The sequence below is a fragment of the Vibrio crassostreae genome (assembly GCF_024347415.1).
GTDB lineage: Bacteria > Pseudomonadota > Gammaproteobacteria > Enterobacterales > Vibrionaceae > Vibrio > Vibrio crassostreae.
The window spans coordinates 1-115,343 of the sequence record NZ_AP025477.1; the positions used below are offsets into that span (position 1 = coordinate 1).

A 115,343-nucleotide genomic window follows, 5' to 3' on the forward strand; every position below is an offset into this window, starting at 1 on the left:
TTTTAGTTCATTGCTTATTTCATCGCTGGTTTAGTAGCGATAGCAAAGGCCTATGGCTGCTGCTTAGTTGGTGCTAGAGCAATTTCACGGATACATACGTTCTGTGGTTGTTGGTAAGCGAATGATACCGCGCGAGCGATATCGTCAGCTGCCAATACGCCGCCCATGTCTTCTTTCCAAGAATCGTAACCGTCTTTGATCTCTTGAGATGTAGTGTGAGAGAGAAGCTCAGTCTCTACAGCACCCGGTGCGATAGTGGTAACACGAACATTTGAAGCCGCCACTTCTTCACGAACGTTCTCAGAAATAGCGTGTACCGCGAATTTAGTACCACAGTAAGCTGCGTGACTTGGGAATGTTTTCTTACCCGCGATAGAGCTGATGTTGATGATAGTACCTGTGTTGCGTTCCATCATAGGAGCAAGCACAGACTGCATACCGTTTAGAAGGCCAATTACGTTCACGTCGAACATTGTCTTCCACTCTTGAGCATCTTGAGTATCGATTTGACCAAGAAGCATTGCACCAGCGTTGTTGATAAGCGCGTCTACAGGGCCAAATTTCGCTTCACCTTGTGCGATTGCTGCATCAAAAGACGCTTTGTCTGTCACGTCTACTTTTACTGATAGAGAGTTTGGTAGGTTCAGTGCTTCAAGGCGGTCAACACGACGAGCTAAAAGTAGCAGAGGGTGACCTTCATCGCTTAGACGACGAGCGATTGCTTCACCAATACCAGAGCTTGCACCTGTAATTACGATTAGTTTTTTCATTTTATTTCCTCTGTACTTTTATTGCGTCGGTTGGCTACGACGTGTTGTTTAAGTGCATTCGAATCAAGTGCTTGTTGTCTTGCTTCGTTGCGATGGAGGTATATTAAGGAAAATAGCATTGTTGATATATAGCGCTTTACTTGAAACACTGTTGCTGTGGTGCAACAATGAACGTGTACTCTCTATTACTTCATCATCTTAAAATCTCACAACTAAGCTGACGACCATGCTCAATCAAATTAACCTGTCTGATATTCGTTCTTTCGTGCTTATCGCTCGTTTAGGTAACTTCACTAAAGCAGCGGAGGAGCTTGATGTGTCGCGCTCCCACGTATCACGCCAAGTGAGTAGCCTAGAAAAGCAGATGGGCGTGACGTTGTTTATCCGCACCACTCGTACTTTGAGGCTAACTCACGCGGGGCAAGATCTGTACGCGAGATGCGAACAAGCCTTAGATAATATAGACCAAGCTCTGATTGCTGCTGTGGACGATGTCGAAGAAGTACGTGGCGACATAAAAGTAAACTGTGTCGGCGGTTATTTGGGTGAGGTGATCATCGCGGATCTGGTCAATGAGTTTATGCAGCTCTACCCAGATATCAGTATTAGTCTTGATTTCAGTAGCAACCGAGTCGACTTGATTGAAGACGCGTTTGATATCGCTTTTCGCATGGGAAGCTTAGAAGACGCGGGCTTTATCGCAAGAAAGCTTTTAGACATCGAGATGGGAACACTCGCGAGTCCTGAGTATTTCGCTCGCAAAGGGAAGCCAAATCACCCTAAAGATCTGATCCACCATGACTGCTTAACGGGATCGGTGCGTAAGTGGAGTTTTCAAGCGCCAGACGATACTAAGAAAACGGTCGATGTGCATGTAACGGGCAGACTGCAATGTAAAAATGGGCGAGTGTTGGTGCAGGGCGCGAAGTCGGGCAACGGGATTATTCGTGTGCCAACCATCTATTGCTTACAAGAACTGAACGACGGGCAGTTGCTTCAAGTATTTGAAGAATGGGTGGTGCCTAAGGTCGACTTTTCAGCGATCTACCATCGAGACCGCTATCAACCAAGCCGAATTCGAACCTTCATTGATTTCGTAAAAGGTCGCTTTGAGCAAATGCCAGTCAGCTAAATGGCGCGTGTTATCCATTATTTGGTAATGAGCGGACTGGCTCGAACTTACATCTCGTCGATTTCGTTTTGTAGGTTTTCCAGCTGGTCTAGAATCAACAAGAACTTCTCGCCGAACGGCGTCACTTGGTACTCAACTCTTGGTGGCAGTTCGTTGAACATTTGCTTATCTAAAATCCCGAATTCTACATTTCGCTTCAAACATTCATTCAACACCTTGGTCGATAGCCCTTCTACTGAGCGCACCATTTCACCGGGGCGATTAATGCCATTTGCCAATAATTGGTAAACCGTTAGCGACCATTTACAGCCATAGATGGTTTCGACCATGCGAGCTGAACGCTCTGGTGCTGATTTTCTTGAAAAAAAGTTTTCCTGATTTTTCATAAAGATGTACCAATAAGTACCTACCTAACCGATTTGTACTTACTATTCATAGTGTTAGTTCAAAGCCTAAGATTACCACGTTCACATGACTTAGGAGATAACAAAATGAACTTCACTAAAAATGGTATTGCAGTAGTAATCGGTGGCACAAGTGGTATGGGCTTTGAAACAGCGAAGCAGTTAGTTGCTCAAAACATCCATGTGTTGGTGGTCGGCAATAACCCAGCTAAGTTAGATAAAGCTGTGTCAGAACTTCAATCACTAGGCCACGCCTCTGGTTGGCAAGCTAACCTTTATGATGATGCAAGTGTATCGAATCTTATTGCGCATCTAGAGTTAATTGAAGAGGGTATTGGTTACCTTGTTAATGCGGCTGGCTACTTCAACCCAAAAGCGTTTATTGAGCACCAAGAGTCAGATTACGAGCAATACATGCAGCTTAATAAAGCAACCTTCTTCATCACTCAAGCGATAAGCAAATTGATGATCAAGAACGGCGGTGGCAGTGTGGTTAACGTTGGTTCTATGTGGGGTAAGCAAGCAATCAAAGCGACGCCATCTTCTGCCTATTCAATGGCTAAAGCCGGCCTGCACGCATTAACGCAACACATGGCAATGGAACTGGCTGAGCATAACATTCGCGTGAATGCGGTGTCTCCGGCTGTGGTTAAAACGCCAATCTACGAATCTTTCATTAAGCCGGAAGAAGTGGACCAAGCGCTAGAAGGCTTCAACGCATTCCATCCTATTGGTCGAGTGGGTCAACCGAAAGACATCGCAAACAGCATCTCTTTCTTACTGTCAGACAGTGCAGATTGGGTAACGGGCGCAATCTGGGATGTTGATGGTGGCGTTATCGCTGGCCGCAATTAATCAGGATTCTTTTTAGGTGGCTGTCGCGCAGGCAAAATAGCAGCGAGATGGCCTCCTTGATGAGTATTCGCGTAGAATAGAAGCTAGAAAGACAATCATAATTAAAACAATATTTAGAGTAAGGTCGTCATTATGCTCAACATGGACTTTTCAAAGAGATTGGTTATCGAAACCGATAAACTAGATTGGGTTGCAAGCCCTGCCAAAGGAGTGTGGCGTAAGCCCCTAGAAAGAGAAGAGAAAGAATCAGGTCACACGACTAGCGTGGTGAAATACGACCCTCAATCTTCATTCTCCGAACACCCACATCCGCAAGGAGAAGAGATCTTCGTATTAGAGGGTGTATTTTCTGATGAAACTGGAGATTTCCCTGCGGGCATTTATATCCGTAATCCCCCGGGCAGTGCGCATTCTCCATCGAGTAAAGATGGCTGCACGATCTTGGTGAAGCTCAACCAGTTTGACGCGAGAGACTTAACTCAAGTTCGAATCAATACGCTAGAAACGGAGTGGCTTCCGGGCATTGGTGGCTTACAAGTCATGCCACTACATGAGTTCGAGCACGAACATGTCGCTTTAGTGAAGTGGCCTGTTGGCGAACGTTTTCAGCCGCACCGTCACTTTGGTGGAGAAGAGATCTTTGTGTTGTCGGGCACTTTCAAAGATGAACACGGCGTGTACCCGAAACATACTTGGATGCGTAGCCCTCACATGAGCGAGCATTTCCCTTATGTGGAAGAAGAGACGGTTGTCCTAGTGAAAACGGGTCACTTGCCATTGGATTAAAGGAATGCTCAATATAAATATGAGAAAGCCGCATTGTTTTGAACAAGCGGCTTTTTTAGTTTTTATATGAATTGACTAGTAAGCGACACCAATACGTTGGCGCGGGAACTTGCCAGCTTCGAGCTCATCAATCATCGCGATAGCGTAATCGCTGACTGAAATTTTGCTGTTGCCATCTTCGTCGGTGAGCAGCTGGTCGCCACCAGTACGGTAGGTCGATAGTTTCTCACCCGGGAATATTTCTGCTGCAGGGCTAACAAACGTCCAGTTCACTTCGCTGTTCGATTGCTTGAACACTTCAAGAGCTTCACCCTGTGCTAGCGCTTCATTTTTATAATCCGCTGGGAAGTCCGGAACGGTCACTAGCGGTACGTTTGGCGCCACTTCTAGTGAGCCTGCACCACCAACCCAAAGTAGGCGCTCGATACCAATGCTCGGCAGTGTATCAAGCAATTTAGCCGCAGTATTTTTTACGATTTCGTGATTACCCAGAGCACGTCCGCCAATCGAAGTAATTACTGCATCAACGCCGGATAGTGCGTTTGCTAGACTAGCGGCTTCATCTTGTAAATCAAATGAACGAACTTCAATGCCCTTGGTTTCCACGCGGTTTGCATCTCTTACAACAGCAACTATGTCGTGACCACGAGATTGAGCTTCTTGAGCGATGTGACTACCAATCCAACCTGATGCGCCTAATACTGCAATTTTCATAATGTCTCTCCAATTATCTAATTTATTGAGTCGTTTTCTCGACAGCCATTGCAGTCTAATAGCTCACTAGGTTGCGATAAATATCGAAAAATGATGTAGATTGTATCTATATATTGATCTAATAAGATTCGATTAGCTGCTAAACAGCTCAAGGAGAGTGTGATGGATAGGTTGACGGCAATGCGTAGCTTTGTCGAAGTTGCGAATTGTGCCAGCTTCACTCAAGCGGCTGAGCATTTGGACATGAGTCGGTTGCAGGTTTCACGTCATGTTCAAGAGATAGAAGGGTGGTTGAAGCAGAGGCTATTACATAGGACGACTCGAAAGGTGAGCTTGACGGCGGCAGGGGAAATCGCTCTGCAGCGCTGTGAGAAAATCCTCCATGAGACCGCTGAGCTAGAAGTTACTTCACTCAATCAAACCGATGATCTTTCCGGAACCATTCGAATTGCTGCCCCCATTGGTTTAACTCAGCACATGTTGTTGGATGTGGTCGAACAGTTCACCGACCGCCACCCTAATATCACGGTCGAACTGTTTGCCTCAGACCGTTTTACCCAGCTAGTGGATGAAAGGATCGATATTGCACTTCGCTATACGGATCAACCTGACGATAGTTTGATTGCACGAAAGCTAATGGTAATTGATTCAGTAGTGTGTGCCTCGCAAGCCTACTTAGACAAACATGGTGAACCTGAAACGGTCGAGGCGCTTCGACAACACAATTGTTTTCGTCACTTGAATGTTTCTAAGTGGGATTTTGTTAAGGATAACCAGCACTATTCGGTTGAGGTGTCTGGCACCATTAAGGCTAACGATGTTGGGGTGCTAACTCGCGCCGCACAGCACGGAAAAGGGGTGGTTCGTTTACCTTGTGACTTAGCCAATCCACTGATCGCTAATGGCAAATTGATACGCATATTGGATGATTTTGTTTCGCCAAGCAGCGTTCTTTGGGCGGTGTATCTATCTCGCAGTTACCAGCTTCCGATTGTTCGTCAGTTCATTGATTTTGCGGCACAAGCTTGGGCTAGCGATATCAAGTCTGGTGATGTTTGAAACTTCATAGGCAATGATACATAGCGATAGAAATTTAAAAGCCCATAAATACAAAAATCCGATATCAATGGTGATATCGGATTTGAACTCAATAATTCAGAGTTCCAGCACGCTCTCCTCTCACGAAGTCTTTACATGTAATGATGCACGGATAATCGGGTATTTATCACCTTTTCGTTGGTGTCTGGTAAAGGCTGATACAAGCTTTTAGTAATGTCGGATAATACTTGGTCGTAGACTTGCGACACGACGCTAGAGATATCACTGGTTAATTCGTACATGCTATCTGCCGGTTGGGTCGCTTCGTTGCTTGATGCGATCTCTGTGAGTGCATGCATCGCTCGTGTGCATACCGGTGATCCACTGCTAATAGGGCAGATAATCGATAATTGGTTGAGTTTTCTGTGTGTCTGAGAGGCGTAGAACTTGAATCTCGCATACTCCTCAGGCTTCTCCATATCAGGTATGCACATACGTAACTTGGTCAGGATTTCCATGCAATCCAAGATCTGTTGCCAGTTCATGTGGTACTCGCGGCTCATGTCTTCTCGTTCAGACTGAGTTAACCAAATGATCATCACCTCATCCATCAAAAACATGCTGTGACGAATCGTTTTGCCATGAATCGATTGGTTACGTACCAAGCTACGGTTTTGCCAGTCGCTGTGCATGGCGATGAGCTTGAGATGATAGATGCGATACATAGGACGGCTATCGAACGACACATGGGATTGAAGCAGTTCAGACACCTCAAGTATGTTGTCGTAAATCTCATTCACTTTGCGAATCGAGTCGCTAGACAATTTATACGCCAGAGCATAATGCGTTGCTGCACGGTGTTTGCGTGATAACAACAATAACTCTCTCAGCAGAACCAAGGTTTCAAACCTGTGTGATAGCGCCGTTTGTCTCTTCCTTGAAAAATGAAATAGGGCAGAAAGTACTGCTATGGATAAACCAACTGAAATAATTACAAACATATTTAACTCCTAATATGTGTATACCTACTTAGTGGTAGTGCAGACACCGTGCCAAAATCAATAAGTGTTATATTTCAGTAGTTTATGTTTTTCCTTTATTTAGGGATGATCAATGATGGTGCATGACTTCACCATTCGAGTGAATGTTTCTCATATTTTGCAGGATTTTTTGAGAGGTTACGCTTTCTTGTGATTAGGTTGGGGAGGTTTCGATAGGTAGAGGCACTTTGGTGAACCATTTCTGGCTCGTTTCAAGTTACGGAGACTAAAAAGGCCTCACCCCTTATATACTTTTAATTATAAAAAGCAGTAAGAGTGAGGCCTTTCAATGTTCGTTTCTAAGTTTAGTTACCTTCAATGCTAAATGCTAAGTGTTTAGCATTGGGGACTAAACTAAACGTTATGCAAGCTTAAGGTCGAACTCAGTGCGGTACATAACCATATCTTCAATGGTCAGTACTGGCATGTTGTGTAGTTTACCGAAAGCAACGATCTCTGGCGCTTTTGCCATTGTGCCGTCTGGGTTGGTTACTTCACACAATACACCAGCCGATTGCAGGCCTGCCATTTGCATCAGATCCACAGTGCCTTCTGTGTGACCTCGGCGAGCAAGTACACCGCCCTTACGAGCGCGTAATGGGAATACGTGGCCAGGGCGAGCTAGGTCAGTAGGCTTAGCTGTTGGGTTTGCAGCTGTCTTGATCGTTGTTACACGGTCAGCGGCAGAAACACCTGTCGTTACGCCAACTTTTGCTTCGATAGTTACGGTAAACGCAGTTTGGTTTGCGCTGTTGTTATCAACAACCATAGGTGGAAGATCAAGTTGGTTTGCTTGCTCGTCAGTTAGACACAGGCACACAATGCCACTGCATTCGCGGATCATAAGCGCCATTTGAGCATTGGTTAGGTGTTCTACTGAGTAGATGATGTCGCCTTCGTTCTCGCGATCTTCATCGTCAAGTAAAAGTACGCCACGACCTTCGCGTAGAGCTTGCAGTGCGTTTTCAACGCGAGTGATTGGTTCGCCAAATTCGGCAAGTAGTGAAGACTGATTCATGGTTAAACTCCTAAAATATCACCAGAATCAGGGCTGTATGAGGGATCTCAACCGAGCACAACAAAGCCTACTCATTACAAGAGGCTTTAGCTCATTATGGTTTTATCCAAAACGAAATGCACCCGTCTAAGTTGGAGGCATGAACCCAACTTAGGCGGGCACGCCTTTCCAACTTAAACGAGTGTGTTTTCATTCTCTCTCATCCGGACTATGACCGTCGGCTCTGGCATCTCACCAGATCTGCTGACCTCGACGAATCGAGCGCTCGCGGGCTTATCTTTAGATTTTGCTAAGGACATACCGCCGGTGGGGAATTTCGCCCCGCCCTGAGAATAAAAATTAATAATCTGTTTTGCTTTGAAAGCAGACCAGATGGTAATCCTTTCAATAGTGGATTTAAAGGACTGACAGCAAAGTTTTTCAGATTTTGGCCTGTTAACCCGGTGAGTGTTCACTTTATCAGCAGAACACAATACCGTTGTGTTTAGTGCGGTACAGCTGGTCTTTGGTCGGTTTTACTGTCGGTATGCGTATAAGTGGATGGCAAAGGTTATTGATGATCAAATCATTGTTCACCGAATCAATGGCAATAATCTCCAATAGCCGAATAATGTTACGTCATGACGTCTTACTGACCGTTTTTACATAAAATTGATATTGACGATGCTAAGCTGCGATAGCATCCGACCACTTTATCTAAAAGATCTTAGCCATGACTTCTCTGTTCTCTAACAAATCCAAAGGCTTATTACTGCTCGTTTTAAGTCTGTATTCTCTCGTTCCCTTTTTGATCTTTGGATCTCATTTCGACCTTGGAAGTGCAGTTCTGCCTTTCTATGGTGCTGTGATGACATTTGTGACTTACTCTGCGGGTAATCAGGGCTTCCTAATCACACTCGCGGTACTTTCTTTATTGGTGTTGACGCTAAAGTTCTCAAAAGCAAAGTTAGTCAGCCTTTGTCTGCAGCTCGGTGTCTTGTTGGTATTAAGCTTTGCAGCGAAGACATTTCTCAAATCATCAACAGAGAGTCCACGCCCATATACTGAGTATTTGGTTACCCAAGAAGTAGTTGAAATGCCAGAGCTGTTTTATGAGCTGCCTTTGGTAGAAAAAAACGCCGCGATTGAATCTGTGCAAGATAAGGTCAGCAATTGGAGAACTCGTCATTGGTTGGGTGAAACGGACTACTCTTTCCCGTCTGGACACATGATCTTCGTCGGTGTGTGTTTGGCATTCTTTGGCGGATTGTTCCTAGAGGCGAAACGCTTTTACCTAGTCGGCGGTTTGTTGGTTTGGGCTGGTGGTGTCGCCTATAGCCGTGTTTGGCTTGGTATGCATCGACCTGAAGATTTAGCGGCGTCTATCGCCTTTGCGGGGTTAATTTATTTATTGGTGCCACTGATTCCAACGAAAAAGATAGAACCTTTATTGCCGCAGTTTTTAAGAGAGTCTTAAGGTTTTAAGAGCTGCCTAAGTTTTTAAGATGTGCATAAATCTATATTTAACAAGCAGAAATTCTGGTTACTGATTGAGCCCGAGTTCTGCTTGTTTCTTTTTGGTTAAATCTAAGGACACAATTCGGTGTGACTCTGTGAGGTAGTATTTCAGCTCCTCATCCCTTTCTGACGTGCTCTCAAAAAGCTGAATCCATTTCATGCCACGCGAAGCAAAGTAGGGCGCGGGTTTATAGCCCGGTTCTTCTTTGAGAAAATCGAAATTCTGGTCGGACGCTTTGAAGATAAACGCAGGCTCATCTTTCGGCCCCCAACCTCCAATGGCAAACACTTTCCCTCCCACTTTCCAAACGTGAGAGTTATTCCACTGCATCACATAGCTGGTGGCGGTTTGTGATTCACAGAATGTATTGAACTCATCGTATGTCATAGAACGCCCTTTCAATAGTTTGGTGGTGGATCTGTGTGTTTGTTGTTTTATCGATGTTTCTGCTTCGAGTTAGCCAGCTAAGCCTTGCCAAATGGCAGTAAAGCCGCTGATAGAACATAGCAACAAAGAGCCGATACGTATCTTTTCTTTAGGAATGCTTTGCGTAGTCAATAACGCCACTTTGTAACCCAACCAAGCCGCAGGAAGCAACGGGATTGTGATGATCAAATGGTGCACAGTGAAGAAGCCAATCGGGATCTGTACCAGTAATGAAATGATAGAACTAAACACAAAAAACGCAGAAAGGTTACCACGAAGCTGATTGGCATCTTGGTGTTGAAGCAGTAGTGCCATTGGCGGCCCACCAATGCCTGAACTGGTACCGAAGAAGCCTGAGAAGAACCCCGCGATGCCCATTTTGGCAGGCGTCGGTTCTAACCTAAACGGAAGTAAGCTAATAATCACGGCAAATACTACCAATAAGCCTAACCACAGTGACAAAACGCTTGTTGATACCATTACCAACAAAGCCCCGCCAGCCAATGAGCCCGGAATTCGGCCCAATAGTGCGATTTTCAATCCGCCAATAGAGATATTTGCTCGGTGTTTAAACGCGTTGAATACAGAAATGAAAAGACCAACAAGACAGATAGGCGCGGGTACATAGTCAGGCGAGACCAAAAACAACAACGGGGCAGCCACAATAGCCAAGCCAAAGCCGATTGCGGTTTGCACAAACGAGCCGACAAAAATGAGTGCCATCGCGATAAGAGCGGTCTGATCTATGTATTCCATAAGCCTGCGGATAAGTTCTAAAGGAGCGAACGAATACTATAAAGTAAAACAGCAGGAATAGTCTTATTATTCAGTGAGGTTTATGCAAGTTTCGCTAGGGGCTATTGAACTTTCGTGGTTGAATTTTGTTCGAGATAAAATCGTTTTAGGCGCGGCGAAGAGTATGTGGCCTAGTCATTCTAAGCAAATATTCTTCAACAATGCATAAAACGATTTTAGCCGAACCCTTCGGGCAGCATTTGTGGTTCATTTCTACTGCGTTATCGGCTTTTTATGTACGCTAGCTACACGTCAAACCCTCTGCCTAGTATAAACTTCCCACAAAGTGCTGCAAAAGCCAGCTCGAAAGGTCAACAGCCCCTAATTATAATTTCGATTTCAACGGTCAATAAAAAAGAGAGCGAATATCTCAGGATGTGCTCCTTTCAATATCCGCTCTCTTATTGGATTGCTTATCGATTTTCGCTGCTGGGGGAGTCAGCGTTAAATGTTAAGCCATTGCCAATTTGATGCGCTCAATCGGCTTGTCATTGATTGGTAAATGGATAAGTGCTGCTGCAAATGCTAATACCACCGTTGACCACCAAATTAGCTCGTAAGATCCGTAGTAATCGTAAATACGACCACCAACCCAAGCGCCTAAGAAACTACCCACTTGGTGAGTGAAGAACACCAAGCCATACAAAGTCGATAGGTAGCGTGCACCAAAGATTTGGCGCACTAAGCCCGACGTTAGTGGAACCGTACCTAGCCAACAGAAACCAATGGCTGCGCCAAAGATAGCTGCGGTTGATTCCGTAACTGGCAGAGTCACAAACGCACCAATAACCACAGTACGCACTAAGTACAATGCCGACATTACATGGCGCTTACTGAACTTATCGCCCATTACACCCCAGAAGTAAGATCCGAAGATGTTGAAGATACCGACATAAGCCAGTGCCATCGCTGCGCTACTCGCAGGCAAGTTCTTGTCTGCTAAGTAACTTGGTAAGTGCGTTGCGATAAACATCACGTGGAAACCACACACGAAGAAGCCTGCGTGAATCAGCCAGTAACTTTTGTTAGAGAACGCTTCAGACAACGCTTCTTTTAATGTTTGATTGTCTTCTGCTTGAGCCTGTTTGCTTGATGCCGCTTTGGGCGCACGCATGAACAGTGCAAAAGAGATCATCAAGCAACACAATACGCCAAACACTTGCATTGCACTCTGCCAATCGAATTCGTTCAACATGTATTGCGCGCCCGGAATCACCGCGAACATACCAAATGAACCGGCAGCCGTGGTTAAACCGAATGCTTTAGCTGCGTGTTCTGCTGGCACTACTTTCGCGACAGCACCTAGTACGATCACATAGCTTGTTGCGCTTAATCCAAGGCCAACTAGTGCGCCTAGTGAAACGTAAAGCATGCTTGATTCGGTAGAAATTGAGGTAAGAAGTAAACCCAAACCGTAAGCACATGCGCCTGCAATAATGATGCGTCTTGCTCCCCATTTGTCAGCGGCCATACCAACAAAAGGTTGAAACACACCGAACAACAGGTTTTGTAGCGCAATAGCGAAGCTGAAAAACTCTCGACCCGTGCCGAAATGCTCTGAAATTGGCATCATGAAAATGCCGAATGATTGTCTGATCCCTAGACTGATAATAAGTGTGCCGATCCCAAGCCATACCAGTAAAGGAAAACGGAAAATGCTCATTCTAATACTCTTAAATTAATGGTGGTGATGTGAGTGGTCTTGCGCTGACATGTGTTGGTCAGTCATCTTATGGTGATGCTCGTGTCCAGAGTGCTCATGCGCTGACTGCTGGTGGCATCCACTGCTCACGGCATGCTGCGCCAAGAGATCAATCAATGGCTGACTGTGATGCACAATAACCAAACTAATGACGAGGAATAGCGTCATTCTGGCCAGTTGGGCAAAAAGAGATTGTGAAAACATAAGGTGTTTACATGCGCTCAATGTTGTAAGAAGTCGCGCATCATAATGACGAGTAGGGTATGTATCAAATGACCTTTTGTGATTTAGTCTATGCGTTTTATGCATAGATTTAAGCATCGCTAGAATCAGGCCGAAACGTGACCAATAAATAAGAAAACTCGAAGCTAACTCATTCCGCGATAGAAGCATGCATTTAGTAATTAAAGCTTAACTACAGGTTTTTAACTATCTGTTTAATTGAAGAATTCACAAAACTGTAAAAACTAATATACAAACTAATCACTAAGCAACATTGCTCGTTCACTCGACTTATCTGTCAAACATCGTAAATTTGGGCGTAAATCGTTTCAAAACTACTGAAACGCGATGTTAAAAGATTCAGGGAGAGTCATTCACATGGATAAAGATCATAACCTTCGCGAAAACTTACTGGCACTGATCTTAGGTAGTGCGCTAGTGTCACTCGGCGTTATCTTTTTCAATCAAGTCGGTTTGCTCACCGGAGGCACGGCTGGTCTAGCGATCTTCATTACCAAAGTGACAGATTTGAGCTTTGGCCAAGTGTTCTTCGCACTTAACTTACCTTTCTATATTTTGTCGGTCGCTCGTATGGGGTGGCGCTTCACCATCAACACCTTTATTGCAGTTTCGATTGTTTCGTTCGCCGTGGATCATTTGTATCACGTGATTCAGATTGCGGAAATTCATGCATTGTATGCAGCTTTACTTGGTGGTGGCTTAATTGGTACCGGCATGTTGGTGATCTTCCGTCATAAAATGAGCTTAGGTGGCTTCAACATTCTGGCGCTGTTCTTACAAGAACGTTTTGGGATTCGTGCGGGTAAGGTTCAGATGGCACTAGATTGCACGATTGTTGTGCTTTCACTATTTATCGTTGATGTGTCACTGGTTCTTCTGTCTGTACTTGGTGCGATAGTCACCAACTTGATTCTGGCGATGAACCATAAACCGGGACGTTATCAACCAGTCGTAAAAGCGGAAGCGGCGTAGTAAGTGGAAGCAGAGTAGTTAGGTTCACTTAATCAAAGTAATTTACAGATTATGAAAACAACAAAGCCAGCATCAATTGCTGGCTTTGTTCTATTTTAGGGATGGCTATTAGCACTTACTGCAATCGTTGTCTGGTTTGAGCTCGCAGTCAATCACATTGCCTTGTTGATCAAGTGACAGGTTACAGCACTCTTCAAACAAGTTCTTAAGATCCCCGCGACTTTTCTGAACACGAGACTTAACAGTTGAGTAGCTAATGTTTTGAGCCTCTGCGATCTCTTTCTGGCTTTGGCCTTTGATGTCGACAGCAAGCAGTAATGATGAACTTTGTTCTGGTAACGCCTGAATAAAGGGTTCAATACATAATGAAAGCTTCTGCTTGAACTCAGAATTGTGGTCTAAATCGGTAAACCAAAGATCTTCAGCATCAATTTGGCTATCACGTTGTTGTCGAGCGTGTTTACGGTAAAAGTCGATGATCGTGTGATTGGCTAATTGGAATAGCCACGACTTTACGCTGCTCGCATCTTGTACCTTATCTAAGTTCTGATAAGTCTTAATCAAGATCTCTTGAAGCAAGTCGTCTACATCGGCGGTGTTGTTGACCTTAGAATGCAAGAATGACTTTAACGCTTGCTGATACTCAGCCCAAACCTGTTCTAAGTTCAAAGATGCCCTATTCAAAGGTGCCCCGTTCAAAGGTGCATCAGTTACACTGTTCATTTACGCAACACTCGTCTTGTAAGAAATCAATCACACCTTCTAGGCACTCATACTCTGCTACACAGAATAGGGTTCTTCCTTCTCGTCTTTGGCTGATGAGGCCTGCAGACGCTAGGCTTGAAATGTGGTGAGACAAGGTGGAACCAGGGATACCTAGCTCTTCTTGTAGGCCGCCAACTGCAATGCCTTGGTAGCCAGCTTTAACGACACTCTTATAAATAGTTAGGCGAATAGGGTGTCCCAACTCTTTAAGTGCTTTCGCTACGACTTCTAAGTTCATATTAACTCCTCAAGATTTAATTTCGATATTAGTCGAAATGTTGTCTAAATACAAATGTAAAGACCGTAATTTATTAAGTCATTGAAAAATAAACTTTTTGAAAATTATTTCGATTTTTATCGAAATAAAACTTGATCTGTTACGAGATATTTCTATAATTCGAGAATATTCGAAATTAAGGGTTGGTTACTTTTCTCATAGAGTCCGGCCTTCAATCCAGTTTGGAGTTAATTATGAGCAATGAAATGTTAACAATGCTAAAAGACGCACTTGATATGTTCGCCTTCTTAGCAGTAGAGCTAATCATCCTTTTCTTGGCGATCAGCTACATTGTTGGGATTCTGCAAGAGTTTCTTACACCAGAGAAGATTCAATCTATTCTGAGCTCGCGTAACGGTAAGGGTTATGTGGTTGCAGCGCTATTGGGTGCAATTACACCTTTCTGTTCATGTTCAACGATTCCGTTTCTTAAAGGGTTGCTGCGTGCACGAGCGGGTTTCGGTCCAATGATGGTGTTCCTATTCGGTAGCCCACTATTGAACCCAGTGATCATTGGTTTGTTCGTGATTACGTTCGGCTGGCAAGTGGCGGTGTTCTACTTCCTAGTAGCAATGACGGTATCGGTAGTGGCAGGTTACGCACTTGACAAGCTTGGCTTTGAGCGTTACGTAAAACCTGAAGCGTATGAATCGACAGGTTCTGCTTCAAGCTGTGGCACTAGCTGTGGTGATTCTGCTCCTAAGAAAGCAGCGCCAGCGAAGGCAGAATCTTCTTGTGGTACCAGTGCATGTGGTGAACCTGCACCTGTAATGGCAAAAGAAACATCTTGCTGCGATTCGAAAAAAGAAGAGCCGCAAGTCACTGTTTCATGCTGTTCAGCAGATGGAAGCGCAACGGCTGAAATCGTAGAGAAGAAAGAGCCTAGCCGTTGGATGAGAATTTGGTTCTCAACTTGGAAAGACTTCAAACAAGTTTTCCCTTACCTAATGATGGGTATCGCGATTGGTTCATTCATCTACGGCTTCATTCCTACAGATCTAATTGCAGAATACGCTGGTGAAGGTATGTGGTATGCGATTCCTGTAGCAGCTGTGATTGGTATTCCACTGTACATTCGTGCTGAAGCGGTAATCCCACTAAGTGCTGCTCTAGTTCAGAAAGGTATGGCGTTAGGTTCGGTAATGGCATTGATCATCGGTAGTGCTGGTGCAAGTTTGACAGAAGTTATCTTGCTTAAATCAATCTTCAAAAACCAAATGATTGCAGCATTCCTATTCGTAATCCTAAGCATGGCGATGGGTGCAGGCTTCCTATACAGCTTCATCTTTGGTTAATCAGTTCTGATTACGAGATAGCACCATCGATAACAAGACATCGATAATAAAAAGAGCTCACATAGTTGAGCTCTTTTTTTTTGCTTAGGTTGTTCCGCCCTGAAATGTGTTTAATAAAGCATGATTATCAGACGGCGTTTGGCAGCGCGGCCGAAGTACCGTATGCAGCGAAAGCATTGGTGGCTAACACATCACAGTGATGACGATTAATAGCATCGCGTAATTGTTGGTTATGCTTAGAGCTGAAACGATACTATCGACCCGGCAGGCACATAATCTTTTCGGCTAATGATTGGACGGCTTTCATATCGATATCTAGTATTAAAATAAGGATAAATAATGTAATAGCATCGATTAAAATTTCAGAATGTAACGTTTGTTTGGCGGTGGAAGTGTCAACAGCATGGAGTTAATGAATGAGAGATAAATTAAAAATTTACTGTCTTGGAGCCCCAATCTTTGATACGGAAGATCGATGCGATGTTGTACAAGTCAATGATATTGAGCAACTACCAGATTTGCTAGGTGGTGTAGTTGTTTTAAACACAGAAGCCAGTGTACAAGATGATGTATTAAGTCAACTTCACCGTTGCAGAAAGTTTTGGTCTTGGAAGATTTATGTCTTTGAAACTAGCGCATTATCAGTTTGTTTATCTGATGGAGTTTTAAATCAAGAGACTATTGAGGAAGAACTGATCCAACATAGTAGAACGTTGAACAGTGTTTCCGAATCGACGGATACTTTAGACCCTTTAATTGGATGGTTGGGGTTAGAGCAAGATAGACGACTAACCCCTCATCGATCCCTGACTCTCAAATCGATATATTCCTACCCTTTAGTCGACTTATATTATCCAGAATTAAGTTCTACATATCGTTTTGTTTTGTCAGAAACCAAGCGTGATACGTTTAAATATGATGAGTTGATCAACCGAGTCCGTGTATGTTCTGACTGCGCTAGCGCTCATTTGAATTACATCGAAGTGTGTCCTTCATGTAAAGACATTGATATTACAGAGCGTGTCTCGTTACATTGTTTCACCTGTGGTCATGTAGCCGAACAAGGCCAATTTAAACGTAACCATAAACTGGAATGCCCTAAATGTTTAACTCAACTTCGTCATATCGGTGTGGATTATGACCGCCCGTTAGAGACTCATTCATGTAACGCTTGTTCTCATTCCTTTTCTGAAGCTGAGACTTTGGCTGTTTGTTTTAGTTGTGACGCCAAGAATGATGTTTCTCAGTTGATTGTCAGGAAAATCTATTCATTAAAGTTAGGTGTGCAGGGCGAGTATATATTTCGTCACGGCGTCAAATTATCTGCTCCAGAGCTGACACTACGCGGCAAAGTAGACAGCGGGTATTTTTCAAACCTCCTTGATTGGGTCAATCGTATCGCTATCCGTCATCAAGAAGAGCACCTTCTCCTAGGGTTACATCTCCCTGATTTAGCTCAATATGTATCTAAGAATGGAGATGCGAAAATGTTTGCTTTGATCGAACAAATTACTGAGCGCCTTAACGGTTTGTTTCGAGACTCAGATATTTGTTGTCAGTACAAAAGTGATGTTCTTTTCGTATTTATGCCTAAAGCTAAGATGGAACATATCAATGTTCTGCGTGAAAAAATAGAAGCCCTTTGTCTACTTATTGAAGACGATGATTTTACATTGAATGTGTTTGCTTGGAGCCTTCCTGACCCCATGGTTAAAGAGGACGTAGGGGTATGGTTAGAGAGTAAAGTCGGCGAAATTTATGCTGTCGAATAGCCTCAACCTTCAACAATATTTTTGGGGGATGTTACTCGAAAATACAGAGCTATGGCTCATGCTGTTCCCCATGATGGTTATTGTTGAACTACCACTTTTTTTACTTGTGTTAACAGGGATATTTCGTTGGTCTTATTCTGAGAGTGATATTGAGATAACAGAATACCCGAGCATATCTTTCGTCATTACTTGTTATGGTGAAGGGGATGCGATTGAAATTACGATAGATACACTAGTTGAGCAACTGTATCCCGGAAAGATTGAAGTGTTAGCGGTAGTTGATGGTGCAGCTCAGAATGAAGATACTTATCAAGCTGCGATTCGAGGTGAGCAGAGACATCAATCTGTAAAAAATCGAAATGTTCGAGTTATACCCAAGTGGCAAAGGGGAGGAAGAGTATCAACGTTGAATGCTGGTTTAGATAATGCCACCGGCGATTTTGTTATAAATGTTGATGGCGATACTTCTTTTGATAACGATATGGCACTGCAAATGATGAAGCAATTTACTGACAAGAATGTGATTGCTTCAGGTGGTGCGTTGCGTGTAAGAAATTGGCAGGACAACTTACTTACTCGTATGCAGTCTCTAGAATATATGTTGTCTATGCAAGCAGGAAAAACAGGGCTCTCAAATTGGGGAGTGCTAAATAATATTTCTGGAGCCTTTGGTGCATTTAGAAAAAAGGTATTAAAACAAGTTGGAGGTTGGGATACGCATACGGCTGAAGATCTCGATTTAACGATGAGGCTTAAGCAATATAAGAAACGCTACCCAAATAATAGATTGGCTTTTGCACCAAGAGCTGTCGGTCATACTGACGTGCCTCATACCTTAAAAGGATTAGTACAGCAAAGGCTTAGATGGGACGGAGATTTATTGTTTCTGTTTTTGAGGAAACACAATGAAGGACTAACCCCCCGTTTACTGGGTTGGGGGAATTTCATCTTCACTCTCGTTTATGGTGTATTGCAAAATGTATTGCTGCCGATTCTAGTTTCAGTGTTCATGTTTTATATATTTTGGGTGTACCCAATTGATTTTGTTGTTGCATTGGTAATTCTAATTTATTGCGTGTATTTGTTTACCGTAATTCTATTTTTCACTGTTTACATTGGTTTAGTTTCTGAAAGGGAGAAAGAGGACTTAAGAATGGCTAAATGGCTACCCCTATATCCTTTTTATCAGTTTTTTATGCGCTTGATTACTGCGTTCTCCATGATTAATGAATTATTTAGAAGAAGTCACGAAGAGTCGAGCATGGCTCCTTGGTGGGTATTGAAAAAAGGCAAAAGGTTTTAACAATGAAAGTAAAATTTCATCTGGATAAAAAAAACAAACCTCAATCGGATGACGGTGTAAAGGTTGCTTACGGACAAGCAAAAAGAGGGGGCTATCGTTTTCGTTGGTATTTGATCTTGAGCTTGGTAATAAGTCCGCTTTTATTTGTGGCTTATTTTTTCTTGAAGACCAATTTTCTCTTGATTGCTCCGGCTATTGTTACATCTTATCCAGTTACTCTGACTGCCAAGGTTGCAGGGATTGTTGGGCCAATTCCCATAGACGACGGAACTCAAGTCGAGCGAGCACAGACGGCAATTCAATTGACAAATTTGGAAATTGAAGCTCAAATTGAATTTATACATGCGGAATTGTTAGGGTTAAAAGTCAATTTGCCAAGCGATATGGAAGCATTGCACTTAAACGGTATTGCAGAAACGCGTCGGAACCTCAGTAAAGTACAGCAAATTCAAAAGCGTTATGAAGAATATCGTAAAAAAGGACAAGTATCGGATGTGGATTATGCCAGTATTGTTGGAATGGGTAACTCGCTGAACAACCAGTTGAATCAACAAAAGCTTGATTATCAAAGCGCGAAATTGGCTGAAGAAGAGCGGAAGTTAGCTGGACCTGTTAGTCAGGCTAAACGTTCATTGATGAAAGATTTAGCCCTTAAGCGTGTAAGAGAGCAAGAGTTATCGGTAAAGTCTCCCTATGCGGGTCGCGTCGTAGACATACATGTTGTCGAAGGGCAGCGTGTTTTTGAAGGCGATGAGCTAGTGACGATAGCAAAAAATACCGTTCCTCATATCGTGGCTTACCTAGACCCTAAATATTTAGAAGACGCGGTAAAGGGAGCAAATGCGTTGGTAAAGTTTCCTAACGGTAGCTCTTTTGAAGCCGAAGTGTCCGATTCGGTAGAAGTTGTGAGCAAATTACCAAGCCAGTTAGTAAGCCCGTTTGAAGGTCAGCCAGCGTATTTGAAAGTTGTATTGGACTTTATTACAGCACCGCCAGAAGAGTATTGGGTTGAAGGGATGACAGTTGAAGCTCGTTTTTAGTGCGGATGTTAACTGAACAAAGGAGTAAATGGAGCGATGATCGCTCCATTTTTATTTCAACAGCTATAGGGTTGAATCAGAAGCCTCTCAAATCGAGCTCATTGTTGATCAACACCACACACTGAGAAGCGAACAACATGTTTGGACCTAAACTGATTTTCTCTGTTCCCAGACGCTTTAAGCTGTTGTAGCTCTTCTTCGGCATAGGGATGTGGTCAGTTAGAAGGAAACATGGGTTTTCAGCAATCTCTGCATCACGGATAAAGTCGCCTTTCTTATCCATCATGTACAGCTGGTGGTCTTCAGCTAGCTCTTTAACCAGCTTTTCAAAACTCATCGTACGAACAGTGATGCCCGGTTCAACCTGACGCGTCCGCTCTTTTGTCATACCTTGAGATGCGTCAACCGCTCTTACTACCGCTGATAACAATGCAGACTCGTGGAAGCCACCAATGTTGGTGATCTCGTTTGAATCGAATGTAATCGTACGTGAAAAGTCTTTAGTACTTTCTAATACAAGGTGTACGGTGACATTCTCACGGTGAGATTGAGCAACGAAGATCGTGTTCATCAGAGTATGAGCCAGAATCTCAGTATGAGCATCTTGCCCAACACCTTCTAAGATAAGTTTGCTCTCTGTAGGGGCTGCGCGAGCGCGTAATACAAATGAACGCATGGAATGTACCTTGTCAGTATGTGATAAAGCGAAACGGGCTTTATCAACATGAATTGATGAATAACCAAAATTGTGGCGGTATGTAACTCTTTTCTATTAATGAAGTCAAATAGAGTTGCGTATAGCGCCAACCAGAAGAACTCTACGTATTAAATAGAGAATGACCACATTACAAGATGGTAAGGGTTGAAGCGACCCAATGTTTACGTAGATAGTATGCGCAAATTATTAGGTGACTTATACCAATCACAGTAAGTAAGTGACCATAAATAGCGCAGGAAAAAGGCTTAAGAGCAAGGTGCCTCTATTCGACAAAGAGTTTCGATAAGTAGTTATTCTACAGTCAAAATTTCTAACGCGGCTATTGAGCATTTTAACAAGCTAGAATGACCAGTTATTTACTACGATTGGTATTATTTAAGGAAGTAGTCGATGAAGTTACAGAAGATCAATAAAGAAGAATATAGAAAGAAGATGAACCTGCTGTTGGTTTCGTTGGTTGGGTCACTCGCTGTGTTCGCCATTGTATTCGGAACCATACTGATCGATCTATTCGGTTCAGGACAATCAATCGCAGGCGAATCGACAGGTAATTTCCACTTGAACGTATTAGGTGTGATCTTATCAGTCGCATTGAATGCATTTATCGCGAGTCGTGTGAAAGGGCATGATTACTTCAAAGAAGCACTTTATGTGTGGAACCTTAAACAAATCCATAATCAAATCTATCGCAAACTCAAGCGTATTCAACTCAAAGCTGAGCAAGGCGACCGAGACGCGCTGACCGTCCTTTACTTCTATTACACCACGCAAAAACAGGTATACGACCTAGACAACAACACATTGACGATAAAAACAGTTCAGCAATCGCTAGATAACATCCTAGAACTGAGTGAGAAATGGAGCATTGAGCTAGATATAGAGGCTTTTTCGAAAGATCTAATCGCAAAGTTTTAAGTAATATGCCCATTATTGTATGAGCTTTGAGCGACGAAAGAACCTTTTGACGTAAAAGTAGCCACTTAAGCAAGTTTTTTGAATTTTTATCAAAAAAGGGGTTGCCATGTTTTCGATGATCTCTATAATTCCGCCTCACTGACACGGCAGACGCCACAAGGCTTCAGCAGTAATCAGTAAGACGGAAAGTTCGAAAGAAATTAATTTTAAAAAGTGTTTGACACTTAAGATTAAATCGCTAGAATTCACGTCCGCTTTCAAAGGTTTCTTTGTAAAAAGAAAGTTTCGATGAGCAAAGCTCTTTAACAATTTAAACCTATCAATCTGTGTGGGCACTCGTTGATGAATATCAAAACGTTTTATCGTTAGATAAAACAGATTCTTCGGAATCAAAATTGATTTCAATGAACTGAGTGACCAATCAAGTCTTAGGACTTGGCACAGTCAATTCATTATCTTTCTGTTGGAAAGATAATAGCTTTAGAATTACTTCTTACTTTTGAGTGAGAATGGATTTTGAAGTCAGTATTCGTTGAGTCACACCTATTAATTTAGGTAATCAAAACTTTAAATTGAAGAGTTTGATCATGGCTCAGATTGAACGCTGGCGGCAGGCCTAACACATGCAAGTCGAGCGGAAACGACTTAACTGAACCTTCGGGGAACGTTAAGGGCGTCGAGCGGCGGACGGGTGAGTAATGCCTGGGAATATGCCTTAGTGTGGGGGATAACTATTGGAAACGATAGCTAATACCGCATAATGTCTTCGGACCAAAGAGGGGGACCTTCGGGCCTCTCGCGCTAAGATTAGCCCAGGTGAGATTAGCTAGTTGGTGAGGTAAGAGCTCACCAAGGCGACGATCTCTAGCTGGTCTGAGAGGATGATCAGCCACACTGGAACTGAGACACGGTCCAGACTCCTACGGGAGGCAGCAGTGGGGAATATTGCACAATGGGCGAAAGCCTGATGCAGCCATGCCGCGTGTATGAAGAAGGCCTTCGGGTTGTAAAGTACTTTCAGTAGGGAGGAAGGTGTTGTAGTTAATAGCTGCAGCATTTGACGTTACCTACAGAAGAAGCACCGGCTAACTCCGTGCCAGCAGCCGCGGTAATACGGAGGGTGCGAGCGTTAATCGGAATTACTGGGCGTAAAGCGCATGCAGGTGGTTCATTAAGTCAGATGTGAAAGCCCGGGGCTCAACCTCGGAACCGCATTTGAAACTGGTGAACTAGAGTGCTGTAGAGGGGGGTAGAATTTCAGGTGTAGCGGTGAAATGCGTAGAGATCTGAAGGAATACCAGTGGCGAAGGCGGCCCCCTGGACAGACACTGACACTCAGATGCGAAAGCGTGGGGAGCAAACAGGATTAGATACCCTGGTAGTCCACGCCGTAAACGATGTCTACTTGGAGGTTGTTCCCTTGAGGAGTGGCTTTCGGAGCTAACGCGTTAAGTAGACCGCCTGGGGAGTACGGTCGCAAGATTAAAACTCAAATGAATTGACGGGGGCCCGCACAAGCGGTGGAGCATGTGGTTTAATTCGATGCAACGCGAAGAACCTTACCTACTCTTGACATCCAGAGAATTCGCTAGAGATAGCTTAGTGCCTTCGGGAACTCTGAGACAGGTGCTGCATGGCTGTCGTCAGCTCGTGTTGTGAAATGTTGGGTTAAGTCCCGCAACGAGCGCAACCCTTATCCTTGTTTGCCAGCACGTAATGGTGGGAACTCCAGGGAGACTGCCGGTGATAAACCGGAGGAAGGTGGGGACGACGTCAAGTCATCATGGCCCTTACGAGTAGGGCTACACACGTGCTACAATGGCGCATACAGAGGGCTGCAAGCTAGCGATAGTGAGCGAATCCCAAAAAGTGCGTCGTAGTCCGGATTGGAGTCTGCAACTCGACTCCATGAAGTCGGAATCGCTAGTAATCGTAGATCAGAATGCTACGGTGAATACGTTCCCGGGCCTTGTACACACCGCCCGTCACACCATGGGAGTGGGCTGCAAAAGAAGTGGGTAGTTTAACCTTTCGGGGAGGACGCTCACCACTTTGTGGTTCATGACTGGGGTGAAGTCGTAACAAGGTAGCCCTAGGGGAACCTGGGGCTGGATCACCTCCTTATACGAAGATATTCACGATAAGTGTCCACACAGATTGATTAGGTTTAGAAAAGCAAAGAGAAGAAGAACTCCCAAGGTTCTTCAAAGTTTGTTTCTACTTTTTAAAGTGGAGATAAACTAGCAGTGTCCCGTTCGTCTAGAGGCCTAGGACACCGCCCTTTCACGGCGGTAACAGGGGTTCGACTCCCCTACGGGATACCATTGGGTCGTTAGCTCAGTTGGTAGAGCAGTTGACTTTTAATCAATTGGTCGCAGGTTCGAATCCTGCACGACCCACCATTTCCTCCCAAGGAAATAAAATTTGGGGCGATTAGCTCAGTTGGGAGAGCACCTGCCTTACAAGCAGGGGGTCACTGGTTCGAGCCCGGTATCGCCCACCATTTCCTCCCAAGGAAATAAAATATGGGGCTATAGCTCAGCTGGGAGAGCGCCTGCCTTGCACGCAGGAGGTCTGCGGTTCGATCCCGCATAGCTCCACCATTCTTTCTCCATGTAAGGATGGCTTTTATTTTCACTTTTTAAAAAGTGAAGACAAAAGAAACTATCATGGGCGATTAGCTCAGTTGGGAGAGCACCTGCCTTACAAGCAGGGGGTCACTGGTTCGAGCCCGGTATCGCCCACCATCTTTAAGCATTCTCTTCGGAGAGTTTTTAAAAATGGTTTTGAAAGTTTAAAACTTGAAAAACTCTTGCTCTTTAACAATTTGGAAAGCTGACTGATTGATTACTTACGAGTAATTCAATCAAATTTAAAAGTTCTCAATGTTTACCTTTATGGTAAACACAACAAACACATTCAAGTGTCTTGTATTCGATTCAAACTTGTTTGAATCACATTGAGTCCGGCAAACAGTCATTGAGAATTAACCCTTCTTAATGACAACCAAAAACCTTGGTTAGTTGCCATACTAGTTTGTTTTCACTTTTCAAAAGTGAAAGTAAAACAGAAACCCTTTCGGGTTGTATGGTTAAGTGACTAAGCGTACACGGTGGATGCCTTGGCAGTCAGAGGCGATGAAAGGCGTAATAACTTGCGATAAGCCCAGATTAGGTAGTAATAACCTTTTGAGTCTGGGATTCCTGAATGGGGAAACCCACTTACATAAGTTAAGTATCCTGTTGTGAATACATAGCAACAGGAGGCAAACCGGGGGAACTGAAACATCTAAGTACCCCGAGGAAGAGAAATCAACCGAGATTCCGAAAGTAGCGGCGAGCGAAATTGGATTAGCCCTTAAGCTTTTAATGAGACAGATGAAGGCTCTGGAAAGTGCCGCAATAAAGGGTGATAGCCCCGTAATCGACATCTCATAATCAGTGAAAACGAGTAGGGCGGGACACGTGATATCCTGTCTGAATATGGGGGGACCATCCTCCAAGGCTAAATACTACTGACTGACCGATAGTGAACCAGTACCGTGAGGGAAAGGCGAAAAGAACCCCTGTGAGGGGAGTGAAATAGAACCTGAAACCGTGTACGTACAAGCAGTAGGAGCACCTTCGTGGTGTGACTGCGTACCTTTTGTATAATGGGTCAGCGACTTAATTTTAGTAGCAAGGTTAACCGTTTAGGGGAGCCGTAGGGAAACCGAGTCTTAACTGGGCGTACAGTTGCTAGGATTAGACCCGAAACCAGGTGATCTAGCCATGGGCAGGTTGAAGGTTGAGTAACATCAACTGGAGGACCGAACCGACTAATGTTGAAAAATTAGCGGATGACTTGTGGCTAGGGGTGAAAGGCCAATCAAACCTGGAGATAGCTGGTTCTCCCCGAAAGCTATTTAGGTAGCGCCTCGGACGAATACTACTGGGGGTAGAGCACTGTTAAGGCTAGGGGGTCATCCCGACTTACCAACCCTTTGCAAACTCCGAATACCAGTAAGTACTATCCGGGAGACACACGGCGGGTGCTAACGTCCGTCGTGGAGAGGGAAACAACCCAGACCGCCAGCTAAGGTCCCAAAGTATAGCTAAGTGGGAAACGATGTGGGAAGGCTCAGACAGCCAGGATGTTGGCTTAGAAGCAGCCATCATTTAAAGAAAGCGTAATAGCTCACTGGTCGAGTCGGCCTGCGCGGAAGATGTAACGGGGCTAAGCTATACACCGAAGCTGCGGCTACGTACCTTAGGGTATGTGGGGTAGGGGAGCGTTCTGTAAGCCGTTGAAGGTGGTCTGTAAGGGCTGCTGGAGGTATCAGAAGTGCGAATGCTGACATGAGTAACGATAAAGGGAGTGAAAAACTCCCTCGCCGGAAGACCAAGGGTTCCTGTCCAACGTTAATCGGGGCAGGGTAAGTCGACTCCTAAGGCGAGGCCGAAAGGCGTAGTCGATGGGAAACAGGTTAATATTCCTGTACTTCTTACAATTGCGATGGGGGGACGGAGAAGGCTAGGTGGGCCTGGCGACGGTTGTCCAGGTTCAAGTACGTAGGCGGGTGGTTTAGGTAAATCCGGACCGCTATTAACGCTGAGATACGATGTCGAGCTACTACGGTAGTGAAGTCATTGATGCCATGCTTCCAGGAAAAGCCTCTAAGCTTCAGATTGTAAGGAATCGTACCCCAAACCGACACAGGTGGTCGGGTAGAGAATACCAAGGCGCTTGAGAGAACTCGGGTGAAGGAACTAGGCAAAATGGTACCGTAACTTCGGGAGAAGGTACGCTCTTATCAGTGAAGTCCCTTGCGGATGGAGCAGACGAGAGTCGCAGATACCAGGTGGCTGCAACTGTTTATTAAAAACACAGCACTGTGCAAAATCGTAAGATGACGTATACGGTGTGACGCCTGCCCGGTGCCGGAAGGTTAATTGATGGGGTTAGACTTCGGTCGAAGCTCTTGATCGAAGCCCCGGTAAACGGCGGCCGTAACTATAACGGTCCTAAGGTAGCGAAATTCCTTGTCGGGTAAGTTCCGACCTGCACGAATGGCGTAATGATGGCCACGCTGTCTCCACCCGAGACTCAGTGAAATTGAAATCGCTGTGAAGATGCAGTGTACCCGCGGCTAGACGGAAAGACCCCGTGAACCTTTACTACAGCTTGGCACTGAACATTGAACCTACATGTGTAGGATAGGTGGGAGACTTTGAAACCGCGTCGCTAGATGTGGTGGAGTCGTCCTTGAAATACCACCCTTGTAGTTTTGATGTTCTAACGTTGGTCCCTGAATCGGGATTACGGACAGTGCCTGGTGGGTAGTTTGACTGGGGCGGTCTCCTCCCAAAGAGTAACGGAGGAGCACGAAGGTGGGCTAAACACGGTTGGACATCGTGTGGTTAGTGCAATGGCATAAGCCCGCTTGACTGCGAGAATGACAATTCGAGCAGGTGCGAAAGCAGGTCATAGTGATCCGGTGGTTCTGAATGGAAGGGCCATCGCTCAACGGATAAAAGGTACTCCGGGGATAACAGGCTGATACCGCCCAAGAGTTCATATCGACGGCGGTGTTTGGCACCTCGATGTCGGCTCATCACATCCTGGGGCTGAAGTCGGTCCCAAGGGTATGGCTGTTCGCCATTTAAAGTGGTACGCGAGCTGGGTTTAGAACGTCGTGAGACAGTTCGGTCCCTATCTGCCGTGGGCGTTGGAAAATTGAAGGGGGCTGCTCCTAGTACGAGAGGACCGGAGTGGACGAACCTCTGGTGTTCGGGTTGTCATGCCAATGGCATTGCCCGGTAGCTAAGTTCGGAATCGATAACCGCTGAAAGCATCTAAGCGGGAAGCGAGCCCTGAGATGAGTTTTCCCTGACGCTATAAGCGTCCTTAAGGGTTGTTCAAGACTAGAACGTTGATAGGCAGGGTGTGTAAGTGCTGCGAGGCATTGAGCTAACCTGTACTAATTGCCCGTGAGGCTTAACCATACAACACCCAAGGGGTTTTGTGGACTCAAAGACAGACCTTGAATGAGTTTGAAAGAGACTTTTAAATACAGTTTTCCAGATTATTTTGCCTTCAGTTTTTAAAAAAGCTGAAAGTAAAAGCAAAATTTGCTTGGCGACCATAGCATTGTGGACCCACCTGATTCCATGCCGAACTCAGAAGTGAAACACAATAGCGCCGATGGTAGTGTGGGGCTTCCCCATGTGAGAGTAGGACATCGCCAGGCTTTAAATTTATTTTCACTTTTTAAAAGTGAAGACAAAAAGCTTCGTTATTTGCATAGCAAGTAACAACCTCAACAGTGCACAAATCTGTTGACGACAATTTGTTGGAGGGATGGCTGAGTGGTCGAAAGCACCGGTCTTGAAAACCGGCAACCGTTAATAGCGGTTCTAGGGTTCAAATCCCTATCCCTCCACCACCATTGAAAAGCCCGCTGAGAAATCAGCGGGCTTTTTTTCGTTTTAACGTTTCAAACCTTTATATATCCAGTCAAATAGTGAACTTTCAGTTATTCACTCACCGATACTATAAGAGCTCCTAAATCATCTTATTAGGTTGGTTGCCAACAAGGTCAATGAATGTCTTATATAAGTGACATTTAACTGATATCAGCTTACACAGAGCGAAATAAGAGTCAGATTAATGTTAGGAAGCCGATATTTACTACGTAACCTTTGATGATTCATGATTTTTTAGTAACAGAGCTACTCGCTTAGTCGATTTTTCTTATCTTAAACTCACTTGTTAGCACTGAGTCGTACTCCTTTCCTATGTACTTGGTATTGAAGATACTTTTATGTTGCTCTGTCTGTTCTGAAGATATTCCTACCCATTGCGCAAATGTGTCTGAAAAGTCTCTCAGGTTGTATTTGACCGAATGTATTTTCGTTTCTTGTGGGTCATTACTCATTGCTATGAAAGGTACTTCTACTGCCTGCCTTGTAAAATGTGAGCCAGTACCGTGAATTAGATACGGTGGAACGTTTACAGACGTTAGGCCATGGTCAGAAAAATAAATGATTTTATATGTTTTATCATGGATCGTGAGTAAGTCTCTAAGCCTTTCTATAAAAGCTACGCCATAAGCCACTGATTTTGAATAGCATATGAGGTACTTGTTATCTGAGGGTTTTAGTGAAATTTCTTCATCAAATCTCTTACAAAAATCATAATGAGACCCCATAGTGTGGATGAAAATCACTTTTGGCCTTTTAGTCTCTTCACGAATTGCTTTGATCACTTCTGGTAGGAGAATGTTATCGGGTTCAGCTTTATCATAAGACGTATTCTTATAAAATTGGTAATGTGCTCTACTAGCGATTGCGGATACCTGTGTCTCGTATTGCCCGATCTTTGCTTGATTTGATATCCAATAAGTTTTCATTCCAGCATCATTAGCAAGATCTATCACATTTAAGTTTTTATCATGCCTGTTTACATCTAGGCTCTTTGATAATATTCGAGGGACTGAGAAATATGTAACAACGGATGGGGAAATAACACCATTAAATATGGCTGCTCCTTTTATCTTTCCATTCTCTTCGTTATACGATGGGTAGTAATTTTTAACAACAGATTCACCAATATTTACGATGTAAATATCCTTTAATACCTTATTTGTATGAACATTCTCCCATTTTGAAGAGATTACTGATTTTCCCCCTTCGAGAAGAGACAGTTCATAATATAAAGAAATAGGTTTAATAACTGTAATTAGCCCTAAAAAACTAAACCACACTTCATGATGGATTGTTTTTAAGTATTCTTCATTGAGGTATGTCGTCTTTTTATTATCATGTAAGCTATAAAGTTTGGTGATTAATATACTGGAAAATAATATCAACATAATTAATGAAAATGACTTACCAACCTTTCCTAAGGTAATGTGAAATGATAAAAAAACCAGAATGAAAAATATAATTATCTTTAAATATGTTACGGCGCTAATGCTTTTTATATGTTCAAGAACTTCACCTCGATTAGACTCTAAAACCGACCCTAAGACACCTAAGTCTAAGCTTAGAGAGTTTAATCTTAAGTAGAAATCAAAAGTCATTATTACCGTGAGAAGAAGAAATACAAATCTATTACCGACAAATGCTATTATAGTTGCTATAAATAACATGTTTAAACTCAATATTGACAGGGTCAACCACACATTATCATCAGCCCCAGTTATCAACAGGTAAAATGTCATGATACTTAAAGGAATCAGAGTCTTAATATCAATATTTTGTCTAGTTCTCATATGTTTTTGGGTAGCTTTTGTTATCGGCCCTTCGATGAGTGTAGTCATTGATGTATGGAGAGGCAATGTAAAGGCATACCCAAATGAACATAATAACATCCCTAAAATTATCGGTAATTCTGGTGGTTTGATCGCACATGCCGGTGGGGGAATCAACGGATTAAAATATACAAACTCGTTAGAAGCGATGGAGCAATCAATTGAACATGGATTCAAGATGATAGAGTTAGATCTACTTATCTCATCGGATGGAAGGATTGTTGCTGTTCATGATTGGAAGACTTTTCACGAAATGACAAATTCTAATAATACTGGGTCTATTAGTTCTAAAGAGTTTGAATCAAAGATAATTTATGATCAATATAAAACATTAAATATATCGACAGCTATTGATATTCTAGATAAAAATGATGTGGTATTAGTTACGGATAAAATAAAAAATCTTGCCTTGCTTTCAAAGTATATAATATATAAAGATAAATCTATTATCGAAGTATTCAGCACAGATAAATATAATGAAGCAATAGAGTTAGGTTTTAATAATGTCGCATTAAATATAGATCTAAATACACCATTGATTCTTGAGTGGATTGGTTTAAATAAAATTAAGGCTGTGACGTATCGGGGTGATAATCTTGGCTCGCTTGGGAGCGAGTATCAGAAGGCGATAGAACTAAGCAACATGGGGGTTTCTGCCATGATTTATTCGACAAATGATTTAGACTTGGGTGGTATTAAAGCTTCTGGAATCGGAAATTTTGCGTTATATGTCGACTTTGTTCTTCCATCAGATGAACGTTAAGGTTGTCGTCCATCCAAAAGCAGAGCGTAATCGCTCTGCTTTGGTGTGTTACTCAATATTATTGAAAGGTTTTTCGATTGATTAGCTCTCTAACCGCTTATTTGGTTAGCTTAGCTTCGACTTGCCCAAGAGCTCGCTGGTACATAAACCATGCACAGGTGCCTGCAAGTATATTACCTACCATAGCTCCCCAGAATAGGCCTTCAATTCCTGCAAGCAGAGAGCCAACCCATAGGCAAGGCAAGAAGAAAGCGAACAGGCGCAGTGCTGAAATCGTTAATGCGGCGTAAGACTTGCCCAAAGCGTTAGAAATCGAAACCATCAACATACAGATACCCAAAGGCCCTAAGCTGATTGGAACGATCAGTAGGTGGTAGCTCAGAATCGTTGAGACTTCGTTGTCACTGGTCATGAGATTTGCCAGCCCGCTAGAGAATAGCCATGTCACTAGTGCAATCACCAATTGGAACCCTAATACGAACATCACGGCAATCTTGACGAGCTTGCGTATGTTTTCTAGGTTTTTCTCTCCCAACATGCGACCTATCATTGGTGGCATCGACATCGTCAGTGCTAACACAGCGACAATTGAGAAGAATTCAAAACGAGAACCCAACGCCCAAGCTGCAACCGCTGCGGTGCCATAACCTGCCAACAGTTTAGTCGCCAACATAGAAGAGACTGGCGGCAGCAGTTGGCTGATCATCGCAGGACCCATGATATTGCCGATGGAGCGAACGCTCTTGCCAATATCCAGGTCGTTCCAGTCGAACGTCATCCAATGCTTCTTGGTCACTTTAGGAGCAACGATAAAGATACCCGCACCGAACGCCAAGATGGTTGCAATGGCGGCTCCATTGATGCCCATGTCGAGCGTAAAGATGATAATCGGGTCCAATATTAAGTTGATGATACTGGTCGCGATCATCATTGAACCGGGTAGCATGGTATTACCATTGGCACGACACACACTGTAGAAGAAGTAGAGCAGCGCACCTGTCCAAGAGCTGACTAGCCAATAGATCCAATAAGAATCAATGATTGGCAATACCGTCGGTGGCGCATCCAACAACTGTAAAATTGGCCCACGCAATAGGTAGATGATGACGGAGAAAAGCGCAACACTCACGCTGCCCATCGCAATCACTAATCCACCTAGTTGCTTGGCGTAGCGCGTTTCATTCGCACCAATGGCTCTAGCGATTACTGCGGTTGTCGCGATACCTAACCCGACCTGAATACCAATGATGATCATCTGTATTGGAAGCGTGAAACCTTGAACAGCCAGCGGTAGCACGCCCAGTTGGCCAATAAAAGCACTGTCTACAAGCTGGAAGCTCATTAGGGAAAGCACCCCAAACAGCATTGGCCATGTCATTGTATAGAGTTGTCGGCCAAGAGAAGGCGAGGGAGTTGCGGTAGTAGAATTCATAACGCTCTTATCGGTCTTGAAGTTAGGTTTGTATTGGTGACAAACCTCTCAATGAAGAATTGCGTAAAGGATAACGTAAGGTTAGCCCGATACCAATAACTGTTAACAGATCTCGGCATATTCCCTAACTTTGAGTTCAGAGCAGTTGTTGCACTCTGTCCTGTGGCTTTATGGAAGTACCTCTCAAACCTTATTTATTTTATAGGGTTATCGTTGTTGGCTAATGTAATTATCAAATCCATAAACTAATATCGTCAAAGGGAAAGGAATTGCGAGTCAGCAAGCACCGTTTTAACTGCATATTGGAGAGGGAACCTAAATATGCCGACGACAGAAGAAATTCAGATCAGCCAAGATCAGCCAAGAACAGGTTAGAAAGAACAAGGCGAAGGTACTCGCTAAGATAAACCAACAAGGCATCATGTCTCAGGGCTTTCGTTTGGTTAACGTCAAAGATTACCAACAGAAGTTGCAAGTATTGAAACAAAAGGTCGAAAATTTCGATTACATGAATGCTGCTAACAAGCAGCAAGATCAGGTCATTCTCGACATCATGACTCAGAAAGAAAAGATTCATAACTATCTGGATGAATCATCAAGCCAGAAGTTGGCGAATAGCAATCTAGATTTTGGTTCTCGAAATCAGGTCGCGAATGCCACACTCAAGAAAAAGCAGCTGTTCATGATGTTTATGGAGACGGTCGAGGCTCAAGAGGCGCTTAGAGAGTTCGCTGTGCAAGTCGCTTCAGTGTGTAACGGAACGCTCAAACAGCCTCCCGGTGCTTATTTGGGTGTAAAAGATTTTCATGGCGCGCTGGATAAAATCACCAATCGAAAACGTCATTATGATATTGGCGACCTTAAAGATGCAGCCCGTATGACCATTGTGTTTGAGAGCATGGACGATATGATCGTGGCCAAAGCGATGATCATTCTGACCAAAGAGTTTGTCGAGTTGAAACATCACCAATCTGCGATGAAAGATCGCTACGGCACCAGCCAAGGCGATAATGCTAAATTCAACTGTGGCGCAACAGACGCTGGCTACAAAGACATTAAGTTTTTCTTAAAGATGGCCAATGGACATATTGGCGAACTGCAGCTCAATACCAAGAACATGATGGTAGCGAAAAAGAACGGTCACATTATCTATGACATCCTCCGAGACGGAGGCAATCTTGATAAGGCATTTACCATTACCATTACCATTACCAATACCGAAGTACTTGCCAAGATAAGCCGTAACATGAGTGAAAAGTGGTTCACCTTTATGAATACTCGTGTTCCTAAAGCGAGAGATGATTTGCAGGCAGTTCAACAGCTCGTTGACCGCCTAAGAGCGAATCTAGGAAGAGGGCAAAACTCGCTTCAAGTCAGCTTAGAAGAGATAACCATACTGTCTCGTGTCAGCCTCTACATCTATGAACAGGGTGATAATGCCAGAGCTTTATTAGAGCAGTAGAGCAATGAACTGATATTAAGATCTGCGATTAAGTCCGGTTATTTGACCGGACTTTTTTATTTCGACTTCGATAACTTGGCGCAGTCGTGCCAACCCAACCCTTAAAAGCGCGGTTAAAGTTACTCAAATCACTGTAGCCAAGCTGCCAGCTGATCTCTTGCACTGAAAGGTCGGTTTCATCGAGTAACTGCTTGGCTTTACTCTCCCGAACCTGTTCTTTGGCCTGCTTAAAGAGGATTCCGTTGCTCTTCAGATTTCGTTGCAGTGTTCGCTTTGTCATGCCGAGCATGGTGGCAAACCATTCAATATTGAACCAAGGCAAGGTCGCGTAAGTGTTTATCAGTGTCTCGACGGCGTGATGCCAATCTTGGGTGCTATTTTGTTCTGAAATGGCACGATAATCATCAGGGAGTGGGATAGTGAATGCACCATACTGCTCTTCAAACTGAATATCAGAATCAAAGAAATGCTTAGGTAATTTACGTGCGCTGTTGTGCTTGGAGACCAACTTGGCGTGTGATGGTTGCCAATGACTGTCAATGAATTTACGACAGAGACTAATCACAGTTAGAGCGCGAAACCATTCGGCTTGCTCAAAGCCAGAAGTCGACGGGTGATAGCAACTCCGATGACACAGCCACCAAAGGCCATCTCGTTTTTCTGTCCATATAGTGACGTGATTACTTAAGGTGGATATTTCGTTAATCAAGCAACGTACCGCTTGCTCTAGTGACGTGCATTGGCCAATTTTTCGGTCTAGCTCGGGTGATAACTGCTCAAGAGAGGCTCTGCGTCCAACCTCAATCCCTATCGAATAACCAAACTTGCGTTCAAGGCCATGAATGAAGCGAATCAAATCTTGTGTAGGAAGCCATTGATTGGATTGTGTTAGCTCAATGGGTAGACCGCACGCAACGGCGACGGCACGCCAATCCAGACTATGTTTGTCACAATACTGAATATACGGAGCAATGTTACTGGTCGAGGTGAGCAGTATGTTGGTGGTATTCGATGATGCTTTCTTAGTTTTCATAGCTTTCTGAGCTTGCCTTTAAATGTCACCAAGTGACCTAATTAAGTGTAACGCATCTCTCTATACTTCTCCTAACCCAAACAGGAGAACAATTATGAAACTTAAACACATTGTCGTTCTAGTATCGTTAGCGACCGCATCGTCATTTGCTCTTGCAGCAAACCCAGTTGAAGAAGCACTGAAAGTAGAAGGTGCTCAAGTTACCTTAACAGTGAAAGAGGCGAGTACAGCATTCACCCCAAGTTTTACTGATTCAGCTCGTGAGTTATTCAACAACTTCCACTGGCAGATGGGCGGCGACCACAGCGTTTACTACAACATGCATATGAGTGAGTTTCTACCAACGGCACTGGCGGCTCCAAACGAAGAGTACAAGCCTTTAGTCAAAAATATCGACCCACGACTAGCAGCACTCAAAGTTGACACTGAAAGCAAAGGTGAGTTGACAATGGATGAGTACTTGGCGGATGAGCAGTTCCGTACTCAGGGCTTTATGTTGATTCACAAAGGGGAGATCGTTTACGAAGCTTACCCAGGTATGAAGCCGACAGACACGCATGTTTGGGCATCTACTGCGAAAACGACGGTTGGTACTGTAATCGCGATGTTAGTGGAAGAAGGCAAAGTCGATCCTGAAAAGGACATCACAGAGTATGTTTCTGAACTGAAAGGAACGAACTGGGATGGAATCACAGTACACCAAGTTCTGAACATGTCGACCGCTCTAGACAATGAAGAGACATTAGAGTCTATCTTGAACCCAGACTCTGACGTGGTGCGTTTCTTCGCAGCATCGTTTAACTCACCAAGAGCTAAGACGGGTGAGATGGAAACATGGATGAATGTCGCTAAAGGCGCTCAGAAGCTAGATGGTGAGAAAGCAGGTGACCATTTCCGTTACGCATCTATCAATACCATGGTACTGACTAAGTTAGTTGAAAACATTGAAAACAAAACATGGACTCAAGTATTCGAAGATCGTGTTTGGTCAAAAGTACACGCACGTCAATCAATGCAATTCAACTTAACGCCAGATGGCATGGCGATCGCGGTTGGCTTGGTTTCATCAACTGTAGAAGACATGGCTCGTTGGGGCACACTATTCACACCTAGCTGGGAAGCGGTGGCTGATGAGCCAGTGGTTTCACAAGCTGTGATTGATCGTATTCGTAACGGCGGTGATCCAAAAGCATTCGTAGGTACCAGCAAAGAGAGCAGCTCACTGCACGCTTACAACGAAAAAGCGGACTACAACGCATACCAGTTTGATTTCATTTTCAACGATGGTGCGATGTCGAAAAGCGGCAACCTAGGCCAATTTATTTACATCGATCCTGCGCGTGACTTTGTGGGTGTGATGTTCTCAACCAACCCATACCACTCAGGTTTTGGTGAGAACAAAGGTCCAGCACTAATGCGTTCAGCTGCAAAACTACTTGCTGAAAAATAATCTGTTTATTACCTAACAGGATGTTCCAGGCTTCAAGGAGGAAGCAAACGACTTTCGAGAGAGATAATGAAAAAGTTTGCCCTTATTATTCCATTGAGCTTAGGTTTATCGATTCCTGCCTATGCCGAATCAGAGCGAGTTATCGACCCTGCAGACGTGACTAAGGTGTATACACAGACTGCGTTGATGGTGAGCGGTAGTTCTGATATTCAATTTCAGGGACAGGTTTCTGGTGGTATGGACAACGGTCAGCAATTTGCGTTACTCGCAGAAGCGACCTTTGTTGATGACAATGACGAATCACAACGCGATCCGAACGACTTTGGTTCGGAATACAGCAACTCGCGAATTCAATATTTCCATGTATTCGAGACTGGTGCTAAAGCCGCGCCTAAAGTGGGTCTGTCGTTAGACTACATTAATACACGCACAAGCATTAAAAATGACTTGTTGTCGGTCGGCGGTGTTGTGGCGATCAATCCGGCTTATACCGGTGACTTCTTGGTTTTTCCAAGAGCTGGCTTGATGACAGGCAGCATGGAAATTCCCGCGATGAGCTCATCTAAAGATGACTTAACGGGTTATTCACTTGGACTGATCACGGCGAAGCACTTAGGTGATTCTGGTGCTTACGTTTCTTTGGTGCCAGAGTGGCAAGACCTATCGGGCAGCGATATCAACATGCAAAACTTCTCGTTGAAAACGTCACTGAATGTACCAATGAACAGTGCTCGAACTTGGTGGTTAAATACTCGCTATGACATCACCAAAGGCGATATCGATGTGAACGGTGTGTCTATGGCAAGTGAATGGCAGACGGAAGCTTGGGTTGGCGTTAGATACTACTTCTAAAGTGCTCAATATCTTGTATTGAAATACAGTAAATAAAAAAGCCAGTCGCAATGACTGGCTTTGTTCGTATCTCGATTAGAGAAGGTTACTTGCTAGCAACGTTGCCTAGCTTCAACCATGTATCGATAACTGTATCTGGGTTTAGTGAAACAGAGCTGATGCCTTGCTCCATTAACCATTCCGCTAGGTCGTCATGGTCAGATGGGCCTTGGCCACAAATACCCACGTATTTACCTGCTTTGGTTGCTGCATCGATCGCCATTTTCAGCATCGCTTTAACCGCTGGGTTACGCTCGTCGAAGAGGTGTGCCACGTCACCTGAATCTCGGTCTAGGCCAAGCGTCAGCTGTGTCATGTCGTTCGAACCAATAGAGAAGCCATCGAAGTACTTCAAGAACTCTTCAGCCAAAATTGCATTCGATGGTAGTTCACACATCATGATAACTTTCAGACCTTGGTCGCCACGGCGCAGGTCGAACTTTGCCAAAATGTCGATAACCGATGCCGCTTCGCTTGGAGTGCGAACGAATGGAATCATAATTTCAACGTTCTTAAGACCCATCTCGTTACGAACACGCTTGATCGCTTGAGTTTCTAGCTCGAAACAGTCTTCGAATACTGGCGAGATATAACGAGATGCGCCACGGAAGCCCAACATTGGGTTCTCTTCATGTGGTTCAAACGTTTTGCCGCCTACAAGGTTGCTGTATTCGTTCGACTTGAAGTCAGACATACGTACGATCACACGCTTAGGCCAGAATGCAGAAGCGATAGTCGCGATGCCTTCCGTTAGCTTGCTTACGTAGAAATCGATAGGATCTTTGTAGCCGCGAATACGTTCGCTGATTTCTGCTTTTAGCTCGTCAGTTTGTGCATCGAAGTTCAATAGGGCTTTTGGGTGAATACCGATCATCTTGTTGATGATGAACTCTAAACGAGCAAGGCCAACACCTTCGTTTGGAATTTGCGCGAAATCGAAGGCACGATCTGGGTTACCCACGTTCATCATTACTTTGGTTGGCAGCATTGGTAGCTCATCAACTTCAGAACGTTTGATCTCGAAGTCAAGTTCGCCTTGGTAAACGTAGCCAGTTTCACCTTCAGAACATGACACTGTCACGGTGTCACCGTCATTCAGGTTACTTGTCGCTGTACCACAGCCAACGATTGCAGGAATGCCTAGCTCACGAGCGATGATTGCTGCGTGACAAGTACGCCCGCCACGGTTAGTGACAATCGCAGAGGCTTTCTTCATTACAGGTTCCCAGTCTGGGTCTGTCATGTCTGTTACCAGTACATCGCCTTCTTGAACCAATGACATTTGGTCTAAAGAGTCAACCAAACGAACTGGGCCAGAACCGATACGTTGACCGATAGCGCGGCCTTCAACTAAGACATCGGCCTTGTTGTTTAGCTCGTAACGCTCGATAACGTTTTGATCGCTTTGAGAACATACGGTTTCTGGACGAGCTTGAACAATATATAGCTTGCCGTCGATACCATCTTTCGCCCACTCAATGTCCATTGGACGTTGGTAGTGCTTCTCGATGATCATCGCTTGTTTTGCTAGTTCTTTGATCTCTTCATCGCTCAGTGAGAACTCATTACGCTCTTGCGTATCGGTGTCGATGATATCAACTTGCTTGCCAATCTCTTGATTGGTTGAGTAGATCATCTTGATCAGTTTAGAACCAAACGTCTTCTTAACGATTGGGTAGTGACCCGCTTCTAGCATTGGCTTGTGAACGTAGAACTCATCTGGGTTAACAGCGCCCTGTACAACCATTTCACCCAAGCCCCAAGAAGAGGTGATGAATACCACTTGGTCGAAGCCAGACTCTGTATCAAGGGTGAACATTACACCTGAAGAGGCTTTGTCTGAGCGAACCATGCGTTGAATACCCGCAGACAATGAAATGCCACGGTGGTCAAAGCCTTGGTGTACGCGGTAAGAGATAGCGCGGTCGTTAAACAGAGAAGCGTAAACGTGCTTGGTTGCTTCTAGTACAGCATCGATGCCTTTCACGTTAAGGAAGGTCTCTTGCTGGCCTGCGAATGAAGCATCTGGAAGGTCTTCTGCGGTTGCAGATGAACGCACAGCTACAGACAATTCTTCGTTGTCTTCGATTAGCTCGCGGTAGTTATCACGGATGTCTTGCTCGAGTGATTCTGGGAAGGGTGCGTCTAGAACCCATTGTCGAATCGTTGCACCTGTCTTACGCAGTGCGTCAACGTCTTCAACATCAAGTTCATCAAGTAGTTGGTGGATGCGCTCATCAAGACCTTTGTAGTCAAGAAAGTCGTTAAACGCATACGAAGTGGTAGCAAAACCATTAGGTACAGAAACACCAGCATTGGATAGGTTAGAAACCATCTCGCCCAGTGAGGCGTTTTTACCGCCGACTTTGTCGACATCTTCCATGGATAGGCCATTGAACCATAGGGTATTATTTTGCATTTATTTCTCCAGAAACATAGCAAGCATTGTAGGGATTTAAAGGCAAACGATTACGTATCAGTTTAAAAAAATGTAAATTATTTTTTAAAGCTGTGGGGGACGTAATAGTCAGCAGGGTTTTGTTATATATATTATGGTTCCCATCCTACTCAAAATAATTTTAAACATTAAATAAAAAATGCAAATTGATATTCAAAGTCGTGATGTATTCTATGTTTCTGATGGAACGGCCATAACATGTGAGACTTTAGGGCATGTTGTTCTAGGTCAATTCCCTTTCAAAGCCAATGAAAAAACCTTTCCGTTTGTGGAAAGTGAGGACAAACTTTCTGATTTATTAAAAGAGATCGAAATTTCGTATCGCGATAATGGAGTCGAACCACTCGTGTTCTTTTCAATCGTGATTCCAGATATCAAGGCTAAGCTGCTTGAAGCGCCAGCGCACTGTTATGACGTGTTGGAAAGCATCGTTCAGAAGGTTCAGGATGATATTCAGATGGCACCTGTGCCTAAACTGCAACGCTCACGCAGTGTGAACAAAGATTCGGTTAAGTATTTCGACCGTATTGCTGCGATTGAATACACACTTGCACACGATGATGGCATCACGCTCAAAGGGCTGGAAGAAGCCGACATCATCTTGTTAGGTGTATCTCGAAGCGGTAAGACACCAACAAGCTTGTACATGGCGATGCAGTTTGGCTTGCGCGTAGCAAACTACCCATTTATCCATGACGATTTAGCGCGCTTGAAGCTGCTGCCAGAGTTTGAGATTTACCGACACAAGCTGTTCGGTTTAACCATTGATGCAGAAAGGCTGACTGAGATCCGTGAGAACCGTTTAGCGGGCAGTGAATACGCGAGTGATTCGCAATGTTTGTATGAGCTACAAACAGTAGAGGCGATGTTCCGCCGTGAAGCGATCCCTTACATCAACACGTCTTCATTATCGGTTGAAGAGATCTCGACACGAATCTTAGAGCGAACTGGCTTGAGAAGGCGTCTGCTGTAGTAACAAGAGTTTGGTGTAACAAGAGCTTGGCGTAAAAAAAGGCTGGTCAGATAGAAATAATGGGCAGCTAAAAGAAAATCGAAGCTAGCAGGGCTGTACCTGAGAGCTTCGATTTTTTGTTTGTGCTCTTTGCAATCGCTCTAGCGAAGTAAAGAGAGCTTCAGCGTTTCACTTTGCTTCTCTAACCAACGTTCTAGCGCTGGTGGCCATGTGATGCTTGGCTCTACGCAGAAACCGCGCAACATAGAGAAGTACACCGCTTGATCGATAAGAGGCAGTGACGACTCACCATTTTCTAGGTTCAGTAGTAGCTCTGCATCTTTCAGCAAAGGGTTAATCTGTTCAACAAACTGCGGCGTCTGCTCAATCAGCTTATCGAAGTTGAGTTCTTCGGTTTCTTTGGCTGCGCGCCACGCTTCTTTGCTTGCTGGTGATTGGTATTCAGCAAGATCCAGTTTCCACCAACGTGGCAAACCAATGCGCTGGCTTAGCGGGAATGCGCGAGTTTGGAACACAGTGACTTGCTCTGATGGTACGCGTTGTTCGTCACTTGATTTTAAATCCATGAAGTAGGCGATGATATCTAGGCTCTCAGCCATGATAGAACCGTCGTCTTTTTGTAATACAGGCACCATTTTTTTACCGATCAGATCGATAAGCGTTTGGGCGTCATCATAATCGACAGAGACAAGCTCGATGTCCAAGCCTAGAGATTGAGCAATGTAGGCTACTCTTGCACAGAAAGGGCAGTGGTCGTAAATATAAAGCTTCATAGCTTCCCTCAGTTCAGGTCATTATAAATATAAGACAATGCTAATGTACCAGAAGATCTTGCGAATACTAAGCATCAACAGTCAATAAGTACTTGGTGTGAATACTCTTTGATTGATTCTATTGTCTGTTGGATTCGGTTTTACTGCAACGAGTAAACTAATGGGAGGCTATTAAGGAATTGCAGGCATAAAAAAGGCCCTGGCTGTTCACTCTAATGCAGAAGAGTGAAATCAGCCAAGGCCTCAATTTTGTTACCTTTAGCAGAGTGACTACTAAAAGAGCGGAGCGGTTAAACTATGCTTTTTTAAGGTCTTTTGCAGGGTAAGTAAGCGTCATTATTGCGCCTTCTACTGTTGTAACGTGAACGTAGCCGCCACCAGCACTTAGGCCAATTACAACCATTTCACCTAGCTCAACACCTTTTGTTGCTACAACGCGATCATCAACTGAAAACACTTTACACACCTTCAATAAATTAAATTAATACGATAGATATCGAACGCGGATTTAAACAGATGGTACCCCAATCAACTAATCCAGTTATTTGTCGTAAAGATTAAATTTAGTTATGCATAAATCAGTATGTCTTAAAAATCAGTTTGTTAACTTACGCTGTGACGTTATTTATCCGCTGGATAAACGACACCAATTTGCTGACGCATCTCTGTAATTAACTTGGCAACGGTTAAAGCACGCTGTTGGGCTTGCGCTTGTGTTGTGTGGTCGCCAGCAATGCAGCTAGCAAAGGCTTGTGCTTCGTAACTCATGGAGTTCTCGCTTTGTACTTGAGTAAGGTTTTCTACCTTGCCATCACGGAAGCGGATCTTAACGTCGGTGCATTCAGCAATGTGATCGATGATGATCGCCCCTAATTCACCTTGGATCTCGCTTGGAGCATAAGAGTCGCTGACTTTAGAGTGAGCAAGCGTTACGTCGAACTCAGGATACTGGAAGATCGCACAGCCATGAGCATCGACACCTGACTCAAGCAGCTTCGCAGAAGCTTGTGCATTCTCCGGCTCACCAAATAGCGCGACTGTTGCGGCTACGCAGTAAAAGCCAATATCAACCAACGATCCGTTAGAAAAAGCTGGGTTGAAGGTGTTTGGGTTCTCGCCGTTTAGGTATTTTTGGTAGCGTGATGAATACTGGCAGTAATTGATGTGCGCTTTATGCACTTTACCAATCTTTGCTAACCCAAGTTGAACTTCCCTAAAGTTCGGTAGGAATTGAGATTTATACGCCTCAAACAGCACTACACCGTTCTTCTGAGCGACCTCAAACATCCGTTTTGCTTCTTCAATATTCGATGCGACAGGCTTTTCACAGATCACATGCTTACCGTGTTCCATCATGAAGATAGATTGCTCGCAATGCAGTGAGTTCGGTGAAGCGATGTACACGGCTTCAACCGTTTTGTCATTTGCCAATGCGTCGAGTGAGTCATACGTCGCTTCAACGTCAAATTCTTGGGCGAACTGTGCCGCGCTGTCTAGATTTCGAGAGTAAACCGCAGCAAGTTGCATCGATTGAGATTCGTGAGCAGCTTGAACAAACTTTTGTGTAATCCAATTGGTTCCAATTACAGCAAACTTAATCATATGGGTATCCAGTCGTTAGTCGTCGTTAGTGTATTGATTCTGCAGAGATAGTAGCACTCAAAGGCTGGCAATGTGCCTGAGATTTGCGGAACAATTTACCTAAACTAAGAGCCTAATATTAATAACCCGCCTTCACAGAGCGTCTGAGTTGACCAGTGTAACGGTGCACAATTAAGCCATTTTTGCTAAGGTGTTATTGAATTCAAATAAGGTGATGATATGCAAATCCGGACCGCCAAGGTAACTGATATTAGCTCGATCTTGGAGCTCTCTGAACAGATAAACCGTCAACACCACCTTGGTGCTCCTATGGTGTTTGCGCCAGCCTCACAGGGTTTAGGTGATAGTGAAGAATATTGGTTGGGATTGATGCTTGATTCGGTTGGCGCTTTCTTTGTTGCGGTTGACGATCAACAGGTGGTTGGCTTCTTAGCTGGGAAGGTAACGCAGAATAAAGGGGTTAGCTTTATTCAGTCGCATAAGGTGGCAAGGGTGAATACGATTGTGGTGAACGATCAGGTTCAGAGTCAAGGCGTCGGCAGAGCGTTGATGAAGTCATTCAATCAATGGGCGCAAGCGAGTGGTGCTATCGAGCTTAGGTTAGAAGTGATGGAGTTTAATCAGCAAGCTAAGGGTTTCTATGAGTCGTTAGGAATGGAAACTCAGTCACGAACCATGTCCATGCGTTTTGAGGAGATTTGAGGGTGCGTCTGTTTTGGTCTTTATTACTGTGTTTACTGTTTGTGGTTCCGAACGCGAATGCTGAGCAGGTCGTAGTCGAGAAAATAGTCTCTGACGCGACGGCGATCGAGACGATTGTATTCGAGTCGGCACCAGCTCACTCTCAACGTGTCTCAACGTCTTCATCTAATTCAAACTCCAAACATGTGATTATTGTGGATGATGTCCTTAGCAGTAATTCTGGCGAACAAGTTGCCCAGTTGTCTCAAGGTTCATCTATACGTCCACCTCAAAGCTCATCTCGACAGTTTTATACTCTACCAGCTTCCTCTTCTGATACAGATTCGTTGCTGCAAGTGGTCACCTTGGTCAAAGTTGATAAGTCTAAACGCAGAATGTACCTGCTCAAGGGTGAAGAGGTGATTCAGGAATTTCGAATTGCACTCGGCAAGCAACCAAAAGGGCATAAACGTTTTGAAGGAGACAACCGAACGCCTGAAGGGGAATACCAACTCGACTATGTGATGGAAGAGTCGGATTTCTATCGTTCAGTGCATATCAACTACCCGCAACCTTCGGATAGGCAGTGGGCAGAAAATAATGATGTCGACCCTGGTGGGAACATCAAAATCCACGGCATCAAGAATGGTGAGCGTCGTTCACCGAGTTTTATTCAAAGCTTTGATTGGACGGATGGCTGTATTGCACTAACCAATCAAGACATGGATGAGTTTATTCAACTCGTAAAAATGGGCACCCCTATCCATATCGAATGGTAGATATTGGCACCCATTTCCAGAACTCTTTTTATAGAGTGACTTTAAACCTTCTCAAGCTCGTTACAGTAAAACTCGCCCTGCACTGAAAATAGCAATTACGATAAGCAGCGCAATGGTCACGGGCTTGAATTTCTCTCCACCAAATCTTTCGAACAGTTTAGATCCCACATAGCCGCCAAACATGCTGCTTGGCAAGAGTGCAAGAGTCAGCCAAACCACATCTCGATCGACCAATCCTGCGATCGATGCTGAAACAAACGCACTCGAGTCCGCCAACACGAAGAAGGCAATCAGGCCAGCTCTGGCAATGTGTGGAGCGACCGGGCTTGCTAAGGCGTGTGTGCCAACCGGAGGGCCAGACATCGACGCCGCGCCATTCATGATCCCTGCAAGGCTACCTAGAATATAAGGAGCAAATCTTGGTTCGCTTTTATACTGAAAACCTTTGTAGATCATGAGTGCAGACGCAAAGATAAAGGCACTGATGATCAAGATGATCGTGTCTTGGCTAACCGATTTAAGCAGAAGTAAGCCAACAGGTGTGAAGGCAAAGCAAGGGATAAAGACCTTTGAAACCCAGCGCCAGTTAACGTGTTTTCGAACCTTAGGTAGCAATTGAACATTGCCGAGTAGGTCGATCAACATGAAAACAGGAACCAGTTCGATAACAGGCACGAACAACGCACTTAATGGCAATGCCACTAAGGTGAAACCGAAACCTGAGAAGCCACGAACAATAGCGGCGAAAATGAAGATTGCACCCAAAATTGGGAAAGTTGGACTAAAAATGAGATCCATAAATTAAGTAACCAATGAAGCTGTCTAAATAGAGCGAGCTAATGAAACCAAGTGAGTAGCGGAATGTACTCCTACTCACTTGTGTTTGCTACCTAATTTTGAGGTTTCCCGAGAGTTAGTTTTAAAGCCTCTCGGGGTTGTTTTTACAGTATTCGCCTGGTCAATTTATAGAGGTAAATTGATTCGGGAAATCAGTGAATACGGCATCTACTTTTGAGATGAATTTGAAGTGAGACGGATCGTTTACGGTGTAGCACCATGTTTGGATTTTTGCTTCACCTAGTGTATCGAGATCGCTCTGAATCACGTGTTCGTAGTTCATGTGGCAGCTGAACGCTTTAACTTCGTCAATCAACATCAAGTCGGCTTGAGTCAGTTGCTCTGTAATTACACCAACGCGGTATCTCGGCAGGTGACGAGCCATTTCAGAAACCACTTGATGGCTGAAACTTGAAAGCAGCACTCTGTCGGTGTCTAGATTTGAACGAATCAACTCTGTATGTAGCAAATCAACGACATGAGGGGCTTGATGTCGACTGTCGACTTTAATCTCTAAGTTGACGCTGAGATCATGCTGCTCAACAAGCGCGAGCAATTCTTCCAGCGTCAATATTCTTTCACCAGCGAACTGCTCAGACTTCCAACTGCCAAAATCAAGCTGACGCAGTTCTGCAAGGGTGTGTTCGTCGACACGACCTTTGCCATCGCTGCAGCGCTCAAGGGTGTGGTCGTGACAAACCACAAGTTGATCATCCTGAGTTGGCTGAATATCTACTTCAATCCATTTCAAACCGAGTTTAGCGGCTTGTTCAATGCTTGCCTTGGTATTTTCTGGGTGAGTACCTGCTACACCCCGATGACCTACGATGATAGACGACATAATTAATCCTTCTTAAAGACGCACCGTAAAAACGCATTAAATATCAGTGTACTCGATTAAGCGAGAGCCGTCGTTAAGCTTGTTACCTCTTCGCGTGACTCTTGTGAAGTAAAGTTATTTGGTTGAATACGCTTCCCACGACTGTCAAAAATATGCAGGTTCGATTTATCAATGCTTAGACCGAGGGGGACAGCTTGGCACAAAGTTGTTTCGGGTGTGACTGCAATAAAGGGTTGTTCGTTCACAAAGCCATGAACTAACTGATTAGGCCCTAAAGGCTCAACCACGCTGATACGTAATTCCAGCGGCAGTGCGTTCATGATTAAATCGCTACAAACCTCAGAATGTTCAGGGCGAATGCCAAGAGTGATAGTCGCGTCCTTAACGTGCGCATATTCGGGTAGATACATTTGTTGATCGCCGATTTCAAGATAGCCATCATCGAGCGTGGCAGTTAAGAAGTTCATCGCGGGGCTACCAATGAAGCTTGCTACAAAGGTACTGGCAGGCTGGTGGTAGACCTCTCTTGGTGTGCCGACTTGTTCTATTTGGCCTTTGTTGAGAACCACAATTCTATCTGCCAGTGTCATAGCCTCAACTTGGTCATGAGTCACGTAAACACTGGTTACGCCTAGCTCGCGTTGCAGCTTTTTGATTTCTAATCTCATGTGAGCGCGCAATGAGGCATCTAGGTTAGACAAAGGCTCATCAAACAGGAACAGTTGAGGGTCGCGTACAATCGCTCGTCCCATAGCAACACGCTGGCGCTGACCACCCGAAAGCTTGGCTGGCTTGCGGTCTAGGTACTCTTCGATTCTCAGTGTCTTGGCGACTTTCTCAATCTTCTCTTCAATCACGTGTTGGCTTACACCTCGGTTCTTTAAACCATAAGCGAGGTTTTTGTACACTGTCATGTGAGGGTAGAGTGCGTAATTTTGAAAGACCATTGCGATATCTCGTTGAGCTGGCTTTTCGTTATCAACACGGCGCCCACCCAAGTGAATCTCGCCGCCAGAGATGCTTTCCAGCCCCGCAATTGAACGTAGGATAGAAGACTTGCCGCAGCCCGATGGGCCAACCAACACAAGAAATTCACCCCTTGCGATATCAAGTGAGACATCTTTCACTGCACGATGACCGTTCTCATAAGTCTTTACCAAGTTTTTGATGCCTAACATGGTAGGTGCTTTGTGCGTACGATCGTGAGTGGCTTGGGTGTGCCCTAACGTTTGTTTTAACTTTGGCATCGGGGTGTCCTCTGATTTTTGCGGAGAAGCTGGGTGAGACGTCTTGTACTCATCGAGTGATTGAATGCGGTTATCGGTCATTTGAGTTGTGTCGTTGTTATTTTTCACTTTCTACTAGCCCTTTTACAAACCAACGCTGAAATACAACCACCACTAAAACGGGTGGCAACATAGCTAAAATCACCATGGCAAAAACATAGTCGTAGCGCGGTAAACTGGTTTCATTGATGTTGTTGAGTACTTGTTTGATGCCCATCACGATGGTGTTGTAGCCTTCGTCCGTGGTCATCATGATTGGCCACAAATATTGGTTCCAACCCACCACAAACATGATGATGAAGATCGCGGCGATCATGGTTTTAGACAGTGGCAGTAAGATGTCGACAAAGAATCGAAACGGACCTGCGTTATCCAACTGTGCAGCTTCTAATAATTCATCGGGGATGGTTTTGAAGAACTGTCTAAAAAAGAAGGTTGCGGTGGCTGACGCGATCAGAGGTAGAATTAAACCTGTGTAGCTATTAAGCAGCCCAAGCCCAGCAACCACTTCATAAGATGGGATAATACGAACCTCTAGTGGCAGTAGCAGAGTGACGAAGATCAACCAGAACCACGCCGTGGCGTAAGGCAGTCTGAAATAGACCAAAGCAAACGCAGCCATCATTGAAATGATGATCTTGCCGATCGCAAAACCGAGTCCCATGATCATCGAGTTGGCGATCATTTTGCTGGCGGTGACTTCACCACTAAAGCCCATGCTCTTGTTCCAAGCTTCGCTATAAATACTCGTAAAATTATCGCCCGGTAACCACTGCAAACCTTCGCTGACAATGGTGTTCGGGTTATGAGTCGAACTGGCGAAGATCAGCCAGATAGGGACCAACATAAACAACATCCCAGCAATTAAAATTAGGTGGTCAGAGACCTTATTACTTTTCATGAACAACTCCTGTCGCATTAAAACCTAGCCGTGATGGGCTAGTAATGAACACGCTTTTCAACAACACGAAACTGGATAAACGTGAGTGTCAGTACCAACAGCAACAACACAACCGATTGTGCCGAGCTGCCACCTAAATCTGCGCCAACAAAACCATCGCGATACACCTTGTACACTAGCGAGGTTGTGCTCCCACCCGGGCCGCCATTGGTCATGGTGTCTATCACGCCAAAGGTTTCAAAGAACGAGTAGGTGAGGTTGATGACCAACAGGAAAAATCCAGTTGGTGCGAGTAGCGGGAAGGTAATCGTCCAGAAGCGTTTTGAATCGCTGACACAGTCCAACATCGCGGCTTCTTTTACCGCGTACGAGATTGATTGAAGACCAGCCAGAAAGTAGATGAAATTCACTGAGACTTGCTTCCATACCGACACCAATATCAGAGCGAACGTGGCATCCACAGGATCGGTCTGGAAGCTGAAATCCCAACCCACCACCGCAAATATCTCCGTGAACACGCCAATGTGCGGGTTAAACAGGAAAGCACCGATAACACCTGCAATCGCGGGAGCAACGGCATATACCCAAGTGAGGGTGACTTTGTAAGCCCCTTGACCATGAATGATGTTGTCGGCTTTTACGGCGAGCAGCAGCGCCAACGCTAGTGACAAGAAAGACACCACAACCGCGAACATCAGGGTGAAGCCAATCGAGCTTAGATACTCACTCGATTCGAATAACATTTGATAGTTCTCAAACCACACGAAGAGTGAAGAGGTGCCCCAAGGGTCTTCCAGCATAAAGGAGAGATACACCGCCTTTGCCGCCGGATAGATAAAGAAAACCGCGATGATGAGTATCTGAGGTGCCAAAAATAAGTAAGGCAGTGGAGAGTGAAAAAATTGCTGACGTCGTTCCACAGGGTAATCCCCAAATGAGTGGCGTGAACCACTGTTAGTTACCGTGACCACTCGCGCTATAACAAGGCATGCTTCCAGTTGAGTTGTAGTTTTTGGAGCAAGAAATGGCATGAGTGAAGAATCTCCTCACGACTCGTCATCACTCTATTGATTAAAGGTGACTGACAAGTAGTGAGGAGGATTGAACTGCTTTATTTTATTAACAGAGCCAGTCCATGAAACATGGCTAGCCCATCTACCGATCTAGTTCATGGTGCGAGCGAAACGTTTTAGTAGCTTGCTGCTTTCATCTTCTACTTTGTCTAGACTGTTCTCGACGCTAGAACGGTCAGCGAAGATGTTGTCGAACTCACGATGCATCACTTCACGAATCTGAGGGTAGTAACCTAAGCGATAACCCTTAGTCCATTCGCCCGATTTTAGACTCAGCTGTTTAACGCCCACTTCTGCGTCGGGTTGTTCTTTGTAGTAGCCAGACTCTTTCGCTAGGTCATAAGCCGCTGTCGTTACCGGAACGTAGCCCGTGGTTTTGTGCCAGTAAACTTGAGTTTCAGGTTTGGTCAGGTAATCAAAGAATGCTGCGACACCTTTGTCTTGCTGTTGGTCGTGGCCATTCAGAGCAAACAAAGCCGCACCACCAATGAAGGTTAAGCCTGCGTCTGGGTTAACTGATTTCCAGTAGGGAAGGTAGGTGGTACCCAACTCAAAAGGTACGCGGTTACGTAAGCCGCCGAATGAACCAGAAGAACCCATCCACATTGCCACTTCTTGGCGTTCGAAAGGTGTTTGGTTTGCATCCCAGTCGCTGCCGTAATACTTGTAGTAGCCCAAATCTGACCACTCTTTCATCTTGCTGACGTGCATCATCATGTCTTTGGTGTTGAACATCAGTTTGGTCGATAGGCCGTCGTAGCCGTTGTTTTGGTCAGCGACTGGCAGATTGTGGCGAGACTTAAAGTTCTCGAACATGATCCACGGCGTCAGAGATTGAGAAAAGGCGATGTGACCTTCTGCTTTTAGCTTCTTAGCAACCACTTCGAGTTCTTCATAAGTTTTAGGCGCTTCGGCTCCTAATTCTGCGAGAAGATCTTTGTTGTAGTAAAGAACCGGCGTCGAACTGTTGAAAGGCATACCAACCATCTTGCCTTGGTTGTCGGCATAGAAGTTACGAACGCCAGCTAGGTAGTCGTTTGAATTAAAGTTGTAGCCTGACTCAACCAGAATATCCTGTACCGGTTTCGCGACGCCTTTGGCGTTCATGATGGTTGCTGCGCCTGCATCGAAGACTTGAAGAATATTGGGTGCTTCACCTGCTCGGTATGCCGCGATACCCGCGGTTAAGGTCTCTGTGTATGAGCCCTTGTAGATTGGCGTGATTTCGTAATCATCTTGAGACGCATTAAAGTCGGTCGCAATTTTGTTTACTGTTTCTCCAAGCTGGCCGCCCATTGCGTGCCACCAAGTGACTTGAGTCGTTGCGAACGCTGGCATTGCCGTTGTCGCGGAAAGAACGCCTGCCAAAATTAGCTTATTCATCTTCGTTTCCTTTTGGATGAAATCGATATCGAGGTATTGGATTAGAGTTTTAACGAGACAGTAGGGGTGTCGTTTGAAGCTATCTTGAACAGGACGTATTTCACTTACGTGGCTAAACCGTTTCACTGATATGAAAGATTCATTTCGATTTCATTTAAGAGAAAAGTTATTGATAGTTTTGATATTTACTGTGTGCGGTTTTTAAGAGGTTTGTTGTTCAATGCTCGCTCAATATTTGTTCAATAAAAAAGCCTCTCGAAGGAGAGGCTTTGAATAAGCTAGAGCTTGTAAAAATCAGCTCAGTTCTAGTGTGCGATATCGAGTTGGTTGTCTTTCACGCCGTTAATGCGGAACCAACCTGCAATACTGAATCGCTCTGTGTTTGTCGGCAGTACCTCATGTGGGAACTGTTCAGACAAGAACACGAATAAGCGGCCTGACTTTGGTGGAATGGTAGCGATGTGATTGTCTTTTAGATCGTAAACCACAAGCTCACCCGCGTCTTCTTCTGTCCACTCATCATTCATGTAGAACACGGTAGTCAGGCGGCGGTTTTCATTGCCTTTGAAGCAGTCTAAGTGTTTTTGGTAGAAGTCGCCTTTTTCGTATTTAGCAAAGTGCGCTTCGTACTCGAACAGACCCAAAAAGAACGCTTTGTTTGCTTCTAAACGAATTTGCTCCATCTTGTCTAGGAACAGAGAAGCTGGCTCGCCCATGTCGCGGCGCACCCACTGAATTTTGTCACTACGAATGGTCGACTCTCGCGTTACTTCATCGTTACGGCCAATCCTAGCCTTTTTCCAGTTCTCTGGAATGCAATCCCTCAATGCCACTACTTCTTCATGCGTTAAGAAGTCATCCCAAACAAAGTAACCTTGGGTAGAAAGAGCATCGATTAATTGGTTCATGTATAGCACTCAGACAATAAATTAGAAGCGCATATATAGTCCTAATAACTCAGGGCAACAAATCACATGTTTTGTCGTCACGATAAATAGTGTTGGTAGCTTGAATCGTATGGCTTATATAGCAAGGTTTACGGCAATGCAGGCATTCAATAATGCTGAAAATATCGGATTAAATTGATGCTTATCTTTGGAATGTGTACTCATTGTTCTGAGTTGAATGGGATTTGAGTAACATTGGATTTGAGTAATGTAGTGGATACCAATCAAAATCTTGATTCGAGCTATCTATCTGGTTTTAGATTGTTGTTTTTAACAAAATGATCACAATTGATGGTGAGTTTGCTATTGTATAGGTCTGACCAGTTGGTTTATCACAAGGAGTGGGTTTGCAGCTGCATACCATCAAAGGCTATATCCAAGACATGTATCTCGTAGAGTATCCCGATAGGTTGCTGCTACTTGATGGTGCGTGCCGTGCGGATATTCCTCACCTTAGGGCTTTCATTGAAGATGAGCTTGGCCGTGAGTGTAGCGACTTACATACTGTGGTTGTGACACACATGCATCCCGATCACGCAGGGGCCGCGCACAAGCTCAGAAAGCTAACGAACTGTAACTTGGTGGCAGCAAACCGAGACAAAGACTGGTATCACGGTATTGATGGCATCTTGATGCATTTGACGGATCTGGCGCTGGCACGATGGATGGCGAATCGCTTAGGGAAGCCTAAAGCAAACCTATGGTATTCGAGGAAGTTAAAGCCGGACTACAAGCTTTCAGATGGGGATAGTATTCCGGGGTTTGATGATTGGTTAGTTCTTGAAACTCCGGGTCATACTGACCGAGATCTTTCGGTTTATTGCCCATCTCACAGTATTGCTTATGTAGCAGACCTCATGGTGGAGGTGAAAAAGAAACTGATTCCGCCTTTCCCTATCTTTCACCCTAACAAGTACCGAGAATCAGTATCTCGAATCTATGACATGCAACTGGATACCTTGCTGGTTGCGCATGGAGGACAAGTCAATTTTAGTCAGACAGCCTTTGAACACTTATTGATGAGTGCTCCAAGAAGACCTGTGACGCATTGGCGGGTAACCAAAATCAAAGCCAAGAAACTGCTGTTATCGATTTGGCGTTTTGGTTTTCAGTCTCATGGTAAATCTAAGAAATAGATAAGCTCAAAGTAAGATCGGCAACTCGAAATTAAAGAATAGAACGCAATAAGGCCAGTCATGAGACTGGCCTTATATCGTTGTGACTAACTTTAGCTATAACCTGTGGAGCGGTTACGATGACTCGGATTAGTGAGTTAGCAGGAATTCACCCGCTGGATCAACAATCACTTTGTCACTCATGCCTTGACGACCAAGCAACATCATATAAGTCATATCTTGACGGTTGCTTAGCGTGATATCGATAGGCCATTCCTGACCACCCATTTTTAGCATGGTTTCAATCACACAACGGTGTTCAACTTCGCCGTTAGATGATTTGATTTTCTTACTTGTTTTCAGCTTCGCTTTGCAGCGCACAGTCTCTTCTAGGTGGTACACATCTGGATGAAGATCGAATTCCACGAAGTTCTCACCGTCTGTTTTTACACATAGTAGATTGTCTACGTGTAGAGAAGAGGTTTTAGCCCCTGTATCAACACGTGTATGTAGTCCAGTTATCCCTAACTCTGGTAAGCAAAGTGCTTCAGTATTCCCTATGATCATTTTATTGTTCATATCATTTCCAATCATGAGTTAACGGTGTTAAATCAGCCTTTGCCACGAGTACGGTTAGCGTTTGGTTTTGCATTTTTCTCGATGAATTCGAAAATCATGTCTGCTACATCTTTACCTGTCGCTTTCTCGATACCTTCTAGGCCAGGAGAAGAGTTCACTTCCATTACAACAGGGCCATTCTTAGATTGTAGAATATCTACACCACATAGGTTTAAACCCATGATTTTCGCAGCATTGATTGCTGTAGCGCGCTCTTCTTTGGTTAGTTTAACCAGTTGAGCTGTACCGCCACGGTGCAGGTTAGAGCGGAATTCACCCTCACCAGCTTGACGCTTCATCGCTGCAATTACTTTGTTGCCAACAACAAAACAACGGATGTCTGCGCCATTTGCTTCTTCAATGAACTCTTGAACCAAGATGTTCGCTTTTAGGCCCATGAATGCTTCGATAACGCTTTCTGCTGCTTTGTTTGTTTCTGCTAGTACAACGCCGATCCCTTGAGTGCCTTCAAGAAGCTTGATAACCAGTGGCGCGCCACCTACGTTTTTGATCAAGTCTTGAATCTTGTCTGGGCGGCTAGCGAAACCTGTTTTTGGTAAGCCAATACCTTTACGAGACAACAGTTGTAGTGAGCGCAGTTTGTCGCGAGAACGACTGATTGCTACTGACTCATTGATACAAAAAGTGCCCATCATTTCGAATTGGCGAACAACCGCAGTTCCGTAAAAGGTAATGGAAGCGCCAATACGTGGAATAACAGCATCGTATTGAGGTAGCTCTTCACCCATGTAGCGAATCTTCGGATTGTTACTCGCGATATCTATATCACAGTGCAGCGTGTCGATAACATCGACCTGGTGACCACGTGCTTCTCCAGCCGCTTTTAAGCGAGAAGTAGAGTATAGATTTTCGTTGCGAGAAAGAATTGCGATACGCATGGCGTTTCCTTAGTTAATACCTGATTGGTAACTGCAAATAAATTAGTTGTTAGCTGAGCTTTCAGTTATTTCTGAGGCTCCTTGCTTGCTTCGGGGCGAACCTTAAGGCTTTTCGCTTAACTAAGAAAACGAATTAAATTTGTCGAGTCGACAACAGAAATTTATCGGATGTGTGAGTGATTGGTACAACTGGGTTGAGAGGGGATTTGGAATGGAAAAGCGAGTTGAGACCTAACTCATATTGGGGGTAGGAGCATATTAGGTTGTGCTCAACTCGCGTTAACTCGGTGCTAAAAAGTGTACTAATAACGCCAGTTACATAGCTCTATAAGTGTTCGTAGTGCTTCTCTTTCGAGCTTGCTACAGGTGCTTTTTAACTTATTAAGATAGTATTTTCTCATGATGATTACTTCTCTTGTATTAGGCTTTGGTGGGAACTCAACATTCCCTGCTGACCCATTAATTATGGTTGTTTAATAGGAAGTAATAAACAGATGGGTTTTTAATGGGGTGTTCCTGTTTTTGACTTTTATCGTCACTCAAAGACAAATGTGTTTTATAATCGGCTTTATGAGGAAGGGTTATTTCTAAAAGGTTCATTATTTGTCTGATCTAAACATGATGCGTTACTACACTCGGCTGGATTCGTTCGAGCCGAACCTCTCACATTCTGTGACCTTAACTGAGGTCGCAGACAAGCTGTTCACCAGTTTGCGTCATGCTCGAACCTTACTCGGCAAGATGCATCAGGCTGAATGGGTGGTGTGGGAGCCAAAAGTCGGCAGGAATCAACGTTCTAACCTGACATTGCGCTTTAGCAATCAACAACTGACTCAACATGTTGCCAGCAAGCTGATAGAGCAGGGCAAGTACGAAAAAGCGCTCTCTATTTTGGATAATGACCGCGCAGTGTTTGGCTCTCTTCTCCAAGAAACATCCGGTGCGACGATGCGCGAAGGGCTGCTGCACGTTCAATTAACCTATAAACGTAAGTTTGAAGACCTGTTTCCACACCATATTCACCGCAGCAGCGAACGATTTTTGATCAGACAAGTATTCAGTTGCCTCGTCACTTGTAATGGTAAGGGCGAGTTGAAGCCTGAGCTAGCGCACCATTGGGAATATGATGCTGAGAAGTTAGTTTGGACTTTCTATTTGCGCCCAGGACTAACCTTCCACGATGGCCAACCTGTTGATGCTAAACAGTTAGTCTCGCTGTTTTCAGCCTTGCAAACCTTACCTTTCTATCAAACAGAGTTAGCTCATGTTGCTTCGGTTTACAGTGAGCAGCCGTTAAGGATCAGCTTCCAACTCACTAAAGCTGACACCGGCTTCGCAGGCTTGTTGGCTGGCGTTAAGTATTCAATTCAACCCGCAGTGCAAGTGACCCGTGAGCCGTCACCATTAAGCTCTGTGCCTCACACGGTAGTAGGCACTGGCCCATTCAAAGTGGTCGAAACCAATAATGAACGCATCAAACTCGCCGCATTTGAGCACTATTATGGTTGTCGCTCGTTAACCGATGAAGTGACCATTTGGCAGTTTGAGGAATCAATGACGGGCACTGCTCGTTTCGATGATAGCCAAATGCACGTATCGCCTTATGAAGATTCGTCTTGTTTTCACCAGTTAGGGAAAAGTGACGTAGAACTCGTTTCTGCAGATACAGACGGCCTTCGTAGCCGAGTCGAGGATGGATGCCTGTTTATCCTATTTAATCAGAACTCAGCGGCTAGCCCACTAAATAATGAGCAGCGCAAATACCTTTCAGAACTGACCAACCCACAAGCGATTTTGTCTCAGTTGGAACATAACAAGGGTTTGTTTAGCGTCTCTTTAGCTCAAAACATACTGCCAAGTTGGCAGAAATTGTATCGAACGCCTTCGAAAGAGGCTCAACTTCCGAAAAGAATGAGCATTGCGGTTTATGACTATTATGCGTTGTACCGATGTGCGATTTGCGTATCCGACATACTCAAACGATATGGCGTGGAAGTTGAGGTCAATACCTACAGCTTTCGCGAACTGGCGCTGCTCTCCCAGAGTGGCGAGTTAAAGGAGGATCTGGTGCTGTGTAACCTGAATCTCGATGATAATGCCCCGTCTTCGCTATTTTCGTGGATGATGAACGATCCTGTTTTGCACTCTGCTTTAGGAGAGATGAACAGCGACTGGCTTAAACAGCGCTTGGATAGTCATAAAGCATCCGTTGAACTGCCTAATTACTTGGCAGAGCTAGAACCTATCGCGTCTACTCTGATCTCAGATTATTGGTTAGTGCCGATGTTCCATCACTTGCAGACCGTTCGTTTCCAAGGGATTCTGAAAAACGTCGCCATCACCAACTGGGGATGGCCCGACTTCAAGAATGTATGGTCTGCTGATTAATTTCTTACCGAGTAGGATAAAGCGTTTTCAAAGTCGATTTTGGCATACTGATATGTAGGTAAAACCAAATTCTACAAAAAACGCCACCGAGTATTTGATTCGATGGCGCTTTTTCGTTTTATTTTGAAAATCAGTTCTCTAAGTTTTGCGCCATTTTTTTTGCAATTTTTCTGAATTGCTCTAACTCATCTTCAGCCATGCCTTTGGTCATTCTCTTCAGCATGTCTCGATCTATATCCGAAACTTTACTCATGACCTCTTGACCCTTATTGGTCAGAATCAATAACTGGCTGCGCTTGTCTTCTGGATTTGGAGACTTCTTCACAAGCTCTTGATTGATCAGTGCATTAACTAATCTCGTGACCTGCGCTTTATCGCGGTTTAAGTAGTGCGCGATATCGATAGCCGTACATGGAGATTTCTTAGTAATGATCTTCATGACACGAATGTTCATGGGTGCGATCTCAGAATCCAAGCTCTCAATCTGTTCACTCATTTGACGTTTCAAAGAGTGTACTAAACGAAAGATAGACTCTAACGATGTGTTATCAGACATAAACGATCCTTAGAAATATAGTTGACACTGTCAACTATTGTATTTATGGTTGATATTGTCAACTTAATTGTTCGTAAATTCAAGTTAGGAGACAGTAATGACGATGCAAACAATCACAGGCAAACACAATCACTACCGTATCACTATCGAAGAAGTGAACATCAAGGAAGATCGTGAACTGCAAACCATGCAGTTTGAAATTGAAGACAGAGAAAACATGTTCGCGATTGTAGAGAAGATCAAGCAGGACAGTGGCCTAGATGAGCAATCCGCAACGAGACTAGGTGTAAGTATTCGCTTACTGGGACCGTTGATGATGCAAGATAGAAAACACCCTCTGTTTATTGATTTCATGCCTCACTTCAGAAATTTCATGCAAAATCTTAAGAAGACGTTAAAAGGCGAGTAGCGTTTCTTCAACAATGACACATTCAACAAGCCAGTCAACCGATCATCAGGTGCTGGCTTTTCTTTTGATATATTGACTTAGCGGTATGTGTTTACTTGCGGTACATGTGACAATAAGCCTTTGAACACTTTACGGTGAAACCATCGTATGAGTGATGCAATTACCTAAACCTATTTCCAATCGTTCTAAATTTAAACGGTATATTATGACAAGTGTATTTGAGCAGGCGGCTAAAGAGTTATTAAGCCGTCGCACCGCGGGAACTAAAGCGCCAAGATTAATCGAACAATATCGCCCAACCAGTTTAGATGATGCGTTAGCCATTCAAGAATCAATGATTGAAATTCGTGCAGATAGAGTGGGGGGCTGGAAGTGTCTGTTACCTCTTGCAGAAAATAAATTTATCGTAGCGCCTATTTTCACTGACAACGTACAGCAAGGTGAAGTTTGTGAATTGTTCGCAGACACAAGCTCAGTGCTAGGCAAAGAGGTAGCCCGAGTAGAACCAGAAATCGCTTTTGTACTGACTAAGCCTTTGCCTGCGAACCTAAATGGTTACAGTGAAGCACAAATCAATGATGCAATTGGCTCTTGCCATATGGCACTTGAGTTAATTCAATCTCGCTTTGACGATGGAATTGGTGCGGAGTTTTACGAAGTTTTAGCCGATTGCTTGGCAAACCAAGGCCTGTTTCTTGGTCCTGAAATAGAGAAAGATAAAGCGTTTACTGCTGCTAAGGTCGAAGTGGCTATAACCCAAGCTGGAAAAGTTCAGGCATTTTCTGGCACTCACCCTAACGCATTAGCTCAAAACCCTGTCTACTGGTTGATCGATACGATGACCAAGCGTGGAATCAGTTTTGAAGCGGGCGAGGCGATTATTACAGGGTCTTACTGTGGTGTGGTTGAGCTTGACTTCGACGAGCTAACAACCGTTGCTTATGATGGTATCGGAGAGTACCAAGTGACTTTCACACAAAAGCGCTAAGCTATTTATAAGCTCTATTCATTAAGAAAGCAGCTCTCTAGAACTCTGCTTTGCGTATTGGCAATTTATTCTCGAAGGGCTATTTACTGGTGAGTAAATAGCCTTTTCTATTATGTGATGCTCAATAAGGTTCTTATTACTTTGCATTAAATTGGGCGTTTAGACGTCTAGACGTTGACAAGTTCTAAGTGTGACATTAGTCTGCTCTCCTTCCTGTTCTATAGCGTTGTCGTTCCATGTCCAATTCGAAAAATTCTAATGTGGTAATTGCCCCTTCGGCAGTTGCGCTTATCCCTCTGATCGTGTTCCTTGCGCTGTTTATTGGCGTAGGTACGTACTTGTCACTGCAAGGCGTCGATTTTGCTTTCTATCAGCTTCCAGCTCCGATTGCGGCTTTGCCTGCAGTGATGCTGGCGTTGTTGCTAAGCAAAGATAAATTGAACCGTGCTATCGAACAGTTCTTAAGTGGAGTAGGTCACAAAGACATTATCGCAATGTGTATGATCTACCTACTGGCGGGTGCTTTTGCGGCCGTGGCTAAAGCTTCTGGTGGTGTTGATGCAACGGTCAACCTTGGTTTGTCGGCGATCCCGACGAGCATGATCCTACCGGGTATCTTTCTTATTTCTGCTTTCATTGCGACCGCAATGGGCACATCTATGGGTACTATCGCTGCGGTTGCCCCTGTGGCACTAGGCATTGCTGACTCAGCTGGCATGAGCATTCCTCTAACCGCTGGTGTGGTGCTAAGTGGCGCTATGTTTGGTGACAACCTTTCAATCATCTCTGATACCACGATTGCCGCGACACGCTCGCAAGGCTGTGAGATGAGAGACAAGTTTAAAGAGAACATCCGCATTGCACTTCCTGCTGCACTTATCGCGATTGTTATCTTTGCTTTCAACAGCACGGCAACTCAAGTTCCTGAAACAGGCCCAATTGAATGGCTGAAAGTCCTGCCGTACATCACTATCCTAATTCTTGCGGTATCAGGCATGAACGTATTCGTTGTGTTGACGATCGGTATCTTGCTGGCGGGTGGTGTGAGTTTAGGCTCTGTTGAGAACTACGGCTTGACGGATTACGCTCAAGACATCTACGCAGGCTTTGGCAACATGCAAGAGATCTTCTTACTGTCGATGCTGATTGGTGGTTTGAGTGAGCTGATGCGTCGCCAAGGTGGATTAGCGTTTCTGACTAACCTAGTGAGCGGTTTGATTCGTGCGTTTGGTTCTTCACACTCTAAGCAAGCAAATGGCCGTGCGAGTGAACTAGGTATTGCTGGCTTGGTATCAATGGTTAACATGTGTACTGCAAACAACACCGTAGCGATTATTGTATCTGGTAGTGTGGCTCGCCAACTGGCGGAAGAGAACAACGTGTCTCCGCGTCGTTCGGCAAGTTTGTTGGATATCTTCTCTTGTGTGATTCAAGGTGTGTTGCCTTATGGTGCTCAGGTATTGCTATTAGGTTCTGTGTTCAACCTATCTCCGCTAGAGATTGTTTCTAACTCGTACTACTGTTTTGCACTGGCTATCGTGGCTGTTGTTGCTGTGTTTATCAAACACCCAGCACGCCAAGTGGCACAAGCTTAGTAATAATTGACCAAACTGAGCTATCACAGGCTCTAATAAGAAGGCTCCTTAATAGGAGCCTTTTTTTGTGTTTGTAATGAACAGACTAGAAAATCTAGGCTTCCTTGTTAAAGAAGACTTTCAAGCTCACTGGCCGTTGCGACATTGCAGTAACCAAAGCCAAGCGCAGCCATGAAAGCTGCATGGACATGCGCAGCTGGAACCTCAACACCGTTGAATTCCATATCTAACGTAGTACAAGCATCATGTGCTACGTGGCATTCATAGCCAAAATCGGTTGCTGCACGAGTCACAGCATCAATACACATGTGGCTCATTGCGCCAACGATGATCAGTTTCTTAATGCCTTGATCTTTTAGTACCTTGTTCAGTTTAGTATCTCTAAAGCTATTTATTTGATGCTTTACGATAACAGGTTCACCTTCTAGAGGAGCCACGCTGTTATGGATTTGAGCACCATCAGAATTTGGTAAGAAGAAGGGTGCTTCGTTGGTTGGAAACTCATGGCGCACATGAACGATTGGCAGTTTTTTATTGCGGAATGTCTTGAGTAATTGCGCGCCTTTTTCTGCCGATTTTTCTGTTTCAGAGAGTGCCCATTTCGCACCTTCGTATGAAGGGAAGTAGTCGTTTTGGAAATCAATAAGTAGTAGTGCAGTATTGCTCATAATCCATACCTTTGTTGTTAATGTCTTGTGGTGTGGGGCTATTATGACTACTCTGTGTTTTTTTAATGAACGTCAAAAATGACAGACTATATGGCAATAGTGACAAAATCAGTAAAGGTTGAAATTATCGATTACCCAGGCTCTCTGCAGAGCGCTGTGTTTGGCGTGAAAGAGTTTCTGCAGATGGCAAATTCTCTTGAACCTTCGACTGAGAAGATTCAATTCAACGTTCAGATCCAAGCGTATGACAGTGTTAGCGTATCAAACGCCGATGTCATCATACTCCCACCGAATTTAGATGGTTGTTACTATCTAGAGCCGAATGACACCTTGCTTGAATACCTGATTGAGTCTCACCAAAGGGGAGCGATACTTTGCTCAGCTTGCGCAGGCGTGTTCATTTTGGCAAAAACAGGTTTGTTAGAAGGGCGAACCGTGACCACGCACTGGCAAGCACAGCAGAAGTTTACGGAGCTTTACCCACAGATCGCAGTCGATATCGACAAAATCTTGATTGATGATGCGGATGTGATGACCGCTGGTGGTTTGATGTCGTGGATGGATTTGGCTTTGTTTATCCTAACCAAATACACAACGCCGACCAATACTCGTAATCTAGGTAAATACCTCGTGCTTGATACGGGGTTGAGAGAACAACGCTACTATCAGAGCTTTGTGCCAAACTATGCTCACGGCAATGACAAGATTGTATCGGTGCAGCGTTTTATTCAAAGGAACCATCGCCTTTCGTTGTCTCTTGATCAATTGGCTGAAGAAGCGTTTATGACGCGAAGAACCTTTATTCGTCAATTTACCAAAGCGACCAGCTATACGCCGATCAATTATATCCAACATGTGCGTGTTCAAAGTGCATGTGAGTTATTGGAAAGCTCTCATAAATCGGTTGAGCAGATCAGCTACCTAGTTGGCTATGAGGACGTAAACAGCTTTCGAAAAGTCTTCATGAAAATCGTTGGCTTAACACCATCAAGATTTCGTTCTAGATTTCTCTCTGAGGAATGATTTACCATAGATTGATATTCAATATCTATCACTGGTTCGCTCAGTTACTTCGCTAATGAAGTGCTTGAAGCGGAGTGATATTTTCTCGAACTCAAACGGACTATTGATGCTTGCCATTCCTTTACCATTTGTCGCAGCGCTGTTGTTATTGATGACAGGTGTGCTGCTTCGATGCCATTACCCACAAACCAGTCAAAAGCCACTTTGGTTTATCATTCTGTGCGCGTTAATGGTTACGGTAGTAGGCCTGCGATGGACGTTTGATATTGAGTTGTTTCGCTTCTTACAACCCATTCTTGGTGCCTGTGTTCCTGTGGCGGCTTGGCTCTGTTTCTCGGGAGCTCATCGAAGCCAATCCAGTACACATTTGCATTGGCTAGGTCCGATTGCTGTTTTAGTTGGCTCACTTTTTTATGTGCATCTCTGGGCGGGAACTCTTGATGTATTGCTGATCTTGCTCTATCTCGGTTATGGTGTCTTGCTGCTGAAGTCGTCGCTGCTAGTGCCGGAACAAGTGCGGCTAACCGATATCTCGAAAGTGTTGGTTGCTGAACGGGTTGCAGGTGTAATGCTACTATTCTCCGCTTTGGTCGACAGTGTGCTCTCTTACGATATCTTACTGTTGAATGCGCAGCACACCAATCTGATCTTATCGATTAGCTACCTTGTCCTTATTCCAGCCATTGTGTCCGCTGTGATGGTGGTCAGTATTAGCACGCCTGCCGAAGAAAAAACCAAGCAAGTGCAGGCTTTACCTTCTATGTCACAACGCTCTCCAGAAGAAGTCGATACATCGACCACACTAGCGAGCAGCTTAGATGACGACCAAGCTGAAGAAACCGCGCAGATCATGGCTAAGTTCGATGCATTAATGAGGGATCATCAATTATTTAAAGATCCTGATCTGTCTCTCAATCGCTTGGCACGAAAGCTAGGCATTCCTGCTCGCAAGATATCGTCTGCGGTTAATCAAACTCACCAAGAGAACATTTCGAAGGTGATTAACGCCTATCGGATTGAGCACGCTAAGACTCTCCTGATGCAAAGTGATGAAGCGATAACTGACATCTTCTTTAGTTCCGGCTTTCAGACCAAGTCCAATTTCAATCGCGAGTTTTCAAGGATAACTGGGCAAACTCCGAGTGAGTATCGAAGTTCGCCACAAGTGTTAGATTGAGTGTGTTTGCTTCCGTTTATCAATTCAGAAAGCTAATGATGTCATTTAAGATCAATTGATGTAGCTGGTCGCGTGATGTACCAATGCCATCTTTACAAATAATGCCATCTCCTGGCACTTCTTCATTCAGCATGGCTATAGCACCGGGTTTACAGCTTTGAATGAAGCTGAAATGGGTGGCTTTCTCATAGACTTTGTAGCGTCTTGAGTTCAATGGCATGTGCTCAGCAATATAGCCAGACTCCGATGCCTGGGGGAGATCTCCTATATCTATCCCGGCCGCCAGTATCAAGGCTGGTACATTGATGCCTTTTAAGCTATTGGCTGAAAAGCTGCGAGCAAGCCCCAGGTCAAGGCTAACGACACGTTGAATCCGAGGATCTGAAAGGTCTTTTGGGTCAGGCTCTTCATCTTGGACTTTGTCTAGCCCTAGCTCTTTAGCAAGCCCACAAGTTCGTGGGTTAGGGTAGTTGAGACAATTCGCCTCAAAGGTTGGTCTATCCATTTTCGCTCCCGCCAGTTGCATCACCGTCCAACCACCTAATGAATGCCCGATTGCGCTAACATTGTCGGAGCTAGCAGACTGCTTCCACGGGGCTTCGGATAACAAGTAGTCCAGAATACGTGATACATCTCGTGGTCTTTCCCACCATTTTGCTGCTTGCTTTGGGGAGTGGTCGAAAGAGGTGGTTCCCGGATGGTCAGTGGCCGCTACGATATAACCTTGACTCGCTAGTTTGGTCGCCAGCCAGTTTTGATTGCGCCAGTTTCCTCGGTAGCCGTGCGACAGCAGTATTACTGGAAAAGTGCCAGGTTGAATGTTTGCATATTTGATGACTTGTGTGCCGATGAAGACGGGGTTATCGCCAATTAAGGCTACGCCTGATGTATCTCTTGTGGGATACCAAATGGCAGTATTTAGCGGGCGATTAGGATCGTCATTTACGGTGACTTGAGTGAATCCGACGCCGGAAGCGATGGCTGAACTGCAAAGGAAAAGTAGGGATGTGAACAGTAAATGTGTGTATTTCATGGTTTTAACTCCAATTGGGTAAGTGGAGTTAATATGCGCTAAGGCTAGGTATCACGAGACCTCAAACACGATCGAGGACGCCCTAAATCGTGTTTGAGTACCGAACCTAGCGGCCTAGCCTGGTTACCTGCCTCTAAGGCGTTTTTCTACTAGGCCGTTTCTTTCTAAACCACGTCTTACGCTGCTGCATAGCTTGCCAAAGCGGCGCAGTTCTTCGAAATTTGGCCCTTGGCCTATTGAAATACTGTGTTCCCAATACATCAATTCACTGTCGACCATCTCTAGTAGTTTCTTAGAGCAACCAGAGCAGTTACCTTTTGGGCCACAGATAAACGTCTCCGATTCGTAAAGTGGGAGCTCGTTTTTAACTTCTTCAATTAAGTTAAGCATTGCCGAGTTTAAGTCTGGCTTTTTGGATGTAAGTGGCTTCAAGCTCGTTGCTTGAGTCGCAATTAATGGGGAAGTCAGTTTGTTAGGTTGTAAGTTCAAAGCAGCTGATGACATATCAAAGGCCTCAAGGAGAGAAGAAGGTGGGCATGCTACTCTTCACAACAAAGTGAATCTTGATGTAGTGCAATAAGCGTGGAGATATACCCAAAAGAGGTAGGAGCCACAAGCGTTGTGGCTCCTTTCATTAAGACTCGTTATTAATGAGATATTTTAGAATTCGGCGTCGAACTGAAACTCCATCCACTCTTTGGTCACCGGGTGGTGCAGCGCAAGTCTTTCCGCGTGTAAGTGCAATCGGTCGGCTTTATTGCCATATAGGCCATCACCGACGATAGGCATGTTAAGGCCTTCTTCATGTGAACAGTGAACACGCAACTGATGTGTACGCCCTGTTCTAGGGTGCAGGTAGACCTTAGTGGTTTGCTCGTTTCGCTCAATCACTTCCCATTTGGTTTCTGCAGGCTTGCCGTGTTCGAAGCAGACAATCTGACGAGGGCGGTCATACAAATCACCACGCAATGGCAGTCGAACATAGCCTTCATCTTCTGCTAGAACGCCTTCAATCATTGCCACGTATCGCTTCTCGACTTCACGAGTAATGAACTGCTTCTGCAAGCTCTTGTTCGCACGTCGTGTGAGAGCGAAAATTAGAATACCCGAGGTTGCCATGTCTAAGCGGTGAATTACAAATGGCCCTTCAACGTCGGGATGCATTTCTTGAACGCGTGTGTAGGCGGAATCTTTGATGGTTTTACCCGGCACGGATAGAAAACCTGCCGGCTTGTGTATTACAACGATGTGCTCATCTTGGAACAGAATATCCAGCTCTTTGCCTTCAGCAGGGTTCTCTAGCAATGGGTTTGGATCGACTTCTAGACCTTTCATCATATGGCCTAAAATCGGTACACACTTACTTTGGCAGGAGGCGTAGTATTTCTTGTGCTTTCGGATTTCCGATTTCGGTGAACGACCCCACCAAAATTCAGCCAATGCCAATGGTGTGTAACCATTCAGGTAGGCGTATTGCAGCAATTTAGGTGCAGCACATTCGCCCGAACCTGCTGGTGGTACTTTATTTGGGGTGTCTTCAAAGATTTGGTTCAGATCTTCTGTGTGTCCCTCTGCATTTTTGAATGCGTATTTTGAAAACAGCTTGTGTTGAAGTCGATGAGAAAGCTGTGCTCTTTGCTCTTTTAGCTCAACCAGTTGAGTGGTGAACACTTCAACTTTGGCCTGCAGCACTTGCAGGGTCTGTTCCCAGTTGAGTTTTAGGTACTTCTGCTGGTTCTTGTCGGCAACACTGGCCTTGTTTAACTCATTGTTCAATTGCTCGAAGGCTTGCTCATCAAGGTTTTCTTTACCTTGTTCACGTTGTTCTTTACGCGTTTTTCGGCCTTCAATAATCAATAGACGTTGAGCTTCAATCTCTTGCTCAGCTTGCGTTTTTTGCTGCGCCAGTTGCTCGCACAACTCAAGGTATTCTACGTTAGCTTGTAGTGTTTTGAATTTTGCATTCACAGCCATCATGTCGGCAGTATCTTGATGGAAAAAACTGTCGCTGCTTAGCATGTCAAATACTGGTGGCACAAAGTGGGGCAATAGGTTCTGGTCTGCGATTTTTCCGGAGAAAGCAGAAAAGTAACCAAGCTCACCTTCAGGGCTTTTAACCAGCAACACACCAAACATTTTGCCGCGACCTTCATTAGAATCCAGCCCGAAGTCGTGTTGCCAGTCGGTTTGTGTTTCTAGATGCTGTTGAAGCTGATGAGATGCGATTTCACACAGTGGGTGTGGTTCGTAGTAGAACGGGAATGTGAAACGCTCAGGCAACGAATATGACTCAATCGGCTGTTGAAAACGAGTGAAGCAATGCTCAGGTGTGTGGCTGTTTTCTGAGTCGTGCGTTGGTTTTGATGAGTGCATAGTCGTATTAATACTTATATCGTGGTGATAAATGGTTGTGAGTCTACTGTGTATGTTTAGAGACTTTAAACACAGTACAAGGCGGCGATTCTACTCTTTATCGAAAAGCGCCTCAAATAAGAAATGGTTCTATTACTGGATAGCTAAGCGAGACGGTTAACACTGAACCCATGAGTCATAGCTTAAACTTCATTAATTGACGAGTAACTTCTCGTTTTTGGTCAGAGAAGGTAACTTCACATGTGAAGGGTGGTAGCCTTGCCGCCCTCTTGTTCAACCTAAGGTAACGTTATGATTCCACTCAATACTTCGATTGTATCTGGTGTCGCTATTTCAGAGATCGACGGACAAATGAAAATGCTACTAATGAAGCGTGTGAAGGGCGAATTTTGGTGCCATGTCGCAGGCTCGATTGAAGCAGGTGAAACAGGCTGGGAGGCTATCGTGCGCGAGTTTGAAGAAGAGACCCAAATTAAAGTGGAAGCTTTGTATAACGCGCAGTTTCTGGAGCAGTTTTATGAGGCGCACGTGAATGTAATTCAGCTAATCCCTGTCTTTGCAGTGCTATGCCCGCCCAACCAAGCGATTGAACTGAATGACGAACATACGGAGTACCGTTGGTGCAATTTAGAAGAAGCAAAAGCGTTAGCGCCGTTCCCCAACCAACATGCGGTCTACGATCATATCTGGTCGTACTTTGTCGATAAACCAGTAAACCCACTTTACCGAGTGAAATTGAACTAATACTGGCTGTTTAGATCTAGGACTTACCAAGGTAAGGAGTTAAAAAGGCGCTCACTTGTTCTTGGCATAGTCCTACATCCACTTTCACGCCGTGCGATTCAAGGATCGCAACACCACGACCATTATTACGAGGGTCTGGGTCTAGCATTGCCACTATTACGTGTTTTACACCTGCTTTAACCAATGTATTGGCACAAGCGGGTGTTCTGCCGACAAATGAACATGGTTCTAAAGTTACGTAAGCGCTAACCCCTTCCATTGTTCCATCATAGCTATTCAGTGCTTCAACCTCGGCGTGGTTGCCACCGACTTTTTGAGTGTACCCAACAGACACCACTTTAGCGTTCTTCACCAAAACACAGCCCACTGGTGGGTTTGGTTGGCAATCAGGTAAGGCTTGGCGCGAAGCTTCGAGTGCTTGCAGCATGTATTGTTGGTTCATGGTCGTTACTCTGTATGACGAGATAGCGCAGCACTTAGTTGCCACGCGCGGTTGATGAGTTGATTAGTGACTGACTTACTAAGCTACTAAGTTAGTCAGCTAACAAGTGGGGCATGGTCGATCTGATTGGACTTTTAGTCAATGGTTTTAGCGCTTGAATTCGAAAGCTAGTTAACGGTGACTAATCGTTAACTTAGGCCACTGGGTTAGCCAACCTTTGGATTGTACTCTTTGATCAAAGATATCTCGGTTACGCTTTGGGTTGGGTGTGACTTTTAAATCAAACAAGCTCTCTAAGCCAAACGCCGAATTACACTCGATATCCCCAGTGAGGCTCTGTTTTATGGCGACTGCGGTTTCTTTCTCTGGCCAGTAACTCATCGCATCCAATGAGCCTTGGTAAGGTTCATCCCCATTTCTGATGTGCATGCAGGCTTGATTGCGAACTTGCCAATTCAGTTCGGGTAACCGTTGTTTAAGCAGAGCCTCGTATCTAAGATCCGATTCGTAGGAAGTATCAATGGGATCAAAGTAGATCACATCAATATCATTGAGTGGGGTCGGGGAGGTATAACCATGTAGGTGATCCCAAACGAGGTTTCTCACAAAGCCCGCAGCGACATAACACTGCGGTAAATCCAACTGAGATACACAGTCTATAACCTGCATTCGCAAGGGATCTTGTTTGATCAATGTGATGATGTGGTTGGCTAGTGGATGTATCATTATGATGTCGGAACATCGGTGACTTGGTAATGACGTGTCACGTTCTGGGAGATTTCACCCCATTCCGAGGCTTTTACTCGCTGCTGATGCGCTTCGAATGCTTCTTGGCTAGTGAATTCTTCATACACTTCAAAGCGATTAGGTTGAAGGGTGCTTTGACTGACTCGAAACACGATACAACCAGCTTCTTCCAGTGTCAGTTCTTTGTGCGCAACCAAGGCTTGTGTGACGGCTTCTAGGTCGTTGTCTGGCACTAGAATATGCCCTTGCAGAATTACTTTACTCATAATTACGTCCATTTAATTTTATTCACTACGGCTTTTTTCTATCAAAAGCTCTATCCGTTACAAACATAATCCCATTTTGATGTTGTGACGTATAGGCTAATGTGGCGATTATTTGTTCACATTGAATGCAGGCTTGGTTACACTGTAACTTTGAGGGCGGTATGATTAATAAAAGATAAGACACTGGAACTAAATTCGCGTTGGTCCGGTCTATTAAATTAGTATCATTGAACTGTATTGATACTGAAATGAATTTGTCATCTGAGAGAACTAACCTTAATTTTGAACAGCGGCTCATAAGATTGAATTGAGCCATAGTTGATATCTAGGTCATACTTTGATGTAAATGGTACTCAAAACTCTATATATTTTGTGATTTGTATCATTGATCTGGGCATCAAACACCGTTAGATTCGAATGGTTGGCAATAAAAATAGCTCATGAAGAGCAGTTAAAGAAAAGGAAATATCCCTTATGAAAAAAATGAGAAGAGCACAGCTTCATCGCGTTCGTATCCAATACTGGAAAGACACGTCAAAAGAAGCATCAAAGAAATAAGCTTTAAATCGTAAAGCTTTAAAAACTGAAAAGCTTAATCAAATGTAAAACGCAACAAACCGATTTCATTAGCACTCTTGAGGACCTTCATCTGGTCGGCGACTAAAGAAATCATCCCTAAAGAGCTGGCAGGCATTAACAACAATGCAATTTAATGTCAGCTCATTAATACCTCCTCTTAGATTCTCTTGTTTCTTCACTCGGTTACTCCCAATTAAATCCCTTTGTCCTTGTTACCCATCCCTGTATTAGCAAAGTCGTGATCAAAAAAAGCTCCCGATTTCTCAGAAGCTTTGATTTAGATTTTGATATCTGATGTGACTGCCCGATAAAGGCTCGTGCTTAGGATCTGACTCTAGCGTTGGAACAGCGTCTTCAAGCTCACATCATCCGTTCTATTTAGCTTTAGGCTCAGCAGATAACCGCCAACACCAATCAGTGCGTAAATACCTAAAGATAAAATAGGCGCTTCTGCAATCGCGCTTAATGGGTTACTTGCTATGAGCACATTCATTGGCAGTGATGCGATGAGAGATAGGAAGTCATTGATGCCATAGAACCCAAACACGGCGACAGAGAGGAACTTAATCGCATAGCTTGAGATGAAAATGACAAGTAATGGAGAGTTTACCAACTGCGAAATCGCTAGGGTAACGGTTGCCAGTGGTAATAAAACCAGTGCAACCAACAGCATTCGCCCAAAGAACACCACCCAGTTACTCAGCACATAAAATAGAGATTGCTGTTCAACCAGTAGCGCCAATTGTTGTTCGCTTGAGACGTTCAATATCCAGAATAGGAAATCGGCGAACAGCACGAGCAACGCACAGATAGCCGGAATAACCACTAAACCGAAACCTAACTTCACGCCGTGAGTCATTGCATTAGATACTGGCATACTTCTCCAAAACATCGAACTGCCTTCTTGGCGCTCTTTACGCAGCGTTTTAGGGATGTAAAGTGTCGACAGGATCAGTGAAATCAGACCCGCGCCAAAGTAGATCACCGAGTTGAGATCTTGCGCGAACTCTCTATGGATGTCGCTCACGTCACCGTTCACTTGCATTTCGAAGAAAAACTCATGCTGCGCAGCGCCATTAAAAAACAGACTAACGAACAGCAAGAAACCACATAACGCGACAAATAGAGGTAATCGAGTATTAATTTTGTGCTCGATGAGTTCTTTTTCTAGCATATAAAAACTTGGATGCATTATGCCTTCTCCGTTTGTGTTGCAAGGAATAGATCTGCGAGGCCAACATTGTAGATAGTGCCCATCGGTTCAACCTGCGCTTTGTATTGACCTTCCAATAACCACTTAGTGGTTCCTAGCCCTGGCTGTGAGGTTAGCGGATTGAGCTTCTGGATCTCGCTTGAATGGTTGTTTGCAAGTTCGATAATGAAATAGTCGTTCTCGATGTCTTCCATGCTCTTTTGCAGCACACAATGGCCTTGCTTTAAAATCAGCACATCCGTTAATAAGTGTTCAATTTCTGAAACCTCATGGCTTGCAATGATCATGGCGCGTTCGCCGTCGTGGAACCACTCTAGTAGGTGGCGATAAAAAGTATCGCGGTACAGCAAATCGAGTCCCAACGTTGGCTCATCTAAGATCAATACTTGAGTATCGGTTGCGATGATGACCGCAAGGTGAAGTTGTACCTTCATTCCTTTAGAAAGCTGTTTGATAGTGGAAGATAGCTTGATGTTGGTGCTGCTTAATGTCTGTTCTGCTTTTTGCTTGTTGAAGCTTGGGTGGACACCTTGGGTGTAACGAAGCAGTTGTTTAACGGTCATCCACTCGGGTAATACGTTAACGTCTGAGATGTACGACAAGTGCAGCATGAGTTCTGCATGCTGGTGGATAGGGTGGTAACCGTTAACCTCAATCTCACCTTGATAGCTGTGTCCGCCAAGCAGAGATTTGATGAGAGTTGATTTACCCGCGCCATTGTGGCCTAGAAGGCCAAGCACTTGCCCCGGCTTTAACTCAAAGCTGATGTTCTCGACACCCACTTGATTTGAATAGGTTTTGGTTACGTTTTTCACGGAAAGTAAAGTACTCATGACTTGTCCTTTATATGTTGTGCTAGCTGTTTCACAAGTTCTTCGACACTCATATCAATGATGCTTAGCGTCTCAGCGATGGCTGGGATCTGTGTATTGATGAATGATTGGTGTGCAGACTCTTTCAATTTTTGAAGTGCCCCTTCGGCCACATACATGCCTTGGCCGCGTTTTTTCTCTACCAAGCCTTCATCCACCAGTAACTGGTAGCTTTTCATGACAGTAAGGTGGTTGATCTTGAGATCAGCAGCAACGGCACGCACCGAAGGCAATGCTTGTTGCTCTAACCAAACACCTTGAAGAATTTGGTCACTGATCTTCGTAGCAAGCTGCCTAAAGATCGGTTGGTCGTCTTTCCATTCGGTCATAATTAAAACTGCATGGTGATATACATGTGTATAACACTAACCTAATTCCCAAGATAGACAAGCTTTTTCTATAAATTAGCTGAATGTTAACTTTTATGGTTGGATAAAGCATGTTTGGCGGAGAGGGTACTTGAAGCCTACATCCTTGTGGGCTCTCAAGCAGCTGTATGAGCGATTATTATTTGAATAGGGAATAGTTGCTCATCAAGATTCTTATTAGGGTGGGGCTATTGTTCCTTTGACTCATTAGGCCGGCTGTATAGGTAACCTTGATGTAAGTTGTAGCCTAACTGACACAAGATATATTGCTGCCTACGTGTTTCGACGCCCTCGTAAATCATCGTGATGTTAGATAAGCGTCCAATCTCTGAGATGTTAAGCAGCACGCCTTGATGGTGCTCACCTGACTCGATGTCTTTAACAAAACAACGATCCAGCTTCAAATAGGTTGGCGAGATAATACCGATGATCTCGATGTTGTTATTGCCTGTACCAAAGTCATCCAATGCGATGGTGATCCCCAGCTTTTTGATTGCCTTGATGTTGTCTATCACCTCGCAGCCATATCCAATGTTTGAGTATTCAGTTATCTCAACCACAAATTCATTCGCTTCCATCGCATCCAAATGCACTTTAAGTTTTGAAAAGTTATTCCCGACTAAAGCACTTGGGCAGACGTTGACACCGTAAATCTCATGGCTGTTGTTTAACTTGGCGTTTCTGACCGTTTCGATAAGTAAAATCGTATGAAACGTCAGTAGGTTGGTGCGCCTCATGGTGTTGATGAAGCTCAAAACGCCGACATTACGCACCCTAGATAACAGCTCGTAGTACAAAACGGTGTTGTCTTCGGTGTTGATGATTGGCTCTTCTTCAAATGAGATGTGTTTCCAGCGATACAGGTAAATAACGAAACCTAAAATATATGAGCGATAGAGTAGGGTGGCGAGCAGCAGTGAGAGTGCAACCCACAGTGCAACGATATCGTCACTGTAGAAAGTGATTGAGGCACCGCTCGGTAGCTCAGAAGTATAAATCGGCTGACTGTTATCGCCGAGGTTGAGAATGTAGTAGCCATTCTTTTGTATAGAGACGGAATCAACCAGTAGAGGCAACAGTGAGTTTCTGTAACGCGCCTCAATAGAACCTTTGGAGATACGAACTGTCAGATCGATATCATTTTCAGGGTCACTGAAACGCGAATAAGTGAAGTCGCCACTGTCGTAGAAGTCATCAATCTTATCGAGTTCCACATACTGTGAGCGGCTTTTGGATATATAGCACGAGCCATGAGGGGTGGTCATGACGACCGAGTCGAGGTTGAGGGAATGCCTTAGTGAATGTACGGCCCCAGGGCTATCACAGCCATAATCCATCACTTCTTCAGCAATATGTTTGGTGTTCCCACTGTATTCATCTGCAATTTTCGTTGTATAAAGGATTTGGAAAAAGTAGACAACGAACAAGAAGAATGACGTCGCGGTGAACACGGTTATCAAAGCCCTGATCAACTCCTTGTGATAGGTGTTGAACATCAGCTTGAGCATCTCTATCTGGCTGGGCTTGAACTGGTTGATGTTGTCTTTGGGCGCTATGCGGTTTTCTGAGCTCTTATCGAGATCAATAAAATAGCCAACCTTATAAAGGTTAGAAATGAGTTCACTATTATTATCAACCTCGGCTTCTTCACACAGGTTTCGATATTTCTTTCTTATAGACGCGATAATATTCTTTAATGCGTATAAACTGAACTCTTCATCAAAATGCGATTTAAAAGACTCTTCAACATCTCTAGCGGATTGAGGGTTAGAAATTGAAGCATTCTCAATTAAATATTTGAAGACAAAACTCTCTTTACTATTAAGAGTTTCTTCTGATATCTTATTACTGTCTCTTTTGATGTATATTTTTTCTTCATTATAGATTAGTTGCAAGCTCTCATTATTGTTATTATATTGAAAGAACAGTGCATAGCTCAACTCCTAAGCGATAGTTATTATATTTGTGTGATTGATATGTGATGGCTGGGATTGTCATTCAACCCAAGAGTCCGTTCTAAATAACATAACTAAAATGTCACCATTTCCTCTTAAGATGTTGATACTAATCGCAGAATCTGGGCTGTAATGAAAGGTTATAGAGATGTTCACCCAAAACTTGAATTTATAAATGAAAGCCGATGTTTTACAAGAGACAAGGGGGATTTATCCATTTGTTTTGGTATTTATCCATTTGTAAGCCTCTATATCAGCAGTTTTAACCATAACTTTAGTGATTGCTAATGTAGTTGCGCGTGGTATTGGTGGTGGTTATTGATGGGGCTGATTTATCAGGTTTTTTCAGGATAAAATTTAATTACAATGAAATAGGTAATATTAATATCATTTAATTGAGGCGTTATATTTCTTTATTTAATGATACCCCCAATTGATACTAATATCAGTAGTGGTTTTGTCGAGGTTTTATGAATAGGCTTTATCAATTAATGTGATGTTATTAAAATCTTTCTTTTTAATTTTAACTAAGAAGGGTGAAACTCAAAGCATTAGGTCGATTGAACTGTGATGTTGATTCCATGATTAAGCTGTTTTTGGTTAGTGTTTGTGCTCTATTTTGTTGAAAGATATTTCAATTTGATATGAGTGAGGTTTTTATAATGCCTGTGTCACTGGAGAAACCTTACTATATTAACGATTTGCTTCAATAAACATTCTTTTTGAGTGAGTTATAACCAGAAAGCAAAAGTGGCTTTTGATTAATTAATACGCACTATCAAACATAGTCTAAGTAAGTCGGTTTTGTTTTATTTACAGCGCTGAAAAAGCCCCTAATTAGACGGGCTAATAGGAGCTCTCGGCAGCTTTTCTTTCTACCGCTTTTTTGACAAGGAACGTAAGGCTAAAGGCTAAAGGCTAAAGGCTAAAGGCTAAAGGCCAAAGAGGCTAGAAGTTGAAGCTTGCGGTAACGCGCACTACGTCTTCTTCAAATGGTGTTGTGCCTCCTGAACCATCTGGCACCATTGCTGAATCATTGATCTTACCGTAATCCACCGTTAGGCCTATCATGCGCCAGTTTACCGTTGTTCCTATTGAACCATAGACGTTGTCGATATTGAGGCCGTTAAGTGAAGCATCGTCAAACTCCACATCTGCATTTAGATAGTTGATACCAATCTTAGGGATGATATCGAACTCGGCGATTTCAAACTTATAACCGATGTTGGAGTACAGTCCCCATGCATCTTGTGAGTTTGACTGTTCTAAATCTACCGCTTCTGTACCCAATGAGAAACCACCACCGACAACGATATTGTTCGACAATTCTTTACTGTAGCCGAAGGTTGCCAGTTCTTGATTGCCGATGAAAGTGACACCAGCTTCGATAGAGTTATCGCGGTCTTTTGCGAATGCAGACAATGGGATACATACCGTTGCAATAACGATTGCTGGTAAAACGAAGGTTTTCTTATTCATGATTCTCTTTCTCATTTTTTCAGGATGGAAAAAGTCTACGCAATAATGAGGCTCAAATATGAGTCGCGGCACAGTCAAGAATGAGCTGAAAAAGAACTGACATTAAGCGAATAAAACTCACCTAAATAGGGAGATCAAGGTAAGGTTTTATGGTTAGGCAGTGAGCGGTAGATGTCGTTTAACATGCACCGTCAAGAACGACGATTTGCGGTTCTTTTTCCGGTTGATAGAGTACCTGGCAAAAATCACCAACAGGTGAATAGGTGTAACTCTCCGTATCAAAAGAGATAGCAGCGACTCTTTCTGCATTGCTGCCTTCCTCTACTTCTTTGTTGTTTACGTAGAGTTCTGCTTGGTCAATGTTCAACAGGCGCCTTAAGGAATCGACATAGCGATAGGGTAACCATGGCAGACGTAGTAGGTTTCAATCTCAGTCTTTTCAACGTAGTCACATTCTCCCTCCACACCAGCAATCGCAGACTTTGCATAGATCATGTCGATACCCGTGCGAAGGTTGCCAGCCACATCGTGTATTTTGCTCGCGCGAGCACTGCCCTGAATATCTAAGAATTTGACCATGGCCGTGGCAGAAACCACCGCTAAGATCAGTACAGCGACGATAAGTTCTAAGAGAGTGAAGCCGTTTTGTCTGCTCATATTTACCAATGAATGAATCTGATTAAGTGACGGTTTGAGGGTAATCGAAATGCTAAAACCATTACAGGGAGTAGGTGTAAGGACAACCTGATGGTCTAATTCGAAATCATCTTTAAATCATTAATTAACAAAGAGTTATGTTTGTCTCTTTGTTGTTTTGCGTAATGTAAGCCTACGTAAGCGTTCACATTAGTGCTGTTACCTTGTTTATTAATCATTCAAAGTTCTAACTTGTTGATAAAAATAACTTTATTAACCGACTTATCGAACGAATAGAAATTGGCTTTCGACTTCGTTTGACGGGATTGGCTTGCTAAACAAATACCCTTGAAGGTATTGGTATCCACAGTCGATTAAGAAGTCTTTTTGTGTCTCGGTTTCGACGCCCTCAGCCACCACTTTGAGCCCCAACTTGTCGCAAATCGCATGGGTCGCTTGGACAATTGCTTTGCTTCCTTTATGTGAACCGTGAACAAAGCTTTTATCGAGTTTTACGGTGCTAATTGGTAAGTCGTGCAGCATAGAGAGGGAAGAGTAGCCAGTGCCAAAATCATCAAGGTGGAGTTCAACGCCTAATTTAGAGATGTCGCTTAATGCTTGCCTTACTTCACCGTGTTTGAAAATCATCGAAGACTCAGTGATCTCAAGTGCAATGTTTTGAGGTTGGATATTGTAGAAGTTAAGCATCGCAGACAGCTGCTCAGCAAAGGTTGCGTGCATCTGAATACTCGAGATGTTGATACTCATCATTAGCTCGCTATCAAATTCTCGATGCCATATTGATAGCTGCTTAAGGGCTGAATTGAGCACCCATTTTCCGAGTGGCACTATCTGCCCTGTTTCTTCCGCCAAGGTGATGAATTCATCAGGGCCAATGTTACCGAGCTCTTTGTCTGACCATCGAAGTAGCGCTTCAAAGCCCTTAACCTTGACACTGTTGGTATTCATGATCGGCTGATAATGCAGATCGAGATCTTCGTTCTCTAGGGCTTGGGTCAATCGATGGCGAATTTCTACTTTTCGGTGAAGCGTTTGTGCTAAGTCCGGAGTGAAGGTTTGGAAGCGGTTTCGACCATTGGCTTTAGCAATATGCATCGCCATTCCCGCTTGTTTGAGCAATGACTCTTGATCCACGGCGTTATCAGGGAAATGTGCAGTGCCAATGCTGCAACCGACAGAGAGGGTGCCAATGCCGCTTATATGAAAGCTTCGGTTCAAGGCATCAATAATGCGCGTGCAAAGCAGTGGGATGTTTTGATTTCTGCAGGTGTGGGCGATCACAATGAATTCATCGCCACCGAATCGCCCAATCATGCAGGTTTCGTCAACGAGCTGCTTGAGACGTTCACCCACTTGTTTGAGCAGTTGGTCACCCACACTGTGCCCGTAGGTGTCATTAACCAGTTTGAAGCCATCAAGATCAACGAACATCAGCTCAAAGGGAGAGCGATAGGCAATACTGGTTTCTAAGAGGTTGGTGATTCCACGGCGATTGTATAGTTCGGTTAAACAGTCGTGCTCTGCATTGTATCTGGCCTTGATCAGTTTCTTTTTCTGCTTAGTGGTACAAGTCAGATTTAACAGCAGTTCACTCTTATCAAATAGCCACTTTCCCTGCACATCAAAGTGGTGGGCTTTATCACCAATATGGCAGCTGACTTCTTCTAAAATCTCTCGCCCTTTGCGTGCAGAGAACAACCAGTGGGCTGCAATTTCTTCACTTGAAACAAAGTCGGAGAGGGTGGAAAACGGCATGCCATAGTTCTGGGAAAATGCAGAGTTAGCACTCACTACCGCTCCCGATCTATCAAATAGAAGAGAGAGGTTTGAACCATCCGAGCAAGCGAGATCGTGCTTTAGACTACCTTCTTCCGCGACGACTTGTACCAACATGCCGGTTCGGCCGTCTGGTAGTGGGATCCCAGAAAACAGACACAATGCACGCTTCGAAATGTAGTTGGGAGTGAAGTTCCACCATGTCTTGATGCTTTCGTTGCGTAGAAATTGCCTTTGGTATTCTTCGAGCGTTGCTTCTATTGCCTTAGACATCTCGACGCTGAAATCACGTGACGTCAGCTCAAACAGAGATTCAGACTCCCAGAGAGGTAGGGCACTGCTGTTTGCCCAAGTTATTCTCTTATTATCAATGTCATATATCCAAATAGGACACTTGAGATACTCGAAGGGCTGATAACTTGTCATCATATTGAACTCGGCACACGGATATTTGGGTCGAACGAAGCCTACTGACTCATGCAGTCAGTAGGCTGTTTGTCTTTGTCTTTATCTTTAATTTCAACGTTTACAGGTTCAGTGAGCGGATGATTTTCGTCACTTTACCTTGCGGCGTGGTCTCGATGACATAGCCTTTCTTATCATCAAATATCTCACCATCAATCAACTGCCATCCATTCGGTTGCTTTGTGATCTCTTTAGGGAAGTCCTTATCGAACATCGAATAATTTGGATAAACCGTTTCGATGGCTTCGAACAACAGTTGAGCCTCATCTTGGTTAGTGACCACGAAGTTTTCCTTAAGACACATGGTTAACTCTGGCAATGGTTGGGTTGTGTAAGGTTCTGTCACCGTACCCAATACACCTTTGTGTGAGTAAAAGAGGTATGACCCACTGCTACTCTCGTTGCCGTCTGGCGACTTGATTGAAGGCGTGGCGCTGTAGAATTCACAACTAAAAACCATCTTCTGAATAATGCTGTTTTGTGGCGTCACCTGAATGTCTATCCAAGCACTGACTTGTTCTTGAATCTTGTTCACTGTGTCATGTTTATTGGTGTCAGCAATAAGCGGTGTTGAAACTAAAGCAGTGGTTGTAAGTAACAGTGAAAGCGATTTATTCATCTTAAAGAGGGCCCTGTGTCCAAGTGGTGGTTGTCTAATAATGAGTTAATTTATTGTTTGGGTGAATGTTACTTTAGGAACTTATCGCTTAATAGGTTCTGTGGCGTGCTCAATAATGGAAAATACTGGCTCACTAAATAAGTAATCGATTTCTTTTGATTTCAGACACAACCCATCGGTTTATTGGACTGCTTGTTTGTTATTTTATAGTGTTATTCACTGATATGAGCTGGGTGTGCGGATGGTTGATTTGATCGGAATTTGTAAACGCCTTAAATGTAAGTGCGCGTAAGAAAATAAAGCAAATGTAAGCGAGCGATAAGCGGACAAAACACGTCAACCCTTCCCTCAGCTTGCTACAGCTTTTATGCTACAGCCTTTGTAAAGAAAGGCTCAGTGGTTGCTGAATTCCATATTTTGTAAACGTGCATGTACAAAAGTGATTACTATGTTTTGCGTACGGTAAAGTTAAGGCTCTAATAACAACATTGATGATATATGAACAGTATATATACTGCCCTCGCTTTTAATAAATACTGGTGATAGGAATGTCAAAAACCAAAGTGCTCATTGTTGAAGATGACCAAGAGATAGCTCGTTTAACAACGCTTTACCTCGAAGCTGAAGGCTACAGTGTTAGCGTTGTTCATGAAGGGAATTTGGCACTTGAAGCGATCCGAAGCATTGAACCTGACTTAGTACTGTTGGACTTGATGCTTCCAGGCATGAGCGGCGCGCAGATCTGCCGTCAGGCTCGTGAGTTTTACAATGGCATGATCTTAGTGCTAACAGCTTCTGCCGATGAAATGAGTGAGGTCAGTTTATTCAAGTTTGGTGCGGATGATTATGTTGCCAAACCGATTCGTGGTCATGCCTTATTAGCTCGAATTGAAGCGTTATTGCGTCGAGCTGCGCCTGCTGCAAAAGCGCAAGAAACCGCGGCTGAAAAGCAGTGCGATATTGTCATCAACAGTGCGGCTCAAAGCGCCACCTTGTATGGACAGAACCTCAAGCTTACCTCTGCTGAGTTTGAAATCTTAAACCTCCTTGTGAATAACATCTGTCAGGTTGTAACACGAGACCAGTGTTGTCAGCTATTCCGAGGGATCGATTACGCGTTTAACGACCGCTCGATTGATATGCGCGTTTCTGGTCTGCGCCGCAAGTTGCGCATTCACGCAAAAGACAAACAGCTGATCCGCACAGTTCGCAACAAGGGGTACATGCTGGTTGCGTAAGTTCATTACTGCAAAACTTCGCTCGGTTTCGATGTTTGCTCGTTTGTACCTTGGCATTGTGACGGGAATGTCGGCAACGATATTTTTGTTTTTGAACCTTGGTGAAGGGCACATGCGAAGAACCGAGATTGAAACCTTCCTCAACGACGGTATCTACTTTGCTGAGCAGTACACTCGCCAACATAACCAAGAAAACTCACTCTATAAAGAACTCGATAGAACAGGCTACCAACAATTTTATATCTTCAATTTACGCCTGTTGGAGAATTGGTCGGGCGAAGCGCCTTGCCAACGATGTGAGTTATACACAACCTTGAATGGGGTGCCGATTTATCTGAGTGACAACAATCTCTATTCTGCAGTCTTTCAGTTACCAAATTCTCGATTTAGCTTTGCATTCAGTGAGGTAGGGGATTTCTTCTCTCCCGAGATTGAATGGTATGAGGATTCAGAAAGACACTTCCTAATGGGGTTGTTACTGGCTGTCATTGTGGCGATTGGAGCAAGTGTTTACTTACCTGTGAGGCGTTTTCAAGAAAGAATAGAGCTGTTAGTTGAGAAGCAGAAACAGTTCGGCAAGGGCAAGCTCAGCACCCGTTCGGAGTTGGACGAAATTCACCCTGTATCTGATTTGGCGAGCAGTTTTAACTTCATGGCTGAAGAGATCGAGAGCAAGGTGAAACAGAGTCATATCTTCGCTCAAGCTATCCCTCACGAAGTGCGTACGCCGTTGAGTCGTATTCAGTTGGCGACTGATATTTTAAGAAGGGGAGCACCAGAACACCATCAAGCGCTTTTTGATGATATTGATACCTACATTGAGGATATTAACGACCTCACATCAGAAATTATCATGCTGTCGAAGCTGAACGTTATGGATAACTCCTTCTTTGAACTGGTAAAAGTGAGAGCTAGCCTGCTTGAGTACTGTCTAGATAGGATTCGCTATTCTCAGTTGGATAACGTGACCTTCGATTCTAAAGTTCAGCAAGAAAGCACGATAAAATGTGACTGCTCGATGGCGCGCTTGGTGTTTGATAACATTCTTAAGAACGCAGGCAACTACACACAAGACAAAGTGTGGATGACACTGGATGAGAACTCAGAAAACTGGCTGGTGGTGATTGAAGATAATGGTTCTGGAATCCCAGCAGAGCGACGCGATGAAGTGTTTCTTCCTTTTTCTCGTTTAGATTCAAGTCGTACATCGGCAACGGGAGGATTGGGTTTAGGCCTTGCGATTGCTCTATCGGCCGCTAAAAAGCTCTCTTGGGACATCAAAATTGATGACAGTAGCCATGGTGGAGCAAAGTTCAGTATTGTGATTCCTAAGACCTTATAACTGGGCGCTTTGAGAGTTCCCTAAGCTCTAGGTCTCGTTTCTAGGTCTAGCTTCGGAGACAACAAAGCCACGGTCGAATACCGTGGCTTTTTAGTATGCTCATTTACCAAGAGGTGAGCGCTTGGGACGTAATGCTAACAACGGTGAAGGCCGTAAATAGCATGGTCAACGATGCGACCATTTAAGTTCTCATTGCGCGTGATGATGCCTTCTAAGGTGAAATGTAAGCGTTCACAAACCTTGCGACTGCTTTGGTTGCCCGTTGCGGCTGATATCTCGACCTTTTCCATATCTAACTCATTGAAAGCAATATCAATCAGCTTTGCGACCACGCGGGTAACAATCCCCTTTCCTTGATACGTTTCAGACAGCCAATAGCCTATCGTGACTTTCTGCTTATTGTGGTCAATGGTGTTGAAGCTACAGTTACCGACGATATTATCTTTATATACAATCGCACAGGTCATGCTTTGGCCCTCTGCATAATCGTGCAGCGAGCGTTGGATGAAGATCCTAAAGTCTTGCTCGGTTTTACAATGTGGCGGCCACACGAGCCATTGGCTCAGGTACTCATTCTGGCTTTGTGAGATTTCCGCGTAGTGAGAAGCGAAGCTCTCTTCAACCAATGCGATGGATAGTTCATTATCGATAACTGTTTTAAACATGTTTTTCCTTTTCTTATGGCTGCTGATTTAGTGGATCTTAGTCGGCAGGATATAATGTCGCATGATTTTTAATATGCAACCACTTGTAGCACGGAATTTTCGTGATACGTTAGATCTATCACGAAACTCATTAAACCTTACAATAGTTGTGTATATAATCATTAGCTATGCATTAGTATTGGCGGCCTAAATATATAAAAACTATAAAAATGCTAGGCTTAAATAATGAATCAACATTGCCAGGACGTGACCGTAGACCTAAGGAAGGCTCTATTCGGTATTGCTAAGGCGCTTGATAACGTCGGTTTCGAAAGCAAAAATCATGGACAGAGGGTGGGTTACATCGCGTATCGGTGTGCTCTGAGTGTGGGGTGGGAAGAAGAGCAAGCGCAACTTGCGTTCTCATTGGGGTTAATTCACGACTGCGGTGTATCGCAAATTGACGAGCAGCGTAGTTTGGTTTCAGGGTTCATTCCTGACTCGAGTTACCACCATTGTCAAAAGGGGTACCAAATTCTAAAAGAGTGCCCGGTTCTTTCTATATTCGCTAAGCCGGTGCTTTATCATCATACCCCTTGGACTGACTTAAAGACTATTCATATCAGTGAGTTAGAAAAAGAGCTAGCTGCTATCGTGATGCTTGCCGATAGGGTTGACTACTTGTATGGCATCACCTCTTCAGATCGTTATGGAAATCTCACACCCGATGGCAAAACGAGCATCATTGAACGTTTAACAGAACAAGCGGATGAGATGTTCGAAACCAACCTTGTGCAACACATGTGTGAGTTGGTTGATTTGGATGATTTTTGGTTCTCGATGGAGATCCCTTACATTGAAAACATGAGGGATAACTTTGAACCTGTGCCATTCTTTTCTCAACAAATGTCGCTGGACGAGACGGTGGCCTTTGCCGAGTTTATTGCCAATGTTGTGGATACCAAGAGCTCGTTTACCTTTAAGCACTCTTTGAAAGTTGGGCAGCTTTCAGAATACCTCGCCAAACAACTGGGTTATTCCTACACCACTCAGCGCAAACTCTATTTAGCAGGTTTGGTTCATGATATCGGTAAACTGCAAACCCCTAACGATATTCTGCATAAGCCGGATTTACTTACTGAAGAAGAGTATTGCTGTATTAAGCGCCATGCTACGGATACTCGATTTGCATTGCAGGAGTTGTTCAGTTCACCTCAGGTTTGTCAGTGGGCATCTAATCACCATGAAAGGTTAGATGGTTCGGGCTACCCAATGGGTAAAACGGCTGAAGAGCTGGATCAACCGAGTCGAATAGTCGCGGTAGTCGATGTGTTTCAAGCGCTAACTCAGTCTCGCCCTTATCGTGCAGGTATGACATTAGAAGAAACACTCGCTATTTTGACGGACCACGTTGATAACTTTAAGTTGGATCGAGAAGTGTTTGAGTGCCTTAATAAACACGCGCAATATTGCTTTGAACTATCGACAGATAAAAGAATGTACGCGTTTTAACGCCACTGAATGCTTTCGAGGTGTGATGCCTTAACTCATATCCGATGAGAAATGACCAAGCACCAGAAACAGAAAAGCGATAGCCGAGGCTATCGCTTTTTTCATGGGGGCTTATCAGGATCTTTATATCGAGATTAGTAGCGTTTTAATATCTCGATGATCGCTTGCTCAGTTTCCGCTGCGATAATGGCATCAATGTCATCATCATTTTGGAACAATTCTGATAGCGCCATAATCGTATGGATGTGGCTATCTGAGTCCATCGCCGCCAGAGTAATCGAAAGGTAAACGTCACCGTTGTCTTCTGACTCTAAATCAACACCCTTTTTGAATACCGTTACTTGCAGTGATGCTTCGTTCACACCATCTTCAGGGCGAGCATGAGGCATCGCAATCTTTGGTGCCAGAACATAGTACGCGCCGATGTCCTTGTGCTTTTGCTTGATAGCCTCAACATAGCTTGCTTCAATTTTGTTGTTTGCTAGCAGTGTTGAACATGTCACATCAATCGCTGCATCAACTGTTAGGTTCTCTTCAGAGTTGATGATAACGCCTTGGTTACCAATTAAATCGAATAAGCTCATGAAACAATCCACCCTAGAATCAGGCCAACTACACCGAAGTCGAAGTCAGCAAATGTTGTTGCTTCAAGACCAAGGCCACCTAGAACTGGAAGAAGTAGCATTGGTAGGAAAGAGATACATAGACCTTGTGTGAATGAACCAAGAATTGCACCACGTAGACCGCCAGTTGCGTTACCGTAAACGCCCGCTGCACCACCTACGAAGAAGTGAGGAACAACGCCCGCGACTATGATTGTCCAGCCAAGAGCGCCTTGAACTGCCATTGCTAGTAGGCCAGCAGCGAAAGAACAAAGGAAGCCGATAAGTACCGCGTTTGGTGCTACAGGGAATACCATTGGACAGTCTAGAGCAGGTTTCGCACCCGGTACTAGCTTGTCAGAGATACCTTTAAATGCAGGAACGATTTCAGCAATCAGCATCTTCACGCCTTGCAGTACGATGTAAACACCACCTGCAAACACAAGAGACTGCATGAAGGTGAATACTACCCAGTTTTGACCGCCTGATACTGTTTCAACAAAGTCACCACCAGCAACAATAGAAGCAAACATGAAGAAGATTGCCATTGTTGTTGCTACTGCTACAGGTGTATCACGCAGGAACATCAGGCTCTTTGGTACGTTGATGTCTTCTGTCGATTTAGATGTGTCACCGAATTTGCTACCAATGTAACCAGAAACTAAGTATGAGAATGTTGAGAAGTGGCCCATCGCCAGTTGATCGGTACCCATCACTTTCTCTGTGTATTTCTGAGCAAGTGCAGGCATGATAACCATCAGTGAACCCACAATGATCGAGCCGATTGCAACTAGAGCAGTGCCTTCGATGTTAGCTGTAGACAGGATTACCGCTACTAGCATAGACATGAACATTGTGTGGTGACCCGTTAAGAAAATATATTTTAGAGGAGTAATACGAGCCAATAAAATATTCACAACGAATGCGAAGAACATAATTAGAGCCATTTCATAACCGAATGCTTCTTGTGCTAGTGCAACAATTGCTTCGTTATTTGGAATAACACCACTTACGCCGAATGCTTCAGTAAATACCACTGAGAAGTTATTTAGAGCGCCAACAAGAGCACCTGCACCAAAACCTAAAATTAGGAAACCCATTACGGTTTTAATGGTGCCTTTAAGAATAGTGGAAATATCTGCTTTCTGAGCAACTAGGCCAATGAAAGCAATTAAACCTACCATGATCGCTGGCTCTTTTAATAAGCCGAGCATGAACTCGAAAAAGTTTTGCATAATTTTGACCTTACATGAAAGTTTTTAGTTGTTCTTCAATTGATGCTTTGTCAAAAATATTTTTAAGGCTGATGATGTTCTCTTTACCAGCGTCTTTTAGTTGGTTTGCAACGTCTGTTGCTGCAACCCAAATATCCGCATTACTTGATGCTGCAGATGATAGATCTTCGTGATCAACTTCTGCTTCGAAACCGATTTTTTTAGCGACTTCTTTTACTGCCATTTCCATCATTAGAGAAGTACCAAGGCCGTTACCGCAAACTACAAGAATCTTTTTCATAATATTTGTCTCAATTGGATTTTAGGGGTTGAGAAACTTCGTTCTCTTATTGTGTGAGAGCATAGTAACGGAAATATTCAGATTTCAATAAGATCTCCATCACAAAGCTAAAATGAGATTGTGACGGAGGTCTCGTTAATTTGTGGTAAGGATCCAGAGTGAGACTTTGATCAAATTTAACTTTTCACTCGAATATGCAACGTATTTTATTGAGAAAGGCGGGCTTAATTAATTTTTATATCAGAATATAAATCTATAGAGGCTTTATTGTAGAAAACAGAGAATTAATCGTATCGACCGTAGTCAGTAAGCATTTTCTTAAGCATGCTATTAACGTCTTTGGTCTTTTTGTTTCTTTTAGTCAGTTGGCTAAGAGAGGTTGGTCTTGGGGAGGTAACATTTTCACTGTCGACTTCTTCAGTTTTATCTTTCATTTTCTGTACGGCAGGCAATAACATTCTAATTTCTTCGTTATTGGCATTGGTCAGTACCACAATATTTTCAGATTCAACTTGAGTAATGGTTAATATCCCGTGTTTAACCGATTCAACCTTTTCACCAATCATAATTGACTCAGGCGCAACAGAGCGATCGGTAAGTTGACCTGTACGTAATTTCGCCGCGCTGATAGCGCGGATATTTCCGGTATTTTCAAACGCGACAATAACAGTATAGGTATTATAATATTCAACTACTGTCACATAGCCGTGTCTATTTGTTTTGAATCTAGCTCCATTGTTCATGTCGTGCGGAGCTTCCATTTTCTTCACGTGTTTCCTCTCTTAGTCTCGATGGCTGTTATATCTAATCAGCTCTATTGGTATTTTATAGATAATTATTTGGTGAGATCACACAAAGTATATACGCATCTAAACTTAAGATGAATCTTGAAGTCTCGGGAAATGAGGCAGAGCACAGAAAAGTAGTAAGAATCACACAGAATTAACTGAGTGATTACGCTCACACACTTAAAGACTTAACATTACAAATTCAACTCCCTACAGATTGTTTACAGTTTTGAAGCACGAAAACGACGACAAACAATACGTTTTGTTTAATCCTTGACCGCGCGATCGTTTGCGTCAAAAAATGTGATGAAAGTCTCACTTAACTGTTTATACTTCTTTTCCGGTTTTAAGCCGGTGCTTAGCCAATACAAGCCGTCACATGGATATGTGAATGACCCCACGGACCGGACCAGCTACGTTCCACTGCTTGTATAAGGTGATTTTTTACATGAACAACTCGTTGTTACATTCGCTAACCCTGTTAGCTCCTTCATCGCGTAGCGTTTTGCTTGCGGTTCTTTGTCCTGTTCCTTTGATGTCATTTGCTTGGCTCATGTTCACTCTTTAAGGATTACTAGGACACATTATGAATATTCTATTTGGTTTTGTCGGTGTTCTTGCACTGATTGCTTGCGCGTACCTGTTATCTGAAAGTCGTTCTTCAATTAACTGGAAAACGGTCTCTCGTGCACTATTACTTCAAATCGGTTTTGCAGCCTTAGTATTGTATTTCCCATGGGGACAATTGGCGCTAACAAGCCTAAGTAATGGTGTTTCTAGCCTGCTTGGTTTTGCAGACGTTGGTATCGCATTCCTTTTCGGTGACCTTGCTACTGAAGGCTTCATTTTCGCGGTTCGCGTGCTTCCAATCATCATCTTCTTCAGTGCTTTGATTTCTGCGCTTTATTACTTAGGCGTCATGCAAAAAGTGATTCAAATCTTGGGCGGAGCGGTGCAAAAACTGCTGGGTACAAGTAAAGCTGAATCTCTGGTTGCTACAGGTAATATCTTCCTTTCTCAGGGTGAGTCTCCTCTTCTTATTCGTCCCTTTTTAAAGTCTATGACTCGTTCGGAACTGTTTGCTGTAATGGCAGGTGGTATGGCGTCGGTAGCGGGTAGTGTACTTGGTGGTTATGCTGGCCTTGGTGTTGAGCTTAAATATCTTATCGCTGCAAGCTTTATGGCGGCTCCGGGTAGCCTGTTAATGGCGAAGATCATCGTTCCTGAGCGCAGCACACCAAGTGATTACGACCATATCGAACTAGATAAAGCTGACCAAAGCAACGTGATTGATGCATTGGCAAGCGGCGCGATGAACGGTATGAAGGTTGCGGTAGCGGTTGGTACTATGTTGGTTGCCTTCGTGAGTGTGATTGCGATGGTCAATACTGGCCTAGAAAGCTTAGGTGAAACGTTCGGTTTTGCGGGCATTACGCTGCAAGCTATCTTCGGTTACCTGTTCTCGCCTCTTGCATGGCTGATCGGTATTCCGAGTGATGAAGTATTGATGGCAGGTTCTTACATCGGTCAGAAGATCGTTATGAACGAGTTTGTTGCTTTCATCGACTTCGTTGAGAACAAAGCGCTACTTTCTGAACACAGCCAAGTAATCGTGACTTTTGCTCTATGTGGCTTTGCTAACATTGGTTCTATCGCGATTCAGTTAGGTTCAATCGGTGTTATGGCACCAGAGCGCCGTGCTGAAGTTGCAAACTTAGGTTTGAAAGCGGTAGCTGCTGGTACGCTAGCAAACCTAATGAGTGCATGCTTAGCGGGTATTTTCATCCTGCTTTAAGCTAGATTCAGCTAAAGCGGACACTTTGCTTACGGAGTTAACGTAAGGAGGGTGTCCGCTTTTTTGTGCCTGTTAATCAGGCGAAATCAGGTTTTGGCCGTCGACTGTGATTTGTCTATAGTGAGTAAAAGCTCACTCGGAAGAGTAATAGAGCCAGTTCCTTTTATCCGATATACTTGAATATCATCAGGTTGCGATTAATAATATTCGGCTTCGATTAAGAAGATCCGGTTCCGACTAAGCATATTCGCTTTCGACTAGGAACAATGGCAACCAAGCTAAATTAATCAAGGGTCTCTCCATGAACATTCGCGTTCTCATCGGTCTTATTGTTACCTTCATTGGCTTGTTTGCGATGGCTTACCTAATTGCCGGCGGCGCTCAGTTTCCTATCTACCAGTGGCCAAAAGAGGCTTATCTCGGTTTGGTGTTCAGCGTCGTGTGGGGGGCTGGTGTTGCAGCGTCTGTAGCGTATTTCTTCTCGGCATTGGTATTTGTCACTGTCGCCGTGGTTTGCTATGCGATCGGTTATAAAATCGGTGGGCTATTTTCAAGCAAGTCAGAAGCGTAAAGCTGAAGTTTAAACGTACGCTTTTTGTATTTTCTTTTGGGGTTAACGTTCGCCTTAACCCTCTCTTAACCCCCAGCTCGTTATCTTGTCTCCATTCTTACAGGAGACAAGAAGATGAAATTGAATCTTCCTTTAAAACATTCCCTTATTTCACTTGCTCTAATCGGATTGATGGGTTGCACGACAACCAGTCAGGCCGACTATGTTTCACTCGCTGAGCAAAGCACTAATCAGACACAACAAAGCTTACTCGCAGAGCTGATTCAACAGGCTTCTAGTGATCAAGCGTCGACTCAACAAGATCTAGACGCTGAAAACCTACAACTGACCGATTTAGTGAATGCACCGGAGCTCGATCTCTATATCGAGCGCGCTCTGCAGAACAGCCCAAGCCTCCAACAAAGCATTACAGCACTCAAAATAGCTTATGCGCAGCAAGGTGTAACTTCAGGTGATCGCTTACCAACCGTCGATGCGAGCTTTTCTGGTCAAGCTGACGAAGGCACTAACGGCTCAAGCACGACTGAAACCTACACCACAGACGTCACGGTTGGTTGGGAACTCGATCTATGGCAGAAGCTTGCAGACACAAACAACGCCGCTTTGAAAGACATTGCGACGTCTCAGGCTAACCTTCAGGGTGCTCAAGATCTTTTGGTCGCGAGTGTGATGAGAGGTTGGCTTGATATCAGTTTGAAGCAACAGCTTGTCGATATCGAATCGCAACGTTTGGTGATTCTAGAAAACAATGAAGAACTTGTTTTAGAACGTTATCGCGCAGGGCTAGGTAGCCTTGAAGATCTAGATAATGCAAAAACGAGCAGCGCATCGACTCAAGCAACCTTAGCTGATTACCGTGAGCAGCTTGCACAAAGCCGACGTGAATTGGTTTTATTAACGGGTCAGTGGAGTGGTGAGTCTGATGAGCTATCCCTTGCTGAGCTAGGTTCGTTTCCAACCATCATTAATCCACTAGACAATATGCCGACACAAGATCTAGCAGGTCGTCCCGATCTTCAAGCGGCTTTCTTCAATATCGAAGCGGAAACTCTGCGCGCTGACACGGCATACAAAGCGATGCTGCCGTCTATCAGTTTATCTGCAAGCCTGACTGATATGGCGGATTCTCCGAGTGAAGCGCTGCTTACCGGGCCTTTGTGGAGTGCGCTTGGCCAAGTGTCTGCACCACTGTTTCAAGGTGGCAAGCTAAAAGCACAGGCAGAAATTGCAGATCTAACCACAGAAACCAGTTACTGGGCTTACCAAGAGACACTGCTCAATGCGGTGAATGAAGTGGAAAATGCGATGGGGCAAGAGTCCTCATTAACGCTTCAACAGCAACACCTAACGAACGCCTTGGTAAGCGCACAACGCAGCTTCACTAGCTATGAAGAGAAATACCGTCAGGGTTTGGTCGACATTTTTGATCTACTTACTGTTCAGCAGCAAACCTATGACCTTGAAGCGCAGTTAACACAAACCATTTATAACCGTCTCGTAAACCGAATTGATTTAGGCCTAGCTCTGGGCTTGGGAGTATCTTCATGAAACTGAACACCATCACAATTGCAATCACCTTAGTGGCTGGTTCAAGCATTTTTGCTGCCCTTGCTTACAATGGTTCACAAGTGGCTCCTACTCCTCAAAAGACGAATGAACTAACGGTTTCAGAGCCTCAAGCTACGCCTATTCAAACCAAGTCTATTGATACGACGAGCTTGCCTGCTTCACAACAACAGCAAGTGTCTGTGGTACTTGCCATTCTCGGTGACTACCAAGCAGAAGTGGTGGGTTACGGGGAAGCTAAGTCGCGTTACGAATTGATGTTTTCGACGGAAGTTGATGGCCGAGTAGAAACGATCAGCTCGCAGTTTGAAACTGGGCAAGTGATTGGCCAAGGTGAAGTGATCGCTAATATCGATTCGACCAGTTACCAACAAGCGGTAACCCAAGCGAAGGCGAATGTTGCTCAAGCTCAACTGGATTTGTTGGAAGAGCAGAGACAAGGCGAACAAGCTAAGTCTGAATGGCAACGATCTGGTTTGTCTGGCGAGCCGGATTCACCTTTAGTATTACGCGAACCACAACTGGCACAAGTAACAGCAGCCTTGGAGAACGCCAAGCTTGAATTGGTGAAGGCTGAGCAAGACCTCGAAAAAACAACCTTGGTTGCCCCTTTTGATTCGTTGGTCGTGAGCCGTGATGTTCAACCGGGAAGCTACGCACAAACGGGCGCTCAAATAGCCACGTTATACAGCGTTGATGAGGTTGAGGTCTCTGTCCCCCTTTCTGAAAGCCAATGGTTGAGCCTACCCAACAGCGATAACACCCAACTGAAAGAGCAGCCGTGGCCAGTGACTCTATCGAGTTCTGACGGTCAATTCCAATGGCAAGGTTATGTCGAGCGAGTAGAGCAGCACTTACAACAAGACACGCGTCAGCGCTCATTGATCGTGAAAGTCGATAATCCTTTGGATCAAGAGAAGGATCTTTATCCAGGAACGTTCGTACAAGCGACGATCTCGGGTAAGCAGTTAACCCAATTGTGGGAACTTCCGGCTTCTGCACTTTCGCAACAAGGCGACCTGTGGTTTGTGGATGATAGCGGTCAACTTTCGAAATCAAACGCGAATGTTGAATTTGAAAAGGGTGGTTTGATTTACATCGATCCTGCCAAATTGGATTTGGAAATTGGTGACAGTATGCAAGTGGTTAAGCGTCCGTTAAGCAGCTTTAAAGCGGGTATGGTCGTTCTGGCTAAGGCGGAGGGTTAGTCATGTCTCATGAGTTGAAACCGAATAACCAAGCGGACAGTAACCAGAAGCCAACTAAACCACACACTGGCGCAATTGCATGGTTCGCGAATAACTCTGTAGCAGCGAATTTGTTGTTAGTGGGCGTGATCATCATCGGTCTTTTATCGCTTAACACGTTACGTAAAGAAGCGTTTCCAAGCCTAGAACCTGATGTGGTGACAGTGTCGGTAACCTATGACAGTGGTGACCCTATTCAGGCGGAAGAAGGCCTAGCGATTAAGATTGAAGATGCGTTAGAAACCGTACCGGGCATTAAGCGTATTACGTCAACTTCTGATGCGAATGGTAGCCATGTTTCGATTGAAAAAACGAGCACCTATGATCTTGATACCCTGTTAACTGACGTTAAAACTAAGGTTGATGCGATCAATAACCTGCCTTCTGGCGCTGATAATCCTGTGATTGATAAAGCTCGCATGCAAGATCATGCCTTATGGGTGCAGATCTATGGTGACGCAGACCGAGCAACGCTTCAAAGCTTAGCCGAGCAATTGAAATCAGATCTATTGAGCCAGTCATCAATTCGTGATTTGGAAATCAAGGCTAAGGCTGACCCTATGATCTCAGTTGAGGTTGATGAGAACAAGCTACAGGCATACGGCTTAACTCTGACTGACGTTTCTGAAGCGATCAATGCGGAATCTTCTGCGGCTATCTCGACGAGCCTTCGTAATGGCGAAAAAACGGTTCGTTTGAAGGTTTCTGAACAGGCGTATGAGATCCAAGATTTCAACGCGATTCCGGTGATGACGACGACTGATGGTACGCAAATTACCTTGGGTGACATTGCCAACGTTGAAGACATGTTTGCTGATGATACCTTCATGCTTTCTCGTTATAACCAACAGAATGCGATGGCAATTCAGATCGTGATGGATGAATACGGAGACGTCGTCAGCATTGTTGAACAAGCAGAAAAAGTGGTAGAGCGCTGGGAAAACAGCAACATGCTGCCTAGCGATGTCGAAATCGAAACTTGGTACGATAAAAGTACCATGATCAAAGACCGCTTAAGCCTATTGATGAAGAATGCGCTCACCGGTATTGCTTTGGTGTTCATCGTGTTAGCGGTATTCCTAAACGTGCGTGTCGCTTTCTGGGTCGCCGCTGGCTTACCGTTTGTTTTTTTTGGCACCATGTTCTTCATGACCGACACCTTTATGGGGTTAACCATCAATGAAATGACTACCTTTGGTTTCATTATGGCGCTCGGGATAGTGGTCGATGATGCCGTAGTGGTCGGGGAAAGTATCTACTCCACGCGCAAAGAAGAAGGCGACTCGATAGGCAGTACCATTCGAGGCACCATGAAAGTGGCATCACCGACCATATTTGGTGTGTTAACGACGGTTGTTGCCTTCTTAGCACTCGCGAACGTTGAAGGCAAAATGGGGCAGATTTATGCTCAATTCGGCACGGTCGTGACTATCTGTTTACTGCTGTCTTTGGTTGAGTCTAAATTCATTCTGCCATCGCACCTTGCACACATTAATACTAAGCGCAGCGAGAAGAAGGGGCTGTGGGCTCGCGTTCAACATGCTGCCGATACTGGATTAGGTTGGTTTAATAAGCGCATCTACTGCCCTGTGATTGAATGGGCACTAAAACTACGTTACGCCGTGGTGATGGTTTTCTTATCGCTACTAATCTTAGTAGCAGGATTACCAATGACAGGCGCGGTTCGTGTGGCGTTCTTCCCTGATATGCCGGGAGACACAGTGACTGCTGATATGTCGATGCAAAACGACGCCAGCTTTGGTCAAACACAACAAAATTTGTTAGTGCTTGAAGCGGCGGCAACACAAACGGATGAAACTCTGAGGGCGCAATACGGGGCTCAAGGTGAAGAATCGGAACTGCTTAGCCTTCAGGTTATCGCCGATGCCGATGATTCAGGCCAAGTGAAAATTGAATTGGACAGCGACAGTGTTTATACATCGAACGAGTTTGCAGATGCGTGGCAAGAGGCTGTTGGCCAAATGGAAGGGGTTAAGAAGCTCAAAATCTTGTCTAAAATGGAGATGGTCGACAACTTCAAAGTAGAACTGAAAGCGTGGAATGAAGAATCCGTTACTGCAGCGGGTAATGAGTTCTTAACCAAGCTGCAAGCGATTGAAGGTGTGAGTGGTATTGACCATAACTTGGATCTTGGTGAGCCTCAGTATCGTTTTGAATTAACACAGCAAGGCCGTGCGTTAGGCTTTGATACTGCAAGTCTTTCACAGCAAGTATTGCAAGCGTTTGGTGGTGATATTGTTCAGCAGTTCCAACGTGGTAAGGATGAGGTAAAAGTCCGTGTGCGCTACCCAGAATCGGATCGCCAAACCATTGCGGATATCAAACAATCGAGCGTGAGGACCAACGACGGTACCGTGGTGCCTTTGAGCACAGTCGCTAAAGTATATTCTGATTACCAAGTATCAGAGATCACACGCATTGATAGCCAACGTGCTGTGTACATCAGTGCAGTATTGGACAAAGAGGTGGTTGCGCCTGCTGAGCTTGTTCATCAGTTGCAAGACACATTAGTACCCGATTTAGAAGCGCAATATCCGGGGCTAACGGTCGACTTTGCTGGCGAAACGGAAGAGCAAGAAGAAACCGCGAGTTCAATGATGAGCATGTTTGTACTCGCCATGATTGCTATCTACACGCTGCTTGCTATCCCGCTGAAGTCTTACATTCAGCCTGTGATCATTATGACAGCGATTCCGTTTGGTATTGTTGGGGCAATCTTAGGGCACTGGTGGAATGACTTAACAATCAGTATCCTATCGTTAAACGGTATCCTTGCGTTGAGTGGCGTGGTGGTGAATGACAGCTTGTTGTTGGTTTCTCGTTTCAATGAGCTAATCAAAGAGCAGGGCAAGTCGGTTCACGATGCGATTGTTGAAGCGTGTTCTGGTCGACTAAGAGCCGTGTTACTCACATCGGTCACCACGTTCGCAGGTTTGACGCCACTATTAAGTGAAACGTCTCTGCAGGCTCAATTCCTGATCCCAGCAGCGGCGGCACTAGGCTATGGCATTTTGTTTGCGACGTTTATTACATTGATTCTGACGCCAGCATTGTTAATGATTCAGTGTGAGATTAAGTCTCTGATTCTTAAAGTCACAAATCGAGTCAAAGGCGTTGAACAAACGGCTTAACAATGGCTAAGCTAATGATGATATTTAACGGGTGGATGCCGAGTTAGTCTCAGCAGCATCTGTTTAGGTTCATTTACAGTCAAAGCACCATAGGCCAAGGCATTTCAGAACCGCGCATTACCAGCCACAATATAACTAAAATAGAGGTCGTCATGATGGCAGAATCCGTCACTAATAAACTCACAGATAAGCTTCAATTGCTTTTGGTTGAAGACGACCTTGATTTAGCCACTGCTGTTATTGATTACCTCGATTTAGAAGATATCCAGTGTGATCATGCAGCAAATGGTTTAGCTGGACTCAATCTAATTGAAACTAATCGCTATGACGCAGTAATTCTCGATCTCAACTTGCCCAAAATGAACGGCTTGCAGGTGTGTGAGAATCTCAGAGCGCAGGGTATTGATACACCCGTTTTGATGCTGACTGCACGTGATACGCTTGATGATAAGCTGACTGGCTTTTCAAAAGGGGCTGATGACTACTTGATCAAACCATTTGCGATGGAAGAGTTGATTGTTCGAGCTCAAGTATTGGCAAAGCGGCGCAGTGGTCAGGTTAGCCGCTTATCAGTGAGCGATCTCGAGATCGACCTTAAACAGCATCAAGCTTATCGTGCGAACTCACCTCTCAAGCTTTCCCCAACTGCGCTCAAAATTTTAGAAGTTTTGATGCGATCTAGCCCTAATCCTGTTTCACGAGAGACGATCATGCAGGGCGTGTGGGGCGACGACCAACCAGACAGTAACAGCTTGAAAGTACACATCTTTAATTTGCGTAAACAAGTGGATGCAGAACAAGACAATAAGCTACTGCATACTATTGCGGGCAAAGGTTTTGCGATTAAGGAGTTACGACAAGAATGAAGATCAGACCAAGTTTAAGGATCTACGTCTTATTGGCGATTCTGGTCACTGGTGTGACGACGATTCTGGTTCTATCTGCATTGAGTGTAAACTACTTTGTGTCTGGGATGGATATCGCTATGCGTGGTTCTATGATTGCCCAAGCGCAACAAGATGCGGTGAAGCCAGGCAAGCCGATGACTAATCAAGAGTTTACCGTTGCAACTCAGTGGCACGATTTACCACAAGGTATTCAGAGTAACCTTAAGCAGAACGAACTCCAATTCAACCGCATGACCAAAATGATCATTGGCAAATCTATATTCTCACCTCCCGAGAAAGGCTATTTCGCCATGAAGGTAATGAAAGGTGATGAGGTTCGTTATGTTTCTGCGGTGTTTACGCAAAGGCATGATCAATTTATGAAAGATGACGGGCTTCCGCACTTTGTGATGATTTTATTGACCGCATTGGGTGCGATTGTATTGTTTTTCGTTATCTTGGTTTTGGTGTTACGTAAGGTGGCATCGCCTGTTGAGCGGCTAAAGAACTGGGCCAAATCGTTAGATAAAGATAACCTCAATGAACCGACACCAGATTTTCACTTCAGTGAACTGAACACCTTGGCTCACATCATTCGTGATAGTTTGAGTTCAGTTCAAAACAGCTTAGAACGAGAGCAGAAATTTTTGGGTTATGCGAGCCACGAATTACGTACTCCTATTGCGGTCACAAGAACCAACAGTGAACTGCTAGAGAAGCTGATTCAAAAGGGTAAGAGCCCAGAAAAGCAGCTTGAAGTGATAGACCGAATTAAGCGCGCGGGTTTCACCATGACAGACCTGACAGAAACTTTGTTGTGGCTCACCCGACAACAAGACAAAGACCTGCCTCTGGAAAACGTACATCTTGGCGAACTGTCACAACAGATTACCCACGATTTAACCTATCTGTTGAATGGTAAAGCGGTGGTTGTGAATCTTGAAAGCGACGACACACAATGCCAGTTACCAGTTGGACTAACCCGAATCGTGCTGACCAACTTGATTCGCAATGCTTTCCAGCACACAGGAAGCGGTACCGTGGATATCGTTCAAGTGGGTTCAAAAGTCACCATTGTTAACAACAACACTGATGGCACGGTAGAAGACAATCATTTGGGTTTTGGTCTAGGGTTAGAGCTCACCGAAAAGCTGCTCGCGCAATATCAATGGCAATATCATAACCAAGAGTTGGCTGGTGGTCGTGAAGTGTGGGTGGATTTCTCGTAATGCACTGGCTCGATCGTTGGAAGGTGTATCGCTATCATCGAAAACAGACTAACCGCTCGAATGGCGACAAGGCTAAAGCTTTAGGTTGGACTAGCGAAGAGAGCCAGTTGTGTCGCTTTGAAGTGATAGCTCGTGCAGCGGACTTCGAAAAGAAGAGTGTTTTAGATTTGGGTTGCGGCTATGGCGAGCTGTTTGAGCTGCTCGACAGCATCTATCGCATTCAATCTTATACCGGCGTTGACCAACACGCAGGTTTTCTTAAGAAGGCAAAGCAAAACTATACAGAAGATCGTTGTCGGTTTTTGGCGGGTGATATGAGCAAAATGAACCTTGAGACCCACGACATTGTCATCGCGAGTGGTTCACTGAACTACATCTCTCGTGATTCTGATTATCTGACAAACATGATTACTCGCATGTATAAATTGGCGAATCAGACGGTGATTTTTAATCTTCTCAATTCAAGCCAATATCCTTCACGTAATACCTTGATGAGTTATCACCCTCAGGGCGTGTATCGCTTTTGTAAGACGCTTTGTGAGGATGTTTCTTTAATAGAAGGTTACGCAGAAGGGGATTTCACGATAGTGATGAACAAAGTCTGCCTCTGAACTCAAACTCAAACCTAAGCCAGAGCGAAGTGATGGTGTGGAAAGAATTAAAAAAGCCGCAGACCTCGAAAGGTGTGCGGCTTTTTAGGTTCTTAGATTAACCTAGGCTAGGTATGTTGTTAGTTTTTCTGCGGCTGGTTTTTAATGAGTCCGTAAGGGATGTTAGTAAACACCTTAGGGTTGCCCTCATAAGTCGGCGCTTCATTCACTTGCTGCCAATCGAGTAGCATGATTGCTAGCACGTTGCGGTGTTCACCGTATTCAAGGTCAAAATCACCGGTGATAGAAGGGATCATGCCTTGTTTCTCATCGATTGAAGCTTGAATCGCGAGTCGAGTTTTCTCTACAACTGGGTCATCTTCTAAACCTGCCAACAAGAAGGTTAATCCAACCTCAGCAATCACATCTTCTTTCGCACGCAGCAGAATCGTATCGATGTTTTCTCTGAAGTAATCGTAGATCCATTGATGATCTTGTTCGCTTACTTGATGTTGGTAATATTCTGAATCACCAAAGATCACATGCGTCATACCATAGATCTTATTGCCGTATTGCTGGCTTGAAAGCTTTCTGTCTTTATCGTTTGGGTATGCTTTTTTGAAGGTATCGACGAACTCATCAACGACATCCTGCTCACCCAGTTGGCGCAACCAGTAAACCTGATTCGCTAATTGAGCAGCCCACGCTTTCACCATGTCTTCATTGGTCACGTATCGTGAGAAGTCATAGCGACGAATGATTTCGCGCAGCTTGGCATCGTTCTTGTGTTCTAAACCGTATTCATTAGCACGAGCCATAGAGCCTAGAAGGTCAACACCAAGGTAAAGGTATTCAGGCATGTGTTTGGTGATGTTGTAGCGTCGAACACTGCGCTCATCATTATCACCAATGTAAGATGCAACGCGCTTCTCTGAGTAGAGTACGATTTGTTCCATGGTTTGAACGTCATTCGACAGGGTGCTGAGCTTGCTTGCCACTCGTGCCATGTCACTCCACACCGCAGCCGAATACTTATCGTCTAATGTTTGGCGATACATGCGCAGCCCGTAGTGACCTTCTTTGAATGCAGGCAGAGTGTAAAGTTGATTTTCGTAGGTGGTGCGAATTAGGTCAGCAGATTGCTTGAAAGATTGTTCTTGAGAGTTGAGCGAATCTGCTTGGGATTGAACGCTCGCTGCGGTTGGCGCTTGAACGTTTTCTTGTGCGTGAACGGCAACGGCAACCGAGGCTGATAGCAATGTACACAGTGTGATAGTTTTTAACTTCATGTCGTGAGGTACCAAGCTGATTATTAGTCTATGTAAAATAACATTGATGAATCCTTTAATGTAAGCATTGAGTCAATACAATGTAAGCTTTATAAGGTTCACTAACCCTTTTTGATTAAACCATTCGTTTAGTAAAGAATTTTGAAGTGATGGATCACTCAATATTTGATAGATAGTCGACGTTAGTATGGATTTTTAATGACTTAGCGGCATACTGGAGCAATAAGCCAGAAATGAGCCGTTATAAGGCAGTATATAGAACAATAGTGTTAGAGGTTCGTAAATGCCAAGTGGTTCTAGCAAGCAGTGGTCTGCCAGAGTAGTAGCTTTTCTTTTTTTCCTTGCGATAGTAAGCGCAATAGAGTTCTTTCATGCCAAGCAATTAACTTTTCTTAAAAACGAATCGTATTCACAGGCAAAAAAGCAACTATCCATTATTCGTTCTCGGATTGAAGCCGCGATCGTGTCAGATATGTATATCCTCAATAATTTCTCGACCTTAGTGACCATCAACCCCGATGGTGAGGTGAAAAATTGGGATAAGATTGCTGAGAATATTATTCAAGATGGCTTCCATATTCGACTTATCGGACTCGCCAAAGACGACATTCTAAATTTTGTTTACCCGCTGGAAGGTAATGAGCAGATTCTCGGTATTAATTATCGTGATTACCCAGACCAATGGGAGTCCGTTGAGATAGCCCGTAATCTTGGTAACACCTTTATTGCTGGTCCTTTTGAATTGTTTCAAGGTGGGCAAGCCCTCATTACGCGCACCCCGATCTTTCGAGATCCGCCTTTCAATCAAGATTACTGGGGTGTCTCCAGTGCTGTTATTGGCTTAGATGAACTGTTTGAAGATGTCGGAATCGGGAAGATCGAGAACAAGTATCAACTCGCGATTCGCGGCGCAAACAGTTCAGGTAAAGATGGCGCTGTCTTTTATGGCACTCAGAATGTGTTCGATAATGCGTTTGCCACCGAACAGGTAAGCTTCCCATACGGTGGTTGGTATCTTGCTCTCTCCGGTAACGAACATGTATTGATGGATGAGCCTTGGTACCGAATCCAAGCGGTAAGGCTGGTGGGCTACTCAATAATGTTAGTGCTGGCGTTTGCCTTCTTTACTATTTATCGTCTGTACCGCATTGCAGATAGCCGCTCAATGCATGATGAGCTAACGATGTTACCGAATCGTCGATACTTTATGTATAGCCTCAAGCAGGCCTTTAAAACTACTCAAAAACAGCGAGCGAGAACGTTTGCCGTTGTAAATATCGACCTCGATGGGTTTAAAGCGATCAATGACACTTATGGTCATGCAGCTGGCGATCAGGTATTGATCGAGTGTGCAAACCGAATTAGGAGTGAACTACGAGTTTCAGATATCGTCGCAAGGATAGGCGGTGATGAGTTCTTAGTTTTATTGCCACGCATCATCGATGATCAACACGTATCTTCGATCGTCACTAAACTAAGAAAGACGATATGCGCGGCACCAGTTGTTTACGAGGCGCACTCTATCTATCTTCGAATTAGTGTTGGTTGGGTTATTCATAATAACAACTACAATGATGTCGATGCGCTCTTGAAAGCGGCTGATGAAAAAATGTACGAACAGAAGCGACAAGTTATCTAGGTTGAATTTGAGCTGCGATTAGAATTTAGTTGCTGAATGTGGGGAAAAGCCTCAGAATACCGCGCTTTGCTCCATATCAATGTATTTAGCGAGCAAAAGCTGAAGCAACGCACTTTTTAACGCGTTGCTCATACTAAATGTTATTCAACTGAGAAAATAATCTATGAGTTTTACCTCCCTTGGCCTTTCTGAACCTATCCTTAAAGCTATTGAAGCACAAGGTTACGATAAGCCATCACCAATACAAGAGAAAGCCGTACCAGCTGTCCTAACGGGCAAAGATGTTATGGCCGCTGCTCAAACAGGTACAGGTAAAACTGCAGGCTTCACGCTACCTATTCTTGAAATGTTATCAAAAGGCTCTCGCGTACGTCAGAACCAAGTTCGTGCGCTCGTGTTAACGCCAACTCGTGAGCTTGCTGCGCAAGTAAATGGCAGCGTAGTGAAGTACGGTATTAACTTACCACTTACTTCTACGGTTGTGTTTGGTGGTGTGAAGATTAACCCTCAGATGCAAAAACTGCGTAAAGGTAGTGATGTGTTGGTGGCGACGCCGGGTCGTCTACTTGACCTATATAACCAAAATGCCGTGCGTTTTGACCAACTAGAAATCCTAGTGTTAGATGAAGCGGACCGCATGCTAGACATGGGTTTCATCCGTGACATCCGTAAGATCTTGGCTTTCTTACCTAAGAAGCGTCAGAACCTATTGTTCTCTGCAACCTTCTCTGACGATATCCGTAGCTTGGCAAAAGGCTTGGTGAATAACCCAGTAGAGATCTCGGTCAGTCCTGCAAACTCTACGGCTAAAACCGTTGAGCAAAGCATCTACCCAGTAGATAAAAAGAAAAAGAGCGCAATGCTAGCGAAGCTGATCAAAGATAATGATTGGCGACAAGTGCTGGTGTTCAGTAAAACAAAACACGGTGCAAATAAGCTTGCTCGTTTCCTTGAAGAGCAAGACATCACAGCGGCGCCTATTCACGGTAATAAGAGCCAAGGCGCACGTACCAAAGCCCTAGAGAATTTCAAAACGGGTAAGGTTCGAGTACTTGTAGCGACAGACATCGCAGCACGTGGTATCGATATCCCACAACTGCCTCAAGTGGTTAACTTCGATCTTCCACATGTATCAGAAGACTATGTACACCGTATTGGTCGTACTGGCCGTGCTGGTGAAGTAGGCAAAGCGATTTCATTGGTTTGTGCTGATGAAGTGGGTGAGCTGTTCGGTATTGAACGTCTTATTCAACAAGTGCTAGAGCGTCGTGAGCTTGAAGGCTTCTCGCCAGTAAACAAGCTGCCTGAGTCTCGTTTGGATACACGTCCAATCAAGCCTAAGAAGCCGAAGAAGCCGAAGAAAGCGAAACAACCACGTGAACACGCAGACGGTCAACGTTCTGGTGACAACGCTCGTGGTCACAAGCCAGCAGGTAAGAATAAGCGTCACGTACCGGGTACAGGGTCTGCGCCAAAGCGTAAGCCAACGTCTGGAAAGAAGCCAACTGAAAACAATTCAACCGCGACTGGTGAAGATAAATCAGTAAGAAACAATGGCAGTAACTTTAAACGCGGCAATGCGGGCAATAAACCTGCTGCAAATAACGCGGGTTCTCAGAACACGCTGAGCAAACCAAGCGGTGCGGGTAAATCTAACGGTACTGGTAAGTCAAACAACGCGGGTAAACCTGCAGGCAAGCCTAAGAAGTCCGGCTACGGCGGTAGCTATGGTCCAAGCAAGTCGTCAAATAAGCCGGCGGGCAACAAACCTTCACCATCGAGAAGCCGCTCTAAGCCAGCTCCTCAGAAATAGAGTCTCTAGATAGACTATAGAGGCCCAATGACGAGAATGCTTTTTAGGAGAGTTCTCGTTAATTAGTGACTATCTAACTCAAATAAGCGCGAATATTGAATTTCAATGTTCGCGTTTTTTTATGGGCGTTGTTTATGTTTAGTAACCGTTTATGTTGAATAACCTAGGAGAGGTTAATCGCTGTTTAAAGTGATTGAACCTATGGGAAATACGGCAATTTTGGGAAGGGTAATGAATCTTTAATAATTTATTAATAACAACATAATCACTAGCATTTTTGTGGATTCTTGCAATTTGCAATTCCAGTTTGCAAAACAAACAAGAATTTAAGGCTAATACGTGTCCAGATGCGTAGTAAATACGTATTTTAAAAGTTGGTACGCATGCTGCATTAGTAACGGTGACCCTTCTTAAGCCGAGGGTCACCTAGCCAACTGACGTTGTTAGTGAACCTTTATTGTTCACACAAAATATATGACCAATCACCCTTTTGTGATTGGTTTTTTTTTGCCTGAATTTTAGGTTCTATTTTTGTTATTACTTTTTACCCACCACACTTAGAATAACAGCTTGGTTGGCGTGGGCATTCTCCACCTCTGGAGCAGATAAGCCTCGCCTCTGTCTCTATCCCACGTTCAATCCAATTTATATTTAGAATCTTGGCTATTGTCGTGAGATCTTTCTTGATGTTACGCGGTATTGCTACAGAGCCGCCATTGTTGACGCATGACGCCTTAAGTTGCTCTGCTATTTCTCTCGAATTACCACCTTGAGCATCAATCGCTGGATTGAGATCTATACCAGCACACAAAACGCGATTGTTACCCGCAGGATCCGTCATATTGATGGATTCACAACAGTAGATTCTTGGCTCATCACCCACATTTAAAATGGAGATTTGAGCAGAGCTACCCGCTCGGGGTTCAGATAATCGACGGAACACAGCCCAATGTTGACATGGGTCAGCGACTGTTCTCATATTTCCCCAAGGCAATGGAATCCCGTTCCCGCGGTACACCGCCTTGAGTTTCCCCGGCCCATAAGCATCAAAATAGTGCCAGTGAGGGTAGGGCGATACTACCGTCATTCGACGCATCGCAACAGAGGGGGAAACCCCTGCTCTTTGGTGAACGTCGATTTCGTAACCAGTACGGTCGAGCAGCTGTCTGAACGGGACTTTCGGGCATAACAGAGCGCCAGCAAAGAAGCTGGATTCAAAGTCACGCCATGCTTGAAGAATGTCTTGAGAGTTGAGCTGGGAAGAGCCTGAGACTTGATTGTCATCCCATGTATTGTTGTTACCGACCGACAACACACTCTTTAATCCTTCTTTGCTATGCAAAATGCAATGGCCAATATAAACCGAGAGGTCGTATTTCAGGCGAGTTGGGTATTCTTTAAGAATCTCGTTTAAGAAGATTGTACCCGGAGGCTCAAAGAATGATGTAACCAGTTGCTTGGCATTAATACCGAGCTCATCAACTACGTCTTGCGGCGTTCGCGTTACCCAACGGATGTTGATTCCAAGGGTTCTAGCGATGTCTATAAGGTCTTCTACGCTGAGGTTGAGACGTTTTAGGCCAACTTCCTCTGCAGCGCGTTCAAGGTCAGGGAAGTGGTTCTGGTTGCTCTCTTGGTGTGCCCTAATCAAGAGGTGTGCAAACTGACGGCCTGAAATCCCCGTTTGTGACAGCATCTCAGGAATCGCAATTTGCAGGATGTCGTTGGAGAAAAGAAAGCTAGGCTCGAGTGCCATGCCACTTATCCCACCACGATTCCCTTTATCAGGGGCAATGGCTTGTTGTTCAGATTCATCGTCGAGGAACCAGGTTGGGTTCTTCTGAAAGACCTGCGCAATCACTTCCAGCATATCGATGCTTGGAACCCGCTTTCCGCGTTCAATCATTGAAAGGTAAGAAACGGAAGGTGCGTATTCTGGGTTGATTCTAATACAACGCGCAGACAGATCTTCCATCGTTAAATGGTTACGTTTTCTTAGGTTACGTATTTTAGTACCTAGGAAGTGTGACTGACGAACTAAACTTTTTGACAAGGCCATATTTGTAAAATTCACATTGTAAAATTTTTGTTGTGAAATTGTATGTAAAAAAGCGCTAATCTACAAACTAAGCAATTCACAAAGTGACAAATAAATTAAACGTTAGTTTGGAATAATTGCTCTAGGACACATTTTTGCTGTAGAAATCGGTGGTTATCACCGGACTGGTCAAGAGGGAAAGACTATGAATATGCTTACATTCGATAAAACAGAAATCCAAAAACAATCAAAGCCATTTATCGCTGAAGCTGTCTTTGCCGTGGAGACAATCAGTGCAAACCAGCAAACTGAAAAGCAAGTGAAAGCAAAGCAGCTGCTTGATCGACTATTCCCACTAGAGAATGGCTCACATCAAGACGTAACCAGCTATGTAGTAGATTACCGTCATATCATGGCTTACTTTAAAGATGGTCAGCACAGCGGTCTAAAGCATCCTAAACAGTTTGTAGCGTACATGGGTGAGAAGAATGACCCAGACTCTATCTTGTTCAGAGATGGTAGTGGAAGCCACCTAGAGGTGATGTTTGGTTGCCATAAAGGGACAGGTTGTATTGAACTGGTAGAAATCGATGATATTCAGTTGGAGTCATGCACCACGTTTGGCCAATCACCAATGGAAGCAACAACCACAATGCGAGAAGAGACCATTGCAGCGATGCGCCACTGGATCAGTTTGATTCAAGGTGATGCAAAGGGCAAACCAAAGGCATGCAGCGAAGATAAAGAGTTCAGAGCAAAGAGTGGTGAAGATTACTGCCTGAATTACTGCTTCCAGATCTAACGGTGAACCCTAGGTAGCTAAATCAATTTATACAGCTAAAGAAAAAGCCCCGAAGATAATGTCTTTGGGGCTTTCTAGTTTCAATACGAGCCGACTAATATGTCGATACGAGCAGTGATGGTGTGTCTTACAAAGGCATTACTCGGTTACGTCCCAGTGATTTTGCTTCGTAAAGCAGCTTATCGGCTCTTTCGATCAGCGATTGCGCTGACTCTCCGGGTTCAAGTTCAGCTACACCAAACGATGCGGTGATACTACCGACTTGTTCACCACTGCGACGGTCTTTAATCGACAGCTTCTCTAGAGAGCGTCTATTAGTATCCGCGAGTTGGCGAGCAATACGTAAAGACTTATTAGGTACAATGAGTGCGAACTCTTCACCGCCAAATCGATAGGCAGAAATACCTTCTCGACAACTTAGCTTCAGCTTGCGAGCAATCCCTTTAAGAACCATATCGCCAAACAAGTGGCCATAAGTGTCGTTGAAGTTTTTAAAGTGATCGATATCAAGAAGGATCAAACATAGAGATTGTTTCGCTTCACACAAGGTTTCTATATCACGGTCAAAAGAGCGACGGTTATAGAGTGTCGTTGTGCTGTCAAAGAGCGCATCTTTCTGAACTTCCACCAACTGGGTTTTAAGCTTGGTAATTTCTGATGTAGCAGAGTTCAGCTGAGAGTTTAGAAACTGAGTAGAGTGACGAATATGACGAGACTCAGAAACTAGCTGACGAACCAAAGACATGACTTCGTCGATCGATAAACTTTCATTATCAACACGAGCTAAATCTTCGAAGCTTTTATCTATCATTTCCGAAAAAGCAGAGGTGTCGGTCAGTGTGTCGTTCATCGAGTTAGAAACTTCGGAAACTAACAACTCCAAATTAGCGCGAAGGTCGTTGATATTGGTTTCGGATTTACTCGCAACATAATTGTTGTAAAGCTGTTCACCAACAGCTGGAGGGCAAATGCCGTAGTGTTCTAAAACACCATCCATATCTTTAGTTAGCTGCGGGATAGCATTATCGACATAGGTGTACCAAAGTGCGTAATTTGCAGGTGTGGTGGACACCCTATTCTTCATCATAAGAGGTACCGCTTTTTTTAGATTAGCGGTGGATTTCTGGAATTCGTCTTTTTTCATTATTGTTACTGCAGATACCAAACTAACTCAAGCCACTTGTCGACAAGGTTAGCGGATTTCGCAGGTCTTTGCTTTAAAAATTATATGATTAATGGATGAGGATTGGATAAATAACTCATTTTTATTATGAATATCGATTGCGCATTGATAAATGGAATCTAATAGATTGTTCTTTAATCATATTTTTAGTTATTCACCATGGGACATAGGCTGAATTTTTTATCAAAGCCTTTGGCAAAAGGTGGACTCAGTGACCTTAAAGTGGTTTGTTATGTAGCGAAGTAAATTGACGGTAGAGCTTGAATTGGGAGAACTTTGATTTAGAGGACTTGCGCTGATAAGAGTGAAACGAGTGAAGCTTTGTATACAGAAGGGAGGTGGAAATATTTATAAGCAGATACAAAAAAGCGCCGATAAAAATCAGCGCTTTAAAATTCTTTTTAGCTAAAAGCTAATTATTGAGCAACAACGTTTGCTGCTTGTAGGCCTTTTTGACCGTTTTCAACTTCGAAAGAAACCTTTTGGCCTTCTTTCAGAGTTTTGAAGCCTTCAGAAGCGATTGCACGGAAGTGTACGAATACGTCAGCACCGCCGTTGTCTTGAGAAATGAAACCGAAACCTTTCTCTTCGTTAAACCATTTTACAGTGCCAGTATTTGTGTTAGACATAATTTGTCCCTTATTCATAAATTTTCTAAATTGTTGATTGCATTACTGCAATGCGCTGATAATTGAATTATTTAATATTGCTAAGAAATAAGGAAAAACTACTTACAAAAACGGGTAACGATTTTACATGTCATTTTTTACTATTCATCTAACTTAAATAACTCCGGCTAACAGAGCGAGTGCATGTTAACACAGTCTTTCCGGTTGTACACTCATTGATTGAGAAATCAGCGAGTTTTTTTGTCATGTTGTGCTTGTTAACAAAAATCACCTAGAACAGCTGATAGTTTTATAAAATTACACGCTGTGACAAAATGAAAAGGAAGCCTAAGCTTCCTTTTCATGATTAGTATAGACGATATTAACGCTTGAAGTTGATATCTTCAGTCTGATCTAAGTTAATTTTTGTTTTCGCTGGCTGAGTCTCTGCAATCACCTTACCGTGGCGCACTGAATACTGCACGGGTACTTGGCGACGCACTGCATCAAAGCCATTGTCAGCAGGAAGAATCAGTAGGCTACCTGGCTTACCTTCTTCGATACCGAAGTTGTCTTGGATGTTCAATGTGCGAGCAGAGTTTTTGCTGATCAGATCAAGCGAGTTGTTGATTTGGTCGTAGCCCATAACCTGTGTTACGTGCAGTCCCATGTGCAGAACTTGAAGCATGTTCGCTGTACCCAGTGGGTACCACGGGTCAAACACATCATCGTGGCCAAAACAAACGTTGATGTTTGCTGCTAGCATCTCTTTCACACGAGTCACGCCACGACGTTTCGGGTAATCGTCAAAACGGCCTTGTAAGTGAATGTTCACTAACGGGTTTGCTACGAAGTTGATACCAGACATCTTCAATAGACGGAACAAGCGAGAAGCGTAAGCACCGTTGTAAGAACCCATCGCAGTCGTGTGGCTTGCTGTTACCTTCTCACCCATCTCAAATTTATGAGCAAGGGCTGCGAGTGTTTCAACAAAGCGAGACTGTTCGTCGTCGATTTCATCACAGTGAACGTCGATGAGACAGTCGTATTTACGTGCAAGTTCAAATACGTAATGCAGAGATTCAACACCGTATTCACGGGTGAACTCAAAGTGTGGGATAGCACCGATAACGTCAGCGCCGATCTTCACTGCTTCTTCAAGCAACTCTTTGCCGTTCGGGTATGAAAGAATGCCTTCTTGAGGGAATGCGACGATCTGAATGTTGACCCACTCTTTCATCTCTTCACGAACTTCAACCATCGCTCTTAACGCAACTAACGTTGGATCAGATACGTCAACGTGAGTACGCACGTGTTGAACACCGTTAGCGATCTGCCATTTCAGTGTTTGCTTCGCACGCGATTTTACGTCTTCAATTGATAGCAGTTCTTTACGCTCAGCCCAACGCTCAATACCTTCAAACAAAGTGCCAGAGATATTCCAGTTAGGCTCACCAGCGGTTTGAGTGGTATCTAGGTGAATGTGCGGTTCACAGAACGGTGTAACTGCAATGCCACCTTCAGCATCAAGGATGTCACCTTGATGATTGATTTGTGCGTCATTATCGAGAATGCGAGAAAATTGACCATTTTCAATCAGAATCTGTTTCAAGCCCTCTTGGTCTTGAAGTTTCGCGTTCTTGATTAATAAGGTTGTCATAGTGTGTCCTTAAGCGGCCTGAGATTTCAGAGCTTTTTTGTTCAATAGAGGATTAAGCACGAGGTAACTGATTGCACCACCTAACACTGCGTTCAAAGGAACAACGCCAGGAAGGAAGTGACCAGCGGCTACGCCTGTTGCTACCGCGATAATGCCAGCCCAATTAACGGTTTGGAACTCTGCATTTGCAAAATCTTTGTAACGTTTACGGTTTGCGAAGAAGTCAGCGATGATTACGCCACCAATTGGTGGAATCGCCAACGATAGGAAGGTTAACCAACCTACGAAGTTGTTGTACAACCAAAGCGCGAAAATCGTACCGATGATGCCGTTAATGATAGACATTGTAGTACTTGAGCGACCAGTAATGTTAGATAGACCAAGGCCAGATGCATAAAGTGCGTTTTCATTGGTTGTCCAGATGTTCAAGCCAAGCACGATGATCGCTGGAAGCAGTAGTCCTTGTGCAATCATCACATCTGAAATGTCTGATTGGCCTGTCGCTGCTGCGCCGGCTGCGCCGAAGATAAACATCAGCGAGTTACCGATGAAGAATGCAACCATAGTAATCAATACTGCGCTTGCTGGCTTTTTACCAAAGCGAACAAAATCGGCCGTTAGCGTACCCGCACTAACAAATGAACCTACAACCATTGCTAAGGCCATTGAAAAGTCCATTGGAGTTTCTGGCTCAATCAGTTGTAGCTGTTCTAGTCCGCCAACGCTGTCTACCGCAGTCAACACTGAGTAACCACCTAGAATAGCAATCGCTGGAACAGCAATCGCTGAAAGCACCATTAGCGCTTTAATACCGAAGTACACCGTACCCGTCATCAAAAGACCTGACACAATAATCAAAGTGTTGGTATCAATGCCTGTGGCTTTCTGTACCGGAATTGCGAACATTGCTACACCGACGCCAAACCAACCTACTTGTGTACCACCAAGTAGAGCAGAAGGAAGCCATGAGCCTTTTGTACCGAAAGAGAAACGAGCTAGGAGGTGAGTGGAGAGGCCAGTAGATGAGCCGATGTAGCCAAGAAAAGAAGTGTAAATACCAAGAATTAGGTTACCGATGAGAACGGCGAGGAAGAAATCATTGAATGAGAGGCCTGTCCCGAGTGAACCACCTGTCCACATACTTGCAGAGAAGAAAGTGAGTCCAAGCATTACCATGGTGAGTGAAGCGACTCCTTTCCTAGCCGATGTAGGAACCGGCCCTAGACTGTAGTTATTATCAGCAGCCATTTTTTACCTCCGCAAATGATCAAAATTAAAATTAACGGTCGCCGTATTGCAGGCAAACGTGCGCATTATGGTGATATAAATCACATAGTCAATGCTAATTTTGTCAATAAAGGCGCTTGAGAATCAGTTATCATTTTAAATGCCTTGTAAAACATAGGGTTATTTTCTCCATTTATTTCATGAAAATAAATAGAAAACGTTTTCCATAGCGTGTTGGGTATCTGCTATCGATAGTTGGCTATGAATGTTGATTGTTATGCGATTGAATGGGTGTCTGTATCGAGAGGTGGGCGGTTAGCCAAACGGCAGGCAAAAAAATAGCCAATCGCAATAACCGCAATTGGCTTATATATTTTGTGAACAAGAATAAGGTTCACTAACAACGTCAGTTGGCTAGGTGACCCTCGGCTTAAGAAGGGTCGATTTATACATTGCAGGTAGCGTGCCAACTTTTAAAACCTCGAATATAGGCTGTTTAATAGCAATTTGGTGCGTATTTGGGTGTTTTATTCGCGTTTTAGAATTATCCTGTCGCATTATGCAATTGCGATTTGCAATTTGATGATAGTGTTGGGTGATCTAGGTGTTGATGATCTAGTGTCGCGATGAGATGAGATGAGATGAGATGAGATAAGAAGAAAGGCGAGCACAACGTGTCTCTGAGTTCTTTGCCTTCTATGGACTCTTCCTACGCCTAAAAATATGGAATTTTAAGCAAGCAACCCAAAAAGCCCGTGCGATCTGAAATCGCACGGGTTTAGTCTTGTTTTGTTTATCAGGCGTATTAGATAGAGTAGAAGAAGTACAGCTGAGACTTCATTCTAATGATGATCCCGCGTATTACATCTAGGAACGCCATGAAGCTAATCGGTTTCTCACCACTTACCCACGCTAACCCGACAGAACCAACAGGAATATCGTAGCCTTCTGTTTCATCGATCTTTAAACGTACAAAGTGGTGCTTGTTCTGAAGGTTTCGACCTGTGGTGACACGCACCTGTTCATCGATACCGAGCAAGCTCGCCTGTGCTTCACCCGTCGCCTCAACAATACCTTCTACGGTTGCCGAGAATATCTTGCCAGGGTAAACCGCCGTCGCAAATTCTGCTGGTTGGCCGACCTTAATATTACGAATCGCTTGGTGGTTAACTCGCATTAGCACGTACTTCTCTTCGGTGTACATTTGAATACGAGGCATCATTGAAACGCGCTGACCTTCACGAAGAATAAAGTTCGTTACAAAGCCGTCAGTCGGTGCCGTGACTTTGGTGCTGTTAAGATCCCATTGTGCTTGAGCCAAGGTTGCTTTCGCTGAATCCACTTCTGTTTGTTGTTTACTAACGTTAGTTTCGGCTTTGTGAATGTCGAGTTTCGCGTTTTCTGCATCGACTTCTTTCTTGCTCAGTTGAGATTCTAACGTAGTCAAATTGTGAGTCGCCAAATCTACCTTTGCCGTTTGTTGGTCGATGTCAGTTTCAGTGATTGTGTGTTGTACGACACTGTTTTGCTTCTGGTAACGATCAAGCGTTTTTGATTGCAGTACTAAGTCTGTTTTCGCTGACTCAATTTGTGCAATTGAAGCTTTGATGTCTTCTAGCGCTGAGCGATAGCTAACTTTAGCAATGCTCACTTCTTGGCGAGCCGTGTCTAAAGCGACCTTTGCTGACTCAAGTTGAACACTTGCTTTGTCTCTTGCAATCACATATTTGGTGTCGTCAATCTCATAGATCAGTTGTCCTTCTGTCACATCTTGGTTGGGATGGATATGGACTTTCGTTGTTTTACCCGACACATTGGTTGAGTCTGGACGCAATTGAATGTGCGGAGACTGAACAACCGAACCGCCCGATAAATCCATCGGAGTAAAGTTGAGTAGGCCGACCCACACAAACAATAGCCAAGATGTACCACCTAGGTACGCGAATGCTTTGGTGCCTTTGTTCCAAGGCATACCAATAAGTCTGAGTAAATAAATGAACAGTGCCCAAATTGCTAAGCCTTCTAACATACTTGGCTCTCCTCATCTTGCTTGTCGGTCGTTGCCTGTTCCTTCGGTGCTGCCGGAGATTTCCATGTATCTCTTAGGTTGATGATGGCTTTTTCCATATCAACAAATGCCAAGATTACAGCGAGTACCCATACCCAGTGCCATACGAAACCAATCCATGTTAATGCGGTAATCAAACCCAGCTGATGATGATCTTTACTGTGAGCTTTATTGATTGGTAATTCATGAACACGCCAGAACCCGTAACATGCTGCCGCGATGGTTGCGACCAACACTACGCCAGCCACGACGTGTAGTGCAGTATCTGCACCTGTTCCGACAAATGGGACACTAAGTAAACTCATTGATAAACCCTAGGTTAAATTGAGCGCCGAGTGTGATTGATATCAGATTTAGAGGTTGAAAATTTACCAATTACTTTAATAATGGTGTCAATATGATTTGATCTGTAATAGTAACTTCTAGGTAGGGGGCTAATGAACAACTGTAACTTCTTAAGAGCATTGGGTATTTTGGGTATTTATCAATACGCAATGACCAATAAGGCCGTGAATACCGAGCAATTAGGTATTCCTAAATCGGTGTTTAATAACCCGATGAACCTTATTCCCGTTAGTGAAGTGGACAAATGGTATGGTCTACTTGAAGAGCAAACTAATGATCCGGATATCATATTGAAATTGGCTGATCGTGTAGATATTGAAAGATTAGGCCCGTTAACCAATTGGTTTTTTTCTGGTCACGATCTTGCGTCGACGATCCGCAGAGTCAACATCGGACTGCATTGTTTACAGTCGGGTGCTTTCTTATACGGTGCTCAAGTCGGAACCATGATTAAATGGTGCTACGACAATCCCGCTTACACGGAAACGGGCAAAGTACATGACTCGATAAGAGTGGCCATTTTCATTATGAAGATTTTGCGCCGTTATTTAGGGGATGGTTTTAAACCCATGGCGGTATCAATTGCCGGCCATCGAGATAACGTTGATCTCTACCATGAGTATTTCGGTTGTACGATTCAATGGGGGCAACCTCGTACAGAGGTTTGGATACGGAGTGAGTTGAGGTTGTCTATTAATCAATCGCCAAGTGTAGGTAAAATGGGGCTGGCGATGAATTTTCACGACCTAGACAACTACCTCAATATGCCAGATGCCGGTGATGAACATAAGGTGACTTATGAGATGATCAACTACAGCCGCCATTTCGGTTTGCCGACTCTGCATAAAGTTTCTAGCCTTCTGGGGTTATCTGAGCAGCAGTTTCAGCGACGTTTACACAAACGGGGTGTCAATTTTTCTACCATAATGGGTTATGCATTGAGTAATGTTGCGGTGGAATTGTTGAGTTATAAATTGCCCATTGAAGATGTCGCTAAACGCTTAGGCTATACCAATACTGCCAGCTTCAATCGAATGTTTAAGAAACATCGAGGTTTAACGCCAAAGCAATATGTCGAGAGGTTTTGGACGGATCTATAGTTTATGTTTTTAGGCTAGACTTCGTTTCTGTAACAAGCCTGATAAGTAAACCACAGCCCAAGTACTCAAAATGAAAGGCGCTGTTAATGGCAGCAGTGCCAAGGTGTGAAAGCCTAGGGTAATAAGGCAACTCAACAGCATGCCTAATAGGATTAGCGGCCAAGGAATTCGTGGATAGAGCACAAGTGCTAGAGTTGCAAGAATGGCGTTGTAGCCATACAGCCCTTGGGAGATTAATTCATTGTCAGCACCAATCAAAGAGCTAAATAGGGTACTGATTAACACCGCAAGCAGTATCCAAACAGCGTGCATGAAGCTGTTCAGTGCGATTGCGACCAAGATAACTAATCCGGAAAACTCATTATTGATAAAACTGACTTGGCTGATCCCTTTTAGCATGGTCACCACAAACGTTGGTAAGTAGTTTTTCACATCTGTACCGATATCAATGAGTGGCATCAACGCAATGCTTGATGTTGAAAATGCAGAAAGCTCGAAGGTTGATTGGACAACATAAATTCCCCAAGAGGTAATAACGAAGGCGCTGGTGTAACCGCGGTACTTTTTAAAGCTAAACACTATTTTAGCGATTGGCACGGTGAGTAGGGCACCTAAGATTGTCACAGCCGCTAGTATTGGGGTGACCCCAAAGAAGTTACCAATGAACAAAGCGATCAGTGCGCCATTTAACGCATACATACCACTGTTAAGATCATGAGTTGGTTTGTTGTTGGTGTTAATGCTGTAATGGGTATAGCGAGCTAATGTGTAGCAGCAGCTGGCACCGAGTAAAGTTAAACAAGCCAGTGGAATTGATTCAATAGAGATAGCTAGCAATAACAAAAGGGATGTTACAGCAGATGGTGTGAAATAGACTTGCCCAATACCATTGAGCAAGCCTTGAAGTGGAAGAGTGTCCTTATTCGTGTTCATCATCTGGCGACAGAATTTCATTATGCTAAATTTTTGATACGCCAGATTGTATACAACTATTCTTGGTTGACCATCTTCGTGTGTTAATTCTGATACCAACGTTCACCATAGGCTTGTTGGTAATCAGGTGTTTCAACAATACCTTCTTGCTCTGGCACTGTTTCTAGTGGCCCTACTACCGTTCGATAAGGTAATACGCCAGCCCAGACTGGGATATCCATATCAGTCTTATCATCATTCACGCCATGTTTACCAATTTTCACGGAGGCTTCTGTTAAAGGGATCGCCAATAGCTCGGTTGCGGTGAGCTCTTTATCATTACTTAGCCTGACTTCATCGGTTCTTCCCGGTGCGATTTGCTCAATAAAGATATTCAGCAAGCGATCCTTTTCTTGGTTGTCATCAATAACTGAAAAAGACCCCAGTACCACTGCAGAACGATAGTGCGCACTGTGATGAAATGCCGAACGAGCCAATACCCAACCATCGAACAGAGTGAACGTTAAGCAGGTTGGTTCTCCTTTCTTTAGCCCTTTCAGTAAGCGACTGTTTTTAGCCCCATGAATGTAGACCATGTCATCCACTCGCCACGCGAGCATCGGGATAACCATTGGGCCTTGTTCGCCTTGCAATGCAATGTGTGCGATTAAGCTCTCATCAATAATTTGGTGCAGTTTCTCTTGTTCAAATACGGCTTTGTGAGCCCCTTTTTTAATCGTGGTTCTTTTCGTGTTAGATAACATAATCGCTCCTTAATCATTGCCTTTTGATTAATGTAGCGATTAACTGGTCTATTAAATAGAGCCACTTTTAAACACTATTTGGATCCAGTTATGCAGCCTATTGATGTCGGTGACCTACAGTTAGACAAACAACACGACACGCGTCAAACCGCCTTGTTCCACGCGATAAGAGAGAAGATCGTTCAAGGTTTATGGAGTAAAGGCAGTAAGTTACCTTCAACACGCAAGCTGGCCGTAGAACTGACAGTAAGTCGAAACACAGTGATCTATGCGTATGAACAGTTAGTTACGGAAGGCTACATAGAGAGCAGGCAAGGCTCGGGTTTTTACGTGTCGGTTGAACAGCCGGAGCATTTTCTCAGTTTGTCTCAGCCAAACAGTGTTCAGGATGTACAGGTTAGGCACGTAATAAGTAAGCCGAGTGCAAATATAGCGACACCTAACGACATTAACCGCAGCTTTGCCCCAGGAGTCCCTGACTTAGATGCGTTCCCTTATGCTAAGTGGCAGAGGCTGTTGCAACGCCACTCTGCACGTCAGAACATTGCGGGCAATCAAGAGGTTCAGGGAAGCTTGGCCTTGAGGGAAGCGTTGACCGGGTATCTAGCAAGCAGTCGTTCAGTTCATTGTAGTGTCGATAGAATCATCATTACTGCTGGTGCGCAGCAAGCCATTTCAATTGGTTTGATGGCGACGTTGGCGATGGGCGACAAAATCCTGGTGGAAGAGCCCGGTTATCGACAAGTGCATAAAATTATCGATCTGTTGAGGCTAGAGTTAGATGGCGTAAGTGTCCGTGAAAAGGTCGGTATTGATATTGAAAAAGTGCTCTCCAGTAATGCTAAGGCTCTGTATGT

The 115,343-nt window shown here is 44.2% G+C and carries 99 protein-coding genes, 6 tRNA genes, 3 rRNA genes, 2 pseudogenes and 1 riboswitch (1 of these 111 running past the window's edge); of the genes and pseudogenes, 52 read left to right on the forward strand and 58 right to left on the reverse strand.

Annotation, left to right across the window (positions count from 1 at the left end; genetic code table 11):
- Nucleotides 1-50: 50 nt before the first annotated feature.
- On the reverse strand, nt 51-770 hold the full coding sequence (locus OC193_RS15740; RefSeq protein ID WP_010433036.1) for an SDR family oxidoreductase: 720 nt from the start codon (nt 768-770) through the stop codon (nt 51-53).
- Nucleotides 771-996: 226 nt separating this feature from the next.
- Here OC193_RS15740 and OC193_RS15745 point away from each other — a divergent pair, with 226 nt between their 5' ends.
- Nucleotides 997-1,902: a LysR family transcriptional regulator gene (locus OC193_RS15745; RefSeq protein WP_048663770.1), complete on the forward strand. Its 906-nt coding sequence runs from the start codon at nt 997-999 to the stop codon at nt 1,900-1,902.
- A 47-nt stretch (nt 1,903-1,949) separates the two neighbouring features.
- On the opposite strand, the gene OC193_RS15750 is transcribed toward OC193_RS15745, so the two are convergent.
- Entirely contained in the window at nt 1,950-2,288 is a 339-nt protein-coding gene (locus tag OC193_RS15750; RefSeq protein WP_004733017.1) for a winged helix-turn-helix transcriptional regulator, read from the reverse strand.
- 105 nt (nt 2,289-2,393) lie between these two features.
- Between OC193_RS15750 and OC193_RS15755 the strand changes: the two genes are divergently transcribed.
- Nucleotides 2,394-3,161 (forward strand): SDR family NAD(P)-dependent oxidoreductase, encoded by a 768-nt coding sequence (locus tag OC193_RS15755; RefSeq protein WP_048663769.1) that lies wholly within the window; start codon nt 2,394-2,396, stop codon nt 3,159-3,161.
- A gap of 132 nt (nt 3,162-3,293) precedes the next feature.
- Entirely contained in the window at nt 3,294-3,947 is a 654-nt protein-coding gene (locus OC193_RS15760; RefSeq protein WP_048663768.1) for a cupin domain-containing protein, read from the forward strand.
- A 75-nt stretch (nt 3,948-4,022) separates the two neighbouring features.
- Here the strand turns inward: OC193_RS15760 and OC193_RS15765 are convergent, their stop codons facing one another.
- Nucleotides 4,023-4,661 (reverse strand): NAD(P)-dependent oxidoreductase, encoded by a 639-nt coding sequence (locus OC193_RS15765; RefSeq protein ID WP_048663767.1) that lies wholly within the window; start codon nt 4,659-4,661, stop codon nt 4,023-4,025.
- 162 nt (nt 4,662-4,823) lie between these two features.
- Between OC193_RS15765 and OC193_RS15770 the strand changes: the two genes are divergently transcribed.
- A complete protein-coding gene (locus OC193_RS15770) occupies nt 4,824-5,720 on the forward strand; it encodes a LysR family transcriptional regulator (RefSeq protein WP_048663766.1) in 897 nt (298 codons plus the stop codon).
- A gap of 131 nt (nt 5,721-5,851) precedes the next feature.
- On the opposite strand, the gene OC193_RS15775 is transcribed toward OC193_RS15770, so the two are convergent.
- Entirely contained in the window at nt 5,852-6,700 is an 849-nt protein-coding gene (locus OC193_RS15775; protein WP_048663765.1) for a hypothetical protein, read from the reverse strand.
- 400 nt (nt 6,701-7,100) lie between these two features.
- Nucleotides 7,101-7,757 (reverse strand): 3,4-dihydroxy-2-butanone-4-phosphate synthase, encoded by a 657-nt coding sequence (gene ribB, locus OC193_RS15780; protein WP_017631584.1) that lies wholly within the window; start codon nt 7,755-7,757, stop codon nt 7,101-7,103.
- A 187-nt stretch (nt 7,758-7,944) separates the two neighbouring features.
- A riboswitch (FMN riboswitch) is annotated at nt 7,945-8,095 on the reverse strand.
- Between the two features lie 374 nt (nt 8,096-8,469).
- Between ribB and OC193_RS15785 the strand changes: the two genes are divergently transcribed.
- On the forward strand, nt 8,470-9,213 hold the full coding sequence (locus OC193_RS15785) for a phosphatase PAP2 family protein (protein WP_048659031.1): 744 nt from the start codon (nt 8,470-8,472) through the stop codon (nt 9,211-9,213).
- 66 nt (nt 9,214-9,279) lie between these two features.
- On the opposite strand, the gene OC193_RS15790 is transcribed toward OC193_RS15785, so the two are convergent.
- The 3 genes from OC193_RS15790 to OC193_RS15800 all read right to left on the reverse strand — a co-directional run bounded on the left by OC193_RS15790 (nt 9,280) and on the right by OC193_RS15800 (nt 12,139).
- Complete coding sequence (locus OC193_RS15790) at nt 9,280-9,642, reverse strand: MmcQ/YjbR family DNA-binding protein (protein ID WP_048663764.1); 363 nt, start codon at nt 9,640-9,642, stop codon at nt 9,280-9,282.
- A gap of 69 nt (nt 9,643-9,711) precedes the next feature.
- Nucleotides 9,712-10,437, reverse strand: a complete 726-nt coding sequence (locus OC193_RS15795; protein WP_165901731.1) for a sulfite exporter TauE/SafE family protein — start codon at nt 10,435-10,437, stop codon at nt 9,712-9,714.
- 490 nt (nt 10,438-10,927) lie between these two features.
- Nucleotides 10,928-12,139: an MFS transporter gene (locus OC193_RS15800; RefSeq protein ID WP_048663763.1), complete on the reverse strand. Its 1,212-nt coding sequence runs from the start codon at nt 12,137-12,139 to the stop codon at nt 10,928-10,930.
- 29 nt (nt 12,140-12,168) lie between these two features.
- Between OC193_RS15800 and OC193_RS26035 the strand changes: the two genes are divergently transcribed.
- Nucleotides 12,169-12,318, forward strand: coding sequence for a hypothetical protein (locus OC193_RS26035; RefSeq protein ID WP_170960905.1), 150 nt, complete (start codon nt 12,169-12,171; stop codon nt 12,316-12,318).
- Between the two features lie 460 nt (nt 12,319-12,778).
- Nucleotides 12,779-13,393: a YitT family protein gene (locus OC193_RS15810; protein ID WP_017065874.1), complete on the forward strand. Its 615-nt coding sequence runs from the start codon at nt 12,779-12,781 to the stop codon at nt 13,391-13,393.
- Nucleotides 13,394-13,501: 108 nt separating this feature from the next.
- Here the strand turns inward: OC193_RS15810 and sigZ are convergent, their stop codons facing one another.
- Together sigZ and OC193_RS15820 are read right to left on the reverse strand one after the other, a co-directional pair.
- Complete coding sequence (sigZ, locus tag OC193_RS15815; RefSeq protein WP_017107337.1) at nt 13,502-14,116, reverse strand: RNA polymerase sigma factor SigZ; 615 nt, start codon at nt 14,114-14,116, stop codon at nt 13,502-13,504.
- Nucleotides 14,100-14,396 carry an ArsR/SmtB family transcription factor gene (locus OC193_RS15820; protein WP_004733042.1) on the reverse strand — a complete coding sequence of 99 codons (297 nt, stop codon included), beginning with the start codon at nt 14,394-14,396 and terminating at the stop codon, nt 14,100-14,102. The genes sigZ and OC193_RS15820 overlap by 17 nt, the downstream gene beginning before the upstream one ends.
- 233 nt (nt 14,397-14,629) lie before the next feature.
- Here OC193_RS15820 and OC193_RS15825 point away from each other — a divergent pair, with 233 nt between their 5' ends.
- The 4 genes from OC193_RS15825 to OC193_RS15840 all read left to right on the forward strand — a co-directional run bounded on the left by OC193_RS15825 (nt 14,630) and on the right by OC193_RS15840 (nt 19,845).
- Nucleotides 14,630-15,730 carry a permease gene (locus OC193_RS15825; RefSeq protein WP_048663762.1) on the forward strand — a complete coding sequence of 367 codons (1,101 nt, stop codon included), beginning with the start codon at nt 14,630-14,632 and terminating at the stop codon, nt 15,728-15,730.
- Nucleotides 15,731-16,146: 416 nt separating this feature from the next.
- Entirely contained in the window at nt 16,147-17,502 is a 1,356-nt protein-coding gene (locus OC193_RS15830) for a TackOD1 domain-containing metal-binding protein (RefSeq protein ID WP_048663761.1), read from the forward strand.
- Nucleotides 17,489-18,805, forward strand: coding sequence for a glycosyltransferase family 2 protein (locus OC193_RS15835; RefSeq protein WP_048663760.1), 1,317 nt, complete (start codon nt 17,489-17,491; stop codon nt 18,803-18,805). The genes OC193_RS15830 and OC193_RS15835 overlap by 14 nt, the downstream gene beginning before the upstream one ends.
- Nucleotides 18,772-19,845 (forward strand): HlyD family secretion protein, encoded by a 1,074-nt coding sequence (locus OC193_RS15840; RefSeq protein WP_080967411.1) that lies wholly within the window; start codon nt 18,772-18,774, stop codon nt 19,843-19,845. The genes OC193_RS15835 and OC193_RS15840 overlap by 34 nt, the downstream gene beginning before the upstream one ends.
- 76 nt (nt 19,846-19,921) lie before the next feature.
- Here the strand turns inward: OC193_RS15840 and trmY are convergent, their stop codons facing one another.
- On the reverse strand, nt 19,922-20,521 hold the full coding sequence (gene trmY / locus OC193_RS15845; protein WP_048663759.1) for a tRNA (pseudouridine(54)-N(1))-methyltransferase TrmY: 600 nt from the start codon (nt 20,519-20,521) through the stop codon (nt 19,922-19,924).
- A 432-nt stretch (nt 20,522-20,953) separates the two neighbouring features.
- Here trmY and OC193_RS15850 point away from each other — a divergent pair, with 432 nt between their 5' ends.
- The 10 genes from OC193_RS15850 (at nt 20,954) to OC193_RS15895 (ending at nt 27,902) form a co-directional block, all read left to right on the forward strand.
- The gene (locus OC193_RS15850) at nt 20,954-21,478 is read left to right on the forward strand and encodes a DUF3087 family protein (RefSeq protein WP_048661642.1); all 525 of its coding nucleotides are present in this window, start codon (nt 20,954-20,956) and stop codon (nt 21,476-21,478) included.
- 569 nt (nt 21,479-22,047) lie between these two features.
- A 16S ribosomal RNA gene (locus OC193_RS15855) occupies nt 22,048-23,602 on the forward strand.
- A 124-nt stretch (nt 23,603-23,726) separates the two neighbouring features.
- Nucleotides 23,727-23,802 (forward strand) — tRNA-Glu (locus OC193_RS15860).
- Nucleotides 23,803-23,804: 2 nt separating this feature from the next.
- Nucleotides 23,805-23,880, forward strand: a tRNA-Lys gene (locus tag OC193_RS15865).
- A gap of 25 nt (nt 23,881-23,905) precedes the next feature.
- Nucleotides 23,906-23,981: transfer RNA gene (locus OC193_RS15870), tRNA-Val, on the forward strand.
- Between the two features lie 24 nt (nt 23,982-24,005).
- A tRNA-Ala gene (locus OC193_RS15875) sits at nt 24,006-24,081 on the forward strand.
- Nucleotides 24,082-24,149: 68 nt separating this feature from the next.
- Nucleotides 24,150-24,225: transfer RNA gene (locus tag OC193_RS15880), tRNA-Val, on the forward strand.
- 342 nt (nt 24,226-24,567) lie between these two features.
- Nucleotides 24,568-27,462 (forward strand): 23S ribosomal RNA (locus tag OC193_RS15885).
- Nucleotides 27,463-27,591: 129 nt separating this feature from the next.
- Nucleotides 27,592-27,707: ribosomal RNA gene (rrf, locus tag OC193_RS15890) — 5S ribosomal RNA — on the forward strand.
- The 16S, 23S and 5S rRNA genes sit together here with 6 tRNA genes alongside, the layout of an rRNA operon.
- A 104-nt stretch (nt 27,708-27,811) precedes the next feature.
- Nucleotides 27,812-27,902, forward strand: a tRNA-Ser gene (locus tag OC193_RS15895).
- 294 nt (nt 27,903-28,196) lie between these two features.
- Here OC193_RS15895 and OC193_RS15900 read toward each other — a convergent pair.
- Nucleotides 28,197-29,609: a sulfatase-like hydrolase/transferase gene (locus tag OC193_RS15900; protein ID WP_048663509.1), complete on the reverse strand. Its 1,413-nt coding sequence runs from the start codon at nt 29,607-29,609 to the stop codon at nt 28,197-28,199.
- 70 nt (nt 29,610-29,679) lie between these two features.
- Between OC193_RS15900 and OC193_RS15905 the strand changes: the two genes are divergently transcribed.
- The gene (locus OC193_RS15905) at nt 29,680-30,534 is read left to right on the forward strand and encodes a glycerophosphodiester phosphodiesterase family protein (protein ID WP_048663246.1); all 855 of its coding nucleotides are present in this window, start codon (nt 29,680-29,682) and stop codon (nt 30,532-30,534) included.
- A gap of 97 nt (nt 30,535-30,631) precedes the next feature.
- Here OC193_RS15905 and OC193_RS15910 read toward each other — a convergent pair whose 3' ends face one another.
- Nucleotides 30,632-31,966, reverse strand: a complete 1,335-nt coding sequence (locus OC193_RS15910) for an MATE family efflux transporter (RefSeq protein ID WP_048663247.1) — start codon at nt 31,964-31,966, stop codon at nt 30,632-30,634.
- A gap of 421 nt (nt 31,967-32,387) precedes the next feature.
- Between OC193_RS15910 and OC193_RS15915 the strand changes: the two genes are divergently transcribed.
- Nucleotides 32,388-33,428, forward strand: coding sequence for a hypothetical protein (locus tag OC193_RS15915; protein WP_230682668.1), 1,041 nt, complete (start codon nt 32,388-32,390; stop codon nt 33,426-33,428).
- Between the two features lie 28 nt (nt 33,429-33,456).
- On the opposite strand, the gene OC193_RS15920 is transcribed toward OC193_RS15915, so the two are convergent.
- Nucleotides 33,457-34,461 carry a helix-turn-helix domain-containing protein gene (locus OC193_RS15920; RefSeq protein WP_048663249.1) on the reverse strand — a complete coding sequence of 335 codons (1,005 nt, stop codon included), beginning with the start codon at nt 34,459-34,461 and terminating at the stop codon, nt 33,457-33,459.
- 94 nt (nt 34,462-34,555) lie between these two features.
- Here OC193_RS15920 and OC193_RS15925 point away from each other — a divergent pair, with 94 nt between their 5' ends.
- Both OC193_RS15925 and OC193_RS15930 read left to right on the forward strand, forming a co-directional pair.
- On the forward strand, nt 34,556-35,911 hold the full coding sequence (locus OC193_RS15925; protein ID WP_048663251.1) for a serine hydrolase domain-containing protein: 1,356 nt from the start codon (nt 34,556-34,558) through the stop codon (nt 35,909-35,911).
- 66 nt (nt 35,912-35,977) lie between these two features.
- A complete protein-coding gene (locus OC193_RS15930; protein WP_048661620.1) occupies nt 35,978-36,763 on the forward strand; it encodes a hypothetical protein in 786 nt (261 codons plus the stop codon).
- Nucleotides 36,764-36,848: 85 nt separating this feature from the next.
- Here OC193_RS15930 and ppsA read toward each other — a convergent pair whose 3' ends face one another.
- Nucleotides 36,849-39,221: a phosphoenolpyruvate synthase gene (gene ppsA / locus OC193_RS15935; protein ID WP_048663254.1), complete on the reverse strand. Its 2,373-nt coding sequence runs from the start codon at nt 39,219-39,221 to the stop codon at nt 36,849-36,851.
- 178 nt (nt 39,222-39,399) lie between these two features.
- Here ppsA and ppsR point away from each other — a divergent pair, with 178 nt between their 5' ends.
- Complete coding sequence (gene ppsR / locus OC193_RS15940) at nt 39,400-40,233, forward strand: posphoenolpyruvate synthetase regulatory kinase/phosphorylase PpsR (RefSeq protein ID WP_048661622.1); 834 nt, start codon at nt 39,400-39,402, stop codon at nt 40,231-40,233.
- Nucleotides 40,234-40,373: 140 nt separating this feature from the next.
- On the opposite strand, the gene grxB is transcribed toward ppsR, so the two are convergent.
- The 3 genes from grxB to OC193_RS15955 form a co-directional block, all read right to left on the reverse strand.
- Entirely contained in the window at nt 40,374-41,006 is a 633-nt protein-coding gene (gene grxB / locus OC193_RS15945) for a glutaredoxin 2 (RefSeq protein WP_048663255.1), read from the reverse strand.
- A 295-nt stretch (nt 41,007-41,301) separates the two neighbouring features.
- Nucleotides 41,302-41,463: a hypothetical protein gene (locus OC193_RS15950; protein ID WP_009846296.1), complete on the reverse strand. Its 162-nt coding sequence runs from the start codon at nt 41,461-41,463 to the stop codon at nt 41,302-41,304.
- A gap of 164 nt (nt 41,464-41,627) precedes the next feature.
- Complete coding sequence (locus OC193_RS15955) at nt 41,628-42,608, reverse strand: Gfo/Idh/MocA family protein (RefSeq protein ID WP_048663256.1); 981 nt, start codon at nt 42,606-42,608, stop codon at nt 41,628-41,630.
- Between the two features lie 219 nt (nt 42,609-42,827).
- Here OC193_RS15955 and OC193_RS15960 point away from each other — a divergent pair, with 219 nt between their 5' ends.
- Both OC193_RS15960 and OC193_RS15965 read left to right on the forward strand, forming a co-directional pair.
- A complete protein-coding gene (locus OC193_RS15960; RefSeq protein ID WP_048661625.1) occupies nt 42,828-43,310 on the forward strand; it encodes a GNAT family N-acetyltransferase in 483 nt (160 codons plus the stop codon).
- 2 nt (nt 43,311-43,312) lie between these two features.
- Nucleotides 43,313-44,068, forward strand: a complete 756-nt coding sequence (locus tag OC193_RS15965; protein WP_048663258.1) for a L,D-transpeptidase family protein — start codon at nt 43,313-43,315, stop codon at nt 44,066-44,068.
- 60 nt (nt 44,069-44,128) lie between these two features.
- Here the strand turns inward: OC193_RS15965 and OC193_RS15970 are convergent, their stop codons facing one another.
- The 7 genes from OC193_RS15970 to OC193_RS16000 all read right to left on the reverse strand — a co-directional run bounded on the left by OC193_RS15970 (nt 44,129) and on the right by OC193_RS16000 (nt 51,297).
- Entirely contained in the window at nt 44,129-44,866 is a 738-nt protein-coding gene (locus OC193_RS15970) for a sulfite exporter TauE/SafE family protein (protein WP_048663261.1), read from the reverse strand.
- Nucleotides 44,867-45,026: 160 nt separating this feature from the next.
- Complete coding sequence (locus OC193_RS15975) at nt 45,027-45,746, reverse strand: glycerophosphodiester phosphodiesterase family protein (RefSeq protein WP_048663262.1); 720 nt, start codon at nt 45,744-45,746, stop codon at nt 45,027-45,029.
- A gap of 56 nt (nt 45,747-45,802) precedes the next feature.
- Nucleotides 45,803-47,101 (reverse strand): sn-glycerol-3-phosphate import ATP-binding protein UgpC, encoded by a 1,299-nt coding sequence (locus OC193_RS15980; RefSeq protein WP_048663263.1) that lies wholly within the window; start codon nt 47,099-47,101, stop codon nt 45,803-45,805.
- A complete protein-coding gene (gene ugpE, locus OC193_RS15985; protein WP_048663264.1) occupies nt 47,091-47,933 on the reverse strand; it encodes a sn-glycerol-3-phosphate ABC transporter permease UgpE in 843 nt (280 codons plus the stop codon). The genes OC193_RS15980 and ugpE overlap by 11 nt, the downstream gene beginning before the upstream one ends.
- 38 nt (nt 47,934-47,971) lie before the next feature.
- Entirely contained in the window at nt 47,972-48,853 is an 882-nt protein-coding gene (locus OC193_RS15990) for an ABC transporter permease subunit (protein ID WP_048663510.1), read from the reverse strand.
- 243 nt (nt 48,854-49,096) lie between these two features.
- Entirely contained in the window at nt 49,097-50,389 is a 1,293-nt protein-coding gene (locus OC193_RS15995) for an extracellular solute-binding protein (RefSeq protein ID WP_048663266.1), read from the reverse strand.
- 305 nt (nt 50,390-50,694) lie between these two features.
- Nucleotides 50,695-51,297, reverse strand: a complete 603-nt coding sequence (locus tag OC193_RS16000; protein ID WP_048663268.1) for a 2OG-Fe(II) oxygenase — start codon at nt 51,295-51,297, stop codon at nt 50,695-50,697.
- 386 nt (nt 51,298-51,683) lie between these two features.
- Here OC193_RS16000 and OC193_RS16005 point away from each other — a divergent pair, with 386 nt between their 5' ends.
- Complete coding sequence (locus OC193_RS16005; protein ID WP_048663270.1) at nt 51,684-52,472, forward strand: MBL fold metallo-hydrolase; 789 nt, start codon at nt 51,684-51,686, stop codon at nt 52,470-52,472.
- Nucleotides 52,473-52,601: 129 nt separating this feature from the next.
- Here the strand turns inward: OC193_RS16005 and OC193_RS16010 are convergent, their stop codons facing one another.
- Nucleotides 52,602-53,030: an ATP-dependent zinc protease family protein gene (locus OC193_RS16010; RefSeq protein ID WP_048661634.1), complete on the reverse strand. Its 429-nt coding sequence runs from the start codon at nt 53,028-53,030 to the stop codon at nt 52,602-52,604.
- Nucleotides 53,031-53,062: 32 nt separating this feature from the next.
- Entirely contained in the window at nt 53,063-53,968 is a 906-nt protein-coding gene (gene rimK / locus OC193_RS16015) for a 30S ribosomal protein S6--L-glutamate ligase (RefSeq protein ID WP_019824669.1), read from the reverse strand.
- Between the two features lie 603 nt (nt 53,969-54,571).
- On the opposite strand from rimK, the gene OC193_RS16020 reads away from it, so the two are divergent.
- Nucleotides 54,572-56,356 (forward strand): SgrR family transcriptional regulator, encoded by a 1,785-nt coding sequence (locus OC193_RS16020; protein WP_048663272.1) that lies wholly within the window; start codon nt 54,572-54,574, stop codon nt 56,354-56,356.
- A gap of 130 nt (nt 56,357-56,486) precedes the next feature.
- Here OC193_RS16020 and OC193_RS16025 read toward each other — a convergent pair whose 3' ends face one another.
- Nucleotides 56,487-56,912 (reverse strand): MarR family winged helix-turn-helix transcriptional regulator, encoded by a 426-nt coding sequence (locus tag OC193_RS16025; RefSeq protein WP_048661636.1) that lies wholly within the window; start codon nt 56,910-56,912, stop codon nt 56,487-56,489.
- Nucleotides 56,913-57,015: 103 nt separating this feature from the next.
- Between OC193_RS16025 and OC193_RS16030 the strand changes: the two genes are divergently transcribed.
- The 3 genes from OC193_RS16030 (at nt 57,016) to OC193_RS16040 (ending at nt 59,904) form a co-directional block, all read left to right on the forward strand.
- A complete protein-coding gene (locus OC193_RS16030) occupies nt 57,016-57,321 on the forward strand; it encodes a DUF3861 domain-containing protein (RefSeq protein ID WP_048661639.1) in 306 nt (101 codons plus the stop codon).
- Nucleotides 57,322-57,526: 205 nt separating this feature from the next.
- Nucleotides 57,527-58,309 (forward strand): hydratase, encoded by a 783-nt coding sequence (locus OC193_RS16035; RefSeq protein WP_048663274.1) that lies wholly within the window; start codon nt 57,527-57,529, stop codon nt 58,307-58,309.
- 236 nt (nt 58,310-58,545) lie between these two features.
- Nucleotides 58,546-59,904 carry a Na+/H+ antiporter NhaC family protein gene (locus OC193_RS16040; RefSeq protein WP_048663277.1) on the forward strand — a complete coding sequence of 453 codons (1,359 nt, stop codon included), beginning with the start codon at nt 58,546-58,548 and terminating at the stop codon, nt 59,902-59,904.
- Nucleotides 59,905-60,011: 107 nt separating this feature from the next.
- On the opposite strand, the gene OC193_RS16045 is transcribed toward OC193_RS16040, so the two are convergent.
- A complete protein-coding gene (locus OC193_RS16045; RefSeq protein ID WP_048663280.1) occupies nt 60,012-60,572 on the reverse strand; it encodes a cysteine hydrolase family protein in 561 nt (186 codons plus the stop codon).
- 90 nt (nt 60,573-60,662) lie between these two features.
- Between OC193_RS16045 and OC193_RS16050 the strand changes: the two genes are divergently transcribed.
- Nucleotides 60,663-61,595: a GlxA family transcriptional regulator gene (locus OC193_RS16050; RefSeq protein ID WP_048663511.1), complete on the forward strand. Its 933-nt coding sequence runs from the start codon at nt 60,663-60,665 to the stop codon at nt 61,593-61,595.
- Between the two features lie 106 nt (nt 61,596-61,701).
- Nucleotides 61,702-62,772, forward strand: coding sequence for a helix-turn-helix domain-containing protein (locus OC193_RS16055; protein ID WP_080967366.1), 1,071 nt, complete (start codon nt 61,702-61,704; stop codon nt 62,770-62,772).
- A gap of 19 nt (nt 62,773-62,791) precedes the next feature.
- On the opposite strand, the gene OC193_RS16060 is transcribed toward OC193_RS16055, so the two are convergent.
- The 3 genes from OC193_RS16060 to OC193_RS16070 all read right to left on the reverse strand — a co-directional run bounded on the left by OC193_RS16060 (nt 62,792) and on the right by OC193_RS16070 (nt 66,178).
- On the reverse strand, nt 62,792-63,805 hold the full coding sequence (locus tag OC193_RS16060) for an alpha/beta hydrolase family protein (protein ID WP_048663281.1): 1,014 nt from the start codon (nt 63,803-63,805) through the stop codon (nt 62,792-62,794).
- A gap of 123 nt (nt 63,806-63,928) precedes the next feature.
- On the reverse strand, nt 63,929-64,309 hold the full coding sequence (locus OC193_RS16065; protein WP_048663283.1) for a hypothetical protein: 381 nt from the start codon (nt 64,307-64,309) through the stop codon (nt 63,929-63,931).
- A gap of 156 nt (nt 64,310-64,465) precedes the next feature.
- Nucleotides 64,466-66,178 (reverse strand): RluA family pseudouridine synthase, encoded by a 1,713-nt coding sequence (locus OC193_RS16070; RefSeq protein WP_048663285.1) that lies wholly within the window; start codon nt 66,176-66,178, stop codon nt 64,466-64,468.
- A gap of 291 nt (nt 66,179-66,469) precedes the next feature.
- Here OC193_RS16070 and OC193_RS16075 point away from each other — a divergent pair, with 291 nt between their 5' ends.
- On the forward strand, nt 66,470-66,922 hold the full coding sequence (locus OC193_RS16075) for an NUDIX hydrolase (RefSeq protein ID WP_048663287.1): 453 nt from the start codon (nt 66,470-66,472) through the stop codon (nt 66,920-66,922).
- Between the two features lie 16 nt (nt 66,923-66,938).
- On the opposite strand, the gene OC193_RS16080 is transcribed toward OC193_RS16075, so the two are convergent.
- The 11 genes and pseudogenes from OC193_RS16080 to OC193_RS16130 all read right to left on the reverse strand — a co-directional run bounded on the left by OC193_RS16080 (nt 66,939) and on the right by OC193_RS16130 (nt 78,360).
- The gene (locus OC193_RS16080) at nt 66,939-67,364 is read right to left on the reverse strand and encodes a bifunctional diaminohydroxyphosphoribosylaminopyrimidine deaminase/5-amino-6-(5-phosphoribosylamino)uracil reductase RibD (RefSeq protein WP_048661556.1); all 426 of its coding nucleotides are present in this window, start codon (nt 67,362-67,364) and stop codon (nt 66,939-66,941) included.
- 171 nt (nt 67,365-67,535) lie between these two features.
- Nucleotides 67,536-68,090, reverse strand: coding sequence for a nucleotidyltransferase family protein (locus OC193_RS16085; protein WP_048663288.1), 555 nt, complete (start codon nt 68,088-68,090; stop codon nt 67,536-67,538).
- Nucleotides 68,090-68,377: a putative quinol monooxygenase gene (locus OC193_RS16090; RefSeq protein ID WP_048661558.1), complete on the reverse strand. Its 288-nt coding sequence runs from the start codon at nt 68,375-68,377 to the stop codon at nt 68,090-68,092. The genes OC193_RS16085 and OC193_RS16090 overlap by 1 nt, the downstream gene beginning before the upstream one ends.
- A gap of 913 nt (nt 68,378-69,290) precedes the next feature.
- Nucleotides 69,291-70,148: a hypothetical protein gene (locus OC193_RS16095; protein ID WP_048661559.1), complete on the reverse strand. Its 858-nt coding sequence runs from the start codon at nt 70,146-70,148 to the stop codon at nt 69,291-69,293.
- Entirely contained in the window at nt 70,148-71,002 is an 855-nt protein-coding gene (locus OC193_RS16100) for an ABC transporter ATP-binding protein (protein ID WP_048663290.1), read from the reverse strand. Before OC193_RS16100 ends, OC193_RS16095 begins: the two co-directional genes overlap by 1 nt.
- Nucleotides 70,999-71,370 carry a GntR family transcriptional regulator gene (locus tag OC193_RS16105; RefSeq protein WP_048661561.1) on the reverse strand — a complete coding sequence of 124 codons (372 nt, stop codon included), beginning with the start codon at nt 71,368-71,370 and terminating at the stop codon, nt 70,999-71,001. The genes OC193_RS16100 and OC193_RS16105 overlap by 4 nt, the downstream gene beginning before the upstream one ends.
- 227 nt (nt 71,371-71,597) lie before the next feature.
- Nucleotides 71,598-73,342: pseudogene (locus OC193_RS16110) on the reverse strand (EAL domain-containing protein).
- A gap of 970 nt (nt 73,343-74,312) precedes the next feature.
- Nucleotides 74,313-74,843: a hypothetical protein gene (locus OC193_RS16115; RefSeq protein ID WP_048663293.1), complete on the reverse strand. Its 531-nt coding sequence runs from the start codon at nt 74,841-74,843 to the stop codon at nt 74,313-74,315.
- A 178-nt stretch (nt 74,844-75,021) separates the two neighbouring features.
- Nucleotides 75,022-75,500, reverse strand: a pseudogene (locus tag OC193_RS16120) (type II secretion system protein).
- A 261-nt stretch (nt 75,501-75,761) separates the two neighbouring features.
- On the reverse strand, nt 75,762-77,705 hold the full coding sequence (locus tag OC193_RS16125) for a putative bifunctional diguanylate cyclase/phosphodiesterase (RefSeq protein WP_048663295.1): 1,944 nt from the start codon (nt 77,703-77,705) through the stop codon (nt 75,762-75,764).
- A gap of 97 nt (nt 77,706-77,802) precedes the next feature.
- Nucleotides 77,803-78,360 (reverse strand): hypothetical protein, encoded by a 558-nt coding sequence (locus OC193_RS16130; RefSeq protein ID WP_048663296.1) that lies wholly within the window; start codon nt 78,358-78,360, stop codon nt 77,803-77,805.
- A 548-nt stretch (nt 78,361-78,908) separates the two neighbouring features.
- Between OC193_RS16130 and OC193_RS16135 the strand changes: the two genes are divergently transcribed.
- Complete coding sequence (locus OC193_RS16135; protein WP_017632634.1) at nt 78,909-79,598, forward strand: response regulator transcription factor; 690 nt, start codon at nt 78,909-78,911, stop codon at nt 79,596-79,598.
- Nucleotides 79,591-80,940: a sensor histidine kinase gene (locus OC193_RS16140; RefSeq protein WP_048663297.1), complete on the forward strand. Its 1,350-nt coding sequence runs from the start codon at nt 79,591-79,593 to the stop codon at nt 80,938-80,940. Before OC193_RS16135 ends, OC193_RS16140 begins: the two co-directional genes overlap by 8 nt.
- Nucleotides 80,941-81,074: 134 nt before the next feature.
- Here the strand turns inward: OC193_RS16140 and OC193_RS16145 are convergent, their stop codons facing one another.
- Nucleotides 81,075-81,605 carry a GNAT family N-acetyltransferase gene (locus OC193_RS16145; protein ID WP_048663298.1) on the reverse strand — a complete coding sequence of 177 codons (531 nt, stop codon included), beginning with the start codon at nt 81,603-81,605 and terminating at the stop codon, nt 81,075-81,077.
- A 225-nt stretch (nt 81,606-81,830) separates the two neighbouring features.
- Here OC193_RS16145 and OC193_RS16150 point away from each other — a divergent pair, with 225 nt between their 5' ends.
- Complete coding sequence (locus OC193_RS16150) at nt 81,831-83,096, forward strand: HD-GYP domain-containing protein (protein ID WP_048663299.1); 1,266 nt, start codon at nt 81,831-81,833, stop codon at nt 83,094-83,096.
- Nucleotides 83,097-83,230: 134 nt separating this feature from the next.
- Here the strand turns inward: OC193_RS16150 and OC193_RS16155 are convergent, their stop codons facing one another.
- The 4 genes from OC193_RS16155 to OC193_RS16170 all read right to left on the reverse strand — a co-directional run bounded on the left by OC193_RS16155 (nt 83,231) and on the right by OC193_RS16170 (nt 85,974).
- Nucleotides 83,231-83,680 (reverse strand): PTS sugar transporter subunit IIA, encoded by a 450-nt coding sequence (locus OC193_RS16155; protein ID WP_029405610.1) that lies wholly within the window; start codon nt 83,678-83,680, stop codon nt 83,231-83,233.
- Nucleotides 83,677-84,933 carry a PTS ascorbate transporter subunit IIC gene (locus OC193_RS16160; RefSeq protein WP_048663301.1) on the reverse strand — a complete coding sequence of 419 codons (1,257 nt, stop codon included), beginning with the start codon at nt 84,931-84,933 and terminating at the stop codon, nt 83,677-83,679. The genes OC193_RS16155 and OC193_RS16160 overlap by 4 nt, the downstream gene beginning before the upstream one ends.
- Before the next feature lie 10 nt (nt 84,934-84,943).
- Entirely contained in the window at nt 84,944-85,213 is a 270-nt protein-coding gene (locus tag OC193_RS16165) for a PTS sugar transporter subunit IIB (protein ID WP_017064872.1), read from the reverse strand.
- Nucleotides 85,214-85,497: 284 nt separating this feature from the next.
- Entirely contained in the window at nt 85,498-85,974 is a 477-nt protein-coding gene (locus tag OC193_RS16170; RefSeq protein WP_048661571.1) for a hypothetical protein, read from the reverse strand.
- Nucleotides 85,975-86,587: 613 nt separating this feature from the next.
- Here OC193_RS16170 and OC193_RS16175 point away from each other — a divergent pair.
- The 8 genes from OC193_RS16175 to OC193_RS16210 all read left to right on the forward strand — a co-directional run bounded on the left by OC193_RS16175 (nt 86,588) and on the right by OC193_RS16210 (nt 97,059).
- The gene (locus OC193_RS16175; protein WP_017060598.1) at nt 86,588-87,796 is read left to right on the forward strand and encodes a NupC/NupG family nucleoside CNT transporter; all 1,209 of its coding nucleotides are present in this window, start codon (nt 86,588-86,590) and stop codon (nt 87,794-87,796) included.
- A gap of 301 nt (nt 87,797-88,097) precedes the next feature.
- A complete protein-coding gene (locus OC193_RS16180; protein WP_048661572.1) occupies nt 88,098-88,367 on the forward strand; it encodes a hypothetical protein in 270 nt (89 codons plus the stop codon).
- Between the two features lie 114 nt (nt 88,368-88,481).
- Nucleotides 88,482-89,915: a TolC family protein gene (locus OC193_RS16185; RefSeq protein WP_048663303.1), complete on the forward strand. Its 1,434-nt coding sequence runs from the start codon at nt 88,482-88,484 to the stop codon at nt 89,913-89,915.
- Nucleotides 89,912-91,141, forward strand: a complete 1,230-nt coding sequence (locus OC193_RS16190) for an efflux RND transporter periplasmic adaptor subunit (protein WP_048661574.1) — start codon at nt 89,912-89,914, stop codon at nt 91,139-91,141. Before OC193_RS16185 ends, OC193_RS16190 begins: the two co-directional genes overlap by 4 nt.
- Nucleotides 91,142-91,143: 2 nt before the next feature.
- Complete coding sequence (locus tag OC193_RS16195; RefSeq protein ID WP_048663305.1) at nt 91,144-94,332, forward strand: efflux RND transporter permease subunit; 3,189 nt, start codon at nt 91,144-91,146, stop codon at nt 94,330-94,332.
- Between the two features lie 155 nt (nt 94,333-94,487).
- Complete coding sequence (locus OC193_RS16200; RefSeq protein WP_029221969.1) at nt 94,488-95,198, forward strand: response regulator transcription factor; 711 nt, start codon at nt 94,488-94,490, stop codon at nt 95,196-95,198.
- Nucleotides 95,195-96,448, forward strand: a complete 1,254-nt coding sequence (locus OC193_RS16205; protein ID WP_048663307.1) for a sensor histidine kinase — start codon at nt 95,195-95,197, stop codon at nt 96,446-96,448. The genes OC193_RS16200 and OC193_RS16205 overlap by 4 nt, the downstream gene beginning before the upstream one ends.
- Nucleotides 96,448-97,059 (forward strand): class I SAM-dependent methyltransferase, encoded by a 612-nt coding sequence (locus OC193_RS16210; RefSeq protein ID WP_048661577.1) that lies wholly within the window; start codon nt 96,448-96,450, stop codon nt 97,057-97,059. Before OC193_RS16205 ends, OC193_RS16210 begins: the two co-directional genes overlap by 1 nt.
- Nucleotides 97,060-97,178: 119 nt before the next feature.
- On the opposite strand, the gene OC193_RS16215 is transcribed toward OC193_RS16210, so the two are convergent.
- Nucleotides 97,179-98,327, reverse strand: coding sequence for a DUF3541 domain-containing protein (locus OC193_RS16215; RefSeq protein WP_048663309.1), 1,149 nt, complete (start codon nt 98,325-98,327; stop codon nt 97,179-97,181).
- 283 nt (nt 98,328-98,610) lie between these two features.
- Here OC193_RS16215 and OC193_RS16220 point away from each other — a divergent pair, with 283 nt between their 5' ends.
- Nucleotides 98,611-99,966, forward strand: a complete 1,356-nt coding sequence (locus tag OC193_RS16220) for a diguanylate cyclase domain-containing protein (protein WP_048663311.1) — start codon at nt 98,611-98,613, stop codon at nt 99,964-99,966.
- Between the two features lie 163 nt (nt 99,967-100,129).
- Nucleotides 100,130-101,779, forward strand: a complete 1,650-nt coding sequence (locus tag OC193_RS16225; protein ID WP_048663313.1) for a DEAD/DEAH box helicase — start codon at nt 100,130-100,132, stop codon at nt 101,777-101,779.
- Nucleotides 101,780-102,323: 544 nt separating this feature from the next.
- Here the strand turns inward: OC193_RS16225 and OC193_RS16230 are convergent.
- On the reverse strand, nt 102,324-103,853 hold the full coding sequence (locus OC193_RS16230) for a DUF3612 domain-containing protein (RefSeq protein WP_080967367.1): 1,530 nt from the start codon (nt 103,851-103,853) through the stop codon (nt 102,324-102,326).
- 169 nt (nt 103,854-104,022) lie between these two features.
- Here OC193_RS16230 and OC193_RS16235 point away from each other — a divergent pair, with 169 nt between their 5' ends.
- Nucleotides 104,023-104,619 carry an aldolase/citrate lyase/malate synthase family protein gene (locus OC193_RS16235; protein ID WP_048608941.1) on the forward strand — a complete coding sequence of 199 codons (597 nt, stop codon included), beginning with the start codon at nt 104,023-104,025 and terminating at the stop codon, nt 104,617-104,619.
- Between the two features lie 127 nt (nt 104,620-104,746).
- On the opposite strand, the gene OC193_RS16240 is transcribed toward OC193_RS16235, so the two are convergent.
- From OC193_RS16240 to OC193_RS16265, 6 genes are all read right to left on the reverse strand, one after another.
- Nucleotides 104,747-105,763: a GGDEF domain-containing protein gene (locus OC193_RS16240; RefSeq protein ID WP_048659046.1), complete on the reverse strand. Its 1,017-nt coding sequence runs from the start codon at nt 105,761-105,763 to the stop codon at nt 104,747-104,749.
- A 455-nt stretch (nt 105,764-106,218) separates the two neighbouring features.
- A complete protein-coding gene (cspE, locus tag OC193_RS16245; RefSeq protein ID WP_004730009.1) occupies nt 106,219-106,431 on the reverse strand; it encodes a transcription antiterminator/RNA stability regulator CspE in 213 nt (70 codons plus the stop codon).
- Nucleotides 106,432-106,792: 361 nt separating this feature from the next.
- A complete protein-coding gene (locus OC193_RS16250; protein WP_048663316.1) occupies nt 106,793-108,070 on the reverse strand; it encodes a cytosine deaminase in 1,278 nt (425 codons plus the stop codon).
- Between the two features lie 9 nt (nt 108,071-108,079).
- Nucleotides 108,080-109,318 carry a cytosine permease gene (gene codB / locus OC193_RS16255; RefSeq protein WP_048659048.1) on the reverse strand — a complete coding sequence of 413 codons (1,239 nt, stop codon included), beginning with the start codon at nt 109,316-109,318 and terminating at the stop codon, nt 108,080-108,082.
- A gap of 784 nt (nt 109,319-110,102) precedes the next feature.
- Entirely contained in the window at nt 110,103-111,326 is a 1,224-nt protein-coding gene (locus tag OC193_RS16260) for an HlyD family secretion protein (protein WP_048659049.1), read from the reverse strand.
- Nucleotides 111,320-111,670, reverse strand: a complete 351-nt coding sequence (locus OC193_RS16265; RefSeq protein ID WP_048659050.1) for a hypothetical protein — start codon at nt 111,668-111,670, stop codon at nt 111,320-111,322. The genes OC193_RS16260 and OC193_RS16265 overlap by 7 nt, the downstream gene beginning before the upstream one ends.
- 132 nt (nt 111,671-111,802) lie before the next feature.
- Between OC193_RS16265 and OC193_RS16270 the strand changes: the two genes are divergently transcribed.
- Nucleotides 111,803-112,810 (forward strand): AraC family transcriptional regulator, encoded by a 1,008-nt coding sequence (locus OC193_RS16270; RefSeq protein ID WP_048659051.1) that lies wholly within the window; start codon nt 111,803-111,805, stop codon nt 112,808-112,810.
- A 9-nt stretch (nt 112,811-112,819) separates the two neighbouring features.
- On the opposite strand, the gene OC193_RS16275 is transcribed toward OC193_RS16270, so the two are convergent.
- On the reverse strand, nt 112,820-113,746 hold the full coding sequence (locus OC193_RS16275; protein WP_048659052.1) for an urea transporter: 927 nt from the start codon (nt 113,744-113,746) through the stop codon (nt 112,820-112,822).
- An 80-nt stretch (nt 113,747-113,826) separates the two neighbouring features.
- A complete protein-coding gene (locus tag OC193_RS16280; RefSeq protein ID WP_048663318.1) occupies nt 113,827-114,486 on the reverse strand; it encodes a pyridoxamine 5'-phosphate oxidase family protein in 660 nt (219 codons plus the stop codon).
- A gap of 90 nt (nt 114,487-114,576) precedes the next feature.
- Here OC193_RS16280 and pdxR point away from each other — a divergent pair, with 90 nt between their 5' ends.
- Nucleotides 114,577-115,343: the 5' portion of a MocR-like pyridoxine biosynthesis transcription factor PdxR gene (pdxR, locus tag OC193_RS16285; RefSeq protein ID WP_048663321.1), read on the forward strand. The gene runs 691 nt beyond the window's last position; the window shows 767 of its 1,458 coding nt (coding positions 1-767); the start codon lies at nt 114,577-114,579; its stop codon lies off the right edge, out of view.

Coding starts and splice junctions, on each gene's coding strand:
- OC193_RS15740 (WP_010433036.1), bottom strand. CDS start 770: ATGAAAAAACTAATCGTAATTACAGGTGCAAGCTCTGGTATTGGTGAA.
- OC193_RS15745 (WP_048663770.1), top strand. CDS start 997: ATGCTCAATCAAATTAACCTGTCTGATATTCGTTCTTTCGTGCTTATC.
- OC193_RS15750 (WP_004733017.1), bottom strand. CDS start 2,288: ATGAAAAATCAGGAAAACTTTTTTTCAAGAAAATCAGCACCAGAGCGT.
- OC193_RS15755 (WP_048663769.1), top strand. CDS start 2,394: ATGAACTTCACTAAAAATGGTATTGCAGTAGTAATCGGTGGCACAAGT.
- OC193_RS15760 (WP_048663768.1), top strand. CDS start 3,294: ATGCTCAACATGGACTTTTCAAAGAGATTGGTTATCGAAACCGATAAA.
- OC193_RS15765 (WP_048663767.1), bottom strand. CDS start 4,661: ATGAAAATTGCAGTATTAGGCGCATCAGGTTGGATTGGTAGTCACATC.
- OC193_RS15770 (WP_048663766.1), top strand. CDS start 4,824: ATGGATAGGTTGACGGCAATGCGTAGCTTTGTCGAAGTTGCGAATTGT.
- OC193_RS15775 (WP_048663765.1), bottom strand. CDS start 6,700: ATGTTTGTAATTATTTCAGTTGGTTTATCCATAGCAGTACTTTCTGCC.
- ribB (WP_017631584.1), bottom strand. CDS start 7,757: ATGAATCAGTCTTCACTACTTGCCGAATTTGGCGAACCAATCACTCGC.
- OC193_RS15785 (WP_048659031.1), top strand. CDS start 8,470: ATGACTTCTCTGTTCTCTAACAAATCCAAAGGCTTATTACTGCTCGTT.
- OC193_RS15790 (WP_048663764.1), bottom strand. CDS start 9,642: ATGACATACGATGAGTTCAATACATTCTGTGAATCACAAACCGCCACC.
- OC193_RS15795 (WP_165901731.1), bottom strand. CDS start 10,437: ATGGAATACATAGATCAGACCGCTCTTATCGCGATGGCACTCATTTTT.
- OC193_RS15800 (WP_048663763.1), bottom strand. CDS start 12,139: ATGAGCATTTTCCGTTTTCCTTTACTGGTATGGCTTGGGATCGGCACA.
- OC193_RS15810 (WP_017065874.1), top strand. CDS start 12,779: ATGGATAAAGATCATAACCTTCGCGAAAACTTACTGGCACTGATCTTA.
- sigZ (WP_017107337.1), bottom strand. CDS start 14,116: ATGAACAGTGTAACTGATGCACCTTTGAACGGGGCACCTTTGAATAGG.
- OC193_RS15820 (WP_004733042.1), bottom strand. CDS start 14,396: ATGAACTTAGAAGTCGTAGCGAAAGCACTTAAAGAGTTGGGACACCCT.
- OC193_RS15825 (WP_048663762.1), top strand. CDS start 14,630: ATGAGCAATGAAATGTTAACAATGCTAAAAGACGCACTTGATATGTTC.
- OC193_RS15830 (WP_048663761.1), top strand. CDS start 16,147: ATGAGAGATAAATTAAAAATTTACTGTCTTGGAGCCCCAATCTTTGAT.
- OC193_RS15835 (WP_048663760.1), top strand. CDS start 17,489: ATGCTGTCGAATAGCCTCAACCTTCAACAATATTTTTGGGGGATGTTA.
- trmY (WP_048663759.1), bottom strand. CDS start 20,521: ATGCGTTCATTTGTATTACGCGCTCGCGCAGCCCCTACAGAGAGCAAA.
- OC193_RS15850 (WP_048661642.1), top strand. CDS start 20,954: ATGAAGTTACAGAAGATCAATAAAGAAGAATATAGAAAGAAGATGAAC.
- OC193_RS15900 (WP_048663509.1), bottom strand. CDS start 29,609: ATGTTATTTATAGCAACTATAATAGCATTTGTCGGTAATAGATTTGTA.
- OC193_RS15905 (WP_048663246.1), top strand. CDS start 29,680: ATGATACTTAAAGGAATCAGAGTCTTAATATCAATATTTTGTCTAGTT.
- OC193_RS15910 (WP_048663247.1), bottom strand. CDS start 31,966: ATGAATTCTACTACCGCAACTCCCTCGCCTTCTCTTGGCCGACAACTC.
- OC193_RS15915 (WP_230682668.1), top strand. CDS start 32,388: ATGTCTCAGGGCTTTCGTTTGGTTAACGTCAAAGATTACCAACAGAAG.
- OC193_RS15920 (WP_048663249.1), bottom strand. CDS start 34,461: ATGAAAACTAAGAAAGCATCATCGAATACCACCAACATACTGCTCACC.
- OC193_RS15925 (WP_048663251.1), top strand. CDS start 34,556: ATGAAACTTAAACACATTGTCGTTCTAGTATCGTTAGCGACCGCATCG.
- OC193_RS15930 (WP_048661620.1), top strand. CDS start 35,978: ATGAAAAAGTTTGCCCTTATTATTCCATTGAGCTTAGGTTTATCGATT.
- ppsA (WP_048663254.1), bottom strand. CDS start 39,221: ATGCAAAATAATACCCTATGGTTCAATGGCCTATCCATGGAAGATGTC.
- ppsR (WP_048661622.1), top strand. CDS start 39,400: ATGCAAATTGATATTCAAAGTCGTGATGTATTCTATGTTTCTGATGGA.
- grxB (WP_048663255.1), bottom strand. CDS start 41,006: ATGAAGCTTTATATTTACGACCACTGCCCTTTCTGTGCAAGAGTAGCC.
- OC193_RS15955 (WP_048663256.1), bottom strand. CDS start 42,608: ATGATTAAGTTTGCTGTAATTGGAACCAATTGGATTACACAAAAGTTT.
- OC193_RS15960 (WP_048661625.1), top strand. CDS start 42,828: ATGCAAATCCGGACCGCCAAGGTAACTGATATTAGCTCGATCTTGGAG.
- OC193_RS15970 (WP_048663261.1), bottom strand. CDS start 44,866: ATGGATCTCATTTTTAGTCCAACTTTCCCAATTTTGGGTGCAATCTTC.
- OC193_RS15975 (WP_048663262.1), bottom strand. CDS start 45,746: ATGTCGTCTATCATCGTAGGTCATCGGGGTGTAGCAGGTACTCACCCA.
- ugpE (WP_048663264.1), bottom strand. CDS start 47,933: ATGAAAAGTAATAAGGTCTCTGACCACCTAATTTTAATTGCTGGGATG.
- OC193_RS15995 (WP_048663266.1), bottom strand. CDS start 50,389: ATGAATAAGCTAATTTTGGCAGGCGTTCTTTCCGCGACAACGGCAATG.
- OC193_RS16000 (WP_048663268.1), bottom strand. CDS start 51,297: ATGAACCAATTAATCGATGCTCTTTCTACCCAAGGTTACTTTGTTTGG.
- OC193_RS16010 (WP_048661634.1), bottom strand. CDS start 53,030: ATGAACAATAAAATGATCATAGGGAATACTGAAGCACTTTGCTTACCA.
- rimK (WP_019824669.1), bottom strand. CDS start 53,968: ATGCGTATCGCAATTCTTTCTCGCAACGAAAATCTATACTCTACTTCT.
- OC193_RS16025 (WP_048661636.1), bottom strand. CDS start 56,912: ATGTCTGATAACACATCGTTAGAGTCTATCTTTCGTTTAGTACACTCT.
- OC193_RS16030 (WP_048661639.1), top strand. CDS start 57,016: ATGCAAACAATCACAGGCAAACACAATCACTACCGTATCACTATCGAA.
- OC193_RS16035 (WP_048663274.1), top strand. CDS start 57,527: ATGACAAGTGTATTTGAGCAGGCGGCTAAAGAGTTATTAAGCCGTCGC.
- OC193_RS16040 (WP_048663277.1), top strand. CDS start 58,546: ATGTCCAATTCGAAAAATTCTAATGTGGTAATTGCCCCTTCGGCAGTT.
- OC193_RS16045 (WP_048663280.1), bottom strand. CDS start 60,572: ATGAGCAATACTGCACTACTACTTATTGATTTCCAAAACGACTACTTC.
- OC193_RS16050 (WP_048663511.1), top strand. CDS start 60,663: ATGGCAATAGTGACAAAATCAGTAAAGGTTGAAATTATCGATTACCCA.
- OC193_RS16055 (WP_080967366.1), top strand. CDS start 61,702: ATGCTTGCCATTCCTTTACCATTTGTCGCAGCGCTGTTGTTATTGATG.
- OC193_RS16060 (WP_048663281.1), bottom strand. CDS start 63,805: ATGAAATACACACATTTACTGTTCACATCCCTACTTTTCCTTTGCAGT.
- OC193_RS16065 (WP_048663283.1), bottom strand. CDS start 64,309: ATGTCATCAGCTGCTTTGAACTTACAACCTAACAAACTGACTTCCCCA.
- OC193_RS16070 (WP_048663285.1), bottom strand. CDS start 66,178: ATGCACTCATCAAAACCAACGCACGACTCAGAAAACAGCCACACACCT.
- OC193_RS16075 (WP_048663287.1), top strand. CDS start 66,470: ATGATTCCACTCAATACTTCGATTGTATCTGGTGTCGCTATTTCAGAG.
- OC193_RS16080 (WP_048661556.1), bottom strand. CDS start 67,364: ATGAACCAACAATACATGCTGCAAGCACTCGAAGCTTCGCGCCAAGCC.
- OC193_RS16085 (WP_048663288.1), bottom strand. CDS start 68,090: ATGATACATCCACTAGCCAACCACATCATCACATTGATCAAACAAGAT.
- OC193_RS16090 (WP_048661558.1), bottom strand. CDS start 68,377: ATGAGTAAAGTAATTCTGCAAGGGCATATTCTAGTGCCAGACAACGAC.
- OC193_RS16095 (WP_048661559.1), bottom strand. CDS start 70,148: ATGCATCCAAGTTTTTATATGCTAGAAAAAGAACTCATCGAGCACAAA.
- OC193_RS16100 (WP_048663290.1), bottom strand. CDS start 71,002: ATGAGTACTTTACTTTCCGTGAAAAACGTAACCAAAACCTATTCAAAT.
- OC193_RS16105 (WP_048661561.1), bottom strand. CDS start 71,370: ATGACCGAATGGAAAGACGACCAACCGATCTTTAGGCAGCTTGCTACG.
- OC193_RS16115 (WP_048663293.1), bottom strand. CDS start 74,843: ATGAATAAGAAAACCTTCGTTTTACCAGCAATCGTTATTGCAACGGTA.
- OC193_RS16125 (WP_048663295.1), bottom strand. CDS start 77,705: ATGATGACAAGTTATCAGCCCTTCGAGTATCTCAAGTGTCCTATTTGG.
- OC193_RS16130 (WP_048663296.1), bottom strand. CDS start 78,360: ATGAATAAATCGCTTTCACTGTTACTTACAACCACTGCTTTAGTTTCA.
- OC193_RS16135 (WP_017632634.1), top strand. CDS start 78,909: ATGTCAAAAACCAAAGTGCTCATTGTTGAAGATGACCAAGAGATAGCT.
- OC193_RS16145 (WP_048663298.1), bottom strand. CDS start 81,605: ATGTTTAAAACAGTTATCGATAATGAACTATCCATCGCATTGGTTGAA.
- OC193_RS16150 (WP_048663299.1), top strand. CDS start 81,831: ATGAATCAACATTGCCAGGACGTGACCGTAGACCTAAGGAAGGCTCTA.
- OC193_RS16155 (WP_029405610.1), bottom strand. CDS start 83,680: ATGAGCTTATTCGATTTAATTGGTAACCAAGGCGTTATCATCAACTCT.
- OC193_RS16160 (WP_048663301.1), bottom strand. CDS start 84,933: ATGCAAAACTTTTTCGAGTTCATGCTCGGCTTATTAAAAGAGCCAGCG.
- OC193_RS16165 (WP_017064872.1), bottom strand. CDS start 85,213: ATGAAAAAGATTCTTGTAGTTTGCGGTAACGGCCTTGGTACTTCTCTA.
- OC193_RS16170 (WP_048661571.1), bottom strand. CDS start 85,974: ATGGAAGCTCCGCACGACATGAACAATGGAGCTAGATTCAAAACAAAT.
- OC193_RS16175 (WP_017060598.1), top strand. CDS start 86,588: ATGAATATTCTATTTGGTTTTGTCGGTGTTCTTGCACTGATTGCTTGC.
- OC193_RS16180 (WP_048661572.1), top strand. CDS start 88,098: ATGAACATTCGCGTTCTCATCGGTCTTATTGTTACCTTCATTGGCTTG.
- OC193_RS16185 (WP_048663303.1), top strand. CDS start 88,482: ATGAAATTGAATCTTCCTTTAAAACATTCCCTTATTTCACTTGCTCTA.
- OC193_RS16190 (WP_048661574.1), top strand. CDS start 89,912: ATGAAACTGAACACCATCACAATTGCAATCACCTTAGTGGCTGGTTCA.
- OC193_RS16195 (WP_048663305.1), top strand. CDS start 91,144: ATGTCTCATGAGTTGAAACCGAATAACCAAGCGGACAGTAACCAGAAG.
- OC193_RS16200 (WP_029221969.1), top strand. CDS start 94,488: ATGGCAGAATCCGTCACTAATAAACTCACAGATAAGCTTCAATTGCTT.
- OC193_RS16205 (WP_048663307.1), top strand. CDS start 95,195: ATGAAGATCAGACCAAGTTTAAGGATCTACGTCTTATTGGCGATTCTG.
- OC193_RS16210 (WP_048661577.1), top strand. CDS start 96,448: ATGCACTGGCTCGATCGTTGGAAGGTGTATCGCTATCATCGAAAACAG.
- OC193_RS16215 (WP_048663309.1), bottom strand. CDS start 98,327: ATGAAGTTAAAAACTATCACACTGTGTACATTGCTATCAGCCTCGGTT.
- OC193_RS16220 (WP_048663311.1), top strand. CDS start 98,611: ATGCCAAGTGGTTCTAGCAAGCAGTGGTCTGCCAGAGTAGTAGCTTTT.
- OC193_RS16225 (WP_048663313.1), top strand. CDS start 100,130: ATGAGTTTTACCTCCCTTGGCCTTTCTGAACCTATCCTTAAAGCTATT.
- OC193_RS16235 (WP_048608941.1), top strand. CDS start 104,023: ATGAATATGCTTACATTCGATAAAACAGAAATCCAAAAACAATCAAAG.
- OC193_RS16240 (WP_048659046.1), bottom strand. CDS start 105,763: ATGAAAAAAGACGAATTCCAGAAATCCACCGCTAATCTAAAAAAAGCG.
- cspE (WP_004730009.1), bottom strand. CDS start 106,431: ATGTCTAACACAAATACTGGCACTGTAAAATGGTTTAACGAAGAGAAA.
- OC193_RS16250 (WP_048663316.1), bottom strand. CDS start 108,070: ATGACAACCTTATTAATCAAGAACGCGAAACTTCAAGACCAAGAGGGC.
- codB (WP_048659048.1), bottom strand. CDS start 109,318: ATGGCTGCTGATAATAACTACAGTCTAGGGCCGGTTCCTACATCGGCT.
- OC193_RS16260 (WP_048659049.1), bottom strand. CDS start 111,326: ATGTTAGAAGGCTTAGCAATTTGGGCACTGTTCATTTATTTACTCAGA.
- OC193_RS16265 (WP_048659050.1), bottom strand. CDS start 111,670: ATGAGTTTACTTAGTGTCCCATTTGTCGGAACAGGTGCAGATACTGCA.
- OC193_RS16270 (WP_048659051.1), top strand. CDS start 111,803: ATGAACAACTGTAACTTCTTAAGAGCATTGGGTATTTTGGGTATTTAT.
- OC193_RS16275 (WP_048659052.1), bottom strand. CDS start 113,746: ATGATGAACACGAATAAGGACACTCTTCCACTTCAAGGCTTGCTCAAT.
- OC193_RS16280 (WP_048663318.1), bottom strand. CDS start 114,486: ATGTTATCTAACACGAAAAGAACCACGATTAAAAAAGGGGCTCACAAA.